The organism is Ruegeria sp. CF5 (assembly GCF_056537325.1).
In genome coordinates this window covers 287189-402531 of the sequence record NZ_JBQFRI010000003.1, presented here as the reverse complement: position 1 = coordinate 402531, position 115343 = coordinate 287189, and the positions used below count along the sequence as shown (strand labels likewise).

General features: G+C 57.2%; 98 protein-coding genes (2 of these 98 running past the window's edge). 38 read left to right on the top strand and 60 right to left on the bottom strand.

The features are described from left to right. The 4 genes in view from ACR0NW_RS11200 to uxaC are tightly spaced (at most 20 nt apart) and all read left to right on the top strand, a layout consistent with a single transcriptional unit that may run on beyond the window. Nucleotides 1-121: the 3' end of a TRAP transporter large permease gene (locus tag ACR0NW_RS11200; RefSeq protein WP_480791829.1), read on the top strand. The gene continues 1181 nt to the left of window position 1, outside the view; only the last 121 of its 1302 coding nucleotides appear in the window; its start codon lies beyond the left edge, outside the window; it ends in the stop codon at nucleotides 119-121. Nucleotides 122-131: 10 nt separating this feature from the next. Next, nucleotides 132-2516, top strand: a complete 2385-nt coding sequence (locus ACR0NW_RS11195; protein ID WP_480791828.1) for a glycoside hydrolase family 31 protein — start codon at nucleotides 132-134, stop codon at nucleotides 2514-2516. Nucleotides 2517-2536: 20 nt separating this feature from the next. After that, the gene (locus ACR0NW_RS11190) at nucleotides 2537-4000 is read left to right on the top strand and encodes a mannitol dehydrogenase family protein (RefSeq protein ID WP_480791827.1); all 1464 of its coding nucleotides are present in this window, start codon (nucleotides 2537-2539) and stop codon (nucleotides 3998-4000) included. Then, a complete protein-coding gene (gene uxaC / locus ACR0NW_RS11185; protein WP_480791826.1) occupies nucleotides 3997-5406 on the top strand; it encodes a glucuronate isomerase in 1410 nt (469 codons plus the stop codon). Before ACR0NW_RS11190 ends, uxaC begins: the two co-directional genes overlap by 4 nt. A gap of 47 nt (nucleotides 5407-5453) precedes the next feature. Here the strand turns inward: uxaC and ACR0NW_RS11180 are convergent, their stop codons facing one another. The 6 genes from ACR0NW_RS11180 to ACR0NW_RS11155 all read right to left on the bottom strand — a co-directional run bounded on the left by ACR0NW_RS11180 (nucleotide 5454) and on the right by ACR0NW_RS11155 (nucleotide 13006). After that, a complete protein-coding gene (locus ACR0NW_RS11180; RefSeq protein WP_480791825.1) occupies nucleotides 5454-5807 on the bottom strand; it encodes a hypothetical protein in 354 nt (117 codons plus the stop codon). Nucleotides 5808-5979: 172 nt separating this feature from the next. Continuing rightward, nucleotides 5980-6594 (bottom strand): NAD(P)H-dependent oxidoreductase, encoded by a 615-nt coding sequence (locus tag ACR0NW_RS11175; protein ID WP_480791824.1) that lies wholly within the window; start codon nucleotides 6592-6594, stop codon nucleotides 5980-5982. A 167-nt stretch (nucleotides 6595-6761) separates the two neighbouring features. Further along, nucleotides 6762-7619, bottom strand: a complete 858-nt coding sequence (locus ACR0NW_RS11170; protein WP_480791823.1) for a MipA/OmpV family protein — start codon at nucleotides 7617-7619, stop codon at nucleotides 6762-6764. A 449-nt stretch (nucleotides 7620-8068) separates the two neighbouring features. Further along, a complete protein-coding gene (locus ACR0NW_RS11165; protein ID WP_480791822.1) occupies nucleotides 8069-8614 on the bottom strand; it encodes a Crp/Fnr family transcriptional regulator in 546 nt (181 codons plus the stop codon). A 216-nt stretch (nucleotides 8615-8830) separates the two neighbouring features. After that, nucleotides 8831-11881, bottom strand: a complete 3051-nt coding sequence (locus ACR0NW_RS11160) for an efflux RND transporter permease subunit (RefSeq protein WP_480791821.1) — start codon at nucleotides 11879-11881, stop codon at nucleotides 8831-8833. A gap of 3 nt (nucleotides 11882-11884) precedes the next feature. Beyond that, entirely contained in the window at nucleotides 11885-13006 is a 1122-nt protein-coding gene (locus tag ACR0NW_RS11155; protein WP_480791820.1) for an efflux RND transporter periplasmic adaptor subunit, read from the bottom strand. 249 nt (nucleotides 13007-13255) lie between these two features. Here ACR0NW_RS11155 and ACR0NW_RS11150 point away from each other — a divergent pair, with 249 nt between their 5' ends. Genes ACR0NW_RS11150 through ACR0NW_RS11140 form a run of 3 tightly spaced genes read left to right on the top strand, consistent with a single transcriptional unit; the run spans nucleotide 13256 to nucleotide 16271 of the window. After that, nucleotides 13256-14209, top strand: coding sequence for an HlyD family secretion protein (locus ACR0NW_RS11150; protein WP_480791819.1), 954 nt, complete (start codon nucleotides 13256-13258; stop codon nucleotides 14207-14209). After that, nucleotides 14206-15129: an ABC transporter ATP-binding protein gene (locus ACR0NW_RS11145; RefSeq protein WP_480791818.1), complete on the top strand. Its 924-nt coding sequence runs from the start codon at nucleotides 14206-14208 to the stop codon at nucleotides 15127-15129. Before ACR0NW_RS11150 ends, ACR0NW_RS11145 begins: the two co-directional genes overlap by 4 nt. Continuing rightward, nucleotides 15126-16271 (top strand): ABC transporter permease, encoded by a 1146-nt coding sequence (locus ACR0NW_RS11140; RefSeq protein ID WP_170656818.1) that lies wholly within the window; start codon nucleotides 15126-15128, stop codon nucleotides 16269-16271. The genes ACR0NW_RS11145 and ACR0NW_RS11140 overlap by 4 nt, the downstream gene beginning before the upstream one ends. A 46-nt stretch (nucleotides 16272-16317) precedes the next feature. On the opposite strand, the gene ACR0NW_RS11135 is transcribed toward ACR0NW_RS11140, so the two are convergent. From ACR0NW_RS11135 to ACR0NW_RS11110, 6 genes are all read right to left on the bottom strand, one after another. Next, the gene (locus ACR0NW_RS11135; protein ID WP_480791817.1) at nucleotides 16318-17301 is read right to left on the bottom strand and encodes an ABC transporter ATP-binding protein; all 984 of its coding nucleotides are present in this window, start codon (nucleotides 17299-17301) and stop codon (nucleotides 16318-16320) included. Further along, on the bottom strand, nucleotides 17298-18272 hold the full coding sequence (locus ACR0NW_RS11130; RefSeq protein WP_480791816.1) for an ABC transporter ATP-binding protein: 975 nt from the start codon (nucleotides 18270-18272) through the stop codon (nucleotides 17298-17300). Before ACR0NW_RS11130 ends, ACR0NW_RS11135 begins: the two co-directional genes overlap by 4 nt. Further along, entirely contained in the window at nucleotides 18269-19144 is an 876-nt protein-coding gene (locus ACR0NW_RS11125; RefSeq protein ID WP_480791815.1) for an ABC transporter permease, read from the bottom strand. The genes ACR0NW_RS11130 and ACR0NW_RS11125 overlap by 4 nt, the downstream gene beginning before the upstream one ends. Nucleotides 19145-19234: 90 nt before the next feature. Further along, a complete protein-coding gene (locus ACR0NW_RS11120) occupies nucleotides 19235-20209 on the bottom strand; it encodes an ABC transporter permease (RefSeq protein ID WP_480791814.1) in 975 nt (324 codons plus the stop codon). Nucleotides 20210-20268: 59 nt separating this feature from the next. Next, nucleotides 20269-21825, bottom strand: a complete 1557-nt coding sequence (locus ACR0NW_RS11115; RefSeq protein WP_170656808.1) for an ABC transporter substrate-binding protein — start codon at nucleotides 21823-21825, stop codon at nucleotides 20269-20271. A 106-nt stretch (nucleotides 21826-21931) separates the two neighbouring features. Further along, nucleotides 21932-22864, bottom strand: coding sequence for a LysR family transcriptional regulator (locus tag ACR0NW_RS11110; protein WP_170656806.1), 933 nt, complete (start codon nucleotides 22862-22864; stop codon nucleotides 21932-21934). Nucleotides 22865-22961: 97 nt separating this feature from the next. Here ACR0NW_RS11110 and ACR0NW_RS11105 point away from each other — a divergent pair, with 97 nt between their 5' ends. The 3 genes from ACR0NW_RS11105 to ACR0NW_RS11095 all read left to right on the top strand — a co-directional run bounded on the left by ACR0NW_RS11105 (nucleotide 22962) and on the right by ACR0NW_RS11095 (nucleotide 27337). Further along, complete coding sequence (locus tag ACR0NW_RS11105) at nucleotides 22962-24590, top strand: amidohydrolase (protein ID WP_480791813.1); 1629 nt, start codon at nucleotides 22962-22964, stop codon at nucleotides 24588-24590. Further along, a complete protein-coding gene (locus ACR0NW_RS11100; protein WP_480791812.1) occupies nucleotides 24587-25450 on the top strand; it encodes a CobW family GTP-binding protein in 864 nt (287 codons plus the stop codon). The genes ACR0NW_RS11105 and ACR0NW_RS11100 overlap by 4 nt, the downstream gene beginning before the upstream one ends. Nucleotides 25451-25540: 90 nt before the next feature. After that, nucleotides 25541-27337 (top strand): acyl-CoA dehydrogenase, encoded by a 1797-nt coding sequence (locus tag ACR0NW_RS11095; protein WP_480791811.1) that lies wholly within the window; start codon nucleotides 25541-25543, stop codon nucleotides 27335-27337. Nucleotides 27338-27411: 74 nt separating this feature from the next. Here ACR0NW_RS11095 and ACR0NW_RS11090 read toward each other — a convergent pair whose 3' ends face one another. The 7 genes from ACR0NW_RS11090 to ACR0NW_RS11060 all read right to left on the bottom strand — a co-directional run bounded on the left by ACR0NW_RS11090 (nucleotide 27412) and on the right by ACR0NW_RS11060 (nucleotide 34851). After that, complete coding sequence (locus tag ACR0NW_RS11090) at nucleotides 27412-28116, bottom strand: ABC transporter ATP-binding protein (protein WP_480791810.1); 705 nt, start codon at nucleotides 28114-28116, stop codon at nucleotides 27412-27414. Then, nucleotides 28113-28871 (bottom strand): ABC transporter ATP-binding protein, encoded by a 759-nt coding sequence (locus ACR0NW_RS11085; RefSeq protein ID WP_480791809.1) that lies wholly within the window; start codon nucleotides 28869-28871, stop codon nucleotides 28113-28115. The genes ACR0NW_RS11090 and ACR0NW_RS11085 overlap by 4 nt, the downstream gene beginning before the upstream one ends. Further along, nucleotides 28868-30151, bottom strand: a complete 1284-nt coding sequence (locus tag ACR0NW_RS11080; RefSeq protein WP_480791808.1) for a branched-chain amino acid ABC transporter permease — start codon at nucleotides 30149-30151, stop codon at nucleotides 28868-28870. The genes ACR0NW_RS11085 and ACR0NW_RS11080 overlap by 4 nt, the downstream gene beginning before the upstream one ends. Then, a complete protein-coding gene (locus ACR0NW_RS11075; RefSeq protein WP_480791807.1) occupies nucleotides 30148-31104 on the bottom strand; it encodes a branched-chain amino acid ABC transporter permease in 957 nt (318 codons plus the stop codon). The genes ACR0NW_RS11080 and ACR0NW_RS11075 overlap by 4 nt, the downstream gene beginning before the upstream one ends. Nucleotides 31105-31172: 68 nt before the next feature. Beyond that, on the bottom strand, nucleotides 31173-32414 hold the full coding sequence (locus ACR0NW_RS11070) for a branched-chain amino acid ABC transporter substrate-binding protein (protein ID WP_480791806.1): 1242 nt from the start codon (nucleotides 32412-32414) through the stop codon (nucleotides 31173-31175). Between the two features lie 107 nt (nucleotides 32415-32521). Continuing rightward, entirely contained in the window at nucleotides 32522-34039 is a 1518-nt protein-coding gene (locus ACR0NW_RS11065; protein WP_480791805.1) for an AMP-binding protein, read from the bottom strand. 23 nt (nucleotides 34040-34062) lie between these two features. Next, nucleotides 34063-34851, bottom strand: coding sequence for a crotonase/enoyl-CoA hydratase family protein (locus tag ACR0NW_RS11060; RefSeq protein ID WP_480791804.1), 789 nt, complete (start codon nucleotides 34849-34851; stop codon nucleotides 34063-34065). An 81-nt stretch (nucleotides 34852-34932) separates the two neighbouring features. Between ACR0NW_RS11060 and ACR0NW_RS11055 the strand changes: the two genes are divergently transcribed. Further along, on the top strand, nucleotides 34933-35769 hold the full coding sequence (locus ACR0NW_RS11055; RefSeq protein WP_480791803.1) for a PaaX family transcriptional regulator C-terminal domain-containing protein: 837 nt from the start codon (nucleotides 34933-34935) through the stop codon (nucleotides 35767-35769). On the opposite strand, the gene ACR0NW_RS11050 is transcribed toward ACR0NW_RS11055, so the two are convergent. The 4 genes from ACR0NW_RS11050 to ACR0NW_RS11035 form a co-directional block, all read right to left on the bottom strand. Continuing rightward, the gene (locus ACR0NW_RS11050; protein WP_480791802.1) at nucleotides 35755-37395 is read right to left on the bottom strand and encodes an AMP-binding protein; all 1641 of its coding nucleotides are present in this window, start codon (nucleotides 37393-37395) and stop codon (nucleotides 35755-35757) included. The genes ACR0NW_RS11055 and ACR0NW_RS11050 overlap by 15 nt on opposite strands. Nucleotides 37396-37439: 44 nt before the next feature. Next, on the bottom strand, nucleotides 37440-38612 hold the full coding sequence (locus ACR0NW_RS11045) for an acetyl-CoA C-acyltransferase (protein WP_480791801.1): 1173 nt from the start codon (nucleotides 38610-38612) through the stop codon (nucleotides 37440-37442). Nucleotides 38613-38615: 3 nt separating this feature from the next. Continuing rightward, a complete protein-coding gene (locus tag ACR0NW_RS11040) occupies nucleotides 38616-39500 on the bottom strand; it encodes an SDR family NAD(P)-dependent oxidoreductase (protein ID WP_480791800.1) in 885 nt (294 codons plus the stop codon). 165 nt (nucleotides 39501-39665) lie between these two features. Continuing rightward, nucleotides 39666-40832: a TetR/AcrR family transcriptional regulator gene (locus ACR0NW_RS11035; RefSeq protein ID WP_480791799.1), complete on the bottom strand. Its 1167-nt coding sequence runs from the start codon at nucleotides 40830-40832 to the stop codon at nucleotides 39666-39668. Nucleotides 40833-41327: 495 nt separating this feature from the next. On the opposite strand from ACR0NW_RS11035, the gene ACR0NW_RS11030 reads away from it, so the two are divergent. Both ACR0NW_RS11030 and ACR0NW_RS11025 read left to right on the top strand, forming a co-directional pair. Next, complete coding sequence (locus ACR0NW_RS11030; RefSeq protein ID WP_480791798.1) at nucleotides 41328-43415, top strand: 3-hydroxyacyl-CoA dehydrogenase NAD-binding domain-containing protein; 2088 nt, start codon at nucleotides 41328-41330, stop codon at nucleotides 43413-43415. 38 nt (nucleotides 43416-43453) lie between these two features. After that, on the top strand, nucleotides 43454-43930 hold the full coding sequence (locus ACR0NW_RS11025; RefSeq protein ID WP_480791797.1) for a MaoC family dehydratase: 477 nt from the start codon (nucleotides 43454-43456) through the stop codon (nucleotides 43928-43930). A gap of 64 nt (nucleotides 43931-43994) precedes the next feature. Here ACR0NW_RS11025 and ACR0NW_RS11020 read toward each other — a convergent pair whose 3' ends face one another. The 5 genes from ACR0NW_RS11020 to ACR0NW_RS11000 form a co-directional block, all read right to left on the bottom strand. Next, nucleotides 43995-45944: an acetyl/propionyl/methylcrotonyl-CoA carboxylase subunit alpha gene (locus ACR0NW_RS11020; RefSeq protein WP_480791796.1), complete on the bottom strand. Its 1950-nt coding sequence runs from the start codon at nucleotides 45942-45944 to the stop codon at nucleotides 43995-43997. 18 nt (nucleotides 45945-45962) lie between these two features. Then, entirely contained in the window at nucleotides 45963-47579 is a 1617-nt protein-coding gene (locus tag ACR0NW_RS11015; protein ID WP_480791795.1) for an acyl-CoA carboxylase subunit beta, read from the bottom strand. Then, entirely contained in the window at nucleotides 47576-48376 is an 801-nt protein-coding gene (locus ACR0NW_RS11010) for a helix-turn-helix transcriptional regulator (RefSeq protein WP_480791794.1), read from the bottom strand. Before ACR0NW_RS11010 ends, ACR0NW_RS11015 begins: the two co-directional genes overlap by 4 nt. 109 nt (nucleotides 48377-48485) lie before the next feature. Beyond that, entirely contained in the window at nucleotides 48486-49343 is an 858-nt protein-coding gene (locus ACR0NW_RS11005; protein ID WP_480791793.1) for a beta-keto acid cleavage family enzyme, read from the bottom strand. Nucleotides 49344-49383: 40 nt separating this feature from the next. Further along, nucleotides 49384-50190 (bottom strand): enoyl-CoA hydratase/isomerase family protein, encoded by an 807-nt coding sequence (locus ACR0NW_RS11000; protein ID WP_480791792.1) that lies wholly within the window; start codon nucleotides 50188-50190, stop codon nucleotides 49384-49386. 165 nt (nucleotides 50191-50355) lie between these two features. Here ACR0NW_RS11000 and ACR0NW_RS10995 point away from each other — a divergent pair, with 165 nt between their 5' ends. Then, nucleotides 50356-50994 (top strand): TetR/AcrR family transcriptional regulator, encoded by a 639-nt coding sequence (locus ACR0NW_RS10995; protein WP_480791791.1) that lies wholly within the window; start codon nucleotides 50356-50358, stop codon nucleotides 50992-50994. A 58-nt stretch (nucleotides 50995-51052) separates the two neighbouring features. On the opposite strand, the gene ACR0NW_RS10990 is transcribed toward ACR0NW_RS10995, so the two are convergent. From ACR0NW_RS10990 to ACR0NW_RS10960, 7 genes are all read right to left on the bottom strand, one after another. Beyond that, a complete protein-coding gene (locus ACR0NW_RS10990) occupies nucleotides 51053-51769 on the bottom strand; it encodes an ABC transporter ATP-binding protein (protein WP_480791790.1) in 717 nt (238 codons plus the stop codon). Next, on the bottom strand, nucleotides 51766-53526 hold the full coding sequence (locus tag ACR0NW_RS10985) for a branched-chain amino acid ABC transporter ATP-binding protein/permease (RefSeq protein WP_480791789.1): 1761 nt from the start codon (nucleotides 53524-53526) through the stop codon (nucleotides 51766-51768). Before ACR0NW_RS10985 ends, ACR0NW_RS10990 begins: the two co-directional genes overlap by 4 nt. Nucleotides 53527-53529: 3 nt before the next feature. Further along, nucleotides 53530-54564 (bottom strand): branched-chain amino acid ABC transporter permease, encoded by a 1035-nt coding sequence (locus tag ACR0NW_RS10980; RefSeq protein WP_480791788.1) that lies wholly within the window; start codon nucleotides 54562-54564, stop codon nucleotides 53530-53532. Between the two features lie 63 nt (nucleotides 54565-54627). Further along, complete coding sequence (locus tag ACR0NW_RS10975; RefSeq protein WP_480791787.1) at nucleotides 54628-55767, bottom strand: ABC transporter substrate-binding protein; 1140 nt, start codon at nucleotides 55765-55767, stop codon at nucleotides 54628-54630. A 90-nt stretch (nucleotides 55768-55857) separates the two neighbouring features. Next, the gene (locus ACR0NW_RS10970) at nucleotides 55858-58203 is read right to left on the bottom strand and encodes a 3-hydroxyacyl-CoA dehydrogenase/enoyl-CoA hydratase family protein (protein WP_480791786.1); all 2346 of its coding nucleotides are present in this window, start codon (nucleotides 58201-58203) and stop codon (nucleotides 55858-55860) included. A 4-nt stretch (nucleotides 58204-58207) separates the two neighbouring features. After that, the gene (locus ACR0NW_RS10965; protein ID WP_480791785.1) at nucleotides 58208-59401 is read right to left on the bottom strand and encodes an acetyl-CoA C-acyltransferase; all 1194 of its coding nucleotides are present in this window, start codon (nucleotides 59399-59401) and stop codon (nucleotides 58208-58210) included. A gap of 31 nt (nucleotides 59402-59432) precedes the next feature. Continuing rightward, a complete protein-coding gene (locus tag ACR0NW_RS10960; RefSeq protein WP_480791784.1) occupies nucleotides 59433-61187 on the bottom strand; it encodes an AMP-binding protein in 1755 nt (584 codons plus the stop codon). Nucleotides 61188-61352: 165 nt separating this feature from the next. Here ACR0NW_RS10960 and ACR0NW_RS10955 point away from each other — a divergent pair, with 165 nt between their 5' ends. After that, entirely contained in the window at nucleotides 61353-61841 is a 489-nt protein-coding gene (locus ACR0NW_RS10955) for a MarR family winged helix-turn-helix transcriptional regulator (RefSeq protein WP_480791783.1), read from the top strand. Between the two features lie 36 nt (nucleotides 61842-61877). Continuing rightward, nucleotides 61878-62849, top strand: a complete 972-nt coding sequence (locus ACR0NW_RS10950) for a winged helix-turn-helix transcriptional regulator (protein WP_480791782.1) — start codon at nucleotides 61878-61880, stop codon at nucleotides 62847-62849. A 41-nt stretch (nucleotides 62850-62890) separates the two neighbouring features. On the opposite strand, the gene ACR0NW_RS10945 is transcribed toward ACR0NW_RS10950, so the two are convergent. From ACR0NW_RS10945 to ACR0NW_RS10930, 4 genes are read right to left on the bottom strand one after another with little or no spacing between them, the layout of a single operon-like run. Further along, nucleotides 62891-63844 (bottom strand): branched-chain amino acid ABC transporter permease, encoded by a 954-nt coding sequence (locus tag ACR0NW_RS10945; protein WP_480791781.1) that lies wholly within the window; start codon nucleotides 63842-63844, stop codon nucleotides 62891-62893. 3 nt (nucleotides 63845-63847) lie between these two features. Continuing rightward, nucleotides 63848-64735, bottom strand: coding sequence for a branched-chain amino acid ABC transporter permease (locus tag ACR0NW_RS10940; protein WP_480791780.1), 888 nt, complete (start codon nucleotides 64733-64735; stop codon nucleotides 63848-63850). A gap of 13 nt (nucleotides 64736-64748) precedes the next feature. Further along, nucleotides 64749-65462, bottom strand: a complete 714-nt coding sequence (locus tag ACR0NW_RS10935) for an ABC transporter ATP-binding protein (RefSeq protein ID WP_480791779.1) — start codon at nucleotides 65460-65462, stop codon at nucleotides 64749-64751. Then, entirely contained in the window at nucleotides 65455-66210 is a 756-nt protein-coding gene (locus ACR0NW_RS10930; protein WP_480791778.1) for an ABC transporter ATP-binding protein, read from the bottom strand. Before ACR0NW_RS10930 ends, ACR0NW_RS10935 begins: the two co-directional genes overlap by 8 nt. 227 nt (nucleotides 66211-66437) lie before the next feature. Here ACR0NW_RS10930 and ACR0NW_RS10925 point away from each other — a divergent pair, with 227 nt between their 5' ends. The 13 genes from ACR0NW_RS10925 to ACR0NW_RS10865 all read left to right on the top strand — a co-directional run bounded on the left by ACR0NW_RS10925 (nucleotide 66438) and on the right by ACR0NW_RS10865 (nucleotide 79986). Further along, nucleotides 66438-67655 carry an ABC transporter substrate-binding protein gene (locus tag ACR0NW_RS10925; protein WP_480791777.1) on the top strand — a complete coding sequence of 406 codons (1218 nt, stop codon included), beginning with the start codon at nucleotides 66438-66440 and terminating at the stop codon, nucleotides 67653-67655. Nucleotides 67656-67721: 66 nt separating this feature from the next. Then, nucleotides 67722-68165, top strand: a complete 444-nt coding sequence (locus ACR0NW_RS10920; RefSeq protein WP_480791776.1) for an SRPBCC family protein — start codon at nucleotides 67722-67724, stop codon at nucleotides 68163-68165. Nucleotides 68166-68197: 32 nt separating this feature from the next. Next, nucleotides 68198-68965 (top strand): enoyl-CoA hydratase-related protein, encoded by a 768-nt coding sequence (locus ACR0NW_RS10915; protein WP_480791775.1) that lies wholly within the window; start codon nucleotides 68198-68200, stop codon nucleotides 68963-68965. Beyond that, nucleotides 68965-69825, top strand: a complete 861-nt coding sequence (locus ACR0NW_RS10910; RefSeq protein ID WP_480791774.1) for an FAD binding domain-containing protein — start codon at nucleotides 68965-68967, stop codon at nucleotides 69823-69825. Before ACR0NW_RS10915 ends, ACR0NW_RS10910 begins: the two co-directional genes overlap by 1 nt. Further along, nucleotides 69822-70310 carry a (2Fe-2S)-binding protein gene (locus tag ACR0NW_RS10905; protein WP_480791773.1) on the top strand — a complete coding sequence of 163 codons (489 nt, stop codon included), beginning with the start codon at nucleotides 69822-69824 and terminating at the stop codon, nucleotides 70308-70310. The genes ACR0NW_RS10910 and ACR0NW_RS10905 overlap by 4 nt, the downstream gene beginning before the upstream one ends. After that, complete coding sequence (locus tag ACR0NW_RS10900) at nucleotides 70307-71071, top strand: N-acyl homoserine lactonase family protein (RefSeq protein ID WP_480791772.1); 765 nt, start codon at nucleotides 70307-70309, stop codon at nucleotides 71069-71071. The genes ACR0NW_RS10905 and ACR0NW_RS10900 overlap by 4 nt, the downstream gene beginning before the upstream one ends. Next, the gene (locus ACR0NW_RS10895) at nucleotides 71064-73433 is read left to right on the top strand and encodes a xanthine dehydrogenase family protein molybdopterin-binding subunit (protein WP_480791771.1); all 2370 of its coding nucleotides are present in this window, start codon (nucleotides 71064-71066) and stop codon (nucleotides 73431-73433) included. Before ACR0NW_RS10900 ends, ACR0NW_RS10895 begins: the two co-directional genes overlap by 8 nt. Nucleotides 73434-73436: 3 nt before the next feature. Continuing rightward, nucleotides 73437-74192, top strand: a complete 756-nt coding sequence (locus tag ACR0NW_RS10890) for an SDR family NAD(P)-dependent oxidoreductase (protein WP_480791770.1) — start codon at nucleotides 73437-73439, stop codon at nucleotides 74190-74192. A 51-nt stretch (nucleotides 74193-74243) separates the two neighbouring features. Next, nucleotides 74244-75788, top strand: coding sequence for a class I adenylate-forming enzyme family protein (locus tag ACR0NW_RS10885; protein ID WP_480791769.1), 1545 nt, complete (start codon nucleotides 74244-74246; stop codon nucleotides 75786-75788). A 26-nt stretch (nucleotides 75789-75814) separates the two neighbouring features. Then, nucleotides 75815-76975: an iron-containing alcohol dehydrogenase gene (locus ACR0NW_RS10880; RefSeq protein ID WP_480791768.1), complete on the top strand. Its 1161-nt coding sequence runs from the start codon at nucleotides 75815-75817 to the stop codon at nucleotides 76973-76975. After that, nucleotides 76975-77418 carry an acyl-CoA thioesterase gene (locus ACR0NW_RS10875; protein ID WP_480791767.1) on the top strand — a complete coding sequence of 148 codons (444 nt, stop codon included), beginning with the start codon at nucleotides 76975-76977 and terminating at the stop codon, nucleotides 77416-77418. The genes ACR0NW_RS10880 and ACR0NW_RS10875 overlap by 1 nt, the downstream gene beginning before the upstream one ends. Before the next feature lie 355 nt (nucleotides 77419-77773). Next, the gene (locus tag ACR0NW_RS10870; protein WP_480791766.1) at nucleotides 77774-78865 is read left to right on the top strand and encodes an alcohol dehydrogenase family protein; all 1092 of its coding nucleotides are present in this window, start codon (nucleotides 77774-77776) and stop codon (nucleotides 78863-78865) included. Beyond that, nucleotides 78862-79986 (top strand): mandelate racemase/muconate lactonizing enzyme family protein, encoded by a 1125-nt coding sequence (locus tag ACR0NW_RS10865; RefSeq protein ID WP_480791765.1) that lies wholly within the window; start codon nucleotides 78862-78864, stop codon nucleotides 79984-79986. Before ACR0NW_RS10870 ends, ACR0NW_RS10865 begins: the two co-directional genes overlap by 4 nt. Before the next feature lie 225 nt (nucleotides 79987-80211). Here ACR0NW_RS10865 and ACR0NW_RS10860 read toward each other — a convergent pair whose 3' ends face one another. From ACR0NW_RS10860 to ACR0NW_RS10845, 4 genes are read right to left on the bottom strand one after another with little or no spacing between them, the layout of a single operon-like run. Next, entirely contained in the window at nucleotides 80212-81456 is a 1245-nt protein-coding gene (locus ACR0NW_RS10860; RefSeq protein ID WP_480791764.1) for an NAD(P)/FAD-dependent oxidoreductase, read from the bottom strand. Nucleotides 81457-81471: 15 nt separating this feature from the next. After that, a complete protein-coding gene (locus tag ACR0NW_RS10855) occupies nucleotides 81472-82482 on the bottom strand; it encodes an Ldh family oxidoreductase (protein ID WP_480791763.1) in 1011 nt (336 codons plus the stop codon). Nucleotides 82483-82538: 56 nt separating this feature from the next. Continuing rightward, on the bottom strand, nucleotides 82539-84059 hold the full coding sequence (locus ACR0NW_RS10850; RefSeq protein ID WP_480791762.1) for a trimethylamine methyltransferase family protein: 1521 nt from the start codon (nucleotides 84057-84059) through the stop codon (nucleotides 82539-82541). 15 nt (nucleotides 84060-84074) lie between these two features. Next, the gene (locus tag ACR0NW_RS10845; protein ID WP_480791761.1) at nucleotides 84075-86528 is read right to left on the bottom strand and encodes a GcvT family protein; all 2454 of its coding nucleotides are present in this window, start codon (nucleotides 86526-86528) and stop codon (nucleotides 84075-84077) included. Nucleotides 86529-86805: 277 nt separating this feature from the next. Between ACR0NW_RS10845 and ACR0NW_RS10840 the strand changes: the two genes are divergently transcribed. Then, a complete protein-coding gene (locus tag ACR0NW_RS10840) occupies nucleotides 86806-87687 on the top strand; it encodes a LysR substrate-binding domain-containing protein (RefSeq protein WP_480791760.1) in 882 nt (293 codons plus the stop codon). Nucleotides 87688-88003: 316 nt separating this feature from the next. Here ACR0NW_RS10840 and ACR0NW_RS10835 read toward each other — a convergent pair whose 3' ends face one another. The 4 genes from ACR0NW_RS10835 to ACR0NW_RS10820 all read right to left on the bottom strand — a co-directional run bounded on the left by ACR0NW_RS10835 (nucleotide 88004) and on the right by ACR0NW_RS10820 (nucleotide 92105). Further along, on the bottom strand, nucleotides 88004-88954 hold the full coding sequence (locus ACR0NW_RS10835) for a GlxA family transcriptional regulator (RefSeq protein ID WP_480791759.1): 951 nt from the start codon (nucleotides 88952-88954) through the stop codon (nucleotides 88004-88006). A gap of 75 nt (nucleotides 88955-89029) precedes the next feature. Further along, nucleotides 89030-90022, bottom strand: coding sequence for a glycine betaine/L-proline ABC transporter substrate-binding protein ProX (proX, locus tag ACR0NW_RS10830; RefSeq protein ID WP_480791758.1), 993 nt, complete (start codon nucleotides 90020-90022; stop codon nucleotides 89030-89032). A 19-nt stretch (nucleotides 90023-90041) separates the two neighbouring features. Then, on the bottom strand, nucleotides 90042-91013 hold the full coding sequence (locus tag ACR0NW_RS10825; RefSeq protein ID WP_480791757.1) for an ABC transporter permease: 972 nt from the start codon (nucleotides 91011-91013) through the stop codon (nucleotides 90042-90044). Nucleotides 91014-91022: 9 nt separating this feature from the next. Further along, the gene (locus ACR0NW_RS10820) at nucleotides 91023-92105 is read right to left on the bottom strand and encodes a quaternary amine ABC transporter ATP-binding protein (protein ID WP_480791756.1); all 1083 of its coding nucleotides are present in this window, start codon (nucleotides 92103-92105) and stop codon (nucleotides 91023-91025) included. 158 nt (nucleotides 92106-92263) lie between these two features. Between ACR0NW_RS10820 and ACR0NW_RS10815 the strand changes: the two genes are divergently transcribed. From ACR0NW_RS10815 to ACR0NW_RS10800, 4 genes are read left to right on the top strand one after another with little or no spacing between them, the layout of a single operon-like run. Next, nucleotides 92264-92974, top strand: a complete 711-nt coding sequence (locus ACR0NW_RS10815; RefSeq protein ID WP_480791755.1) for a GntR family transcriptional regulator — start codon at nucleotides 92264-92266, stop codon at nucleotides 92972-92974. Nucleotides 92975-92982: 8 nt separating this feature from the next. Continuing rightward, entirely contained in the window at nucleotides 92983-93900 is a 918-nt protein-coding gene (locus tag ACR0NW_RS10810; RefSeq protein ID WP_480791754.1) for a dihydrodipicolinate synthase family protein, read from the top strand. 3 nt (nucleotides 93901-93903) lie between these two features. Beyond that, nucleotides 93904-95400 carry an aldehyde dehydrogenase gene (locus ACR0NW_RS10805; protein WP_480791753.1) on the top strand — a complete coding sequence of 499 codons (1497 nt, stop codon included), beginning with the start codon at nucleotides 93904-93906 and terminating at the stop codon, nucleotides 95398-95400. Continuing rightward, on the top strand, nucleotides 95397-96737 hold the full coding sequence (locus ACR0NW_RS10800) for an NAD(P)/FAD-dependent oxidoreductase (RefSeq protein WP_480791752.1): 1341 nt from the start codon (nucleotides 95397-95399) through the stop codon (nucleotides 96735-96737). Before ACR0NW_RS10805 ends, ACR0NW_RS10800 begins: the two co-directional genes overlap by 4 nt. Before the next feature lie 69 nt (nucleotides 96738-96806). Here ACR0NW_RS10800 and ACR0NW_RS10795 read toward each other — a convergent pair whose 3' ends face one another. The 5 genes from ACR0NW_RS10795 to ACR0NW_RS10775 all read right to left on the bottom strand — a co-directional run bounded on the left by ACR0NW_RS10795 (nucleotide 96807) and on the right by ACR0NW_RS10775 (nucleotide 101650). After that, entirely contained in the window at nucleotides 96807-97541 is a 735-nt protein-coding gene (locus ACR0NW_RS10795; RefSeq protein WP_480791751.1) for an SDR family NAD(P)-dependent oxidoreductase, read from the bottom strand. Next, nucleotides 97538-98269, bottom strand: coding sequence for an SDR family NAD(P)-dependent oxidoreductase (locus ACR0NW_RS10790; RefSeq protein ID WP_480791750.1), 732 nt, complete (start codon nucleotides 98267-98269; stop codon nucleotides 97538-97540). Before ACR0NW_RS10790 ends, ACR0NW_RS10795 begins: the two co-directional genes overlap by 4 nt. Before the next feature lie 16 nt (nucleotides 98270-98285). Continuing rightward, nucleotides 98286-99389 (bottom strand): mandelate racemase/muconate lactonizing enzyme family protein, encoded by a 1104-nt coding sequence (locus tag ACR0NW_RS10785; RefSeq protein WP_480791749.1) that lies wholly within the window; start codon nucleotides 99387-99389, stop codon nucleotides 98286-98288. Nucleotides 99390-99431: 42 nt separating this feature from the next. Further along, nucleotides 99432-99983 carry a TetR/AcrR family transcriptional regulator gene (locus tag ACR0NW_RS10780; RefSeq protein ID WP_480791748.1) on the bottom strand — a complete coding sequence of 184 codons (552 nt, stop codon included), beginning with the start codon at nucleotides 99981-99983 and terminating at the stop codon, nucleotides 99432-99434. Between the two features lie 119 nt (nucleotides 99984-100102). After that, nucleotides 100103-101650: a trimethylamine methyltransferase family protein gene (locus ACR0NW_RS10775; RefSeq protein WP_480791747.1), complete on the bottom strand. Its 1548-nt coding sequence runs from the start codon at nucleotides 101648-101650 to the stop codon at nucleotides 100103-100105. A gap of 405 nt (nucleotides 101651-102055) precedes the next feature. Between ACR0NW_RS10775 and ACR0NW_RS10770 the strand changes: the two genes are divergently transcribed. Further along, nucleotides 102056-103090 carry an Ldh family oxidoreductase gene (locus ACR0NW_RS10770; protein ID WP_480791746.1) on the top strand — a complete coding sequence of 345 codons (1035 nt, stop codon included), beginning with the start codon at nucleotides 102056-102058 and terminating at the stop codon, nucleotides 103088-103090. Nucleotides 103091-103264: 174 nt separating this feature from the next. Here ACR0NW_RS10770 and ACR0NW_RS10765 read toward each other — a convergent pair whose 3' ends face one another. The 3 genes from ACR0NW_RS10765 to ACR0NW_RS10755 form a co-directional block, all read right to left on the bottom strand. After that, complete coding sequence (locus tag ACR0NW_RS10765; protein ID WP_480791745.1) at nucleotides 103265-104281, bottom strand: GlxA family transcriptional regulator; 1017 nt, start codon at nucleotides 104279-104281, stop codon at nucleotides 103265-103267. A gap of 70 nt (nucleotides 104282-104351) precedes the next feature. Then, nucleotides 104352-105824: a Na+/H+ antiporter NhaC gene (gene nhaC / locus ACR0NW_RS10760; protein ID WP_480791744.1), complete on the bottom strand. Its 1473-nt coding sequence runs from the start codon at nucleotides 105822-105824 to the stop codon at nucleotides 104352-104354. A 521-nt stretch (nucleotides 105825-106345) separates the two neighbouring features. Then, nucleotides 106346-108112 (bottom strand): tetratricopeptide repeat protein, encoded by a 1767-nt coding sequence (locus tag ACR0NW_RS10755; protein WP_480791743.1) that lies wholly within the window; start codon nucleotides 108110-108112, stop codon nucleotides 106346-106348. Nucleotides 108113-108361: 249 nt separating this feature from the next. On the opposite strand from ACR0NW_RS10755, the gene ACR0NW_RS10750 reads away from it, so the two are divergent. Together ACR0NW_RS10750 and ACR0NW_RS10745 are read left to right on the top strand one after the other, a co-directional pair. Continuing rightward, nucleotides 108362-108640: a hypothetical protein gene (locus ACR0NW_RS10750; protein WP_480791742.1), complete on the top strand. Its 279-nt coding sequence runs from the start codon at nucleotides 108362-108364 to the stop codon at nucleotides 108638-108640. A 77-nt stretch (nucleotides 108641-108717) separates the two neighbouring features. Then, nucleotides 108718-109878, top strand: coding sequence for an MBL fold metallo-hydrolase (locus ACR0NW_RS10745; protein WP_480791741.1), 1161 nt, complete (start codon nucleotides 108718-108720; stop codon nucleotides 109876-109878). A 111-nt stretch (nucleotides 109879-109989) separates the two neighbouring features. Here ACR0NW_RS10745 and ACR0NW_RS10740 read toward each other — a convergent pair whose 3' ends face one another. Further along, the gene (locus tag ACR0NW_RS10740; protein WP_480791740.1) at nucleotides 109990-110880 is read right to left on the bottom strand and encodes a LysR family transcriptional regulator; all 891 of its coding nucleotides are present in this window, start codon (nucleotides 110878-110880) and stop codon (nucleotides 109990-109992) included. A gap of 234 nt (nucleotides 110881-111114) precedes the next feature. Between ACR0NW_RS10740 and ACR0NW_RS10735 the strand changes: the two genes are divergently transcribed. Continuing rightward, nucleotides 111115-111627: a YybH family protein gene (locus tag ACR0NW_RS10735; RefSeq protein ID WP_480791739.1), complete on the top strand. Its 513-nt coding sequence runs from the start codon at nucleotides 111115-111117 to the stop codon at nucleotides 111625-111627. 126 nt (nucleotides 111628-111753) lie between these two features. Here the strand turns inward: ACR0NW_RS10735 and ACR0NW_RS10730 are convergent, their stop codons facing one another. The 4 genes from ACR0NW_RS10730 to ACR0NW_RS10715 form a co-directional block, all read right to left on the bottom strand. Continuing rightward, a complete protein-coding gene (locus tag ACR0NW_RS10730; protein WP_480791738.1) occupies nucleotides 111754-113154 on the bottom strand; it encodes a TRAP transporter large permease in 1401 nt (466 codons plus the stop codon). 11 nt (nucleotides 113155-113165) lie between these two features. Next, nucleotides 113166-113798 carry a TRAP transporter small permease subunit gene (locus ACR0NW_RS10725; protein ID WP_480791737.1) on the bottom strand — a complete coding sequence of 211 codons (633 nt, stop codon included), beginning with the start codon at nucleotides 113796-113798 and terminating at the stop codon, nucleotides 113166-113168. Between the two features lie 67 nt (nucleotides 113799-113865). Further along, complete coding sequence (gene dctP, locus ACR0NW_RS10720; RefSeq protein WP_480791736.1) at nucleotides 113866-114876, bottom strand: TRAP transporter substrate-binding protein DctP; 1011 nt, start codon at nucleotides 114874-114876, stop codon at nucleotides 113866-113868. A gap of 125 nt (nucleotides 114877-115001) precedes the next feature. Next, nucleotides 115002-115343 carry the 3' portion of a sigma-54-dependent transcriptional regulator gene (locus ACR0NW_RS10715; RefSeq protein ID WP_480791735.1) on the bottom strand. It continues 999 nt past the right edge of the window, so the window shows 342 of its 1341 coding nt (coding positions 1000-1341); its start codon lies beyond the right edge, outside the window; the stop codon is at nucleotides 115002-115004.

Sequence of the window (115343 nt, the reverse complement as noted above, 5' to 3'; positions counted from 1 at the left end):
AATCGGTCAGGTGATCAGGCCCATGCTGCCATTCTATGCCGTTCTGGTCGGTCTTCTTCTGGTGGTCACCTACTTCCCGCAAATCAGCCTGTTCCTGCCGCAGTTGTTGCTGGGTTACTGAGAAATCGCTCATGAAAACCCTGCGCAACTGGAGACTGAAGAACCACGACAGAAACGGCTTTGTCCTGAAGGTCGAAGATCGACATTTGTTACGCGTAACGGTTCTGGAACAAACGCTTATTCGCGTACAGCTTCTGAAAGAAGGTCAATGGCGACTGAACCGGAGCTGGTCCGTTGCGCCTGACGGAGATACCGCTTGGGAAGGGCGAGACCGCGAAGACACCAGTGGCTTTTCCTTGCCGGGGTGCCGGGTTGATACCGGCGGTCAACTCACACTTGAAACCGGGCATCTGCGGTTGACGGTGCTGCATCCTCTGGCGTTGCGTTGGGAAAGCCGCGCCACCCCGGACGCACCATGGGTTCCTTTGGCCGAGGACCGGACAACCGGGGCATATATGCTGGGTCGCCGCGACACCCGCGTCGCGCATTACATGCACCGACACCCGGGTGAACGCTATTTTGGGCTGGGTGAAAAATCCGGGCCACTTGAACGTAGCGGTCGCCGCTTTGAAATGCGCAACCTTGATGCGCTTGGGTATGACGCGCAAACCACAGATCCGTTGTACAAACACATCCCCTTTACCATCACCGAACGTCCCGGCGCCGGTGCCATGGGGTTGTTTTATGACAATCTGTCGACCAGTTGGTGCGATCTGGGCAACGAGCTGGATAACTATCACGCGCCTTACCGGCTCTGGCGGGCCGAGGACGGCGATCTGGACCTGTATGTCAGCTGGTCGCCGGATATTCGGGGCGTGGTCAAACAGCAGGTGGCCCTGACCGGTGGAACCGCTTTCATGCCGCGATGGAGCCTTGGCTATTCCGCCTCATCAATGGCCTACACCGACGCCGAGGATGCGCAGGCACAACTGTTGGGTTTTCTGGACAAGCTGCACATAGAGGACATTCCCTGTGACAGCTTTCAGATGTCTTCGGGGTATACATCGATTGGAAAGCAACGCTATGTCTTTAACTGGAACCGGGACAAGTTTCCGGATTTCCCCGCCCTCGCCCGTCGTTTTGCGGATAGCGATGTGCACCTGATCGCCAATATCAAACCTGTCCTGCTGGATGACCACCCCAAATATTCCGAAGCCGTCCGGCAGGACCTGTTTATCCGGGACAGCGAAACAGATGGGCCTGAACAGTCCTCGTTCTGGGACGGTTGCGGCAGCCATCTGGATTTCACCAATTCGTCGACCATCTCATGGTGGCAGGACAATGTGACCAACGCGTTGTTGAAACAGGGCGTGTCGTCAACCTGGAATGACAATAATGAATTTGAGGTCTGGGATGACTCTGCGCCTTGCGACGGTTTTGGGCGCGAGGTTGCAACAGGTCAAATCCGACCACTGATGGGGATGCTGATGTCCCGCGCCTCATGTGAGGTGCAGCGAGCCTTTGCACCGGGAAAGCGCCCGTACCTGATTTCCCGCAGTGCTGCACCGGGCACCCAGCGGTACGCACAGACCTGGACCGGGGACAACCGGACCAGTTGGGATACGCTCAGATGGAACATTCCCATGGGGCTGGGGCTCAGCATATCCGGGTTCTACAACATCGGCCACGATGTCGGAGGGTTTGCCGGTGCCAAACCCGATCCCGAATTGTTCCTGCGTTGGGTGCAGAACGGGATTTTCCATCCGCGTTTCACAATCCACTCGTGGAATGACGATGGCACGGTGAACGAGCCATGGATGCACCCCGAGGTCACGCCCCTTGTTCGGGATGCCATACGCTTGCGCTATCGCCTGCTGCCTTACCTTTACACCCAGCTTTACCGCGCAGCGACTGAGCATGAGCCGATTTTGCGCCCGTTGTTTCTGGACTTCCCCGAAGACCCGGCCTGTCGCGATGCGCAGTTCGAGTTCATGTTGGGCCCCGATCTTTTGGTGGCCTCGGTTCTGAAATCCGGCGCAAGTCATCGGTTGATACAACTCCCAGAGTGGCCCGGCGGCTGGTGGCATTATGAAACCGCAACCTGGTACCCGGGCGGAAACAGGGTCGAATTGCCGGTAACGCTTGGCAGCATTCCCCTGTTTGTGCGCGGAGGAGCGGTTTTGCCCCTTTCCGAAGGCGCAATCCGTGCAACACCAGAGCAGGAAGCGCGCCGGGTTTTGATGGTTTGTCCTGCACCCGATCAAAGCGAGCCATACATTTCGTGGATGTATGACGACGACGGTGAAAGTGAGGCTGCATTGGTCGACCAATTCTGCATGACCCGTTTCAACGTCCGTTTCGGCAAGGAGCTACCGGAGATCACCTGGACCGTTCGGGGCAATCGCCCGCCTTGTTTCGAAGATATGGAAATCCGCCACATCTCGGGCCAATCCCTGATCGCTCAGGGGCAACTCTGTACGTCAGGCGCACATCTGAAACTGAAATCCCCGACCTGACACCAACCGGAGATCCGGCCATGTCCGTATCGAACATAACGCTTGTACACCCCGAATACGACCGAAGCGCCCTGCGCCCGCGTATCCTGCACCTTGGATTTGGTGCGTTCGCCCGCGCCCATCCACTGTTCTACACCGATCTGGCGCTGGAGGGCGGCGACGGAGACTGGGGCGTCGCTGTTGCCAGACTGAATTCAGGGGTCGAGCAACTGTCCGAACTTGACCGGGCCGGGGGGGTCTACACGGTCGCCGCCATAGACGATCACGGGGTATCGGCCCGGCGTATGGGCTGCGTCATCCAAAGCCTGCATCCGGCACGGGACGGCGCAGATGCAATTCCGGACCTCATAGCCAGCCACGCGCTGGCGATTATCACGCTAAGTATCACGGAAAAGGGCTATTGTCTGGCAGGGAACCAATTGGATATGGATCTACCCGAAATCCGACAGGATCTGGCCAACCCGAACAAACCACGCACTGCCATCGGCGCGATAGTCGAAGGACTACAGCGCCGTCGCGCGACGGGATTGGGCGGCGTTACCGTTCTGTCCTGTGACAATCTTCCTTCTAACGGGGATTTGTGCCGTCAGGCAGTTCTGTCCATGGCCACGGCCCGCGGTGCCTCCTTGGCGCAATGGATCGGCGAAAACTGCACCTTCCCCTGCTCGATGGTTGACCGCATCGTCCCGGCACTGAATGAAGACGGGCAGCGGATATTGACCGACCTGCTGGGCCATGTGGACCCAAACGGCATTGTGTGTGAGCCGTTTCGCCAATGGGTAGTCGAAGATGAATTCGCGGCGGGTCGCCCAGATTGGCTACACGCAGGTGCCGAATTTGTGCAGGACGTCGCGCCATATGAAGAGATGAAGTTGCGGATGCTGAATGGCGCGCATTCCTTTCTTGCCTATCTGGGGGCCTTGGCTGGTCATGAAACGGTGGCGGACTGTATGCAGGACGAGCTTTTTCGCAACGGCGCCCACCGGCTGATGTTGCTTGAACAAGCTCCGACATTGCGCGTTCCCGAAGATGTTGACCTGCGCAGCTATGCCGACCGCCTGATCGACAGGTTCGGCAACTCGCGCCTGCATCACCGCACAATTCAGATTGCCATGGATGGCAGTCAAAAACTGCCGCAACGCTTGCTGGCTCCGGTCAAATACCACCTTCAGACTGGCAGAGCATGGCCCCTGTCCGCCATGGCCATTGCCGGTTGGATGCGGTTTGTCCGGGGGCAGGCCGAAGATGGCACCCCACTGTCGGTGCAGGACCCGCTGGCAGAGACACTGGCGCAATGTTCAGTCGGGAAGGACGGCGATGCCTATGTGGATGCCCTGCTTGAAATCGACCGGATTTTTGATCCCGAACTGGCCGGACATCCCGCGTTCGGAACCTGCATCCGCGACGCTTACAGACAGATTTCGCAAAAAGGTACCCGGCTGGCCCTTGCAGAGGCTGCAAAACAGAATGAGGCACAGTCATGAGCGGTTTTCTGTCCGACACGTTCCTGCTTGATACGTCACAGGCAGAGCAGCTTTATCATGAAGTCGCTGCGCCACTGCCAATCGTCGATTTTCACAATCATCTGGATCCCAACGCCATTTTGCAAAACCGTTCATGGTCTGATCTTGGTGAGATCTGGCTGGAAGGGGATCACTATAAGTGGCGCGCCATGCGGTGGAACGGAATTGACGAACGCCGGATAACCGGCACCGCGAGCTACTTTGAAAAGTACATGGCCTTTGCCGAGACCATGCCGCACTGTCTGGGCAATCCACTCTATCATTGGAGCCATCTGGAATTGTCCCGCTATTTCGGATGGCATGGCGTACTGAACCCAGAAACCGCTGCTGATGCATGGAACACTGCAAACGCATGTCTGGCGAAACCCGAGTTCAGGGCGCGTGGGCTTTTACGGCAGATGAATGTCTCCTTTGTCGGAACCACGGATGACCCCTGCGACGATCTTGCAGCACATCGCGCGTTTGCGGCGGAGTCCGACGCGGGTTTTACCGTTGCTCCCAGCTTCAGACCCGATGCCGCGTTCAAGATTACAAAACCGGGATACGGTGCCTATCTGGAACGGCTATCCGAGATGTCCGACATCCCCATCCGCAGCTTTGACGATCTGATATCGGCCCTGATCAATCGTCTAGACTTTTTCGTTCAGGCTGGATGCAAAGCCAGCGACCATGGCCTAGACTTCCTGCCCATTTTCGGGCCGCTGAGCGATGCCGAACGAAATCGCATTCTGGACAAGGCGCGTTCCGGTCAGGATGTCTCCCGGCAGGAACAGGCTGATTTTCAGGCCGCTGTCCTCATCGAATTGGGGCGTGCCTATGCTGCGCGTGATCTGGTCATGCAGTACCATATCGGCGCACTCCGCAATACGAATACGCGCCTTTTCGACCAGCTTGGGCCGGACATCGGCTGTGATTCCATTGACGACACCCCGATTGCCGCGCCGTTGAACGCCCTGCTGGATGCAATCGACAAAACGGGCGGCCTACCGCGCACTATTCTCTATTGTCTTGATCCAACCCGAAACGAGGTCATCGTAACCACGGCGGGCAACTTTCAGCTGGGCGGCTACTCGGGGAAAATTCAGGCGGGAACCGCCTGGTGGTTCAACGATCAACTGGATGGAATGGAACGCCAGATGACCCAGTTGTCTCAGATGGGTCTGTTGTCACGGTTTGTCGGTATGCTGACGGACTCCCGTTCCTTCCTGTCCTTTCCAAGGCACGAGTATTTTCGCCGCCTGTTGTGCCGGATGATCGGCGGGTGGATGGTAAGCGGTCACATCCCCAATGACCCGGAGCTGGCCGGATCGCTTGTCCGTCGCGTATGCCATGACAATGCTGCGGAATGGTTTATATCGCCGCCCTGAATACTGACTACAAAGCAATGGCTTACAAGGAAAATGGCCTGCCACCGTCAATGTGGCAGGCCCTCAAATTTACTGGCACCCAGATTTACTGACCGTAGGTTTCCACATCCACCTTGGAGTAGATTTTTCCAGAACAGATCTTCCACCTCTTCAACGGAAGAAACATTGGCAGTAAGTTCAAACCACTTGCCGACCACCGGGCGAAACTGCTCGATCAATTCAGCCGAGTTCTCGATTCCGTATTTGCCGTTGTAGCACTGGATGATGCCGTTCGTATCCTTTGCAACAAACTCATGCGTGGCTTTGACCAGCGCGGCGTCAGCATCCGTCGTGAAAATACCTTTTGTCCGCGACGGTCTGCAGACCGCCGAGCCATGGGGTTTCCAATCTTTTGACAGCATATGTCAGTGTTTTGGACGGACCGGGCTGGGTATGACGCGTTGATCGCATCTTTTCGTGAGTGGTGGCCAGCCCGGCCCGTTTGCCTGCGTCCAGCGCATCACCTTACGAGGGAAGTTCAGATACGTGGGAGGGGGTCAGCAGGCGAGTTTTATCCGTGAGCGACATGAAAATTCAGGTCAGAAACAGCATTCTGGCCTCGATTTGCTCAAGCCATTTCTCGCGCTTTCTAGGCTTGCAGAATTTCACATAGGTCAGGTTGATCCATTTGCGGTTGCGGACGCCCATTTTCCAGAAGGTCCCTGTAAACAGGGCCTTCTTGATCGCGTTTCCGAACAAAAGCCGGTAGATGATCGACGGAGTATTCATCGTGGTGATCATCGTGATCCCCCGAAGCCGGTCCAGCCTGCACAGCATCCGGGTTTCGGATTCATTGTAATCATAGGCAATCCCGGGAAAGATCACCTTGTCAACGAACCCTTTCATGAGGGCGGGCATAAGTTCCCACCAGATCGGGAAGATAAAGATGATGTGCTCTGCCTCCTGAACCCGCGCTTTATAGTTCAGAACACGGGCGTCCAGCAGTTCATCAGACACGTCGGGTTGAGTGCGTGCCATCACAAACGCCCTCAGGTCTTTGGCGCGCATCACGGGATCGAACTCATCTTTGTCAAGGTGGATCAGATCGCACTCATGGCCAGCCGCTTCCAGTCCATTTTGCACGGATCGCAAAATGGCACTGCAAAAGCTGCCCTCAGAGGGGTGATTGAAAACGACGAGAATACGCATGATCGACTCGGGGATTATCTTTCTGGTGGAACCTAACCGGCAGGGAAGCAATCTGGCGTTAACGTTTGTTAAGAAACTGTACTTTTTTCTAAAACCGGCAGGCAATATCCCCTTCGTGAATAGCCAGAGGGCGCGCAGTGCCATCTTGGCGGCACTGCGCAAGCTGTTCAGAACTTGTAGCCGATAGCGAGGGTTGCGGACAGGCTGTCGGTATCCTGCACAATCGGGCTGTCTGCGGCATCACCCAGCAGTTTGGAGTAGGCGGCGATGCCGGTCAGGCCCCAGTTCTTGCCCAATGGCTGAGTGAAACCAACTTCGACCTTGACGGACTTCAACCCACCTTCGGCGTCGTATTGCTGGTACCCCGATGCAGCGGACTGCATCGCGTCAACACCAAAGTAGCTCTGGTTGTAATTGTCGTCGGCCCAATCCAGCGAAATACCCCCAATGAATGCCAGACCCTGACGGTCGGCAACCTCGTCATAGGGTGCGCCGGTTGGTAACAGCGCGCCACGAACCACACCGAATGGAACCTGGGTTTGCAGACCAACGCTGATCACGGTGCCCTTTGATCCATCCAGAAAGGTCCGTACGTCCGCAGTTGCGGTCAGGCGGCGGCCAAGATCATACTGGGCGCCCAACGACAATACGGCGCCTTCCTCGATATCTCCTAATCCGCGCAGATAAACGCTGTCGTCTTCCTTGCGGCCACCACCATATCCAATGGCCGCCGAAACCCTTAAGGAGTCTTGCCGGATTACGAACGCACCAAGGCCTTCGGGGGTAATCAATACGCGGTCACGCCACACCGCCTGGAAACCGGGAACAAATGTGGTCTCGTACTCGTCCGATCCCTCGAATTCGGGTGCAATACTGACACCGGCGCCGACGAATACGTCCCAGTTTCCGGTTTTGTCCTGCTCACCGAAACCTCCGAAATCCTGTGCCTGAACGTCACTGGCGAAACTTGATAACGCCACGCAAATACAGGCGGCGGTGCGGTAGTAGATGGGGGTGGAAGTCATGTTCGTCTCTCTTCTTTTCTTTTGTTTGGTGGCCCGGGCCGCCATGGCCTCGGGCGCATTGCTGTTCCAACCAACACCCACGACGAACGCGTCTTGATCCCCTCCGGGCGCATGGAGACAATCGACAGACATCGATGCCTGACCGCTGTGACCCGGAAAGGTTCAGACATGAGAAAAGCGTACGTCAGCGGGGCAAACGCCGCCGACGCGCCGGAACAGGTCCGCGCCACCTCAATTGTTTCGTTTTGTTGGTTGCTCGCCGTCGGTTGTCAGCAGGAACAATTCCGACGGTGGCTAAGGGCCGTACACCACAATCGGCCCAAACGGACAGGTTGTGGCGACTGCCGATGAAGTCATTGGAAAGGTGCCTGCAGGGTCATCGCCGCCTCTTGGGATTGTCATTGACTAAGTGCTTAGCCAATCCGGAAGATCATTCGCGATATCATATGTTAAGAAGAAAGAACTTTTTTGCGAATTCTGCTCAACGAAACGGGTGTAATGCCCAGGTAGGACGCAATGTAGTGTTGTGGAACGGTTTCCCAAAGCTCGGGATCGGATGAGATAAGTTCCAGAAAGCGTTCCTGCGGATTGTTCTTGATCGTACGCAGGAACATCTGCTGATACGATGCCAATCGCTTAAGCAAGGAATCGATAACAAGCTGGTTCAGCCTGGGTGAGGTTTGCAGCGCCGGAAGGATAATTTCCTTTTTGGCCTTCCAGACGGTTGATGCCACCACAGCTTCAAGATTGAATTCGCTTGGCTTGTTCCAAAACAGGCATTCGAGCGGCCCCACGGCCGCACCCTTCTGAAAGAACTGAAGAGTCACGTCCCTGCCGTCATCATTGTACCAAAACCGCAAGCATCCGCTTTCGACCAGGTGAACGTATTTGCTGACTTCACCCTCATCGACCAGCGCGGCCTTTCGTTTTAGCTCGACCCGCGTGCTGTTGGACTTGATCCAGTGCAGGATATCTTGGGGAATTTCCACGGTCATTTCAAAATGGCTCCAGCATGACACATCAACCCCTGAACCCGAGTGCACAGAACCAGCACACGTCGCGAGATCAATTCGATATCACGGGATAAGGCGCATCGCCATGATATTCGTTAAGTCTTCCGGCGAACCCACGGCTTCAAAGCCCATATTTGTCGCCAAAGACATTAACCATGGACAGGCTGATGCCCGCTTTGGATAAGGTCTGCGCCGATTTCAGGCAGAGGCCAAGGTTTCGGCTTGTTTGCCTAGCCTGAACATGGACCGATAAAGCGCAGGTACGAAAATCAATGTGATCGGAGAGGCCAGCAATAGCCCGCCAATCATCAATGTCGCCATCGGTTCGAACAATACTCCACCGATAACGGCCATCGGCACAAGTCCCAGAACAGTTGTCAGTGAGGTTAGCAAAACGGGCGTGACACGTTTCTTTGCAGCAACGACAATCGCGTCGTCCAGTGGTTTGTCTTTCCGCTCGATGTCAATCTGGTCGATCAGAACGATGGCATTGTTGATAATGATACCGGCCAGCGAGATCATCCCCAGAACTGCGAAGAACGACAAAGGACGACCAGCGATAATAAGGGCAAGGGGTGCCCCGATGATGACCAAAGGAATGGTCATGAAGGTCAGACCCACACGGAGGACCGAGTTGAACTGGAACATCAGGGCGACCATCATCAGCATCAGCGCGGGTGGCATTCCGTTCAGCAACAGCTCGTTCACTTCGTCACTGGTCTCGGATTCACCACCAACCGACAGTTCGTACCCTGCGGGAAGGTCCAGTTCCGCCAGATACAGGGCCATATGTGCCTGCACCTCGGTCGCGGTCATGGTCAGGCTTTTGCCGGAAACCGTCACTTGCCGCACCTGATTTTCCCGACGGATCTGGGCATAGTCGAAATGCGGTTCAATCCAGGCGATCTGATCCAACGGGATGGCGCCATTGTCGGTCATGATCGTGAGGTTCCGCAGATCGTCCAGCAAATCGCCAAAATTGTCCGCCGCCCGTAAAACAATCGGGAAGGGGTCCGTTGCCTCGCGGAATGTCGATTGCACAGCGCCCGAGAAATAGGTGTTCATGGTTTGCGCGATGTCCTCGGATGAGACCCCGTGAATACGAGCCTTATCCTGCGAGACGTTCATTCTCAGACGGACAACCTTGTTTCCCCAATCATTCTCGTTGGTCGAAATTCCGGGTACCGTGGCAAAGGCTGCTTCGATCTCTTCAGCCTTTGCCAGTAGGATCTCGGCGTCAGGACCGCGCAGTTTGTATTCGACAATGCCCGGCTCACCCTCACCCATGGACAGTCGTGTGACGCGATAGCGGGCTGCCGGGCGGTTTTTCGTCAGATAGTTTCGCGCCCGTTCGGTCGCAGCGGCAACCACGTCCGGTCCGGCCGTGTTGACAACGATGAAGGCGTTCGATGGATCAGCCTCGGCCGGATCCAGACCGATATAGAACCGCGGCCCGCCGCTGCCAGCATAGACGGTTGTGTTGGAAACTTCGGGGTTGATATCACTTTGGTTAAGCCAGGCTTCGACCGAGCGGGCCTCTTCGATTGTGGCCTCGATGGAACTGCCGCGCGGCATTTCGAGATAGATGAGGTATTCCGACCGCTCCGACAGCGGGAACAGTTCGACCCGAACCAGACCGAACACGGTCACGGACAAAGCGACCAGACCATAGGCTACAAACATCACCAGAATGCCAAACCGCAGGGTACGACGGCATAGCCAGCCGTAGAAGCGGACAAGCCAGCCTTCATGCTCGGCCTTTTTGGTTGGCCGCAGCACAAGCGAGGCCAGGAAGGGCAGGATGTAATGCGCGGTCAGCCACGAGCCCGCCAGCATGAAGCCGACAACCGCACCAAGGGAAAAGGCGAACTCGCCTTCGGTTCCCTCAAGGATCAGCATCGGAATAAAGGCCGAGACCGTGGTGATCGACGCGACCGCAAGCGGCACAAAAAACTGACCGCCGGCGTGTTGGGCGGCCTCTTTCGGCGATTTGCCGAGGTTGAGCTGTTTCTGAATCTCTTCGACCACAACAAGGCCGTTATCGACAAGTAGACCCAGCGAAATAATGACTGCGGCGATTGAGATCTGTTCAAGATCGACTCCCCAGCGCACCATAATAGTCAGCGAGAACATGACAGCGAAGGGCACGATACTGGCGATGACAACTGCTGGTCTGAAGCCCAGAAACAGGAAGATGACAAGGAATACCACCGCAAATGTCTGACCGACATTCGCCAACGCCCCGTTGATCGCCTGCGTGACGACATCTTCCTGAAAGGTCGAGAATTCGAAACTGATGCCGACGGGGTGTTTCTGCTCGAACTTGGGCACGGCCTCTTTCAGCATCGCACCGATTTTCTGAACGTCGCGATCATCGGCCATTTCGACAGCCACGATCAGTGCTGGTTTGCCGTTGTAGAAAATGGGCGCTTCCGGAGGGTCCGCATACCCGCGCTTGACGGTCAAAAGATCCTGCAATCGGACAAAATTGTCCTGCCCGGGTATCTGGGTCAAAAGCTGGGCAACTTCGTCGACCGACTTGAGGTCGCCATTTACTTCAAGCGCGATATCGACGCCACCAACGGCGAATGTCCCGGCCGAGGTGATGATGTTCTGGGCTTTCAGATCTTCAAGTGCCTGAGTAACCGTCAAGCCGACCGACGCCAGCTTGCCCGTATCCAACTCCAGCCAGATACGTTCTTCCTGACGTCCCATGATCGTGACTTTGGTGATCCCGTTCAGCGAATAAAGATCGTCGCGCAGCACATCGGCGGCGTCCCACAATTCGGCATAGTCAAAGCCCTCACCAGTGACCGCGATTGTTGCGATGGCGACGTCACCGAAATCGGTATTGATGAACGGCCCCAGAGTGCCGTCAGGCAGCTGATCCGTTGCTTCGATCATCTTGTTGCGGATGTCCTGAAACACCGCGTTCAGATCGCTGCCAGGAACCGAGGCATACAACGTGACCGAAAGCTCGGCCCTGCCGTTGGTGATCCAGGTTTCAATATCTTCAATCTCACCAATCTCGCGCGCGACACGCTCCAGTGGTTTGGCAATCAGGTCCTCGACCCGTTCGGGTGACATACCCGGAAAGCTGGCTTCGACGATGGCCGTTCGGATCGTGACGGCCGGGTCTTCGCGCTTGGGCATCTGCACATAGCTGATCATGCCCAACAGCAGCAGGCCAACGGCAACAAGAACGGTGAGCCTTGATTTTTCAAGGCCAAAGCGGGTCAGGAAATCCATGGCCTAGCTCTCATCCTCAATGGTCAGAAGACGAACCCGCTGACCGTCTTTCAGAAAGGACACACCGGCCGAGGCAATCTGGTCACCCGGTTCCAGCCCTTCGGTGACGACGACCAGATCGCCCTTGGAGGTTACGGTGGAAACCCGCCTCTGTTGGACCGTCTCAGACTCGGGGTCATAGACAAACACGAACAGCTCTTCCGAGAACCCGGTGTCGTCAATTTCGAACCCGCCCTGATTGGTCGCGATGGACGACAGCGGAACAAGAAACCCTTCGGGCTGCGTCAACGGAATCTCCAGCACGACCTCAGCCGCCATGCCCGCGCGAATTTCGTTCTGCTCATCGTCTACGGAAAGATAGACGGGAAACGAGGATACCAGATCAGCGCGCTGGCCCAGTTCCTTGACGGTTGCATCCAGAACAAGGTCAGGACGGTCCGCAAGGCGTATCTTTGCCGGATAGCCAACATCCAGCTTTGCGGCGACAGCATATCCGGCGGAGATGCTTACTTCGAATTTTCCATCTTCGTAGATGGACGCGATGGGTGTGCCCGCCGAGACCGTTACAAAGGACGTCGCATCGACGGAATTCACAACCCCATCGTAAGGAGCGATGATACTTGCCTTTACTAGGTTGTCCTTGGCGGACGCAACGGCCTGACGGGCCTGATCCAATTGCGCCATGGTGGCCAGTTCTTGCGTTTCCGCCTCGTCCACGGCGACCTGTGTAATTGCACCGCGTGACAGCAGAGTGCGGTTGCGTTTCAAAGTCCGGACAGCGTTGTTGTGTTCGGCTTCGGCCTGCCGCACCCCGGCCTGTGCATCCTGCAACTGGATCTCCAGCGACGCAGGGTTGAGGCTGGAAATAAGCTCGCCCTTTTTCACTTGCTGCCCGACGGCAAGGTCAAGCTCGTCCAATGTGCCACCGATTTCGAACGACAGATTGGTCAGCTCAGAAGGTTCCAGAACACTTGGAAAGGTGCGGATTTCCGAGATCGGGCTTAGCTCTACCAGATGCGTTTTGATCGGGCGGATGGGTTGGTTTGTGGACGATTGTTCGTCCTCTCGGCATCCCGCAAGCGCCGCAACGGCAAGAGTGGAAATGATAAAAAGGGATCGCTTCATTGCCGGACTCCGGATACTCGCGTCGATGGCCAAGTGGCCAGATTGCGGGTAAATACGGGGCTCGCTGAACTGTTTCATTAACATATGTTTAGAGTTTGCGGATCTTCTGCAATTCAACAAAAAATGTCACTTCTTTGGGATTTAGAACCGGGTGACGTGAAAATAGAATCCTGAACTGCGCGACTATTTCAACTGGACAAAATTTCAGTCAGCGCATTAAATATCCATAGAAACTAGGGATTTAGGTGAATGAGCTTTTCCGTTCTTCCATTCCTCCTTTTGGTTCCGATGGCCCTGTTTGACTCTTGCTCAGATCGTAACAGGGGCGTCGCCCTTGGCGTCACCAGCCGGGAAAGAGTTGCCCTTACAGCGACCGCTTCGGAAATCATCACGGAATTGCCCGTGGAAGAAGGTTCTGCCGTAAAAGTCGGAACCGTGCTGGCACGGCTTGACGACCGGGTGCAGGCCGCCGATGTGGCGCTGGCCAAAGCAGAATTGGCCAAGGCGCAGGCGAACCTGTCGAAACTTGAGGCTGGCGCACGCGACGAAGAGATCGCAGTCGCCCGCGCGGATGTCGAAGGCGCTCGTGCCAATCTGACGAACGCGGAAAGCATTTACAAAAGAAACCTGACCCTGTTGCAGAGCGGAACGGTCACCGAAGCCCGCCTTGAACGAGATTTGGCCCAGCGGGACAGCGCGCAGGCGACCTTGTCCCGAGCGCGCGAAATTCTGCTGGAACTTGAAAACGGCACCCGGCCCGAAGATATCCAGATCGCTCAGGCCGAGGTTGAGGCGGCACAGGCCAAGCTAGAGGCGGAACAGCGCCTGCTGGACAATCTTGTCATCACCGCCTCGCGCGATGGGTGGCTGGACAGTCTTCCATGGAATCTGGGTGAACGCGTGGCGCAGGGCAGCCCTGTCGCGGTGTTGTTGGCATCAGATGTTATGCTTGCACGGGTCTATGTTCCTGAACCCTATCGCGTTCACCTGAAAGAGGGTGACAGCTTGACCGTGCATGTCGATGGCCTCGACGACCCCTTTGACGGGGTGGTTCGCTGGATCAGCTCGGACCCGGCCTTTACGCCCTATTACGCCTTGAATCAGGACGAACGCTCGCGGTTGATGTATATGGCTGAAATCGCCCTGCCCGAGTCCGCGAGAACCCTGCCGGTCGGCATCCCGGTGCAGGCCGATCTGCCATGACCGATGCGGTCGTCACGGCGCGCGGCCTGACCCGGCGGTTCGGCGACAAGATTGCCGTGAACGGGCTTGACCTGACGATCCCGTCCGGCACGATTTACGGCTTTCTGGGGCCGAACGGATCGGGCAAGACAACCGCGATGCGTATGCTGACCGGTCTGCTGACCCCCAGCCAAGGTGAGGTCGAGGTTCTGGGAACGCGTCTGCCGGGAAAGTCCGAGCCTCTGAAACGCAAAATCGGGTACATGACCCAGATTTTTTCGCATTACCGTGACATGACGGTGAAGGAAAACCTGCAGTTCACGGCGCAGATCTATGGCCTGTCGCGCGCCGACGCCCGGAACCGGGTGGATGAGTTGCTGACCGAGTATGATCTGACCGCGCAATCAAAGCAGTTCGCGGGCTCGATGAGTGGTGGGCAGAAACAGCGTCTGGCGCTGGCCGCTGCGGTGCTGCACAAACCCAAACTGCTGTTTCTGGACGAACCGACCTCGGCCGTTGATCCGGAATCCCGGCGCGCGTTCTGGGAAAAGCTGTTTGATCTGGTTGATGCGGGGGCAAGCATCGTGGTGACGACGCATTTCATGGACGAGGCCGAGCGGTGCCACCGCATAGCGATCATCGACACGGGCGTGAAATGCGCCGATGGGTCACCTTTTGAGTTGATGGAAACACTGGGCGTCAACGTCGTTCAGATTTCCGGTGACGGGCTGCGCGAGGCAAAACGCCAGCTCGAAGCCATACCCGATATCCTGTCTGCAGCGCAGATCGGAACGCGGCTGAGGGTGCTTGTGGACAAAAGCGTCGCCAATCCGGTCGATTACATTCAACAGTCCGGCGCACTTGCCGAAGGAGCGCAGGCCGAACGCGCCGGACCCAACCTTGAGGACGTCTTTGTCTTTGCCACGCGGGGTCGCCCATGATTTCGCCCGGACGCATTCGCGCCATCCTGTGGAAGGAAATCCTGCAGCTCAGACGTGACCGCATTACTTTTGCCATGATCGTCATGATCCCGCTGGTTCAGCTTTTATTGTTCGGCTATGCAATCGAAACCAACCTGCGCCATATACCGGCGGCTGTCGTCGATCAGAGCCAGACCGGGCTCAGCCGGACCCTGATCCAGATGGTCGAGGCAACGCAGATCGTCGATTTCAAGGAATCCCATACCAACTTCGAAGACGCGGAAAGCGCCATGGTGGCCTCGCGCGTTCGGGCGGTTTTCTTCATTCCCAAGGACCTTCCGAAACGCCTGTCCCGAAGCGCTGCAGTTGGCATGGCCCCACCCAGATCGACGGATGAACAAACCTCGCGCCCAATTGCGCAATGGGTTGTTGACGGATCGGACACGGCCATTGGAAGCGCGCTGAAATCATTGCGGAACATGCCGCTGGCCGAACTGTTCCGGCAACCCGCAAATACAGGCGTGCCCACGTTCGAGGTTGCGCTGTATTACAATCCGGAACAGCGCAGTGAGGTTAATATCGTACCGGGCCTTGTCGGCATCATCCTGACGATGACGATGATCCTGTTCACCTCGCTCGCCATCGTGCGCGAGACCGAACGCGGCAATATGGAGATGCTCATCAACACGCCCGTCCGCCCGTTTGAGCTGATGCTGGGCAAGATTATTCCCTATATGGCCATCGGCCTGATTCAGGTCGGCCTGATCCTCGGTCTGGGTCGCCTGATCTTCAACATACCGATCAACGGCTCGCTTGGACTTTTGATGATGGGCGCGCTGTTGTTCATCGTGGCAAGCCTCAGCCTGGGGCTGGTGATATCAACGATTGCGTCCAATCAACTGCAGGCCATGCAGATGACATTCTTTGTCCTTTTGCCCTCAATCCTTTTGTCCGGATTCATGTTCCCCTACGAAGGAATGCCACGCCCGGCGCAATGGCTGTCCGACCTTTTGCCGGTCACCCATTTCAACCGGGTGATCCGGGGTATTGTTCTGCGCGATGCGAATTTTTCCGAGATTGGCACAGAAATCTTCTGGCTCAGTTGTTTCACTGTCGCCGGGCTGATCCTGGCGACGCTGCGATTCAACAAGCGGCTCGACTGAACTGTTTTCGATCAGCGGCTCGGCCTCAGGGCCAACGCCCGGAAGGTCAGTTTTCAACAGGCCCCGGGAAATGGCAGGCAGCCAAAGTGTGCCCTGTTGCCTCCAGCACCGGAGCAACTTCTCGGCACATCTGCTGAGCACGGGGACAGCGATCAGCAAAGGCGCAGCCCGCTGGAGGATTGATCGGGCTTGGCGGGTCACCGGACACTTTCAACGGTCGCACATAGCCACGCGACTTGCGTCGTGCTAGCGAAGGTGCCGCCGACAACAGGGCCTGCGTATAGGGGTGTTGCGGTGCTTCGAACAAGGTTTGCGTCGGGCCGCTTTCAACGATTTTGCCCAGATACATCACGGCAACGTCGTCGCACACATGACGCACCACACCTAGATCGTGCGAGATAAACAGGTAAGACAGGCCGAATTTCTCTTTCAGATCAGCCAACAGGTTCAAAATCTGCGCCTGAATGGCCACATCCAACGCCGATACGGGTTCGTCACAAACCAACAGTTTCGGATTGGTCGTCAACGCCCGTGCTATTGAAATACGCTGCCGCTGACCACCCGAAAACTGATGCGGAAACAGGTTCAGCTGATCAGGGCGCAGACCCACCAGAGTAAACAGCTCCCGTACCCGATTCAGCCGTTCCTCCGGAGTTCCGATCTCCATCAGATCCATCGGTTCACGGACGATATCCACCACCCGGGCACGCGGATTGAGCGACGAATATGGGTCCTGAAAAATCAACTGCACATCGCGCCGGCGCTGACGCATTTGCTCGTCATCCAGCTCCAGCAGGTCCTCACCTTCAAAAAGAACCTGCCCGCCCGCAGCCCGGGTCAGTCGGATCGCCGCCATGGCAGTTGTTGTCTTGCCCGAACCGCTTTCGCCGACAATCCCCAACGCCTTACCGGCCTCAAGCTGAAATGATACCTTGCGCACCGCTTCCAGATGCGGACGCTCGGCAAAAAATGATGGTTTGGGCAGCGCAAATCGGACCGTCAGGTCGCGCACGTCCATCAGGACACTCATATCCGCGCCTCCTCGATTCCATGGCAGGCAACAGGATGATGCCCGTAATCCCCCAAGGCCGGCTTTTCCCGATCACAGCGATCCTGCCGATACGCGCATCGGTCGGCAAAGGCACAGCCCTGCCCCAGCATGTGCAGAGGTGGCACAACGCCCGGAATTTCGGCCAGTCTGTGATCGTCGCGGCCAAGGGCCGGAATGCACTCGATCAGCCCGCGTGCATAAGGGTGCTGAGGGAAATCCAGCACATCGTCGGCGCTGGCTTCCTCGATCACGCGCCCGGCATACATGACTGCCACGCGGTCTGCCATTTCACTAATCGCACCCATGTCATGCGTGATCAGAATGATTGCCGCGCCGAAATCGCGCTGAATCTCATTCAGAAGGTCGAATATCTGTGCCTGTACGGTAACGTCCAGTGCCGTTGTCGGCTCATCCGCGATCAGAACCTTGGGGCGGCAACTGACTGCCATGGCGATCATCACGCGCTGACGCATACCTCCTGACAACTGATGGGGATAGTCCTTTGCCCGCGCATCTGGGCTTGGGATACCGACACGATCCAGCAACCCGATTGCATCTTTCATGGCCTGATCGGCACTAACGTTCTGATGCAGCATGATGGCTTCGGCAATTTGGTTGCCGACGGTAAAGACTGGGTTCAGCGATGTCATCGGCTCCTGAAAAATCATTGCCGTATCGCCCCCCCGCAATGCACGCAGACGCGCAGGGTTTGCCCCGACCAGTTCCTCACCGGCCAACCGGATCGAGCCCCCGGCAATCTTTCCCGGCGGTGAGGGGATCAGTCCCATGACCGACAGGGCCGTTATGGATTTCCCACAGCCGGATTCACCCACAACCCCCAGCGTCTCGCCCTCATTCACATGCATCGACACGGAGTCCAGTGCGGTCACTTCTCCGTAGCGCGTGTTGAACGTCACACGCAGGTCTTCGATCTCCAGCAGCGCGGTCATCTTTCCCTCAGCTTCGGATTGAAAGCATCATTCAGGCCATCGCCGATCAACGAGACAGCAAATACAGTGAAAAAGATGGCGAGCCCCGGAAATGTCACCGGCCACCAGGCATCCAGAATGTATTCCCGGTTTGCGCCGATCATCAGGCCCCAGCTCATCACGTTGGGGTCGCCGAGCCCAAGAAAGGACAGACCCGCCTCGAACAGGATCGCAACCCCGATCGTCAGCGTTGCCGAAACGATCAACGGGGGCATGGCGTTTGGCAGGATCACTTTCCAGATGATCCGCTTGTTGCGCGCCCCGATGGCACGCGCCGCCGTCACGTATTCCAGTTCCTTGATCTTGAGGAACTCAGCTCGCGTCAGGCGCGCCGTCTGCGGCCAGCTGACAACGCCAATTGCCATGGCAATCGTGAACAGGGACGGTGAAAAAAGCGTCACCAGCACCATCGCAAAAAGTAGTGCAGGCAAAACCTGAAAAAACTCGGTCACTCGCATCAACAGGTTGTCGACCCATCCGCCATAGTAACCGGCTAGCGCACCAAGCGAAATTCCGATGAACATCGTAATTGCTGCCGCCGCTAACCCGACCGACAAGGTCGGGCCGCCACCGGTCAGCATGCCAGCGACGATGTTACGCCCAAGATAATCCGTACCCAGCGGGAATTCCGGCGTGGCGCCAGGTGGTTCATGCGGTGCCCACACGATTTCGAACGGATCACCGGTATAGAACAGCGTGCCATAGAGCGTCGCCAGAACGATCGCTGATAGCATCGCGACACCGACTAAGGCGGGAACATTGCGCCGGAACATGCGCCAGGCTTCACGCGCAGGGCTTTCGGCCTTGTAATCTGTGATCTGAACCTCAGACAAAAGGGTTCTCCTTCATCTGGCCGAAAATACTTCGGGGGTGAATTGGCCGTTGGCCAAGAGGGGACAGAGCCCCCTGCCCTTGCTGACCCATCACCTTCCCCTCAATCTCGGATCCGCCAGCCTATAGCTCAGATCCGTCAGGATGTTGGCGATCACCACCATGAAGGATGCAAAGAACAGAACCCCCATGATCGTCGGATAGTCGCGGCGCAGAATGCTGTCGAACGCCAGCCGGCCCATACCCGGCCAGTTGAACACCGTCTCGACCAGCAGCGCGCCGGAGATCAGGTTGCCAAACTGCAAACCCGCCACCGTCAGGATCGGCAGCGCCGCATTCCTGAGCGCATGCTTGAACAGAACCGTGCGTTCTGAGGCCCCTTTGGCCCGCGCCGTCCGGATATAATCCGACCCCAGAACCTCAAGCATCGATGCGCGCGACAGCCGCGCGTATTGTGCCAGATAGATAATGGCCAGCGTAAAGGCGGGCAGCACCAGATGATGCAACAAGTCCAGCGTTTTCACGAAAATCGAGGCATCACGCACACGGACCGACAGCATCCCCTCGACCGGAAAGATCGGCAGAACGCTTGCGAAAAGGATGATCAGCATGATCCCGGTCCAGAACACCGGCACCGCATAGCCGATCGTGGCAAAGACTGAGACAAACGCGCTCATGACACCGTTCGGTTTACGCGCCGCAATCACACCAAAAAACACGCCAATGATGATCGACATGATCTGTGCAGTAATCACCAGCAGGATCGTCGGTCCGATCCGCTGCCCGATCAGAGTCGTTACCGGCTGATTGAAAAAGAAACTTTCGCCCAGATCGAACCGGGCAACGTTAGCTATGTAGATACCCAACTGGGCCAGCACGGGTTTGTTCAGCCCATACTCCTCACGGATGCTTTCAAGCATCTCTTCCGTTGCTCCGCCCATCTCGCCCGCGATAACGACCGCCGGATCACCCGGTGCCAGACGGATCAACAGGAAGTTCAGGACAACGACCCCCAGCATCAGCAGGAGGCCATAGAACAAGCGTCTTATCAGGTAGGTTCCGTCCATGGTGCCTCGGGGTTAGGGGCAAAGCGCAGCCGCTTCGCCCCTGTTGTCAGATTGACAGGTTATTCAGACCACTCGACCGTATCCAGCGGGTGCGCGGCACCCCAGATGCCAACGGGCGCGTTCTGAATCTTCTTGTCATAGGCTGTGTGATACGGCAGCGCGTTGATCCAGTAGATTGGCAAATCGGCTGCAACCATCTGCTGGAATTCGCCATACAGTTCCTTGCGCTTGTCCGGGTCGGCCTCGACCGCCGCAGCATTCAGAACCTCGTCCACCTTCTCGTTGCAATACTGCTGCGTGTTCGACCAGATCACACCGGGTTTGATGTTCGAGCACAGGTATGTCCGGTGTACACCGATGACCGGATCGCCCCAGTTGAACACAATATCCATGGTCAGATCAAAGTCGTGCCCGCCTACTCGTCCCGCCCAGGTCGGGAAATCCGGCGCCGCACGTACTTCAAGTTCGATGCCGATCTTTTTGAGCTGGGACTTCATGTACTCAGCCATCGACTGCTGCTGTTCTTTCGGTCCCGGAATATAGTCGATGGTCAGTGACATGCCATCGGCATAGCCCGCTTCGGCCATCAGTGCCTTGGCCTTGTCCAGATCGACATCATAGGTTGGAATCGTATCATCAAAGAACGGCGATCCTTCGATGATCGGCCCCCGCTGCGGGGTGGATACACCACGATGAAGGGCTTTGGTGATGAAATCGCGATCGACGGCATAGGCAATTGCCTGACGTACCCGCACATCCTTGAGTTTTTCAGATCCGGTGTTGAAGGCCAGCCAGTTGATCGGGCCAATGGCCGCATACCCGTCAGTCGTCAACTCAAGATGCTCGGCATCGCCAAGACGTTTGATCTCGGTGCTCGTTCCCATGAACGGATAGATATCCGCTTCGCCGTTTTCCATGGCGATCAGCAGGGCCGAAGGGTCCTTGATGATGCGGACGATAATCTCATCCAGCTTGGGGCGACCGTCCATGAAGAAGTTCGGGTTTTTCTTCAGCACAACCGTTTCACCCGCGACGAATTCGTCCAGCATGAAGGGTCCTGACCCGACGGGCGCCGAGTTTGCCGGGTGCGATTTCACATCCTGCCCGTCACCGTAGACATGCTTGGGAATAACCGGTGCAAGTGCCGGGGACAGCGCCAGAAGAAGCGCGGGATGAGGTTGGCTCAGCTTGATGACAGCTGTGTGCTCGTCCGGGGTTTCGACAGATTCGACGGGGGCGAACATGGATTTGAATGGATGATTTTCCTTAATCGTCATGATCGAGAACGCCACGTCCTCGGACGTTACCGGCTCACCATCATGGAAGGTTGCGTTCTGTACCAGATTCAGCGTGACGCTCAGCCCATCCTCGCTGACATCCCAGCTTTCAGCCAGATAGGGCTGCGGCTCCCAGTTTTCGTCATAGCGCAGCGGAGACGCAAAAATCTGGGTAGATGGCAAAGCCGTAGCAATTCCAGACTGCACCGCACCGTTCAAGTGGCGCGGCACCTGTGACGAGGCAATCACCAGCGATCCCCCTTCGGCAAAGGCCGGGGCCGCCGGCAGTGTTAATGCAGCTACGCTCACCGCGCCCATCAGGCGTGTCATCCAGTTCATATATTTACCTCCCATACGGCTCTTTGACCTAATTAAAATGAGGTTAGCGAGGAACAATGTTCTAGAAAACAGTGTTTTGTGTTTTGAAAAACCTTATTTTATGCACTTATCGTGCTTCAGGTTTTAACAACAAATGATCAAACGCCCCTTCTTTTGTCAGCTCCTGAGCTATCTTTTTGACCGCATTCACGATCGCCGATCCTTCCAGCGCCGCGACATAAGCTACGCCAAATTCCGGCGCGGATGCCGCGTCTTCGATCGGCACGGCATAATAACCGTTGCGCCCGTCACGGTCATTCGGACCACATATATTGAGGATCGAATACCCAAAGTTACTGGCAACCAGCCCACGCAGAACCGAGCTGGACTTGGTCGAGTGCACAACGTTTGGCTCCAGCCCCAAAGCCTCGAAAAGGGACCGGAAATAGGTCTTTGTCGCGGACAGGTCCAAAAGGACCATGGGCAACGGCGCCAGCTCTCGCAAACTGACAGATGATTTGTGCGCAAGCGGGAAGTTTTCAGGAAGCAGCGCCCACGGGTGCGCATCGAACAGGTGATCAAAGGGTAAATTGCGCACAGGGTCGCGAGCATAGGTCAGCGCCAGATCCACCGACCCATCCAACAAAAGATCGGTCATCTTGTCGATATCACCTTCGGCCAGATCAATTCGAATCCCCGGATATTCCTGAGCGATGCGAGACAGGATAGGTGGCAACACATATGGCGCAGACGGAGCGTAACAGCCCAGCCTCAGCATCCCGGTCGGGTTGCCCGTAATGGACATCAGGTCCGCTTCAAAGATACGCGCCTGCTCCAGAAACGTCGCGACCCGCTCACCCACCTGCTTTCCGGTCTGGGTTGGTACAATACCCTTGGCGGGCACACGCCGAAACAGGTCGGTATCAATGCTGCTTTCGATCACGTCTATTGCCGCGGTAATCGACGATTGGGAAATATTCATCTCCTGCGCGGCCTTTGCGATCGATCCGCATCGCAGCGCAGCATCGAAGTAGCGCAGCTGCTTGAGGGTAAAGTTCATTCCATTCCCCTAATTTTGCAGGCAATGAGTGTCACTAATTACATTTTACAGATTATTTGATCCGAGTTAACTCCTTTCTTCGAACAAGGAGGCCAGGATGTCAGAGATAACTGTTTTCGCCGCAAAAAAGATTCTCACTATGGACCCGAACCGGTCAGTCGCGACGCATGTCGCTGTGCAGGACGGGAAAATTCTTGCGGTGGGCGGGGCTGACTGCGCCGATGCCTGGGGATCTGTAACGCACGACGATCAGTTCTCTGACGCGATTTTGATGCCCGGATTTGTCGAAGGTCATGCCCACATGATGGCGGGGGCCATGTGGCGGTTTGCTTATGCCGGATACCACGACCGGATCGATCCGCAGGGCAAGTTGCACAAGGGTATGACGGATATTGAAACGGTCATTTCCCATCTTCGTGAGCAGGTTGCATCCCTTGATGAAGGCCAGCCTCTGGTCGCGTGGGGCTTTGATCCAATTTTCCTGCCGACAGAACGTTTGAACCGGTATCATCTGGACCAGATTGCCGATGACAGACCGGTTCTGGTGTTGTTTTCCAACCTGCATCTGATGTGTGCAAACTCTTGCGCGCTGGAAATGGTTGAATACTCCCGTGAAACAAATGTCGAAGGCGTAGTCAAAGGCCCGGATGGCGAGCCCACGGGCGAGCTGCAGGAAGCGGCTGCGATGTTCCCGCTGATGTGGCGCACGGGTGTGGACTTCCGGTCGCTGGTCCAGAACGAAGCGGCGGTTCGCACCTATGCGGATGTCTGTCGCCATGCCGGCGTGACGACCGTGACGGATTTGTATTCGCAGATGGAAGACGAGGACGTTGCCGAGTTCGCACGTATCGTAGCAGACCCGTCCTTTGGCGTCCGCATTGTCCCGACACTTGCCGCGGTCGGCGCCCCACCAGAAGATCTGGTTGCCCGCGCTTCGGAACTGGGCAAGAAATCCACCGATAAACTAAGGCTTGGGGCCGTCAAACTGATGACGGACGGCTCGATTCAGGGCTGGACCGCGCGAGTAAAATGGCCCGGTTATGTGGGCGGACAGCCGAACGGCATCTGGAATACGCCGCCTGAGGGCATCTTTGCCCTGTGCGAAGCGTTTCAGAAGGGTGGGGTTCAGATGCACATCCATACCAACGGAGACGAAGCTTCCGCCGTGGCGCTGGACGCTTTGGAAGCCGCTGCGCAGAAACATCCCTGGGCCGGGGCCAGACATGTCCTTCAGCATTGCCAGATGATGGGCGCGGATCAGTTCCGGCGCAGCGCCGAATTGGGTGTGTGTACCAATCTGTTCTCCAATCACATCTGGTATTTCGGAGACCAGCACGCTGCCCACACGATTGGCGAAGACCGCGCCTGCCGCATGAACGGTGCCCGGGCTGCATTGGATGCTGGTGTCAACATTGCCTTGCACTCGGACGCGCCCATTACGCCAATGGCACCCTTGTTTACCGCATGGTGCGCGGTGAACCGCCAGACCATGACGGGCCGCACGCTGGGCGCTGAACAGTGTATCACGGTGGATGAGGCCCTGTACGCCATCACATTGGGCGCGGCCTATACTCTGAAACTGGACGGTGAGGTCGGTTCGATCGAAACCGGAAAGGTGGCGGACTTTGCCGTTCTGGGCGATGACCCAACCGCGGTTGATCCGATGGCGTTGAAAGACGTGCCGGTTCTGGGGACCGTCTCGGGCGGGCGTGTGAACCTGATATGAGCCGCCTGCCTTTAACGGTGATCAGTGGCTATCTGGGCGCTGGCAAGACAACGCTGATCAACCGTGTGCTGGCCGAAGATCACGGCCTAAGGCTGCTGGTCATGGTCAATGACTTTGGCGCAATCAACATCGACGAAGCACTGATTGCCTCTGCCGGTGACGACACGATCTCGCTGACCAATGGCTGCGTCTGCTGCACGATGGGAGCGGACTTGTATCTTGCTCTGGGTGATGTTCTGAAACTGGAACAGCGCCCGGACCACCTGTTGATCGAGGCCAGTGGCGTTGCTGATCCGGCCGCCATTGCCAATGCCGCCAAGGCCGAACCGCAGCTTAGCTATGGCGGGATCGTCACGCTTGTAGACGGTCTGAATGCCGCTGAACTTCTGCGGGATCCGATGATTGCCCCACAAGTACAGCAACAGATGCGGGTGGCTGATTTGCTGGTTCTTACCAAAACGCCCGAACCGTCGGCGGATTTGATGTCAGCCCTGAACAAAAACGACCTGAAACGCCCCATCTCGCTTGAACAGGAAGCCCCCGCTTCGCCAATTTTGTTCGGCGTCACGCCAAAACCCGGGCTTCAACCCTCTGTGCCGCACCCTGCATATGTCAGATGGCATCACTCCGATCCGGCGCCACTGAGCTATGCGGAACTGAAAGAAAAGCTCTCTGACCGACCCGCTGGCCTTTATCGTCTCAAAGGCTTTGTGTCGGGCCCGGACGGTCTGTTCGAGGTCCACGTGGTCGGGCGGCACACTGATATCCGTAAGGCTTCGAAACAGAGCGCAGGACTTGTTGGTCTGGGGCTGGCGGGCCGCATCACTTCTGATGAGCTTGGCAATTGGTGGGAGAGTTGACTCTCTTATTCGGTACATTCGTACAATTTTTTGTTTGAATTCTCACCGTCACGTAGTAGCACTGGCGAAGTCAACATCAGGAGACTCGCCTTGTCCTTCATCACAGACCGTCGGCAACTCGATTTCTTGCTCTATGAAATGCCGGGTTTTGAACAGCTACTGGAACACCCAAGGTTCAGAGCGTTCGACCGTTCCGCCGCAGATCAGATATTGGACACTGCCCAGGCCATCGCAGAGGAGAAGTTTCTGCCCTTCGCCGCCGAGGCCGACAGCAACGAGCCCTATTTTGAGGACGGCAAGGCGATCGTACCGGCATCTACCGCCAGCGCCCTGTCCGCCTATGCCGAAGCCGGATTTTTCGCGCTGCCCTTTGCCGAAGAAATTGGCGGCCTGCAGGCGCCGTGGGTGTTGCATATGGCCGTCAGCGGCATGTTCAACGCCGCCAACCTGCCGGTCACCAATTACGCGACATTGACGATTGCAGCGGCAAACCTATTGAACACACACGGGTCCGAGGCACTGAAAGAGCAGTACCTGCCGCAAATGCTGGCCGGGCAGTGGTACGGTACGATGTGCCTGTCCGAGCCGCAGGCCGGTTCATCGCTGGCCGATATCCGCACGACGGCAACCCCTGATGATCAGGGCGGTTATAAAATCCGTGGAACCAAGATGTGGATTTCGGGCGGCGAACAGGAAATCTCGGGCAACATCGTTCACATGGTGTTGGCCAAAATACCGGGCGGCCCGAAGGGGACAAAGGGAATCTCGTTGTTTCTCGTGCCCAAATACCGGCTGGATGAGGCGGGTAATCCGGGCGCTCGCAATGACATCACTCTGGCTGGTCTCAATCACAAGCTGGGGCAAAGGGGCACAACGAATTGCCTGCTGAATTTCGGCGACGGTGACGACTGCCACGGGTATCTGATCGGCGAACCCCATCGCGGGCTGGAATACATGTTCCACATGATGAACGAGGCCCGCATCGGGGTCGGCACATCCGCCATCATGTCAGCCTTGGGCGGCTATCTTTATTCAGCGGGCTATGCCCGGACGCGGCCGCAGGGTCGCGGGCTCAGCGATCGTAATCCTGAACAGCCGCAGGTGCCGATCATCGAACACACCGATATCCGGCGTATGCTGATGGCGCAGAAGGTCGCTGTCGAAGGGGCGATGGCCCTTAGCTTGTATTGCGCGACGATTGTGGACCGTCTGAACCTGTCCGAAGACAGCACCGAGCAAAAGGATCTGTCGGATCTGCTTGGCCTGCTGACCCCGATCGTAAAGTCTTGGCCGTCAGAGCATTGCCTAGAAGCGAACAAATGGGCGATCCAGATTCTGGGTGGCTATGGCTACACCCGCGACTATCCGGTTGAGCGTCTGTATCGCGACAACCGCCTGAACCACATCCACGAAGGGACCTTCGGCATTCAGGGCCTTGATCTGGTGCGCCGCAAGATCGGAGGAGATCGGGGCCGTTCACTGTCGCTTTTGCTGCAAAACGTGAACGAAACCATCGCGCAGGCCAAGGAAACGCAGGAACTAAAAAGCGCGGCAGACACCCTGTCGGGCGCGGTTGAGACGTTGCAGGCAACCGTTAAGGCGCTTCATGAATGCCCGGATGTGGAAACGCAGCTGGCAAACGCCACGCTGTTTCTGGACGGAATGGGGACCGTCGTTATCGGCTGGATGTGGCTGCGGCAGGCGCAAGTCGCCAGCGACAAGCTGAAAGACACAGGCTGCAGCGATACGGACCGGATTTTCTATCAGGGTAAACTGAGCGCCTGCCAGTACTTCATGCGCTACAACCTGCCGATTGCACTGTGCCACCTGAAGCTATGCGCAGAGCTGGACACCACATGTTTGGACGCCGCCGGGGACATCTTCTGACAACTGTAATAACCGAGGGCCGAGGCACAGGGATTGGACATCTCATTGCCTCGGTCTCTGATACCGTGTGCCCGTCAGACCTCCATCCATTCTCGCCGGATGTCCGCACGTTCCCGCAACTCTTGCGGCGTGCCTTCGTAAACCACCCTTCCATGTCCCATGACATAGACGCGATCCGCGATATCCAGCGCGATCGACAGTTTCTGCTCGACCAGCAAAATCGAGATGCCGCGCTTTGCAATCTCCTGCAAAAGATCACCCACGCGCCGCACCATCTGCGGCGACAAGCCTTCGGTCGGCTCATCGATCATGATCAGGTCCGGATCACCCATCAATGTCCGGCACATGGTCAGCATCTGTTGCTCGCCACCTGACAGCACCGATGCCTCGACATCCGCCCGTCTTTCCAGATTGTCGAACATGTCGAACATGTCCTGTATCGACCAGCGGCCCTGCCCATCCTTCTGACCGGGCTTGAGACCCAGCATCAGGTTCTGCCTAGTCGTGAGGCCCGGAAATATGTCCCGATTTTCAGGGACATAACCAATGCCCATTTTGGCTATCTCATATGGTTTACGACCGGCAATCTCCTGCCCCTTGAACCGAACAGAGCCCTGAGGCGACGCTTCGCCCATGACCGCTTTGCATGTGGTCGAACGCCCCACGCCATTGCGCCCCAAAAGCGCAACGATCTGACCCTCGTCAACTGAAAGATTGACGCCTTGCAGGATATGCGACTTGCCATAATAAGCGTGCAGATCGGTGACGTTCAGCATCAATGCTCTACCTCCAGCGCCTCGCCCAGATAGGCCTCTTGCACCAGCGGGTCTGCGCGCACCTCTTCGGGTTTGCCGGTGGCAATGATTTCGCCATAGACCAGCACGGAAATCCGGTCGGCAAGATCGAATACAACCCCCATGTCGTGTTCCACCATTATCAGGGTTTTGTCCTTGGTCACCTTGCGGATCAAATCGACAATATAGTCCGTCTCGGAATGGCTCATGCCTGCTGTCGGCTCATCAAGCATGATCACATCTGCGCCTCCGGCAATCGTGATCCCGATTTCCAGTGCGCGTTGTTCGGCATATGACAGAACGCCAGCCGCCAGATCCCGGCGCGTCGTCAGGTTGATGCTGTCCAGAATTTCATCGGCTGCTTCGGTAAGATATCGCGACCGGCCTAACATGTGCCAGAAGGAATATCTGTATCCGCTGGACCAAAGAAGCGAACAGCGCACGTTTTCAAAAACGCTCATGTTCGGGAAGATATTGGTGATCTGAAAAGAGCGGCTAAGTCCCATGCGATTGATCTGAAATGGGGCCAGTCCCTGCAGGTCCTTGCCATGCAGGCAGATGGTGCCACTGGTTTTCGGAAACCGGCCCGTGATCAGATTGAACAGCGTCGATTTCCCGGCACCATTTGGTCCGATAATTGCGTGACGCTCTCCTTTTTCAATACTCAGGTTCGCGCCCCTGATGATCTCACTTTTGCCAAAGCTCTTGCGCAGATCGACGATGTCCAGTGCGGCGGTCACGATGCACCTCCGATATCCGGCGTATTGGCGGTGTGCCAGCTTTCCATCAAAGCCGGGGTACTGCGACGGGCCAGCCAAAGTCCTATAGTTGCGACACTGGCGGCGATGATCCACGGCAACACGGAATGTGCATCCACGCTCAGCCAATACAAGCGGAACACGGATTCACCAATGGCAGCGTGACGCAGGTGAAAAGTCAGCTCGACCAGAGCGATAAGCCCGAAAATGCCAAGTACCGCTGGCAGCAAGGTACGGATATAGGGCTTTAACAGAAGTCCGGCTTTGCCCAACCGGATCGGTGTGGCGTGCATCATCAAAACCCCTGCCAGCCCGCCGGGGAAATACATTACTGTCAGAACAAAAAGCACCCCAAGGTAAAGTTGCCAGAGCTCAGTCTGAAGGCTCAGCACCGTCTGCAGAAGCGTAAAGATGACCGCGCCGATGATCGGCCCGAAAAAGAAACTGGTACCACCTAGGAATGTAACCAATAGGATTGTTCCGGATTGCGCCAGATTCAGGTTTTCCTCGGTCACGATCTCATAGTTGATTGCGAACAGCGCACCTGCGACGCCGCAGAAAAAACCCGACGCCACGAAGGAATAGAACCTGACCCAGCGCGCTGAATATCCCACGAACTCGGCTCGTTCCGGGTTGTCGCGAACCGCATTGGCCATCCGTCCGACCGGCGTGTGCGAAAACAGGTACATCAGCAACGCCGACAGCAGCAGCCAGAACACCGTCAGATAATAGACGTTGATCTGATACAGGAACTCGATGCCAAAGACCGGCAGTCCATAGGTTCGATCGCCGCTGATACCTTCCTCGCCGCCAAAGAACGCAACGATGATCACCGAGCAAGCCGCGATCATTTCCCCGACACCAAGGGAAATCATCGCAAAAACCGTTCCGGCCTTGCGGGTCGAGAATGACCCGACGATCAGGGCCAGCCCCATGCCGAACAATCCGCCGAAAACCGGCAAGAGCGGCAGTGGCAGCGGAAGTGCGGTTTCCTCGACATAGTTCATGAGGTGAACGCATAAAAACCCGCCAACGCCCATATAGACCGCATGGCCAAAAGACAGCATTCCCCCCTGACCCAGCAACATGTTGTAGGCCAGCGCAAAGATAATGGTGATGGCCATCTGATTCATGATGGTGATGGCGCTGTTTGATGCCACAAGATAAGGCAGCAGCAGCAGGAAAACCGCTGAAACCACCCAAGGCACAACCGACCTTGATGACGCGCTGATGCGCCGGGGCGATACTGTGCTTTGGGTCATGATTCTCTCTTTCCAAGCAGACCCTGCGGGCGGAAGACAAGTATCAGCACCATCAGGATGTATGGCAGGATCGGCCCGATCTGAGGCAGCGTCAGCGACCACAGGTCACGCAGTGCGCTGGTTCTCATGTCCTCGGGTTGTTCCAACCCTACAAAGGTCAGCAGGTCGGCCATGGCCAGATCGTATGAAGTTGCAAAGGTCGTGAGCCACCCGATCAGCAGCGACGCGACCAACGCCCCCGCCAGCGAACCCAGACCGCCAATCACAATCGTGACGAAAACGATCGACCCCAACACCACGGCCATACCCGGAAAGGTCCCCAGAACCGGCCCTGCGATCACTCCGGCCACACCAGCCAGTGCCGTCCCGACACCGAAAACTCCCATAAAGACCAATGGAACGTTGTGCCCCAACGACTCGACCGTTTTGGGGTGGCTGAGCGCTGCCTGGATAATCAACCCGATGCGGGTGCGCGTCAGTACGTAGAGAAGCGCCAGGAAAATCGCCATCGAGACGAAGATCATGAAAACCTTGTAGGCGGGGATCGAATTCCCGGCGATGGAAAACAGGGTGAATTGCAGCGCCTCTGGCGTGGTATAGGGCATTTGCGATTTGCCCCAGACAAACTGCACCGCCTCTTCGATCAGCAGGGCCAGACCAAAGGTAAAAATCAACTCCGGCACGTGGCCGTACTGATGAACACGGCGCAACCCATATCTTTCGACCAGAGCGCCCAGAATACCGACCAGTGGCGGCGCAATCAAAAGCCCCATCCAGAAACCGACATATGTGCTGATCTGATAAGCAAAGTATGCGCCCAACATATAGAAACTGGCATGGGCAAAGTTCAGCACACCCATCATCGAAAAGATGAGTGTCAGCCCGGCAGACAACATGAACAGCAGCAAGCCTGTTACCAGCCCGTCAATCAGATTGACGACGATCAACTCCATATCCGCCTCGTTTTGATGATGTGCAGGCTACCGCCCCACCGGAAAGGCGGGACGGCGTGACCAGAGTATCAGGGGCGTTTCATCTCGCAGGTCGTCGGGCTGTCCAGACCGGCCATTTCAACCTTGTCTTCCGAAACAAGACCATAACCTGAACCGTCATAGTCATTTGTTATGCCATCGTTGGTGTGGGCGAAAATGTGAACGTCCTGAATGGCCTGATGATCCTGCTCGCGGATCTTGATCTTGCCGCCCCAGATCGAGTCGTGCTCCATCCCTTCAAGGGCGGTGGCAATGGCCGCAACATCCGTGTCGCTGCCTGCGTCGTTTATCGCGCGGGCCAGCATCTCGACCACGCTGGTGATCCGGGGGTGAAGCAGATCGGAGTCCGGATACTTGGCCTTGAATGCGTCGACATAGGCACCTGCCCGATCGGACACCGCCGGATTAAGCTGTCCCTCTCCGACGATTTTCAATGATCCTTCGCCGGCTTCACCAAATGCGGCTGTGATGCCATCACCAAAGGCATAGTATGTATAGATCGGGCCATCATAGCCGTTTTCCAGCACGGACTTGCCCAGGTTGAGCATATCGGTTCCCCAATTGCCCGTGATGATGACATCGGCATCCGAGGCAACGATCTTGCGGGCATAAGGGGTGAAATCCTTTACCTTGCCAATGGGGTGCAACTCGTTGCCAACGATTTCGATATCGGGGCGCTTCTGTTCCAGATAGCTGACCGCGCCATCGGCGACTGCCTTACCGAAACTATAATCCTGCCCGATGATGTAGACCTTTTTGATGTCCTGATTGTCTGCGATCACGTCGGTCAGACTGTCCATCTTCAGATCGGCATGAGCATCGAAACGGAAGTGCCAGAAGCTGCATTTGTCATTGGTCAGAACCGGATCGACAGCGGCATAGTTGAGGTAGATGACGCGATCATCCGGATTGCGCCGGTTGTGCTTGTCGATGGCCTCAATCAGAGCGTTCGCAACGCCCGAGGACGTGCCCTGAATGATGATCCGGATACCTTGGTCAATGGCGACCTGAAGCTGTATCAGGGACTCTTTCGGGCTGATCTTGTTGTCAAAAGGAACGATCTCGATCTCTTTGCCCAAAACGCCGCCTTGTTTGTTCACCAGTTCATCAACGGCAAACTTGTACTGCGACAGCGCCTGCTGGCCCGATCCGGCAAAGGGTCCCGAAAGCGGGTCGATGAAAGCGACCTTTACGGACTCGCTCAGCGCTGCGCCAGCGCTGAGCGCCAACGCCAGCAAAGTTCCCGTACCGAGCTTTGAAAATTTCTTCATCTAATCCTCCCACAAGGCAAATAGTCGATCTCGTCAGCTCAAGCCTCACACAGGAAAATTGCGATTACTTGTATTTAGATGCTGAATGTTTGCCTTGGGGGTCTGCCTTATTGCAGAGTTTCGCGCAATACCTTGCGATTCAGCTTTCCGACCGCCGTTTTGGGGATTTCGTCAAGGAAGATGATCCGTTGGGGTTTCTTGTATGATGCAACCTTTTCAGCCACATGCCCAATCAGCTCTGCCGGATCAGGGTCGTGCCCATCCCGGCGCACGACCGCCGCGGTCACGGCCTCGACCCATTTATCATCCTTCAATCCGACAACCGCGCATTCCAGAACGGCCGGGTGTGAGATCAGGATATCCTCGATTTCGCGCGGATAGACATTGTAGCCCCCGGTGATGATCATGTCCGAGGTCCGGTCCTTTAGGTGCAGAAAGCCCCTGTCATCAAATACACCGACATCCCGTGTGCGCAGCCAACCGCCATCCATGAACGTTTCAGCGTTTAGGTCAGGCGCGTTGAAGTAGCCCTTCATCATCATGGGCCCCCTCACCGCGATCTCCCCCGGTTCACCTTTGGGCGTATCGTTTCCGTCTTCGTCCACAAGCCGGATTTCCACATCCGGCGAAGGCCTGCCACATGCGCCAAGCAAATCGTCATCGAGGTGATGGTGTGGTTGCAGATTGGCGAGCCACATCGGGCATTCCGTCTGCCCGTAATACTGCTGGAATTTATCTGCCCCCCACAAGCCCATCGCCTTCTTGATAACGGGTCGGGGCATCGGTGACGCGCCGTAGATCACGCGGCGCAATCGACTGACATCGATCTGTGCGAATTTGGGGTTCTCCAACAGCATCTGCATCATCGTGGGAACCATGTTGATCGAAGTGACTTCTTCGCGTTCGATCAGGTCCAGATACTCATCCGGCTCAAAGGCTGACATGATGACCGCTTTGCCGCCCCGCAACCAGAACGGAAGAACAAACACTCCGCTCGCATGGATCAGCGAAGCCGCGTGCAGCATGACATCGTCCTGTCGGATATTTAAGTTCAACAGCATGTTGAGGCAAATACCGGCATAGGACCCCTGTGTATGCTGGGCAGCCTTCAAGGTACCGGTAGTACCTGACGTGAATGTGGTAAGTACGACATCTTCCGGCGATACATTGATGCCCGGAGCATCCGGGCTGAAGTTCGGGGCCTCGGCCAGCAGATCTTTCCCACCGCCTGCATTGCTGCCGATCCCGTGGCAGACCAGTCCAGGGATCAAATCCTGCAATTCCGCCGCGCGCTCTGCCAGATCGGGGCCATAGAGTAGCGTCGTCGCGCCGGTTTCCCGCAGCATTTTCTGGTGTTCCACAGCGGACAGGCGCGAGTTGAGCGGCACGCGGTTCACGCCGCTTTTGACGCAGGCGAAATCAACCGGAACGCTGTTGAGCCCGTTGTTGATTAGCAGCGCGACCATGTCACCCTTCTTTACGCCCTCGGCGATCAGGCCATGGGCCAGTTGATTGGCAAGTGTGTCTACCTCATAAAAAGTGCGGCTCTCTCCTCCAAATACCAGCGCCGTGCGGTCTCCGTGAAACGTCGCACCTTCTGCTATCAGATCGCGATAGGTCTTCATGTCGAATCCTCCCTGTGTCCGCCTCAGCTGAGATCTTTGAAGCTGCCGTGACGACCAGCCCCGTCGGAAAAGCGTTTTGCCCCGGGTATCGCCTCGTCAAAAACGATCTGGTAGCCCCCGGCGCCCTCCTGCGCCAAGGCATCGGCCAGATCGCAGTCCCACTGCTGATAAGCCGACATCCGATCCGCCCTCATGCATGCTTGTGGAAATTCGGCGATCTGGTGTGCAATTTCATGTGCAGCCGCCAGCGCCTGACCTTTGGGTACGACGCGGTTCGCCAAGCCGATCTGCCTGGCCTCTGCCGCATCTACCGGGCGGCCGGTCAGGATCATGTCCATGGCGACCCCCTGACCGACAATACGCGGCAGACGTACAGTGCCGCCGTCGATCAGCGGTACCCCCCAACGACGGCAGAACACGCCAAAGACTGCGTCCTCTTCGGCAACGCGCATGTCGCACAGCAACGCCATCTCCAGCCCGCCGGCGACTGCATATCCCTGAACCGCGCCGATCATCGGCTTGCTCAGCAGCATCCGGGTTGGTCCCATAGGACCGTGATCCCTGCCTGTTGGCTCAATATGGCAGCGTAGTTCCGGATCACCGATCGCCTTGAGATCCCCTCCTGCGCAGAAGGTATCGCCCGCACCTGCCAGAACGGCCACACGCATGGTGTCGTCGTTCTCGAACCGCTCGAACGCAGCTTTCAGCGCAGCCGCAGTGGGCCGGTCAACTGCGTTGCGCCGTTCCGGTCGGTTGATCGTGATTGTGCAGACAGGACCATCGGTTTCGAAAAGGACCAGATTTTCCGCCATGGGTTCCTCTTTCAACTTATTATATATTTCATGCTGCATCTATTTCGGCTACAATGTGTAATATCACATCGTGAGTCAACAATGGTTTCTTTTGGTAATATCTTGCGCTCTGAATTGGCCGCGCCCGAGGCAGTTTTGGACATGCTGTCGAGTTGGGAGGGCAAGTGTCTTTCGGTTGGCGCGCTGTGTAAGGGTGGAACGCTTCTTGGCATCAGCGAACAGAGTATACGCGTGGCCCTGACCCGCCTTACACGGCAGGGAAAAGTAGAAAAGCTGGAACGTGGCCAGTACCGGCTCATCCCAGAAGGCAACAAGCTGTTGTCGGATGTTCACGGATGGTACGAAAACAGTCAGCGCGTTCTGCCATGGAACAAAGGCTGGATCGGCGTCTGTGACACAGCTGTGGCTCGCAGCCAGCGCACGATATGGCGACAGCATCAAAAGGCGATGAAACTTCGTGGGTTTCGCGCTTTGGACAGCGGGCTGTATCTGCGCCCGGACAATTTGCGGGGCGGACTCAGCCACTTGCGCACTGAGTTGTATCGGCTGGGTCTGGCCAGACAAGCAACCGTGTTTGGAATTGACGACCTTTCACCGGAAGATGAGGACGAGGCGCTTGCACTATGGGACGTCGATGTGCTGGAACGCCGGTATCGGGAGTTGATGAAAACTCTGACCGATAGTGAAGCTTCGCTGCCAGCAATGCGCAATGAGGACGCAGCCGCTGAAACATTGCTGGTCGGTCGCAACATCATCCGCACAGTAATCGAGGATCCGCTATTGCCGCGTGAGATGCTGCAAACGGATCAAAGGGATATTCTGGTGGAACGGACCAAAGCCTATCAGGCGAGGGCGCGCAAATTCTGGCACAAAATTCCGGAATTTGCGGCACTGGATCGCAATTCAGGCGACGTGTGAATCCCGCAAGGCCCGGCGCAAAATCTTGCCGACCGTGGATTTCGGCAACTCGTCCAGAACCCTGACTTCCTTGGGGATTTTATAGGCCGTCAAACCGGATTTGCAGTATTCCCGCACATCGTCCGGCGTCAGCGATACCCCCGGTTTCAGGGACACGTACAGCACAACTGCCTCGCCGGACCGTTCGTCAGGAACGCCAATTGCGGCGCATTCTGAGATGCCCTCGAGCTTGGCGGCATAAGCCTCGATCTCGGCCGGATAGACGTTGAAGCCCGAGACGATGACCATGTCCTTTTTCCGGTCCACGATGGACAGAAAGCCCCGCTGGTCAAACTCTCCGATATCGCCCGTGCGAAAGAATCCGTCCTTGGTAAAGACTTCGGCGGTTGCGTCGGGGCGGTTCCAGTAGCCTTTCATGACTTGCGGGCCGCGAATGCAAACCTCGCCACGGCCACCGATGGGAACGATGTTATCGTCATCGTCCAGCAGGATCATTTCAGTCGACGGTAACGGAACGCCGGAACTGGTCTTATAAACCTCATCCCGGAAGGGATTTGTCGATGCACAGGGCGAGGTTTCGGATAATCCGTAACCGTGATTGATGATGTTGCCGGTGACCGCATACCAATGCTCGGCCGTCGGTTTGTGCAGTGGCGCGCCACCGCTGAACGCCGAGTGCAATGCCGAAAAATCGCATTTCGCAAACTCAGGGTGCGCGGCAAGGCTGGCCCAAAGGGTGTTGACCCCGGTCGTCGCGGTGACGCGGCACGTGCGGTACACATCTACGATTTGGTCCAGATTGCGCGGGTCGGCGACCAGATGGTTTTCCGCACCAACGGATGCGAAAGTGATCAGGTTCAGCATCAAGGCAAAGACGTGGTACATCGGCAATGCCGTCACCACGACCTCCTGTCCCGGATTCAGGCAGTCCGGGAGCATCGCCTTGACCTGTTCGATATTGGCGACAAGGTTTCTGTTGGTCAGGATGGCGCCCTTGGATGGGCCGGTCGTACCGCCGGTGTATTGCAAAAAGATCGCATCATCACCGGTCAGCGTGGGTGGGTCGAACGGCAACCCACGCCCGATCTCCAGTGCTTGGGGCAGAGTGACAGCGTCGGACAATCCGGGATCAACGGGGGTCGCGTCATCGGGGTTCGAGCACGCGTCGCCCAGATCGGCCAGCACCACATGACGCACTGGCGTCTTGTCCATCACCTCGGCCAACGTGGCAGAGGACCCTGCGAAGGCCACGATGATCTCCACCCCGGCATCGTTCAGCTGATGCCGAAGCTCTTCCGGGGTGTAGAACGGGTTGACATTCACCTGAATTCCGCCAGCCCGAAGGATACCCAGCATGGCGATAGGAAAAGCCATGATATTGGGCGCCATCACCGCAACGCGGTCCCCTTTTTTGATCCCGAAACGGTCCTGCAGAAAAGCCGCAAAATCACGGGATAAGGCACCCCATTCCCGAAAACTCAGGGTTGATCCGGCGCTGATCAGTGCGGTTTTGTCACCATAGGTTTCAATGGCGTTGTCCAACACGTCTACTACGGACGCGTGAATATCCGGATCAATCTCGGCGGGAATTGAATCGCCGTACATTGTGAGCCAGGGCTTTTGCATATTCTCCTCCGAAACAGTGCGCTTGCTGGCGGCGACGCTGGAAATTACAGGACCTCGAACAGTCCTGCAGCCCCCATGCCGCCCCCGACACACATGGTGATGACGACATATTTCGCACCGCGACGTTTGCCTTCGATCAACGCGTGACCGATCATGCGCGCGCCGGACATGCCATAGGGGTGACCGATTGAGATCGCACCGCCATTCACGTTCAGCAACTCATCGGGAATTCCCAGCTGATCCTGGCAATAGAGGACCTGAACGGCAAAGGCCTCGTTCAACTCCCACAGACCGATGTCATCGACACTCAGCCCGAAGCGTTCCAGCAGTTTCGGCACGGCAAAAACAGGACCAATCCCCATTTCGTCAGGCTTGGTCCCGGCAACGGCCATACCGACGTAGCGGCCCAGAGGTTGCAGGCCACGCTTTTCCGCCAGGCTTTCCTCCATCACGACGCAGGCAGATGCGCCATCGGACAGCTGGCTTGCGTTACCGGCGGAGATCGTCCCACCTTCGCGCACGGTTCGCAGGCCTGAGAGACCTTCGATTGTTGTTCCCGGTCGGTTGCCCTCGTCCCGTTCAAGGGTCACGGTTTCGTTCGACGCTTCACCGGTTTCCTTGTCCCAGACGGTTTTCGTTGCCGTCACCGGAATAATCTCATCATCGAAACGGCCCCCTGCCTGTGCAGCAGCCGTGCGCTGTTGCGATTGCAGCCCATAAGCATCCTGGCGCTCTCGCCCGATCCCATAGCGCGTTGCGACAGTTTCTGCCGTGTCGATCATCGGCATGTAGGTGTCGTTGTGCATGGCCAGCAATTCGGGGTCGGAATTCACACGCAAGTCTTTGGTCTGCACCAGTGAGATTGACTCGACACCTCCGGCGACGATGGTGTCCATACGGTCAACGATGATCTGCTTGGCGGCCGTTGCGACGGTCATCAGGCCGGACGAGCACTGACGATCAATGGTCATGCCGGATACAGATGTCGGGAACCCTGCCCGCAGCGCTGCGGTGCGCCCGATTGTGGCCTGATGCCCTTGCGGCAGAGAACAGCCAAGGATCACATCATCAATCGTAGCCGGATCCAGATTGGCCCGTTCCGCAGCAGCACGAAGAGCATGCGCTGCCAGCGTCGGTGCGGGCGTTGCATTGAACGCCCCCTTGTATGCGCGGCCAATCGGGGTCCGGGCGGTCGAAACGATAACGGCATTGCGCATGGGTTACACTCCTTCGCGGGTCAGGCCCGCATGTTTCAGTTCGATGTCACCCTGTTGCCGCCCGGACTGAGGCACAACCTCGCTAGAACGGTCAGTGATTTCATCCCAGCGGTCGACGATCTGCTCAGGAACATCCGCGCCTGCGCCAAGATAGATCCCCGATGTCAGCGTGACATTGGCGCTTTCAAAGGCACCCGCGCCTGCGCACAGAACCGTACGTGTCGGAGCATCCTCGCGAACCAGCGTCAGAACGCCCGTGCTGACCAGTTCTGGGCGCAGTAGATTAAGCTCTGCCTCTGGCAGAAGCCCATCTGTCATCTGGGTCGCGGCCGTTGGTGCAATGCAGTTGACGCGGATATCGTTGCGCGCACCTTCGATCGACAAGGTCTGCATCAGGCCAACCAGCGCCATCTTGGCCGCGCCGTAATTCGACTGACCGAAATTGCCATACAAGCCCGACGACGAGGTCGTCATGACGATGCGGCCATAGTTCTGTTCACGCATGTGGTTCCAGACCGCTTTGGTGCAGTGAACGGCGCCCATCAGATGAACATCCATCACCAGACGGAAATCCGCGACGTCCATCTTGGCAAAGCTCTTGTCGCGCAGAATGCCAGCGTTGTTGATCAGAATATCGACCCTGCCCCAGCGGTCGATGATATCCGCGACAATACCCTGAACCGCGTCGAAGTCAGAAACGGATGCAGCAACCGCCATTGCCTCGCCACCGGCCTTTTCGATGTCTTCCACAACCGCTTGCGCAGCATCGTGCTGCAGGTCGTTGACGGCGATTTTGGCCCCGCGGGAGGCGAGCAAAAGCGCATGCTCACGTCCAAGCCCTGCCCCTGCCCCGGTGATCAGCGCCACGCGCCCGGAAAGATCGATCATGCTGTCAGCTCCTCACCCATTGCGGCAAGCATCGCCGCAACCCTCTGTAAAAAAGGGAAGTTTCCTACGAATCTGAATACACGCGCCCAGTCAGCGCCTGTCAGTCAGGTTCGGGATAGTCACCTGAGCCGGCTCATGCAAGAATTATTTGTACAATGGTACCGATTAATTTTCGTCTATCGCCGCCCGGAAGTCCTCTTCGACATCAGACAGATCATCGGCATTGCTTCCTGTCGCCAGTGCGCGGGCCAGCTTGCCCGAAAAAATCGCGTGATTGGCCAGCGCCAGAGTGACGGGCGCCTTAGGTCCGCGTACCTCGCGCATGCGTCGCAGCCATGCATTGGACTGGTCCGCCAGAATATGGCGTACAAATCCGCGCAGGTTCGGATTCCGGCCTGCTGCGATCCAGACCGTGAAATAGGCAAGATTTTCGTCCCGGTAATCCACAGCTTCGCGCAGAAAGATCGAGGTACTCAGCCCGGTCAGTTGTTCGACACTATCGCAAGTTGTCGAAAAGCTCTGCACGCCTTCCCGGTAACGCTGCTTTGCGCGCTCGAACAACGCAATCTGTGCTGCCTCCAGCAGGGTGTCGATAGAGGGGAAGTAATAACTGGGACCACTGCGAACCATTCCCGTTCGCTGACCGATTGCACGATGTGAGACCGCGCCGGGTCCGTCTTCGATCAGAACCTCGATGCCCGCATCTACCAAGGCAGCCTTTGTGCGCCCCTTCTTAGTATCGATGTCATCAGCGACAGGCGGGTCTTCTCTATGCCAGTCGAAAACCGGTGAGACATCCGATCCCGACAAAAGCCGCGAGATCGCCCTCCGGTCCAGATGCAAAGGATGCAGCAGAAAAATCAAACCGATTGCGCGATCCGTGGCCAGCCGGATCTTTTGCGGGTTCGGGCGGTCCGCCAGATGGTCGGCGAGCCTAAGCCAGATTTCATCCAGCTCCCGAAACCAGCTTCGCGACAGGTGTTGACCGTCTGGTGTTCTGCCGCCGAACAGAATGATCTCCCACCAAGCGATCGACCGCGCGCGGTCGCGGGTCAATGCATTCAGAGTGACCTGAAAAACAAGGTCATCAAGGCTTGTTGGTACGGTAGAAGAATTGCTGGTCAGGCGATCCTCCAGCGCGGAAAACGCTTGAAGATATTCGGTTAGCAACAGACGGGACGCTTCGTTCAGGATGTCGATTTTGCCAGAATAATGCCGCGTCGTCGCAGCAAGACTGACACCTGCCTCTTTTGCCACGGCGCGATGCGTCACACCGGCGACGCCGGTTTTGGACAGGACGTTGATTGCACCTTCGGCAATTTGCCGCTGCATTCTAAGCGTTCTGTCCTGAACAGCGCGCTGCCGGGGTTTTGTGGTATCCGCCATAAGGCAGAATAAAATGCATATCGCGCCTCGGGCGGCAAGGCGCGGCGCTCAGGTTTCTCGCAGAGGTTAACCGGAAACCCAATCGGCATTTTCCTGTCACAACCCGGTGTTTTCCCGTTTCATCGGTTGTGAGACCTGCATCGAAAACCACAGGCAAAGCCCGGATTTCCGATTGCTTCTCAGATTACAGTCCAGGACACCACCCCATGCCCCAGCATCTTCTTGCCGCAATTGCTGTACTAATTATCCTCTCAACCTCTGCGCCCCTGTTTGCCGATGCAGGTTCTGTTTTCGACCTTGTGCAGAAGGGCGACACCGGTCTTGTCGAATTGCGGTGCCAACAAGCGCGTCAAAAAACCGGAACACGACTTTAGCGACTCGACACAAGTTTCGCCCAGCCCTTTGCTCTAAACCCGTTTGAAAGCAAAGGGGAAGAATTACATGTCGCTGGCTGAACTTATCAGGCTTGACCAACTTGCGGTGCTTAAAATCAACAACCCGCCGGTCAACGCCATTTCCGAGGCCCTGCATCACGCGATGGAGGCCGCCTTTGACGAATTCGAGGCGGACAATTCATTGCGGGCGCTGGTCGTCGAGTGTGAAGGACGCACGTTTCTGGCGGGCGGCGACATCGCTGGTTTCGAGAAACCCGATTTTGCGACGGCTCCGTTCAACGCGTTCCTCGCCCGGATCGAAGCCTGCGACCGTCCGGTAGTGGCTGCTCTGTTTGGTACCGTTCTGGGCGGTGGGCTGGAATTCGCAATGTCCTGCCACGCCCGGATCGCCCATCCCGCAACCAAGGTCGGACTGCCCGAAGTCGCCCTTGGCCTGATCCCCGGTTCGCTTGGCACGCAAAGGCTGCCGCGTCTGGCAGGGCTTGAGAAAGGGCTTGAGATGATTTCGACAGGTAATCCTGTCGGTGCACCTGAGGCGTTGAAATTCGGGATCGTTGACCGGGTTGAAGAAGAATTCGTGACCGTCGCGCGGGCCGAAGCCCTGCGGATGGCGCAATATGCGTCGCCTCTGCGGCGAACCAGCGACCTGACGCCGCCCGATCTGGACATAGCGCAGGACGTTATTGCAAGGGCCCGGAAAGCGGCACAGGCGGAACCTTGGCTTCCCGCGATGTCGGCAATCGCAGCCTGCATCGAAGCAGCCGCCAACCTGCCTTTTGTCGAAGGCGAACAGGTTGAAGCGGATGAGTTCTGCAAGATCGTCCATGGCCCGGCATCGCGCGCCCTGCGGCATATGTTCTTTGCCCAGCGGACCTGTCGCAAAGTACCTGATTTGCCACGCGATCTTACGGAACGCCCGATCCAGAGCGTCGGTATCGTCGGGGCCGGAACGATGGGCACCGGCATCGCCATGAGCTTTGCCAATGCCGGTTTCAATGTTCGGCTGATCGAAAAATCCTCTGAGGTGCTTGACCGCAGCCTCTCGACCATTTCCGCGTCCAACGCGGCGCGGATCGCAAAGGGAAGACTGACAGCAGAGGCCGCGCAGGCCCGACAGGACCGCATTTCCACCTCAACCAATATGTCGGATCTGGCCGAGGTCGATCTGGTGATCGAGGCCGTGTTCGAAGATATGGACTTGAAATGCGCGGTGATGCGCGAGTTGGATCAGATCTGTAAAACCGGCGCCATTCTGGCCACCAACACTTCGACCCTTGATGTGGACCGCATCGCGGCGGTCACGTCCCGGCCCGGTGACGTCATCGGCACGCATTTCTTCAGCCCGGCCCACGTGATGCGTCTGCTTGAAATCGTTCGGGGTGCCGAGATCGCGCCGGACGTATTGCACACTATCCTGAAACTGGCGGGTCGGATCGGAAAGGTACCTGTCGTCAGCGGCGTCTGCTTCGGTTTCATCGGCAACCGCATGCTGGATGTCTATCTGCGCGAGGTTGAGATGCTGTTGTTGGAGGGCGCAACCCCCGAACAGATCGACCGCGTTGCACAATCGCCGGAACACATTGGCCTTGCCATGGGGCCATGCCGGATGATGGACATGGCAGGCGTGGACGTGGGCGCCCGCGCGGCACTGGCGCGACTTGCCGATCCGGACGGGCCAGACGAGCCGAACTATCGCGCGCTCAGTATCGCTTTGTACGAAAAGGGCGACTTCGGGCAGAAGACCGGTCAAGGGTTCTATCGCCATGAGGCGCGCGCGGCACATCCGTCAGATGATCTGAACCGGTTGTGCGGGGAACTTGCGAAAAAACTGGGCGTTCAGCGGCGCGAAACTCACGATGATGCTGAAGTCTGCGAACGTCTGCTTTTACCGCTGATCAACGAGGGATTTGCCATATTGGAAGAAGGCATCGCCTTGCGCGAAAGCGACATCGACGTAGTTTACACCACTGGCTACGGCTTTCCGTCCTGGCGGGGCGGTCCGATGTTCATGGCGCGCGAGAACGGTCTGGATAAGATCGTTTCGCGGATGCAGGCGTATTCGGCGCAGGAAAACGCAGCGGACTACTGGCAGGTGACGCCGCGTTTGCAGCGCGAGGCCGAGTTGTTTCGGTAAAACCAGACATCAAAGCTTTTGGATAGAGGGTTTCCAACGTGACGATCGACAAGAACATTGAGCTTCTGAACGAGCAGATTGGCAGCGAAATCGGCGTTTCTGACTGGGTTACAATTGACCAGACCATGATCGACACTTTTGCCGACTGCACCTTCGATCATCAGTGGATTCACACCGATCCCGCCCGTGCGGCGACTGAAAGCCCGTTTGGTGGGGCTATTTCACATGGATTTCTGACGCTCTCGCTGGGATCAAAGTTTGCATTTGATTGCATTGCCGAACTGCCGGGACAGGTGATGGGCATCAACTACGGGTTTGACAAACTACGCTTTCTGGTCCCCGTCCCTGCCGGAGCATGCGTCAGGGGGCGTTTCACGATGCTTGGCGTGAAGAAACGGTCTGAAACCGAACTTCTGCGCACCGTTCGGATGACTGTCGAAATCGAAGGTCAGGACACACCAGCGCTGGTTGCCGAATGGCTGGCGCTGATCGTTTTTGCACCCGATGCGGGTTAGTTTCATAAGCACCGTTTGAATGGCCCTGCAGGCGGGCCATCAGGCCCGCCTTTGTGTTTCTGGCTTATTCTGCCGCCATCGGCTCGACCTCGACCACGATGGCATGGGCCGCAACTTGACCGCCTTCGGCGACATGCACGGCGGCCACGGTTCCGTCGACCGGAGTGGTATGGGAATGCTCCATCTTCATCGCTTCAAGCACCAGCAGAGTTTGCCCCGCACTGACCTTGTCGCCCACAGTCACAACAACGGCGGCAACCGTCCCGTTCATCGATGCCCGCACCTTGCCATCCGAGGTCACATCGGCGGACACTTCGGGTTCGAATGTCAAATCACGGAAATCCCACGGGCGCCCGTCCAGATGTAACCAGACCTGACCTGCGCCGCTCAGCAGATGTGCTGCCCTGGCCTGACCGCCCGCTTCGAACTGCACCCGGGTTCCCTGTTGCGCGCGCACGGTCAGATCGAAACTCTGATCCCCAACCGTAACTTCACATTCACCGCCACCGCTGGCGCGGACACGGGGAGCGTGATCCCGATCATTCCGAGAAAGACGGAGCGGCGTGGCGAAGCCATGCGTCAGCCCGGTTCCTTCGCAGGACCGCAGGAACGCTCCGGCATAAGCAGCGGCGCGTTCTTCACTGTCCGAGGTTTCTGGCATCAGGTCGTCGCGGTTTTCTTCGATGAAGGCGGTTGTCGCGTCCCCTGCGGCAAAGACCGGATGATCAAGACAATCCGCAAGAAAGCCCTGATTGGTGCGGACGCCAAAGGCCAGACTGTCCTGCAACCCGGCCAGCAACCGCCGCCGCGCCGCGTTCCGGTCGGGGCCGTGGGCAATCAGCTTGGCCACCATCGAGTCGTAGTAGGGCGGTACCTCGGCCCCGTCCCGTAGTGCGTGATCGACGCGGATCGCGTCTGAGGGCTGCCAGACGGACATGGTGCCACTTTGCGGAATAAAGCCCGCTTCGGGGTCTTCGGCGCACAGGCGCACCTCCATTGCGTGACCCGAGAATGTCACATCCTCCTGCGTCAGTGGCAGGGGGTGGCCGGCGGCGACGCCCAGTTGCAGTTCGACAAGATCCAACCCGGTGATCGCCTCGGTCACGGGGTGTTCGACCTGCAGCCGGGTGTTCATTTCCATGAAATAGAAGTTGCCCTCGCGATCCAGCAGGTATTCGAACGTGCCTGCACCCTCATACCCGATGGCCAGCGCCGCCTTGACCGAGATTTCTCCCATCCGCGCGCGCAAATCGGCGTCGACCGCAGGCGAGGGAGCTTCTTCGATCACCTTCTGGTGGCGGCGCTGGACAGAGCAGTCACGTTCGCCACAGTGAATCGCATTGCCATGGCGGTCGGCCATGACCTGAATTTCCACGTGGCGCGGATCAATGATGGCGCGTTCCAGCAGAACGGTGCCGTCGCCGAATGCCGTCTGCGCCTCGGACACGGCCGAGGCGAGATGTTCGGCAAAGGTGTCCTCCTGCTCGACCAGACGCATACCGCGCCCGCCCCCGCCAGCAGTGGCCTTGATCATCAGGGGAAATCCGATCTGACGCGCCTGCGTCAGCAGCGTTTCAGCCGATTGATCCTCGCCGGAATAGCCGGGAACGCACGGGACACCTGCGGCCTCCATCAACCCTTTGGCTGCCGCCTTGTCCCCCATCTTTTCGATTGCCTCGCCCGAAGGTCCGACAAATACGATCCCGGCCTCGGCACAGGCGCGTGGCAGTGCCGGGTTCTCTGCCAGAAACCCGTAACCGGGGTGAATCGCATCAGCGCCGGTAGCTTTCGCCGCTTCAATGATCCGGTCGATCCGCAAATAGCTATCTGCCGGGGCAGGACCGCCGATGCATACGGCCTCATCCGCTGCGCGCACATGCCCGGCATTCGCATCAGCCTCGGAATGAACCGCGACCGTGCCATAGCCTAGGGCCTTGGCCGAGCGCATGACGCGCACGGCAATCTCTCCCCTGTTGGCCACGAGGAGTTTGGTGAACGGTGTTTTTTTGTCCATCTTCGTAATCCTCGTTTATCAGGGGCGTGCAACGCCGAACTGTATCGAATTGGGCTCGCGCCGCTCGGCCTCGCGGCTGATGCGCATCAGCTCGGCCAGCAGTTCGCGGGTATTTCGCGGGTCGATGATCCCGTCATCCAACAGCCGCGCGCTGGTATAAAGCGCGCTCATCTGCCCGTCGAAAGTTTCGATGATGCGGGCCTTGGTTGCTTCCATCTTGGCCTGATCCAGTTCGATCCCCTTGCGGGCGGCGCGTGCCTCTTGCACCACGGCCATGGTCCCTGCAGCCTGCTCGCCGCCCATCACTGCGGTTTTGGCGTTGGGCCATGAGAAGCAGAAGCGCGGATCGAACCCACGGCCGCACATGCCATAGTTCCCAGCCCCGAACGATGCGCCGCAATAGACGGTAAACTGGGGCACAGTAGCGTTGGTAACCGCCTGCACCATTTTCGAACCGTGCTTGATGCTGCCGCCTTCCTCGTAAATACGGCCAACCATGAAGCCGGTCGTGTTGTTCAGATAAAGGATCGGCGTACCCGCCTGACAGCAGGCCTGAATGAAATGCGTGGCCTTGGATGCGCCGGCAGGGTCGATGGGGCCATTATTGGTGATGATCCCCAAAGGCCAGCCATGAATCTTGCCGGTGCCACAGACCGTGGCGTTGCCGTATCTTTCACCGAATTCGTTGAAATCCGACCCATCGACGATCCGCGCAATCACTTCGCGCATGTCCACAGGCTGCCGATAGTCCATCGGCATGACGCCCAGCAGTTCCTCGCGATCAAATAGCGGTTCATCGAACAGGCGCAGGTCTTCCTCCTGCCCCTTCCATTCGATGTTGGACAGAACCTCTCGCGCGATGGCGATGGCATGGCGGTCATCTTCAGCCAGATAGTCGCCCAGCCCCGAAATACCGGTATGCATCTCGGCGCCGCCCAGCTCTTCCTCGCTGGCGATTTCACCCGTTGCGGCTTTCAGCAGCGGTGGCCCTGCCAGAAACGCCCGCGTCCGTCCGCGCACCATGATGATATAATCCGACAGGCCGGTCTGATAGGCGCCGCCTGCGGTCGAACTGCCGTTGGTTACAGTGACGACAGGCAGACCAGCCGCCGACATGCGCGCCAGGTTGCGGAAGGTGGAGCCGCCATAGATAAAATCCTCGACCCGGTAATCCATCAGGTTGGCGCCTGCACTTTCCACAAGCTGGACGTAAGGCAGCTTGTTTTCCAGAGCGATCTCCTGAATGCGCAGGATCTTGTTCAGACCGCCGGGCTGCAGGGCACCGGCGGCAATCCCCGAATCCGAGGCCAGGATCATGCAGCGGACACCCGAGACATAACCAATCCCGGCAATAATTCCCGAACCGGCGATGGACTTTTCCGGATCTTTGCTATCCATGCCATAACCGGCCATCTTGCACAGCTCGATGAAGGGTTTGCCCGGGTCCAGCAACAGCGCGACCCGCTCACGCGGCAGCAGCTGATTACGCTTGGCAAACCGTTCAGCCGATGCAGCTGATGCGGCGCGCGTTCTGGCTTCGATCTCTTTCACTTCGTCGAGAAGGGAAAGCATGCCCGCCTTGTTATCCTCAAAAACCTGAGAACCTGCAGTCAGTGAAGATTCAAACGTTGTCATGACAAATCCATCAATTCTGGTGTGTCCGATCCCTGCCAGGCACCGGTTGTTCTATGGCTGCGCCAGTGCAAATCCGGCGCATCCTTGGACTGTTTTGTGATACGTATGACGTTCAGATTTCGTGCCCCGTCTCGGATATGGCTGGGAAGCAGACCATAGATACTGCGGATTGAATGGCAGAAATGACTGGAGTCGTTATAGCCAAGATCCAAGGCCAAGCCGGTCAGGTTCCCGTCATGAGCGACGTATTCAACGAACCTCCGCGCGCGTTTCCAGACCCTGAGATTGCGGAAAGTGATGCCGGTTTCATCCTTGAACAGGTGCAGAAACCGCGATCTGGACAGCGATACGCAGCTTGCGAAATTCTCGGCTCGCATGGACGCTTCGCCCGGGTGATTGTCCATGATGTCAAGAACATAGTCGATCCGGGCGTCCAGCTGCCTCTGGCCGATAGGGCTGCCCAGAAACATTTCGTCAAAATCATCTGAGGTCAGAACAGGACGGCCGGACCACGACTTCAGACGCTGGGCTGCGTAGTGCATTCGGGCGGGCAAATCATGATCACATGAGCCACTGTTGATCTGTTGGCACAGACGAGACAGATTTCGTGTATCGGCACGCTCGGTTTCGATCCAGACGCTTGAAACCATGGGTGAATCCGAGCGTAACTCGTGAATCTGACCGGTCGGAATGGCCACAATTTTGCGACGCTCCCAAGCGCCGTGATCGCGCCGCAGGTGGATATCACCCTGCAACGCCGAGACAATCAAGGTTGCCCCCTGACGGCGAGGTTTCATGTTAAGCCCCAGGTAACCCTGATAAAAGACACGGTCCCGTGTAACCAACATGAGCTTTGGTACAGAAGCTGAATGTGCCATGTTGTGCTTTTCCGCTGTTATTTCAGCCTCAGATACCGAGCATTTGCCGTGCTTCCGCCGGGGATGCGACTTCGCGCCCAACCTCACGGGCGGTTCGGGCCAGCTCTTCTATCAGTGCGCCATTGGACGTCACTTTGGTACCGTCGGAAAGATAGAATGTATCTTCAAGCCCCGTCCGCAACTGCCCGCCAAGTTCCGCCGCCTTGCGATGCACATCCCAGATTTCCGCTCGACCGATTGCCGTAACCTGCCAGCGCGAGTCCTCTGGTGCCAGGTCCTTGAGGATCGGTAACAGATCTGCCCGGCAGGGCATGCCCGAGGCAACGCCCATGACAAAGTTCACCTGCGCGGTTCCCTGGAACATGCCTGCTTTCTGGAACATGCCGACACTTCGCACGATGCCGGTGTCAAAGCACTCGAACTCGGGGATGCCTCCTGCTTCGGTGATCACATCGATGTATTCCTGAACTTTGTGCACCTCATTGTCGAACAGTGCGGGCGGCCATGCCCAGTTCCCGTCGCGGCGTATCTTGAGGTAGTTCAGCGAACCCGCATTACATGCGGCCATTTCGGGTCGGGTGGCAGCAACAACATCCAAAGCAGGCTGATAGTTGGGGCCGGCTATTCCAGTCGTGTGGTTAATAATCACGTCCGGACACGCATCCCGGATTGCGGCCTGAATCTCACGCGACAGGTCGATATCCCAGCTTGGCAAATGTCCCTTGCCTTCGCCCTGCTGACGCAAATGGATATGCATGACCGTCGCCCCGGCATCATAGGCCCGGCGCGCCTCGTCAGCCATTTCCTCTGGCGTGACGGGAACGTTGTGCTGTTTGGGGTCGGTCAATGCGCCGGTCACAGCGCAGCAGATGATGGCTTTGTTCATAATTCGGTTTCCTCGCTCAGTCACGGGTCAGGTTGCGGGGTCAGCCCTCGGCCCAAATCGGTTTACGTTTCTCAAAAAATGCGCTGATGCCTTCACGCGCCTCATCAGACATCATCCGGTCAGCAAAACTGTCAGCGGCAGTCTGCGCCTGCTCCTGTCTTGTCTGGCCCGGCATCATCACCAGTTGCTGCTTGATCGCGGCAAGCGCGCCGGGTGCCGCAGCGGTTACTGCAACGGCGTAACGGGCAATGGCCGCGTCCATTTCTCCGGGGCCGGTTGTCAGCTCATCCACCAGCCCCAGCGCCAATGCCTTGTCGCCGTTGAACCGCCCGCCGGTCAGCATCAGCCGCCGCCCCTCGCGCATGCCGATGCGCTGGACCACATAAGGCGCGATCTGCGCCGGGGTCAGACCGATGCGGGTCTCGGACATAGAAAACAGCGTTTCAGCATCGGCCAGAACACAATCACCCAGACAGGCCAGACCAAATCCACCCGCAACGGCGGCGCCTTCGATGGCCATGACAGTGAATTGCGGCAGCGCATAGATGTCCTGCAGGAACTCTGCCGTTTCCAGGCTGAGTGCATGGACTTCATCCCGGCTGCCAGCGCCGCCATGATACAGTTGCTTGAACGACTTCAGATCCCCGCCCGCACAAAACACACCGCCCCTGCCGCGGAACACGACACAGCGGATATCCGGCGATGCCCTGAGTATCTCGCATAGCGCACGCAGGTCGCTCACACGGCCCGACGTCAGCGCGTTTCGGTTTTCGGGCGTATTGAACCAGACATTCAGGACAAATCCATCCTGTTCAAGTTCCAGGTTTTCAAATTCAGGCAGCGCCACGGTTTCCTCCACGCCAGAAAAGGCACATTCCCAAGCATGCAGCAAACCTGTCAGACTACAAGGGACCGTTATGACCTTAACAGACCATTTGGTCTCTATTAATAATTTGATTCTGCGTTAGTCAAGTATTATCGAAGAGGAAGGAAGTTGGCGGTTGTATGCAAAATGACTGAAATGAAGAAAAAGCTGACGCTTACCGAACGACGCTCACAGGAAACGCGCGAGCATATCTTTGCTGCCACGATCCAGAGCCTCGATACGTTCGGATATGCGGAAACGACCTATGCAAAGGTTCAGGACATTTCCGAGCTGTCGCGCGGGGCGATCACCCACCATTTCCCCAGCAAACAGGCACTTGTTGCGGCAACGGCCATGAGCCTTCTGGGCAAGGTTCTGAAACCGCTTAAAAGGCGGCAAGGTTCGACAGAAGGTGCGAGACCGGTTTACGAGCTCGTCCTATCAGGTTGGCAAAACATGGCCGGCAGCCGTGAAGGCCGCGCCTTTGTCGAAATTCTGGTGTCCTGCCGCACCGACAACGCACTAAGAGAGTTGCTGTCCGACCAGCTTTACGACTGGGACCGGCAGGTCAGCGACTCGATCAGCAAAAGCTATGTTGGCAGCCGTCCAAATGAAGACGACGCAGAGATCCTTTGGGCGATCAATCGCAGCTTTCTGCGCGGGCTCATCATACATCAGCAGTTTGTACGGTCTGATGAGTACCTCAAAACCATGATCGAACGCTTCGCCTCTATGCTGGAGAAGGAACTGCTGCCACGGACAGTCAGTGAAGACGAAACGGACTAGAGGCGCCCTGCCTCACCACTTTCCGATCCAAGGCCCGTCATCCGCCAGATGGCGACACTCAGTGGACGTGGCCACCAAGATAAATCGCCGCCAGATCCCTGTTATCCGCAAGTTCCGCAGCTGGACCATCCATGGCGATGCTGCCTGTCTCCATGACATAAGCCCAATGGGCCACGTCCAGCGCGGCCCGCGCATTCTGTTCGACCAGCAAGATAGTCAATCCGTCCTGCTGCAGCTCGCGAATGATGGAGAACACATCCTGCACAATCATGGGTGCCAGCCCAAGGCTGGGCTCGTCGAGCAACAGCACTTCCGGGCACGCCATCAAGGCCCGACCCATGGCCAGCATTTGCCGCTCACCCCCGGACAAAGTCGAGGCCTGCTGAGTGCGCCGGTCCTGCAATTTGGGGAATCTGCCGAACACATCCCTCAGTGCAGTGTCCGCCCCCGAACGATTGGTCATGAACGCACCAAGCCTCAGATTGTCTTCAACAGACATCGAACCAAACAGGTCCCGCTGCTCGGACACCAATGACATTCCCTGCGCCACACGGCGCTCCACCGGCAAACTGGATATATCCTGCCCCCGCATCAGCACGGTACCACTGTGCGGCAACACACCCATCAGCGCAGACAACAGGGATGTTTTTCCGGCACCGTTTGCCCCGATCAGAGTGGTGACCTGACCTTTGGCTATACTCATATCCACGTTACAGACCGCTTCGACATGGCCATAGGTAACAGAGTAGTTTTCAAGTTGCAGAATCCCGGTCATACCGCCCCCCCAAGATAAGCTTCCTGCACCTTGGGATCGTTGCGAATGTCCGTAGGTGTCCCGCTTGCGATCAATGTTCCGAAATCCAGAACGACGATCCGGTCGGCGATACTCATCACAAATTCCATGTCGTGCTCGACCAGAAGAATGCCGATCCCATCCTGCCGAAGTCTCAGCAACAGTTTAGCAAGGTCATCTTTTTCATGTTTGCGCAGCCCGGCGGCAGGTTCGTCCAGCAACAGGTACCTTGGGGACAGACACAGTGCCCGCGCGATCTCGACCACTCGCGAAGATCCAAGTGACAGGTTCTCGGCCAGTTGGTTTCGTTCCTGCGCTATTCCCACCTGCGACAGCGCCCGATCGGCCTCGGCAAAAATCCGGGTCTCCTCATCACGATCCAGTGCCAGAATTCCTGGCGTGACGCCTGCCTGAGCGCGCAGATGTGCCCCGATGGCGACATTTTCCAATACGCTCATGTCCGGGATCAGCTTCACATGCTGAAAAGTTCGCGCAACACCAAGGGCGGCAATCTCACCCGGGGGCAGCCCGGATATGTCCCGCCCATCCAGCATCACCTCGCCCTCGGTGCGGCTCAGAACACCCGTCAGCAGGTTGAATGTCGTGCTTTTACCCGCACCGTTCGGCCCCAGCAGAACCACGATTTCACCTGTCTGAACAGAAAGATCGACATTATTGACCGCCACAAGGCCGCCGAACCTTTTGATCAACCCCCGGGCCTCAAGCCGCTCTTGGCCTTCTTTCAGCATCAGCTTTGGCAGTTTTGGCCCGTCGGGTTGAGGTTCCGCAGAGGTCACTTGCGAACGTCGTCGGATCAGAGACCATAATCCGCCAGAGGCGTATTGCAGGACAAGAACCAGAATGGCGCCAAAAACGATGGTTTCATAGTTTCCCCCCTGCCCGAACAACACAGGCAGAACATCCTGCAACTGATCTTTCAGGATGACGACCACCGCTGCGCCCAATACCGCGCCGTAGATCTGACCGGCACCACCGATCACGACCATCAGCAAGTATTCGATTCCGGCATTTAATCCGAATGCCGATGGGGTCACCCCGCGCTGAATGTGAGCAAACAACCACCCGGACAACCCGGCAAGAACGGCGGCGTACACAAAAATGATCAGCTTCATGCGGGAGACGCGGATGCCAAAAGCCTCTGCCGCTACTGTTCCGCTGCGCAAGGCACGCATGGCGCGACCTACGCGGGAATTCAACAGGTTGTGCGTTGCCACGATGGCCAGAACAACACTGATCCAGACCAGCGGCCAAACCTGCTTGGGCCCCAACAGCTCAGTCCCGGCAACGGTAATCGGGGGTATGCCCGAGATTCCATTGAACCCGCCCAGAGACTGAAGGTTCCCGAACAGCGACACCAGCGCCACCGCCCAGGCGATGGTGCCCAGCGGCAGGTAATGGCCTGACAAACGCACGGTGATCAGCCCGATCAGCAGCGCGGCAACTCCGGTCACGGCCAGCGCAATGGGCAGGGTCATCCAAGGGGAAAGGCCATAACCGGTAGTCAGCACCGCACTCGTATAGGCCGAAAACCCCACGAAGGCGGCCTGGCCGAATGACGTCATACCGCCGACACCGGTCAGCACTACCAACCCGATGGCCACCAATGACGACAGGCCAATGAAATTCAGCAATGTCACCCAAAAGACGGGCACCCCGGGCAGGTACGCCACGCCCAGTATTGCAATAGCGACGATTGCAGGAAGTTTATATTGCGCCATTACTCAATGCTCCTCGTGGTCGCCCGCCAGGATCGAGCGCCACAACAGAACCGGAATGATCAGACCAAATACGATCACCTCTTTGTAGGCGCTGGCCCAGAACGCTGAAAACGCCTCGGAAAGGCCGATGAACAGAGCACCCAAAAGAGCAAGCGGGTAGCTGGTGAAGCCACCGATGATCGACGCGATGAACCCTTTGAGGCCGATCATGAATCCGCTGTCGTAATAGACCGTGCTGACCGATGACATCAGCACTCCGGCCAGCGCTCCGATAAATGCCGCCATCAGAAACGCCTTTACTCCTGCATCGGTCGTCGAAATCCCGACCAACCCGGCGCCGCGCGGACTGACCGCTGCTGCAATCAGGGATTTGCCCTGCATGGTGCGGCTGAAGAACACATAAAGAGCGATCAACAGAACAACCGCCGCGCCGATCACGAGTAACGTCTGGCCGCTGACGAACAGGGGGCCAAACGTAAAATCGGCATCCCAGAGAGGCGCATTGCGCTGACCTTCTGCGGTAAAGAACACCAGCCCCAACCCGATCATCAACCAATGAACACCCACCGATGCGATCAGAAGAACCAAAACCGAAGACTGAGCAATCGGTCTGAAGCATAGCTGATAGATATAAGGACCCATCGGCACGACCAGAAACATCGTTAATATTAAGGCCGCAGCGCCGCTCAGGTCCGGACCGGCTAAACTCCAGGTGATCAGCGCGATCATTGACGGGACGACCCAATACCAAAAGATGGTTTTTATCCGCTCAGCCGTGTTTTGCGTCTTTCGCTCATGGAGCAACACTGAAATCCCGGCAAGAACTCCCAAACCCACCAACAGCCAGATCGTGCCGGGCACCTGTCCCTTTTGCAGAAAAGCCAGGGTCAGACCGGAATAGGCAAGGAAATCACCCTGAGGGATGAAGATGATGCGCGTAACGGCAAAGAGCAGCACAAAGGCAACGGCCATCAGCGAATACACGGCTCCGTTGAGTACCCCATCCTGAGTCAGGAAGAGCAATATTGTCGAGTCCATATCAGGTTCTCGCTTTCAGTGATTGGAAACGGGTCGGGAATTACTCCCGACCCTGCCGACCCGTCAGTTCACGGGCAGATACCGGAATTGTCCATCCGTGACCTGAACTAGAACCCGGCTGTTGGTGTCATGGCCGTAGTGATCATCCGGAGCCATCGAATAGACCCCATTGGGACCGACCACGCCCGACGATCCTTCGATCGCGTCGCGCAGAGCAGAGCGGAAATCCGGGCTGCCCGGTTCTGCCGTCTCCAATGCCACAGGAACGGCAGCGGCGATAATCGCGCCCGCATCAGCTACCGATGCACCAAAGGCCGAAATCGGACCTTCGGGGTGGTTGGCCAGATATGCCTTGCCATAGGTGATGCCCAGTTCCTTGGTCGGGTGGCTTTCCGGGAGCTCGTTTGCGACGATCACCGGGCCCACCGGCATGATCGTGCCTTCTGCTGCGGACCCACCAATGCGCATGTAATCCGGGCTCGCCGCCCCATGGGTCTGATAGATCTGACCCTGATACCCGCGTTCGCGCAGAGTCGTTGGCGGCAGTGCAGCCGGTGAGCCCGAGGCAACCACCATCACCGCATCCGGATTCGCCGCAGCCAGTTTCAGCGCCTGGCCCGCCACAGAATTATCGGTCCGGGCGAAACGCTCAACCGGGCCAAACTCAATCCCCGCTTTGGGCAATTCTTCACTCAGAATGCGGACCCAATCGTCCCCGAAGGCGTCAGAGTATCCGACAAAGCCCAGTTGTTTGACGCCCGACGCCTTCATGTGATCCAGCAAGGCGTGTGCCATCAGCGTGTTGTTCTGCATGGCCCTGAAGGTCCACTTTTCAACTTCAGGCGTGACCGTCGCCGGTGCAAAGGCAATCAGAGGCGTTCCGGTTTCCGCCGCAACGGCGGCAGCGGCAGCCGATGTGGGTGAGGTTGAGGACCCGATGATTACATCGGCCTGCTCATCTTCAACACATTTGCGCGCGTTCCGGGTAGCCGCAGTCGGGTCTGTCGCGTCATCCAGAATGACGTAATTGACGGTATGCCCGGCCATTTCCGTGGGCAACAACGCAACCGAATTCCGCTCGGGTATTCCCAATGCGGCGGCAGGCCCGGTGGCCGAGACGGTGACACATACGCTGATGTCAGCCGCCGCTGACAGGGCCGTGGTCATCCACAGGGCTGCAGCGGTCAAGGCAAATCGTTTCATCTTGTTTCCTCCCTAAGTTGAAACGGTTCCTTCAAGAGTTATTGGTCGAATATTCGACGTCGTCCGTTGGCCTGATGCGGCCTTGTCCCCCTAATTTCTCAAGGGCTTATTCCTGTTCAGCATGTGCAACAGGCGGTCCTGCGACGATTTTCTGGATGCCAGCGCGACCGTGGCTTCGCGCTCCAACGCCATAAAAGCCAACTCGTCACAGGGTGCTTTTGGCAGGTCCACTCCAGCCATGACGCGCGCGATTTCGGTCGAGATGCCAACATCAGTTTCGGTAAAATTGCCCTTGGCCTTTTCATCTTGGGCTATCGCCACCAGACGATCGAACAACGGCAATCCACCGGCTTCGATCCGGGCCTTATTCGGCGTTGCATAGCCGTCAGCCAATTCTAGTGCTTTGGCTTTTGCCGCTGAAAGTAAGCGATCCCGGTTCATCAGGATGTCGTCGCCCGGACGCAAAAGCCCTACGTCACGGGCCAGAAATGCCGAACCGGACGTGGTGCACCCAATTACGGTCCGGAACCCTGCTTCTGTCCCGGCCAATTTGCCCGTGTTTAGATCCTGATGCCGAAGGGTCAGTTGGGTAGCCCCACCCCAAGCCGGCAGGATACCTACGTTGCGTTCCGGCAGGCCGGCGTACAGTTCGCAGTGGGCGACAACATGGTCAGCGTGCATCATGAGCTCTGCACCGCCCCCCAGCGCCAGACCGCCAGCAGCCGCCACAACCGGAAAATCCGCGTATTTCAGATTGTGCCAGGCCATCTGGCCGCCCTGCACGAACGCACGCAGACCATCCCAGTCCTGACGGTTCACAAAGTCGACGAACACATCCAGACGCGCACCCGCCGAAAACGCGCGCGGGTTGTCATTTCCGATAACGAGTGCCCGAAATCCACCTTGAACAATCCCGATGGCGTCCGCAGCCATGGCCGTAACGTCAGGGTCAATGGCGTTCATCTTGGTGTGGACTTCAAAACAGGCGACGCCGTCACCCACATCCCGGATTGAGGCGGAACCATTCCCCGAAATCTTGCCCGCGCTTTTTTTGATCGCGGCCAGCGAAAGAATGCCCTCAACGGGTTTGACCACTTGCAGACCGCCACCGGCTTTCTGCATCTGACCTTCGACCGGATAGAAACCGCCATTCTCGGCCGCCTGACGCAGAAGGGCAGGAACCGAGCGGCCCTCAGCATCCATTCTTTTGACAATCCAACCGGCACCGACCTGATCGGCCAGTTCGAACGGGCCACTTTTCCAGTTGTAGCCAAGGCGCATGGCCAGATCGATGTCGCTGATTTTTGAGGCTATATCGCCTGCAATAGCGGCCGAATACGCCACTACATTCGACAGGACGGACCATGCGTATTGGGCACCCTTGTCATCATGTTGGCAGAGTTTGCGCAAATCGGACCAGTCGTCCAGACAAGGCAGACTGGCGATGTCCGCGATGCGGTATTCAAGGGTTTCGAGATCCAGAACTTCATTCACCCGCTCCCCGGCACTGTTCTTGCGACGATAGAACCCGCCGGGGCCAAAGCGCCCGGTCCGACCCTTTTCCAGCATTTCGGAGAAAACTTTGTCCCGGGTGATGTCGTAGTTCAGGTGGTCATCGTCTTTCGGCAGCGATTTCATAAAACTGCCCCAGACCAGAGGCACCAGCTGAATGCCGACAAAGTCAAACAGGCCGAAAATGCCGGTTCGCGGGATGCCAAAAGGCCGGCTCATGACCGCGTCAGCCTCCTCGACCGTCAGACCAAGGCGAAACGCGTCTGTCGACGCAACCGACATCCAGTAGTTGCCCACCCGGTTTGCAATAAAGCCGGGGGTATCGAAGCACATCACATTCGACTTGCCCAACAGGTGGTCGGTGATCGCACCAATTCGGGCAATAACCGCCGGATTGGTCTGATCGTTCGACACAATCTCCAACAGTTTCATGAGACGCGGTGGGTTGAAAAAATGCGTGACCACAAAATCGCGCGCAAACCGCGTACCCTGCCCGGCTGTCAGATCGGCCAGTGGTATGGTCGAAGTGTTCGAAGACACGATGGAGCCGTCCTTGCGGATCGCCTCGATGCGGCCGTAAAGGTCACGCTTGATTTGCAGATCTTCAAAGACGGCTTCGACAATCCAGTCCGCATCGGACAAACGGTCGAAATGATCTTCGACATTGCCTGTACGGATGCGAAGGGCGAAATCGGGATGCATAAGACCGCCCGACTGCAACTGCCGTTGCACCCCGGTTTTTGCAAGTTGGTCGCGGTCTTTGGCCCCTTCAGGCACGATATCCAGCAGATCGACTTGAATTCCGGCATTGGCCATATGCGCAGCAATGCCCGACCCCATGGATCCTGCGCCTATCACTGCGACGCGCTTCAGGTGCAAATCGAGAGCAGTTGTTGCAGCGGCGGGTTGGTCCTGTGCGGTCACGTCCTCAGCCTTTCACGTTTTCAAGGTTCTCAAGGACAAGCGCGATGCCCTGACCGCCACCGATGCACATCGTGACAAGGCCATAGCGTCCACCTGTGCGTTTCAGCTCATAAAGCGCCTTGGTTGTAAGGATTGCGCCGGTTGCACCCAGCGGATGACCCAGAGCTACCGCGCCGCCATTCGGGTTCACCTTGTCTTCAGGAAAACCCAGTCCGTCAGCGACTGAGATTGACTGGGCCGCAAATGCTTCGTTGGATTCGATGACGTCCATGTCATCCAGTGTCAGGCCGGCCCGCTCCAAAGCAACGGGGACTGCCTTGACCGGGCCAATGCCCATAATCTCGGCCGGAACGCCGGCAACGCCCCAACTCAGCAGCCTGCCAATGGGGTGCAGGCCCCGTTCTGCCACGACCTCATCCGAGGCCAGAACAACACAAGCGCCACCGTCGTTGATGCCTGACGCATTGCCTGCCGTAACCGTGCCGCCCTGACGAAAGGCAGGTTTCAGATTGGACAGCCCGTCCAGAGTAGTGTCTGCCCGTGGATACTCGTCCCTGTCGAAAATCACCGTGCCTTTGCGGGTTTTCCGTTCGACCGGAACGATCTGCGCGTCGAAACGGCCTGCTTCAATTGCAGCACAGGCCTTGCGTTGCGAGTTCAGCGCGTACTGATCCTGACGCTCGCGGCTGATCTGGTACTTTTCGGCAACGTTCTCTGCCGTGTCCCCCATCGCGCCGTGACCAAAGGGATCAGCAAGCGTGTTGGTCAGCCAGTCATACACGTACCCATTGCCCATCTTCCTGCCAAAACGCATACCTTCGACAGCCATTGGGGCGCGGCTCATCGCTTCGGCGCCACCGGCAATGGAAATCCTGCTTTCACCGTCGAGGATCATGCTTCCGGCCGTGGCAATCGCCTGCGCGCCTGACCCGCACAAACGGTTGAGTGTCAGGCCCAAGGCCTCATCCGGGCAACCTGCTTCCTTTACAACGGTCCGTCCCAGAAACAGATCAGGTGCTTCGGTTGGGATCACTGTGCCGAATACCGAGTTATCAACGTCTTTCGGCTCCAGCCCCGCGCGTTCAATGGCGGCTGTGGCCGCGATTGTTCCGAGTTGGGTGGGTGTGAACTCTGAAAGGCTGCCCCCGAATGAGCCGATGGGTGTGCGCGCTGCACTGAGGATGTAAATCTCGGTCATTTTCTTTGCTTTTCCTGAAGGTTTTGATGGGTTAGCGCGCTGCACAAACCACGGAGATGTCGCTGTGATTTTCGAACAGCCGGGTCACGTCGTCCGCCCGTTTGCGCAGGGCGGCGCGCTGGTTGAGGTAGCCTTTGTCGGTCATCTCACCGTCTTCTTGAGACGGTAGGTCAGTCAGAATAAGTGCGCGATTAACTCTCCCCGAGGATCCTCCGCCCTGCCCTATCCGGGCCAATCCAAGGGCCAGGTGATCGCGGAGCTTGCGGTTCGACATGAGGTTGGCCAGATCGGCCTCGGGATCACCTGCGATATCTCGGCACCCCTGCAGGTTCATGAACATCAGCACGCCAACACAATCGCGATCGTGACCCGTAACCACGACATCCATGACCGCAGGCCGCAGCGCATCGATCGTTGCCAGACGCAGGGCGTTCACCTGAACCCAGGTGCCAGTGACCAGCTTGAAGTTTTCGGAAATCCGGCCGTCAAACAGGATACCCTTTGCAGGGTCGTCATCCAGCAGGCGGCCTGCATCCCCGATCCGATAAAACCCTTCGGAATCGAACGCCTCGGCGGTGGCCTTGGCATTTCGCCAATATCCGGGCGTGACCATCGGACCGCGCAAGCGCAGTTCCAGTTTGTCATCATCCGGCACCAGCTTGACTTCGCAGTCCTGCACTGGAACGCCCAGATTGTCCGCACGTGTATTGCCGGGGGGTGACATGGTGACCACCGGTGCCGTCTCGGTTGCGCCCCAGGCTACGTGTGCAACAAAATCCGGGTTCGCATGGCGTTCCGCCAGCCTTTGATAGCGATCCCAGGTTTCAGATGACAAAGCGGCACCTGCCGTGAACATTCGGCGCAGGCGGCTGAAATAGGCGCGGGCGAAGTCCGGGTCGGCTTCAAGAGCAGGAACCAGCAGGTCGAACCCGCGCGGAACGCCAAAGTGGATCGTGGGACGGTATTGGGTAAGGTTAGCAAGCGTTTTGTCGAACAGGTCCGGTGCTGGTCGTCCGTCGTCAATCACCAGTGTTCCGCCATTGCGCAAGGCGCACATAGCTACAAGATTACCACCGTAGACGTGGTTCCACGGCAACCAGTCCACGATCACTGGCGGCTCATCTTTCAGGAAGGTCCATTCGGCTGCGATCGCATCCTGGTTCGAACAGATCATGCGTTGGGTTACGATCACCCCTTTGGGTGCACCTGTCGAACCCGACGTGAAAAGCACTTTGGCAACCGTGTCGCCGTTGATGTCAGACAAGACACGAACGCCCCGCCCCAAACGCTCTGCATCTGCGATCACATGATCTGCACCCCGCCCGCTTGAAGCCATCGTTGCGCAGCCCATCTCTCTGGCAATCTTCAACCCGTTTGCAAACGCACCTGCGTCTTGGGCGTAGACCAGTCCGGGTGTGAGCTGTTGCAGAAGTTCCCGAATGCGGCTGGTGTCAGAGAACTGGGAATAGGCGACCGAGATTGGCGAAACCGGCACACCCAAGACCTGAGCGGCAAAGCTTAGAACCGCATGATCGATGCTGTTGCCCGACAAGATTGCGACTGGGCGTTCCGGGCCAAGATGCTGATCGGAAAGCCATCCGGCCAAATTGCAGACCCGACCCCAAAGCTTGGCATATGTGATGCGTGAAGCGTCATTCAGGTCTATTATTGCAATGCTTTCAGGTGAGTTTTCTGCATGTTCCTTCAAAAAGTCCGCAACTGTCTCGTAGGTCGAGTGCTCAGGTGATGCGTCGCCAGAAATCACTCCATTCGGAACTTTGTCCATTATTTTGTGAATATCCAACTGAGGGCTCCCTGATTCGTAGTCTAGTTATGCAACTTACATATTAGATAATAGTGTTATCTTTTTTTCGCAACACACTTGTTTACAACACCACCGAAGCGCTAACATTCTTGGCAATGCACACGGATCGCAAACCCAGGGAATGCAATGGAAAGCATTGAGGCCAAATGGAAATCCCAGTCCGAAAATGGGGTCCGCCAAAAACCGGATCTGAGCTATCTCGAGTCCACGCTTGGCTATGTCATGAAACGGTCGCTGGTCGAGTTGTATCGGTCCATCTACGAATCACTCGAGAATTCAGACCTGACACTGGTCCAGTTCTCGGTACTTTCCATCGCTCAGGACAATCCCGGCATCTCGCAATCCGAAATGTCCCTGGCGCTTGGGTTCGAACGCCCGCGACTGGTTCCAATCATCAATACGCTGGAGGATATGGGGCTTGCAGAACGCCGCCAGAACCCGAATGACCGCAGGGGGCGCATGATCTACCTGACACCGGCAGGCCAAACCTGTATCAAGACACTCAAACGCAAATTCGACACCCATCAGGCCCTATTGAAATCCGAAATGGGTGAACCGAGGTTTGAGGCATTGATGGAGTCGCTTGCCTGGATTACGCAAAACCGTTCCCGGTAACGCAATCACAGGGGAGCACATGAAAGGATCACCTCCGTGAAGGATGAGACACCGAACAGCGATGCGCAGGACACGCCAACCGTCCTCGAACGACACTGCTCGGTGCGAAGAACAGTCGAGATCGTACTCGACAGCTGGAGTTTTTTGATCCTGCGCGAGTCCTTCTTTGGTGTGAAGCGGTTCGACAAATTTCAGACAAGACTCGGCATACCGAGGCAAACCCTGTCAAACCGGTTGAGCAAGCTGGTTGAAAACGGAATCCTATCAACCGGTACTCGTCCAAACGAGCGTGGGAAACAGTATTTCTTCACCCCTCGCGGTAAGGATCTGTTCTCCACGATGCTGTCTCTGATGGAGTTCGGTGACAAGTGGCTGGCCGGTGATGAGCCGCCGCCTTTGCAACTGATCCATACGAAATGCGGTAATAAATGCCACCCGGTAACCGTGTGCTCGGAGTGTAAAGAACCTGTAAACGCTCGTGAGGTTGCCCACCGCGACGGGCCGGGCGCCGGATACTCACCACCTGAATTGCGCCGGTCAACACGGCGCAGCTCGGACGCCAATGTTCTGCAACGTGTCCGACCCTGCTCAGTGGCGCGCAGTCTTGCCATAATCGGTGACCGGTGGAGCTTTTTGATTCTGCGCGAAGGGTGGTTCGGTGTACGCCGATTCGATGAAATGCGTGAAAAGCTTGGAATAGCGACCAACATTCTCACGGATCGGCTGAACAGGTTGGTCGAGGCAGGTGTGTTTCGAAAAGTGCCCTATAACGCTGCCGGGGACAGATACGAATACCGGTTCACCGAGATGGGGCTGGACCTCTACAAACCGATGCTGGTGATGATGCAGTGGGGAGATACCTGGCTAAGCGATGGCCGCCCACCCCTGCGCCTCAGGCATCGCAATTGTGGACGGGACTTTCACGCTCAGGTCGTATGCAGCGCTTGCCTTGCACCGATCGCCGCAAACGAAACCGACTATACCCTGACCTACGAGTTACCGGATTGATTGGCGGGGGCGTCCAAACCAACGCCCCTGCCATTTCGAATTCACTTTGTGTCCTTGCTGTCCGCTGCGTGCGATTTATCGCGTCGGAAAAGGATTTCTCCGACAATGCCGCGGCGAAAAACCATCACGCAGGCCATGAAAATGACCCCGATTATCGCTGAAATCGGCAAGCCGCTGGTTGCAAGGAAGTGTTCAAGGCTCACCAGAAACGCGGCACCGAAAATTGGTCCGAAAAATGTGCCGACACCACCAATGAGGGTCATCAGCACCACTTCACCCGACAGGTGCCACGAAACATTATTGAGAGAGGCAAGCTGAAACGCGATCACTTTCAGAGATCCGGCCAGTCCGGACAAGGCCGCTGAAATCACGAATGCGATCAACTTGTATCGCTCAACATCCATACCCAGCGACAGCGCGCGGGCTTCGTTTTCGCGAATGGCCGCCAGCACGTGCCCGAATGGAGAATGCACAACCCGCCAAAGCAGAAGCAGGGCAGCAGCGACCAAAGCCAGGACCACATAGTACATCGACGTCGTATCCGACAGGTCGATCATACCAAGCAAGTAACCACGAGGCACGGCCTGAATACCATCCTCTCCGCCGGTGAACGGCATCTGAACGGCCAGAAAATAGATCATTTGCGCCAGCGCCAGCGTAACCATTGCGAAATAGATGCCATAACGCCTGATCCCAAGTGCCCCGAATACGGCACCCAGCAGTGTGGCGAACACAACACCCAAAAGTACTGCAAATTCGAACGGGAACCCCCACGTTTTGGCGGCATGCGCGGTGACATAAGCCGATCCACCAAAAAACGCGGCGTGCCCCAGAGACAGCAATCCAGCGTATCCCAGCACAAGATTGAGTGCTGACGCAAACAGCGCAAAACACAACAACTGAATCAGGAACAAAGGATAGACCATTGCGGGCGCGATCAACGCCCCCGCTGCGGCAATGATTAGGGCTGCGTATATCGTCATACGGTTTGTCATCGCTCAGCCCTCCCGTCCGAACAGCCCCGAGGGGCGCACCATAAGGACTATGACCATCACGATGAAAATCACGATGGATGATGCTGCCGGATAAAAGGTCTTGGTCAGCCCTTCGATCACACCCAGCGACAATCCCGTAAGGATCGCACCCCCGATCGATCCCATGCCGCCGATAACCACGACAGCAAAGACGATGATGATCAGGTTGGATCCCATTCCCGGGCTGACCTGATAGATTGGCGCAGCCAGCACACCGGCAAATCCGGCCAGCCCCACGCAGAACCCATATGTGAGGGTCAGCATTAGCGGCACGTTGATGCCAAATGCCTGCACCAGAGAGGGATTTTCCGTCGCGGCCCGCAGATATGCGCCCAGCCGGGTTTTTTCGATCACCATCCAGGTCGCCACACAAACAACAAGCGCCGCGATAATGACCCAGCCCCGATAAATCGGCAGGAACATGAAGCCCAGCTTGACCACACCCGTCAGCTCATCAGGCACCGGATAGGGTTTGCCTGCCGAACCGAAGATGTGGCGGAACATGCCCTCCATCACCAGCGCCAGTCCAAACGTGAACAACAGGCTATAAAGATGATCCACCTGATAAAGGCGCTTCAGAAACAGGCGTTCGACAATCGCGCCAACTGCGCCGACGACCAGTGGCACAACTATCAAAGCCGGCCAATATCCGATGCCCGCCCAGGATAACACCATCCATGTGACAAACGCGCCGAACATATAGAATGCGCCATGCGCGAAGTTGATGATGTTGAGCATTCCGAAAATGATCGCCAACCCCAGGCTGAGCAGCGCATAGAACGATCCGTTGATCAGACCCAGCAGTACCTGCCCCAGCAGGACCGCAAAGGGTACTCCGAAAATTTCTGGCATTAGGCTTCCTCCCTCAAACGCCGAGGTAGGCGTTGATCCGCCCCATGTCGGACGTCAGTTCAGCGTTGGTGAATTCATCCACGATCCGGCCCTGCTCCATGACGTAGTGACGGTCCGAACTGGCGGTAGCGAATTTCAGATTCTGTTCGACCAGTATGATGGTCAAACCCATTTTCTTGAGCTCTGTCAGGGCCTTGGATATCTCGTCCACGATGACCGGAGCGAGCCCTTCGGTCGGTTCGTCAAGCAGAATAAAGTCGGCTCCGGTCCGCAGGATGCGTGCGATTGCAAGCATCTGCTGTTCGCCCCCCGACAGCCGGGTTCCGATCGTTTTGTCCCGCCCCTGAAGGTTTGGAAACAAACGATAGATATCCTGAATGCTCATACCGTTAGGCTTGACCACCGGGGGAAGATTCAGGTTTTCGACCACACTGAGCGAAGAGAAAATCCCCCGCTCCTCGGGAACAAAGCCCAGTCCAAGTCGCGCGACCTTGTGTGGCGGCGTCGCCAGCAAATCCGTCCCATCGAACTTTGCCAGCCCTTTGCGCTTGCGGACAACACCCATGATCGTGCGCATCGTGGTAGTTTTGCCGGCCCCGTTTCGGCCAAGAATGGTCACGACCTCTCCGCGGTTCACGTGCATCGTCGCGCCGTGCAGGATGTGGCTTTCGCCGTACCACGAATGGAGATCCTTCAGATCCAGCCGCCGGTCGTTCACCTCAGTCATGGCTGCCCCCTATATATGCTTTCTGAACTTCGGGGTCGGCCGAAACTGTGTCATAGCTTCCTTCCGCAATGATCTGCCCCCGCCGCAGCACGGTGATGCAATCCGAGATGTCGGCCACGACGTTCAGATTGTGCTCGACCATGACGATGGTGCGGCTGCGCCCCACCTCTCTGATCAACCGGGCTGTGCGCTCGATATCCTCTTGCCCCATCCCTGCCATCGGCTCGTCCAGCAGGATCAGTTCGGGGTCCATTGCCAGAGTCGTTGCCAGCTCCAGTGCGCGTTTGCGCCCATAGGGCAATTCAACCGCCAGAACGTTGGCGTATTCTTCCAGACCCACATCCGCCAACAGCTCTTCGACGCGGTCGTCATAGGCGCTCAACACCCGATCCGACCGCCAGAAATCAAATGTTTCGCGAAACCGCGACTGAAGCGCGATGCGAACATTCTCATGCGTGGTGAGATGCGGAAAAACCGACGAAATCTGGAAAGACCGCACCATGCCGCGCCGGGCAAGGGTTGCCGACTTTTCTCTGGAAATATCGACGCCCTTATAGTGTATCGTACCTGCGCTCTGCGGCAGGAACCGGGTCAGTAGGTTGAACATGGTGCTTTTGCCAGCCCCGTTCGGACCGATCAGCGCATGTAGCGCCCCTTCTTTGACAGAGAAATCGACGTCGTCAACAGCGACGAAGCCCCCAAAATCCCGTTTCAGGCCGCGTGTCTCGAGAATGATATCCGAGATCATGGCTACCTCCCTTTTCCATTGAGTCTTCCGATCCTCATCACCGCTGCGCGACGTCACGAAAAACTTGTCTCCTCTTGACGGTGATAACTTTTTAAGTCTAGTTATGCAAGTGAGCAATGTGAGGAATGCACCTTAACAACGCTCTTAGTGGCCTTAATAAGTGCACTTCCGCACATTGATAGTCTGCTAATACAAGCTTTTATAAAGCTCAATTGGGAGGAGGAAATATGAAGTACACAAAGGAAATAGCAGCCAAAATTGCTGGCGCTGCGGCGTTTGCGACTGCCATTACCGGCACGCAGTTGCTAGCAGACGATGCGGTGAAAATCGGCGTGCTGACGGATATCAGCGGTCAGTTCAGCCACGAATCAGGCAAAGGCGCGGTGACGGCTGTTGAGATGGCCGTCGAGGATTTTGGCGGCACCGTTCTTGGCAAGCCAATCGAAGTTTTGTCCGCCGATCACCAGAACAAACCAGAGATCGCCGCAGCTACCGCACAGGAGTGGTACGAGTCCGAAGGCGTTTCCATGATTGGCAATCTGATCAACTCGGGCATCGCCCTTTCGGTTGCACAGATCGCGGCGGAAAAGGACGGTATCGCAATCGTCACTGGCTCGGGGTCTTCTCGCCTGACAAACGCGGGATGTACGCCAAACTCAATCCACTATGCCTATGACACCTATGCGCTGGCCAACGGCACCGCCAAGCGGCTGGTCGAAGAGGGCCTGACCGACTGGTATTTCCTGACCGCAGATTATGCATTCGGTCACGCGCTTGAAGGCGATGCGTCCGCCATCGTCGATGCAGCCGGCGGTAACGTTCTGGGCGCTGCGCGATACCCTATCGAAACGGCTGACCATTCAGCCTTTATCCTGCAGGCGCAGGCATCGGGCGCCAAGGTGATTGCCGTTGCCGGATCCGGCACGACCTTTATCAACGCCGTCAAATCTGCAAATGAATTCGGCGTCTCCCAAGCGGGTCAATCGGTTGCAGGGCTGTTGGTCTGGCTGACGGATGTCAAGGCGCTCGGGCTCGACTCGGCCAAGGGCATGTTGCTGACCAACGGCTTTTACTGGGATCGGGATGAGGAAACACGCGCCTTTGCCGAGCGGTTCAAGGAGCGCATGGGTGTGATGCCTCACATGGGCGACGCAGGAGATTACTCCTCCACGTTGCACTACCTCAAGGCGGTTGAGGCAGCAGGCACAACCGACGCTCAGGCCGTTATGGCCAAAATGCGGGAACTGCCAGTGGACGATTTCTTTGGTCAGGGCGGTCACATCCGCAAGGACGGTCGCATGGTGCATGACATGTATGTCTACCGGGTGAAATCGCCTGAAGAATCCCAGCATGAATGGGATGTCTACGAACAGGTCGCCGTCATTCCGGGCGAAGAGGCATTCCGCCCCCTGTCGGAAAGCCAGTGTCCGCTGATCACCAACTGATCCATCCACTCACGGACCCACTGTCCTGACCGGATTTCCGGTCAGGACAACGACAAAGGAGCTGACATGGAACTCAAAGATGCAGTCACCATTCTCGCCGGGCGCGAAACGGTCTGGAAGGCCCTGAATGACCCCGAGATTCTGCGCCAGTGTATCCCGGGCTGTGAGGAACTGACCCAGGACAGTGCCACCGAAATGGCCGCCAAGGTCACACTCAAAGTCGGCCCAATCAAAGCCCGGTTCGCTGGCGAAGTCACTCTAAGCGAAATTTCGGCACCGGAAAGCTATGTCCTTTCTGGTGAGGGCAAAGGTGGCGTCGCCGGATTTGCAAAAGGATCGGCCACCGTTCGATTGGAACAGATAACCGAGGCGGAAACCGTCCTTCACTATGACGCCCGCGCCGATGTTGGCGGCAAGATTGCCCAGTTGGGTGCGCGCCTACTGGATAGGACGGCGCAGAAACTTGCTCGCAAGTTCTTCGATGATTTTGCGGCTCAGGTAACCGCCTGACCACAATTATTAACAAACTCAGCAGGTTTTAGATGAGCGATCTCCACATACAGCAGAAAGACGGAATTTCCACCGTCACGATAAACCGGCCAGCACAACGCAACTCTGTCACTTACGATATGTGGAACGAATTTGCAGACGTGTTCAACGCGCTCTCAAAAGACACTTCCGTCCGGTCGATCATCCTGACAGGGGCGGGTTCGGATTTTTCGGCTGGGGCCGATATCAGCGAGTTTGGCAGAATCCGTGAGGATCTTGAAAAGGCCAAGGCCTACGAAGTTGCCGTAGACAAAGGGTGTGCTGCGATCATGCATTGTGCAAAACCGGTGATCGCGGTCAATCTGGGCTACACGCTGGGTGGTGGTGCGCATCTGGCGATGTCCGCCGACTTTCGCTACGCCCATACAGACGCAGTATTTGGTATTCCTGCGGCCAACCTGTCCATCGTCTACGGCGTGCAGGCCACCCGCAAGCTGCTGGCGCTGGTCGGGCTGACCGAAGCCAAGCGCATTCTCTATTCCGCACAGCGCTTTAACGCAGAGCACGCCGAGAGGATTGGCTTTGTCGATCACGTCTCGCAAGCGCCTATGGCAGCGGCGATCGAGTTCGCCAATTCCCTGGCCGCGAAGGCCCCACTGACGCAGGGGGGTGCGAAATATATCCTCAACAGTGTGGCGTTGCAGGAATTCGATGCAGATACAGCGGATGCCCTGATCGACGGCGCGGCAGCCAGTTTCGACTATGCCGAAGGCCGCAATGCTTTCGCAGAAAAACGCCCTCCGGCGTTTCAGGGGGTGTGATGAAACCCGCCGCTTTTGAATATATCCGCCCTGAAACACTTGCCGAAGCCATCGCCGCGCTGGATCATGATGACGCCAAAATCATAGCGGGCGGGCAAAGTCTGCTGCCGATGATGAATTTCCGCCTGGTCCAGCCCGAGCGTCTGGTTGACATCAACCGGATCACCGAACTGGCCCGGATCGAGCAGACGGATCAGGGTGCGCATATCGGCGCTCTGGTCCGGCACTCTCAGGCGGCCCAGGACAAGGGGCTGGCCCGGCATTTCCCGATTGTCGCCGAGGCGATGGCGCATGTGGCCCATGTTGCGATCCGCAATCGCGGAACCATCGCGGGCAGCCTGTGCCATGCCGACCCATCTGCAGAATGGCCGTTGCTGGTGACATTGCTGAACGGCGCCATCGAGATTTTGGGCAGCGAAGGTCAGCGCACAGCAGAGCCATTCGAGTTCTTCCTTGCGCCGCTTGTGACCGAAATCGAAGAGACCGAACTGGTGACCGGCATCACCCTGCCATTGCCTGCCGGTCCCGCCGGGATGGCCTTTGATGAGGTTGCACAACGCGCGGGCGATTTTGCCGTGGTAGCCGCCGGGGCACTTGTACGGATCGAAAATGGCACATTCACCGAAGTTCGTCTGTGCCTTGGCGGCGTTTTTGACACCCCGGTTCGTGGCACCGCTCTGGAAGAGGCCCTGACCGGCCTGCCGGCAACAGCTGATGCCATTGAGACTGTGTTGCCGCTGGCCGGCGAGAATCTTGAACCCAACGACGACCTTCATGCTTCGGCCGAATACCGGTTGTCGCTGGTACCGGTTCTTACGCGCCGGGTTCTGACCCGCGCCTTGGAAAGGGCAATACCATGAGCGCCAAAAGCCACATTACCCTGACCGTGAACGGAGAACCGTTCGAAGCCTATGTCGAACCCCGTATGATGGCCGCGGACTTTCTGCGTGACGAACTGGGCCTAACCGGCACCCACATCGGGTGCGAGCACGGAGTTTGCGGCGCCTGTACTATCACGCTGAACGGCGTCAGTGCGCGGTCCTGCCTGATGCTGGCCGTCCAATTGGACGGAATGGACATCCAGACCGTCGAAGGTCTGGGCACAACACGCAACATGCACCGCATTCAGGAAGCGTTCCGCAAGCATCACGCCTTACAATGTGGCTTTTGCACACCCGGATTTCTGATGACCGTGCAGGAAATTCTGCAAACCCTGCCCCTGCGCACTGACGAAGAGATCCGCGACGCGCTCAGCGGCAATATCTGCCGCTGCACCGGCTACGATCACATCGTCAAAGCCGTACGCGCGTTGGTCAACGAACGAGACGGAGTACCCTGCTTATGAAAATGCACGTTCTTGATGGCGGCCGTCTGGCGATGAAAAAGCGCATCTATGTGCCGGATTGTGCCGATAAAGCCGAAATGATCGAATTGCCGGTCATCGCAATCCTATTCCGGCACGCGCAAGGCAACATCCTGTTCGATACAGGTTGCCATCCATCTGTCTCCTCTGATGCCGAGGCACGGTGGGGCAAACTGACCGGTGTGATGCAACCAATTGGTGCGCATTCCAATAACGTGGTCCACAGCCTCAAATCGCTCGGCCTGACACCCGATGACATCAACGTCGTGGTGAACTCGCATTTCCACCCCGACCATTGCGGCTGCAACGAGTTCTTCACAAATGCGCGCTTTGTCGTGCACGAAAAGGAACTGGAAGCCGCCCGTGCCGAAGGCGCTGCCATGCAAGGTTACCTGCCGCAGGAATGGGACCACCCCATGCCAATGCAGGGCGTAACCGATGGTCATGACGTGATGGGCGACGGCCTACTGATCACTGTCGACCTGCCCGGACATACTCCCGGCATGATGGGGTTGAAGGCATTTTTGGAAAACACCGGCCCCGTTCTGCTGGTTTCTGACGCCGTCAGCCTGCGGCGCAATCTTGATAATGACGAAGTGCCCAAAAACGCATGGGATGCCGAGGCGCTGCTGACCTCATACGAGGTAATCCGCCGGATCGAAGCTCAGGGCGCAATGGTCATATGCGGCCATGATGACGAGGAATATCAAAAGCTTAAAAAAGGGGCGGAGGCATATGACTGACGCCACATCATACACCAGACCGAAATTTGTGGGCAGGCCGGTTCAACGCCTGGAAGACCCCCGCCTGCTGACCGGAAAGGGCCGCTTTACTGCCGACATTCAGTTGCCGCGCATGGTGCATCTTGCCTTTTTACGCTCGGATCAGGCGCATGCGCGTATCAATGGTATCGATGCGAGCGACGCACGCGCCTTGCCCGGCGTGATCGGAATATTCACCGCCACTGATTTTGCGCATATCCCCGACATCTCCGCACCGTCTAAGATGAAAAACTATCGGGCCACCGCGTGCCCGGTTCTTGCCCGCGACGTCGTGCGCTACGTCGGAGAGCCGGTGGTCGCCATCGTCGCTACCAGCAGATATGTCGCTGAAGATGCTGCTGCACTGATCGACATCGACTACGACCCGCTGGACGTTGCCGTAACCGCACGAGATGCGGAACTTGAGGATGCGCCAAAACTGCATGCTGCGCTGGCCTCGAACGTCGTTCTCGAGCGCACGTTTGCCACCGGTGATGCCGAGGCTGGAATTGCTGCAGCAGCTCATAAAGTTTCAGGCCGGTTCAACCTGACTCGCAAGACATCCATGTCCACCGAACCACGCGCCTATCTGGCAGATTACGACGCGGGCCGAGACGAGCTGACACTTCATGGCGCGACCAATATTCCCGGCATTGTGCGTGACGAATTGAGCCGCCTTCTGAATCTGGATGGCAACAGGTTGCGCGTCATCGCCCCGGACGTAGGCGGCAGTTTCGGAGGCAAAGGATCGCTTTACCCCGAAGAGGTGATCGTGGCTGATCTGGCCCGTCGGCTGGAACGACCGGTGAAATATGTGGCGGATCGGCTGGAAGAACTTACAGCATCCAGTCAGGCCTTCGGAGAAGAGGTCGAGGCAACACTCGCCTTTGACGACGATGGCAGGTTCCTGGCCCTTGACGCGAAAATTCTCGGCGACATCGGCGCCTACTCGATTTACCCTTGGACCGCTGCGCTGGAACCTGTTCAGGTCGCCAGTTTTTTGCCCGGCCCTTACCAGATCCCGGCCTATCGTGGCCAGGTCCGTGGCGTTTGTACGCCCAAACCCCCTACCGGCCCATATCGTGGTGTTGGTCGCCCAATGGCGGTCTTTGCCATGGAACGTCTGGTAGACTTGGCGGCGGCGGAATTGCGCATCTCCCCGCTCGAAATCCGCCGCCGCAATCTTGTCCAGCCGCAGGACTTCCCGCACCGCATCGGTTCGGGCATCATCTGGGATCATTCTGGATTTCAGGAATGTCTGGCGGCAGCGGAACAGGCGATTGATCTGCCTGCGCTGGAGGCCGAGAAACGGCAGAGCAAAAAATGGCTTGGTGTAGGATTTGCATCTTACGCCGAACTGACCGGGATCGGATCGCGCATTGCCGTTGCGCCGGGGATGCCGATGAATACCGGGGCAGAAACCGCCAGTGTTCGCATTGATGCCACCGGCGCGATCACAGCAAGTTTCGGGATTTCGTCGCACGGTCAAAGCCTTGAAACCACGCTGGCCCAAATCGTTGCCGAAGAACTGGGCGTTCATCCGCAGGATGTGCGCGTTCTGCACGGCGACACGGGGGTCAGCCCGCACGGTACGGGAACCTATGCCAGCCGGTCTGCGGTACTTGGCGGTGGTGCTGCAATCAAGACCACGCGCACTCTTCTGACCAAGGTCAAACGGGTGGCGGCCACTCTGTTCGATGTGGACCCCGAGCAGGTGGAAACCGGCAACGGGCGCATTTTTGTGCGCGACACCAACCACTCGGTCGATTTCCGGGAACTGGCCCGCATCGTCTATGCGGACATGAGCACCCTGCCAATGGACAAACGCGAAACGCTGGAAGCGCAGGAAACATACGATCCCTATCTGGGCACAACCACATCTTCGACACATGTGGCGGTGGTCGAAATCGACCCCGAAACCCTGTCCATCAGACTACGCCAGTTCATCGTGGCCGAGGATTGCGGCAAGCTGATCAATCCGCTGGTTGTCGATGGTCAGGTGCATGGCGGCGTGGCGCAGGGGATCGGCGTAGCCCTGCTTGAGGAACTGAAATTCGACAGCACGGGCCAGCCGATCACCGCCACCCTTGCCGACTATCTTGTGCCGACCTCGGCCGAAGTCCCGGACATTGACGTTGTGCATCTGGAAACCGGACGACCGGACAATCCCGGCGGTTTTCGGGGAATGGGCGAAGGCGGCACGATCGGCGCGCCTGCCGCCATCGCCAACGCTGTGGCGGACGCGGTCTCGCACCTTAGATTGCGCATCGATGCGCTTCCGATCACCCCCAACAAATTGCACGCGCTGATTGCGGCTGCATCTCAACACAAAGATACGGAGTAAGTCATGGATTTGAACCTGAAGGGTAAAGTTGCGCTGGTCACTGGCGGCGGGCGTGACACTGGCGGACAGATTGCCGAAGCACTGGCCGCCGAGGGCGCAACCATCGCCGTGAATTATCGCAAATCCAAGGACGAAGCCGATGCAGTTGTCAAAGCCATTGAGGCAGCAGGTGGCCAGGCCAAAGCCTATCAGGCCGATATCGGCCACTACGATCAGGTCACTGCCATGGTCGATCAGATCGTTTCCGATTTCGGCAGCGTCGACATATTGGTGAACAACGCCGGTTACGTGGTCTACAAGAAGTTCGTCGAAACCACTCCCGAGGAATGGCAGGCTCAGATCGACACGTGCCTGTATGGCGCGATCCACTGCTGCCATGCAGTTGCCCCGCATTTGATCAGACAGAACGGAGGCCGGATCATATCTCTGGTCGGCGACAGCTCGCGCATTGGCGAGGCCAATCTGGCTTTGGCTGCGGCGGCGCGCGGCGGCACCATCGCTTTGGGAAAATCACTGGCGCGCGAGTTGGGCCGTGCGGGTGTCTGCGTCAACACCGTCTCGCTGGGGCTGGTTCAGACGGCACATTCCGATGCCGAATTTCTCGAAAAAAACATGGAAAAGATCGTCAAGGCATACCCGTTACGTCGCATCGGCACTCCCAACGATATCGCCCCAATGGTGGCTTTCCTGTCTTCGGATGAGGCGTCCTGGATCACCGGTCAGGTGATTAGCGTCAACGGTGGTTTCTCGATGGTTTGACAGGCCCCGACGTTCCTGTCGCCACCTGAACGATTTACGGAGGAAGAGATCATGATACGCACTGATCTGATCGCACCCATTTCAGAACTGCTGGCGCGGCAAGTCAAAGACGCCCCGGACAAGTTGGCGTTCGAGGATGCCAAACGCTCAATCACGTATCGGCAACTCGATAACGAAACCCGCAACCTTGCCGGGCAGTTGCTTGCCAACGGGCTGACGTGCGGACAAAGCGTTGGCGTCTGGCTGGCCAATTCGGTCGATTGGGTCGTCGCAACATTTGCTGCGATCCGTGCAGGTGGCGTTGCCGTCCCGATATCGGCCGACAGCAAACCCGGTGAGGTCGCCTATCGTCTGGATGATGCAGGTATCCGCATACTTGTGACGTGGCCGCAGGCCCTGCCAACACTGGAGAAGATCAAACAGGGTGAAGGTCCGTTCGCCGAAACCGTCATTGTCACCGGCAAGGCTCCGGCCCATACGTTGGGATTTGACAAACTTGTGGCAATACCCGCCAAAGACCTGCCGCCCGAGAATATCGATGCAGTTTCGATGATGGTCTACACTTCCGGGACTACCGGTCAGCCCAAAGGTGTGCAGTTGACCACCCGATCCATGCTGTGGGTCAATGCCGCTTGCTGGAATCCGGTTTTTGGAATGGGGCCAAAGGACGTGGTGTTGTCGCCCCTGCCGCTTTTTCATTCCTATGCTTTGAACTTCTGTGTGCTCAGCATCATTGCCAATGGCGCCACTGAATACATCATGGAAAGGTTTTCAACCGACCACGCGCTGGAGTTGCTGGAACAGGATCGATTCACGCTGATGCCGGGCGTTCCGACCATGTTTCACTACCTCATGCTCAAGGCCAGGGAAACAGGGCAGAACCCGTTTCGAACAGTCAGGCGTTGCGTTTCAGCCGGCGCGATCATGCCGGCCGCCCTGAATCAAGACTTTGAGAACCTGTTCGGAATCGAATTGCTGGACGGTTACGGCATCACCGAAACCTCGACCATGGTCACGATGAACTGGCCCGGCTCTCATCGGGAAGCGGGGTCGTGTGGTTTACCCCTGCCTGGCCTGTCCGTGCGCCTGATCGACCCGATAACCGGAAAGGACGTGGAACTGGGCGGCGAAGGCGAACTGGTCTGCCGCGGACCAAACGTAATGCAGGGTTATCTGAACAAGCCCGAGGCCACCGCCAGCGCGCTGCGGGATGGTTGGTACCACACCGGCGATCTGGCACGCATGGACGCCAGTGGGTTTCTGACTATCACGGGGCGTCTAAAGGAACTGATCATTCGCGGCGGCCAGAACATCGCGCCAGCCGAGGTCGAAGAAACCATCGTACAAATGGACGGCATTCTCGACTGTGCCGTAGTGGGCGTCGATCATGAAACTTTGGGTGAAGTCCCGGTTGCCTTTGTTGTGCTCGAAAACGGAGCCGCGCCGGATCTGGAAACTATGAAGGCTTTTTGCGTAGAAAGGTTATCATCTTACAAGACGCCCAGCGATTTAGTTGCCATATCTGAAATTCCACGCACCGGATCGGGCAAGATCATGCGCTTTAAGCTGCGCAAATATTACGAAACAGATGCCTGAGCTCAAGAAATTTACAGGACAACGACATGACTCCATTTAGCTTCAACACAACTAAATCCCTGATTTTCGAAACAGGCGTCACAACCCGTCTGGCCGATGTCGCAGGTAAAACACTGGGCAAAGTGGTTCTTTTGGTAACCGATCCCGGCCTGCGGCAACTGGGGTTGGCGGATCCGGCCATCGCCTCGCTTGAAGCCGGCGGTCACACGGTCGCAATCTTTGACTCGGTCGAGGCCGACCCTTCGCGCGAGACGCTGATGCAGGCGGTCGAATTCGGGCGTGAGGCAGGGGCGACCGGGGTCTTGGGCTTTGGCGGCGGATCATCCCTGGATATTGCAAAGCTTGCAGCGCTTTTGCTGGGATCGGATGAAGATCTGGACGAGGCCTGGGGCGTCGGGTTGGCAAAGGGCCCGCGATTGCCGCTTGTGCTGGTGCCCACAACTGCTGGCACCGGGTCAGAAGTTACGCCGGTGTCGATCATCACGGTCGGAGCCGAGGAGAAACGCGGCGTTTCCTCGCCCGTGATCCTGCCGGACATCGCCATTCTTGACGCTGATCTTACCGTTGGTCTGCCTGCCCATATTACCGCCGCTACCGGTGTCGACGCGATGGTCCACGCGATCGAGGCCTATGCCTCGAAATCGGCCAACAATAATCCGCTGTCCAAAATGCTCGCGCGAGAGGCATTGAGGCTGCTGGGCGCAAACATCGAAACAGCCGTCTTCAACGGTCAGGACAAAAGCGCGCGCGGCGCGATGCTTCTTGGGTCAATGCTTGCAGGACAAGCTTTCGCCAACTCTCCGGTCGCCGCCGTGCACGCGCTGGCCTATCCAATCGGTGGCACGTTTCACATACCGCATGGTCTGTCGAACGCGCTGGTGCTTCCACATGTCTTGCGATTCAACGCACTGAATGCTCATGATCTTTACGCGGAAATCGCCGCCGACGCATTTCCTCATCTGGCCGAAATCGAAGGCGCGCAAGCGCGATGTGCGGCCTTCATCGACGCACTGGCAGAGTTGTCAGGCCAACTTGGCATGGAAACCCGCCTGCGGCAGGTGAACATCCCCGAGGATGCGTTGGGAAAACTGGCCGCGGACGCGATGGTTCAGCAGCGTCTTCTGGTGAACAATCCCCGTGAAGTCAGCGAACAGGATGCCTTCAACATCTACAAGGCGGCTTGGTAATGGCCGACAGAAAAGTAGGAAGCCGAGCGGATTACGCTGATTTTTATCCGTTGCAAACCCGATGGATGGACAATGATGTCTATGGCCACATGAACAACGTCGTGCACTACTCACTATTCGACACAGCAGTCAACGGGTGGCTTATCAAGCGCGGCCTTCTGGATCCGGTCCGGGCAGAAACCTACGGTCTGGTTGTTGAAACCGGATGCAAATACCACGCAGAGATGGGATTCCCGGACGAGGTAACCGCCGGGCTGAGGGTTGGAAAACTCGGAACTAGCTCAATCCGATACGAGGTTGGCCTGTTTCGAAACAACGACGAAACAGCATCCGCCGAAGGGTTTTTCGTCCACGTCTACGTAAATCGCAAAACCCACCGCCCATCTCCTATCGAAGAATACCGGCGCGCTGAATTTCTGCGCCTGATGAAGGACGTCGCCTGACATGACCTTTGGACAGCGCGCGGATCACAACCTTTAGATTTTGCGCGCCTTTGAATGGGATAATGAACTGGCTTTCGACTTGATAATACAGAAAGTCGTTCACCCGCTGGCGGCGCGGGCAACTATAGTCAAAAGTTTGCAACAGGACCCATGCACCGCGTCGTCAACATGTCGGGTCGTGGGCGCTACTCGTTTCCGTTTTTCATTGATGCCGTTTTTTAACCAGTTGCGTCGTGCATCTCTGAGGACAACCCGCGCCCCTATGATAGTGCTATATGCGGCGCTCATAGTTTGGTCGCTTCGCGGCCAGCCACGCCAATTTGAAAGAAGCAGTGTACGGGAAAGGTTGCGCATAATGCCGATCGAACACATGGCCGGAGTCCAACTAACGGGCCACGGCGGGATTGAGAAACTGGAATACCGCACCAACATTCCCGTACCGACCCCCAACGAGGGCGAGGTTCTCATCCGCGTGACCGCCGCCGGGATCAACAACACCGATATCAACACCCGGATCGGTTGGTACTCCAAAGCGGTCACTGCCGATACTGAAGCCGGCGGGGCCGATGGGTTCGACACCGTTGACGATGACGATGCCAGCTGGTCGGGTATCCCGCTGACCTTCCCGCGCATTCAGGGGGCCGACGCCTGTGGCTATATCGAGGCCGTTGGTAAAGGCGTCGATCCCGCTCGCATCGGTGAGCGGGTGCTGGTCCAGACCATCCAGCCCAACCGCGAGGCCGAGCCGTTCTCGTGCATCACCTTCGGGTCGGAATGCGATGGCGGTTTTGCGCAATACACGGTGGCCAAATCCGAGTTTACCCACGCGATCAACTGCGACTGGACGGATGCCGAACTGGCCTCGGTTCCTTGTGCCTATTCGACAGCGGAAAACATGCTGCATCGTGCCTCGGTCGGTGCCGAGCGTGTATTGGTTACCGGCGCCTCGGGCGGCGTTGGTTCAGCTGCAGTTCAACTTTGCAAGCGGCGCGGGGCCTATGTGATCGCTATATCGTCAGCCTCAAAGGCCGATGAAGTGCGTGCCCTTGGCGCAGACGAGGTGATCGACCGCGATGTCGATCTGGTAACAACGCTGGGGAAAATGTCCATTGATGTCGTGATCGATCTGGTGGCAGGCCCTCAGTGGCCCAGCATGCTGGAGGTGCTGCGCCGGGGTGGGCGGTATGCCACGGCAGGAGCTATTGCCGGCCCGATCACGGAACTGGACGTGCGCACGCTGTATCTGAAGGACCTGTCGCTGTTCGGGTCAACCTATCAGGCCGACGAGGTCTTTCCGAACCTTGTGTCCTATATCGAGAAAGGCGAAATTCGCCCGGTTTTATCGGCCACCTATCCACTTGCGGATATCGGTCGAGCGCAAGAGGATTTCCTTGCCAAGAAACACACTGGCAAACTGGTCTTGCTGCCGCCCGAGGTCAAAGAATGAAAATAGCCAAAATTGAATTGTACCAGGTTGCACTGCCCTATTCTGGCGGTGTTTATCTTCTGTCCGGTGGGCGTGAATACCGCAGCTTTGATGCTGGCATCGTGCGCATTGAAACCGATACGGGCATCGAGGGCTGGGGGGAAAGCACGCCATTCGGCTCGACTTACATCGCGTCGCACGCCCGTGGTGTTCGCGCGGGGATTGAAGAGATTGCGCCTTATCTGATCGGTCGCGACCCGCGTCAGGTCGACCGGATCAACGACGCGATGGATGAAGCACTGGTTGGGCACAATCACGCCAAAACCGCGCTGGATATCGCCTGTTGGGATGTGTTCGGCAAATCGGTGAACATGCCGGTTTGCGAATTGCTTGGTGGTGCAACCGGCAATCGCCTTCCAACCATCTCGTCAATCTATGCCGGAGACCCCGACGACATGCGCCGCCGCGTAGCGGAGCACCGTGCGATGGGTTACCTTGGGCACTCAGTCAAGATCGGTGCGCTGGATTCCGAGGGCGGGCCCGCGCTGGACGCAGAACGGATCGCGGCCTCGTTGGCAGACCGCCGGCCGGGTGAGTATTTCATTGTCGACGCCAATGGTGGATTGATCCCAGAAACAGCCCTGCGCATGTTGCGCATGTTGCCAGACGGTCTGGACTTTGTGCTGGAGGCCCCCTGCTCTTCCTGGCGCGAAACACTGTCATTGCGTCAGCGCTGTGATGTGCCGATCATTATCGACGAACTTGCCCAGCAGGATCAGGATATCACGCAGATTGTATCTCAGGATATCGCGGATGGGATCGGCCTGAAAATCTCGAAGGCAGGCGGCCTGACCCGTGGGCGGCGTCACCGGGATGTCTGCCGTTCGGCAGGTTTGACGATCAGTGTGCAGGATACGGTCGGCTCGGCCATCGCTTTTGCCGGGATAGTCCATTTGGGTGCGACGGTGCCCGAACGGTATCTTCGTTGCATTCTGGATTGCCGGGATATGGTAACGCTGAAAACAGCGGAGTTTGACGCACCAGTAGAACACGGTGGTGTCCTGCCGCCAAAAGCTCCGGGGCTAGGTATTACCGTCGACTGCTCGGTTCTAGGAGAGCCAACCGTATCGTGGCAAAGTTGAACACCACTCCAAAGAGACTGTGCTATTCGGGTTGCTGGGTAGCACACAAGGTTGCAACGACAATTGCTACACCATGTTATTAGTACGCGTGCCTTGTCCAGATTTGGGCCGCTGCCTTAACACGGACGTCTAGTTCAGGTAGCTTATTCGCCAATCAGCCATCTGCGAATTTAGGCCTTACAGCTAAATTCTAAGATACGCACTTGGGGCGACTGAACGTCATCCTTAACCCGAAAAGCGGTCGGGACTAAAAGCCTGAGTGTCGGTCTGGAGCGGTCGACCCATAATTTCATCCGCCACCAGCCGCGCGGTCGTTGCACACAACGTCAGGCCCAATTGCCCATGGCCTGTTGCAAAAGTGACATTCGCCAACCTGCCGCTTCTGCCGATGATCGGACGAGTGTCGGGCGTCAGCGGCCGCCGTCCGAACCTGCGTTTAGCGCTACCTGGCTGCAACCCCGGCAGAACACGCCGTGCTTTTTTCACCAATATATCGGCGCGGTTCCAGTTTGGGCTCGCGTTTATTCCGGCAAATTCAATTGTCCCGGCAACGGCAAGCGCACCATCGTAAGGCGTGATGCCGAACCCGCCTTTTGCGTAGAACACAGTGTGGGACAGGTCGACTCCGCTGTTTTTTAGGGCTGTGGAATAGCCGATAACGCCTTCGATCTGCAGCGGAACATCCAAATCTGCTGCCAGATCACGGGAGTGCGTGCCCGCGGCCAGAACAAACTCGTCAGCGGCAAAGGTCCGGCCATCGCGCAGCTTCACGGCCTTCACCTGACGACCATCCCGGTCAAAGCCGACTGCACTGCCAGAGGTGACCGAACCCCCACGACTTAGGAAGGCTTCATGAAGCGCCTCGACCAGTCGCTTGGGTTCGGTCACAAAGCTCCAATCCCGCAGAAGAGCGGCATACTTAAAATCAGGTGCAATGGCCGGATCGATGTCATGTGCATCCCCGCCGCTGACCTCTTCGATCGAGCACCCCAGTTCACGGGCCAGATCAAAGGCTGCGATCATGCTGGCGCGATCGTCATCTCCGTCAAACAGCTTTATGACAGGACGTTCCACCAACAGCTCCGGGTGCCCGATATCAGCCAGCTGCGCTTTAAAATCCGCAGTTGCAAAAAAGTTCAGTCGCGCCAAGTCCGCCGCAATGGCACGCATTTTCGATGGGCGCGCATTGGCGACAAAGCGGCTGAACCAAGGCGTCAACCGCAGGGCTGAGCTTGGGCGCAATGTCAAAGGTGCGCTAGGATCCATCAAAAACCCGGGAACTTTCAACAACATCCCGGGTTGAGACAGCGGCACGACCTCGCCCACGGCGATGCAGCCGCACGAGGCCCAACTGGCCCCCTCACCTACCGGACCCGGCTCGATGACGGTGACATGAAATCCTTCAGCCTGCAAAGCCAGCGCGCAGGAGATACCCACGATGCCGCCGCCGATCACCACCAAATCAGGCATGTCTTGCGACCTTTCCTACAACGCCTGCAACTGTGCCATCAGGTCGGACGCGACGGAAACTCCGTCCGCTTCGGCCGCCGCGCGGTTTTTTAGGCGCCCATCTCCGGGCACACGTGCGGTTCCGTTGCCTTCGATCTCGGCGCAGATACGGGTGACGTAATCGTTGAACGCAGGGTTTCCGAACCGGCTCGGGTCAATCGCGATCAGAGTTGCACCACCTTTGATGTTTAGGGCGCCAAAGGTTTCACGTTCCTGATTGTCGACCGACAAGGTACCGCCGGCCAGCGCCGCACCCAGCACCTCGATCAGAAAGGCAATGGCCGCACCTTTGTGTTCGCCAAAGGGCAACAGGCTGCGGGTTTCCAGAATGGCGTTCGGATCGGTGCTGGGCTGGCCATCGGTATCCAGCCCTCCGGCGTGCGGCAGATCATGGCCCTCGGCCGCGGCCATTTTGATATCCATCAGCGCCACCATCGAGGATGCCTGATCCCAGACTATCGGCTCGCCCCCCGGGCGCGGGCACGCAAAAGACATCGGGTTGGTGCCAAAAACCGGGCGCACCCCACCTTGCGGCACTACCATGGACAATGAGTTCACGACCCCCAACGCCACAAGCCCCGCCTCGGCCAGTGGCCCGGTGTCAAAGCGCAGCGCGCCCAGATGGTGACAATTGGCACAGGTAAAGGCCGCAATCCCGTTCTCGCGCGCCATCTCAATCAGCTCTGCCCGTGCTGCCAATGCGGCTACCTGATAGAACCCGTTGTCGCCATCGCCACGTAACACACCGGGCGCTATTCGCTGGATTGACGGCGCCGCCTTCGGGTTGGCGTAACCCGATGAAAGATATTGCGCGTAAATCGGCAGTAAGCGTAGCCCATGACTGCGGGGGCCATCGCGTTCGGACATCCGCACAAGATCTGCTATGACTTCACTGCTATGTGCATCAAGGCCCGCGGATACAAGGACGGATTTGGCCAATGCCTTCACCTCTTCGAGTGACAGCGTTTTCGTCGGAGCGTCAGTCATAAGCCTCATCCTGTCCTTTTGTCTGGTTGGCGGGCGCTTGCGCGCCCGAATTTCAGTTATGCGTTCTGATAATCCAACTTCTTTTTGGCAACAAATTCATCTAGTGCCCCGCGCTGATCATCCGGCATAGGCGGCTTGACATAGTTGTCCAAAATACGCTGCGCCTCTTCGTTGCCGACGGTTTCAGCGGTTTTCGACCCTTCCGCTTCCCACTGCTCGAAACTGTCATTGTTTTGCAGCGGGTTCATGTGCAGCGGATTTTCCCGGGTGTGGTCGGTCCCGAGGAAATGACCACCAGGGCCGATCTCTGCAATGTCATCCAGAAGCGCATCGAGGTTTTCATCCACAATACCGCTGAAGAACCGGTGGAAGTTCTCAAGCTGCCGGGTGTCCTGCACCCATTTCGAGTAGCTGACCCCAAGCGCACCTTCTAGGAAACCCGCCGAGTGCACGATATAGTTGGCACCGCCCAGCAGCACTGGCCACATGGTGTTGGCCGTATCGAACGCCGCCTGCATGTCCGGAGTTTTTGATCCGGTCCACATCGTGCAGGTTCGCCACGGGACACCGTAGAAGCGGGCCATCTGACCCACGAGCAAGTTCATTAGCCCCGGTTCGGGGGAGCCCATCATCGGCGCGCCGGTCTTCATCGATACACCCATGATTGCCACGCCCAGAACCATCGGCGCTCCGCGCCGGATGATCTGGCTATAGGCCATGCCTGCCAGCGACTCGGCGATCAGCAGCGCCACGCCACCTTGCGGGCTGGCCGGGGTCGAGGCCCCTGCCAGAACGAATGGCGACAGAAGGCAGGGCTGGTTGGCGCTCGCATATACCCGCAAGCTTTCCAGCATGGTTTCGTCCCAGACCAGCGGCGTGTTGCAGTTTAGAAGCGCGGCCATCACCACGTTGTTGTCTACGAACTCTTCGCCGAACACGATACGCGTCATCTCGACCGAGTCGCGCGCGGCCTGTTCCGACAGCACCGACCCCTTGATCGGCTTGTCTGTCAGCGTCAGCGCCGCATGAACAAGCTCAAGGTGGCGGTGTGGTACGGGCACGTCCTGCGGTTCGACCGGCAGGATACCCGGAACCATCATCGACTGGCTCATCTGGCTCATCTTGAAGAAGTTATGGGCATCTTCCAGCATCGAAGGGCGACGCACGCCATCCAGACCATAGACAAAAGGGGCACCGTAAGCGTTCGCAAACACCGAGTTCCGGTTTCCGACCCGCAATGAACGGTCCGGGTTGCGTGCCGCATAACCCCATTCAGACGGAACAGCCGAGATCAGGTCCATTAACATGTCGCGGCCGATACGGACACGCTCTCCCTGAACATCTGCGCCGTGTTTTTTCCAATCGGCCAAGGCCACCGGGTCACGGAATTCGATACCGGTAGTCTCGAGGATCGTCATGGCCGCGTTATGAATCTTCTCGACTCCTTCGGGGCCAAGCAGATCAATCGGTCCGATCTTGCGGTTCAGTGTAGGCAGGTAAACCGGTGGCGGGTTGGTGCGGGCTTGCACCCGCGCTGCGCGGCCACCCCGGCCCGAACGTGCTTTTACTTGTGTCATAGCAACCCCTCCGGATCAGGCGCGCGCGCGAGCGCTGGTTGGATCAACGGCGCAGACATCAATTACCTCGGCGTCGCGCATTTCGTTGTGCACCAGCACCTGCATTTTCGTGCCCGGTGCCGTCATGTCCTGCGGTACCAACGCCATCGCGATGTCGTGGTTGCAGTAATAAGAGAAGCCGCCCGAAGTGACGCGACCGATCAGTTTGCCATCGGCATAAACGCCCTCATCAAACATCACCGAGGTATCGCAAAACGGCAGTTTAAGCGTCACCAGAACATTATACCCGCCTGCTTCTTTCTGCGTCACAAGCGCCTGCTTTCCGATGAAGTCACGTTCGCAAACCTGACCGCCGACTTTTTCGGTCATGGCCACGAAGCGGCCCAGATCGGCCTCATACGGGGTCATGTCTTTGCAAATTTCGCGGTTGATGGCGCGATAGGATTTTTCCAGCCGCATGGATTCAAGCGCCTCAAGACCGAATGGTTTGACGCCCGCCTTCAGCAGCTGATCCGCGATGTGACGGTTATAGCCAACCGGGTGATGCAGCTCCCATCCCAGTTCACCGGTATAGGATACGCGCAGCAGGTGCACACCTTTGGCATATCCCACCTCACCCATCTGGGCCGAAAGCCACGGGAAGGCTTTGTTCGACAAATCGTTATCTGTCAACTTCGACAGGATCTCACGCGAGTTTGGACCGGCCAGAGCGATTACGCCCAGCTGTTCCGAGATATCCTCAATGATGACCGAGCCGTCCTTGGGTAGCAGACGTTGCAATTGGTCCCAGTTGTAGGCCCGCCAGTTTGGGGTGGAGATCAGATAAAAGTCATCCTCGGCATACCGAACAATGGTGTATTCCGCATCCATACCACCCTGATCATTCAACATCAGCGACAGGGACATACGGCCGATTTTGGGCAGTTTGTTTGCCATCAGGCCATCCAGCCATTTGGCAGCCCCCGACCCGCGCACTGTGAACTTAGTCATCGGCGACATTTCGATGAAGCCCGCCTCTTGCCGGGTGCGGCGCACCTCTTCCTGCACCAGCTCCATGTGGTTGGTGCGGCGAAAGCTGTGTTCCGGGATGGCCTCTTCCGGCGATTTGGCGAACCAGCGGGGGAATTCGTAACCGTTGAAGCTGGTCCAAACCGCACCTTGCGCCGTCAGCAGGTCGTAAGAACCCATGGTTTTCATCGGGCGCGCCTCGGGGAAGTCTTCACCCGGAACATGCGCGTTCATGTGGGTGCCCCAGGTTTCGCGGACCTTGTCCATGGTCCAGCGCTTGGACGCGTAGTCCGAGAAGCGGCGCGGGTCGAGCTCGGACATATCCATGCCCGGATCGCCGTTGACGATCCACTTGGCCAGACGATGGCCAACGGTGCCGCCCCACAGGATGCCCCCCGGCATACCTTCGGCCAGCCATAGGTTCTCATGCCCCGGTGCGGGACCAGCCAGAGGCAGCTCGTCCGGAGTCATCTGGAAAGGACCGCGGGTGTTGGCCTTGATGCCAACCTCGCCCAGCGTAGGGACGCGTTCGATGGCGCGCTCCCACTGGGTTTCCACGGCATCGAAATCTTCGGGTAGCAGGTCCGCGCCAAATTCTGGTGGCACGCGGTCTTCGGCAAACAGTTTGAGGTCTTTGGTGAATTCATAGGGGCCGAACTGGATGCCGCCCACATCTTCGCGCAGATAGGCGCCGTAATCCTCGTCGCGCAGGATCGGGAATTCTCTCAAGCCCTGTGCGCGGCGCTCTTTTAGTAGCGGCACTGTATCCGTGGTCCAGTACTGGTGAATGATCGGAATACAGGGCAGATCCAGTCCTACGCGGCGCGCGTTCTCGCGGGCATAGTTGCCAGTGGCGAAAATCAGATGCTCGCAGGTGATCTCGCCCTGGTTGGTGCTCACCTTCCAGTGACCATTGTCCAGCTTTTCGTAAGACTGCGCCTCGGTATTCTGATAAACCTTCGCACCCGCATCCCGCGCCAGCTTGGCCAGTGCCATGGTGATATCGGCCGGGTTCACATAGCCGTCTTCGGTGTGCAGGATACCGCCACGAATATCGGGGCTTTGGTTCAACAGGGGGTGTATCTCTGCGATCTCTTCTGGCGTCACCAATTTGCAAGGCACGCCTGCGGCTTCGGCAATCGAAATATAGGATTGAAATTCGTCCCAGCGTTTCTCGGTATTGGCAACGCGTAGCTGACCAACTTTGCGCAGACCCACCGAGGCGCCCATCTTTTCCTCGACCTCAGAGTAAATGCGAATGGTTTCCATCGTCATTTTCGACACGTTGTGCGATCGCACAAAAGTCACCAACAAACCTGCCGCGTGCCAGGTGGACCCCGAGGTCAGCGTCGTGCGTTCCAGCATTACGACGTCCGAACACCCATGTTCAGTCAAACCGTAAAGGATCGATGCCCCTACGCATCCGCCACCGACGACCACAACTTTTGCATGCGACATCATTCTATCGACTCCCTAACTTGCGCCGAAAATCGGCCAAAAACCCAGGCATTCTGGCAAATCGCTGATGCCGGGAATTTTCGGGAATGCAGGCAAGTACGTCACCATGATCACTGCCATGCCGTCCAAGACGGGCACCCCCGAATGCTAGTGGCCAACATTGCGGGCTGCGGCCCTTCGGGCAATTGCAAAAAAATTCACTTTGCGATAGTTGAAGTAACTCAAATTTCGATTTTTTTACTTAAAAATCGAAAACTCAAGGATCAAAGGTCAAACCACCTTGCCCAAAGGCCCCTATGAACTTCCCCCCGTAAGCTCGTTAATCAGCTTCGAAGCCGCCGCGCGCCATGTCAGTTTTAAAAACGCCGCGACAGAGCTAAACGTTACCCCGGCGGCTATCAGCCATCAGGTCAAGTCCCTGGAAAACGAACTCAATTGCGCACTGTTTCGCCGACACCATCGCGGGGTCGAGTTGACAGAAAGCGGGGCTTACTTGCTGGTCGCTTTGCAACGTGGGCTCGAAGGTATCAGCGAGGCATTGCAACAGTTGCGTCTGCAATATAACCGATCCGGTGTGACCATCCGATCCAGCACGGCCGTAAGTTCGCTGTGGCTAACGCCCCGCCTTGCGCAATTTTGGAAAAGCTACGGGCATATCTCAGTGACACAGGTGGTCACGGATCTGGGGTTCGATTCATCGAAATGCGATATCAGCATTCACTACGGTGACGCCTCCGAGGAGAAGGCCCGCTGCCATGTCCTGTTTCGAGATCGGATCATGGCCCTCGGCAGCCCACGCTTTTTGGAGCAGAATAAAATTACAAGCATCCGAGACTTCACGCGCATCCCTTTGATCCACCTTGATGCGCCGGGAACGGGGTGGACGGATTGGCACGAATGGACCAAACAACTGGGTTACCACGGACCCTTGAACTCAGCGCATCGCGTCAACAATTATACCATTGCGCTTCAGGCCGCACAGGACGACATGGGGGCCGTGTTGGGATGGGAGGGGCTGACCTCGGAACTCATCGCGTCCGGAAAACTGGTCAGCTTGCTGCCGCAGGCACTTTCCTCGCCGCTGGATTTTTATGTGGCTCTGCACAACAACGCATCCGCCCGGGCCGAGCTAGTATTTAATTGGTTGGCAGAGAACTTTTGAACTTACAAAGTTATTCCGCTATCCCCGCTCCCGGGACTGTTGAATAGTTTTGTCCGACTCTCGATCTCCAAGCCAATCTGCGCCATCGCCGACCATACGCGCGATTGGATACAGCACCGCCTGTGCGCAAAGATTTACGGCCATTTCTAAAACGTCCCACACAGAAAAGATGCTGTTACGGTCACCGGTTCTGCGACCGTGCCGAGTTCGGTGTCCCATACATCATGATCGGCGTTCCGCACTGCGCAATTCCGGGAAATCAGGATTTCCCGGCTTCTCTACTTATCCGACCTTCCATTTACGCAGAAACAACAGGTCAGCCGATCTTGTTTTTTTGCATTTGAGGCGTAACCCCGAAATATGCGCGGTACACCCGCGCGAAATGGCCAGGGTTTTCGAAACCGCAGGCTAACGCTACTTCGGTGACCGAGGATTCTGTCTGCAACAGCAGCTTGCGCGCTCGGTCCAGGCGCATATCCATAAAGTACTTCTTAGGAGACGCATTCAGATACTTGCCAAACAAGCGTTCCAGTTGTCGCGTTGATATCCCAACATCCAGTGCGATTGTTGACGGCGAAATCGGTGTTTCAATGGATTTTTCCATGATCTGGATTGCCTTGGCCAAATGAGCGTTGCGCATTCCGTTTCGTGACTGGATCGAGACGCGCTGTTCCGCGGTGGCATTGCGAACCGCGTTATAGACCATCTGGTCGGACACCGCGACGGCAAGATCATGGCCGTGGTGCTGTTCAATGAGATGAAGCATCAGGTCCGCCGTGGCCGTACCGCCGGATGCAGTTATGAATTTGCCTTCAACGGTAAAAACGCTGCGCACCAGATTGACCTCGGGAAAGGCCTCCATGAAGCTGTCGTGATACTCCCAATGAATTGCCGCGTCAGAGCCGTCCAGAAACCCCGCTTCCGCCAGCAGCCAGGCCCCAGAACACAGCGCCCCGATCTGAGTTCCCGCAGCACGTTCACGCCGGAGCGCGGCGAGCAGTGACCGGGAGGCGTAGGCTTGCATGTTAATGCCTGACAGAACGAACAGACGGTCACATTTGGGGATGCTTGATGTGCCGCCGTCCACCATTGTCTTGATACCATTTGAACAGGTGACGGTTACCCCATCTTCCGACAGAATTGTCCATTTATACAGCTCGTCACCCTGCACGAGGTTTGCAATACGAAGCGGTTCAATCGCGCAGGAAAACGCCAGGTGTGAGAACTCTTCGACAAGCAGAAAGACAAAGTGCTGTGGGTTGGACATGGTGGCCTTCGATTCAAATGCAAAACTGCGCGGGACGAACCGCGCAGTCTCAGTAGCAGGGATATGCCCTAGAGGTTATTGCGCAGCGGTGCGAGCAGCCTCCAGCCAGCTGTCATAGGCTGTCTGATTTGCCGCGATCCACTCGTCGACGTGGCGGTCGATGTCATCCGAGCTGTCTTCGCCGTCCGCGATCTTCTTGTTCTGCGCCGAAATATCATTGATGTCAATTTTGGCTACTTCGAACAGCTTTGCAGCAGCAGGATTCGCTGAGAGAAAGTCATCGGTCGCAACAATGCGAATGCTGTCGACGGCAAAGCCCAGGTCCTTGCCATCGAAAGTCGTCTCGGCGGTCGCTCCGTCCGGCAAGGACGAGTACGGAACAGCAAGAAACTCGACGTTTTCACCCGGGATCAGGACACCCGAAACCCAATACGGAGTCCATGTGTAATACAGCACGTTTTCACCGCCTTCATTGCGTGCAATCGTGTCGGCAATAATCGCATTATACTCACCCTGGTTGTGGTTCACCGTGTCGCGCAAACCAAACTCGTCGAGTTGATGCTCGATCACACGTTCGCAGCCCCAACCGGGAACGCAGCCTGCCAGGTCGGCCTTGCCGTCACCGTCGGCATCAAACAGCGCAGCCTTTTCGGGATCGGCCAGATCACCCAGATTTTGCACACCGGCATCATAGGCGGCTTTGTTAACCAAATAGCCCTGCAACGCACCATCGATCAGGGTGCCCACTTTTTCCAGAACCTCATCGCCGCCGGATTCCTGAAAGAACGTGTCATGCAGGCCGTTCCAGTGAACAGCTGTGAAATCCGCGTCGCCAGTTCCCAACGCCAAGTGCAGCGTCTGCGCCTGAACCTCTTCGGGTTCGGCCACTTCGTATCCAAGATCTGTTAGCGCCTTGAACAGGATACGATGCTGGAACAGTTCTTCGGTGATCGGCTGGATGATCGGGCGGACGGTTATACCTTCGCCCGGCAGATGTCCGTCCGCAATGGCGGCAGTGCTAAGGATGGTCGTGGCAGCAAATGCGGCCATAGTGGATTTGACGAACATTTAGGTTCCTCCCAATTGATCAGTTCGTTTTCTGTGGTTCAGGGATTTCTTCGGATTGAGGTTTTTTGATCAGGCGCAACACCACTCCGACAGGGCCGCCCTCATACCAGTGGCGATGGCCGCGCTCGCGGCCCGACTGGCCCATACCTTGCGTGATCCTGTCCAATACGATTGCCAGAATTACGATACCCAGGCCGCCGACCAGAGCCTTACCGGCATCCAGCCTGCCCATGGCGCGCAGCACTTCGTTGCCCAGCCCTTTGACCGAAATCATCGAAGCAATCACAACCATCGAAAGTGACAACATGATGGTTTGATTGACACCTGCCAAAATCGTCGGTGTGGCCAAGGGCAATTCAACCTTGAACAAAACCTGCCGTGGGTTGGCGCCAAAAGCCCGAGCGGCTTCGACCACGGAAGGGTTCACACCACGAATACCCAGCGAGGTCAGGCGGATCAGGGGCGGCAGCGCAAAGATGATTGTCACCACCACACCTGAAACGTTGCCAATGCCAATCAGCATGACCACCGGCACCAGATACACAAAGGCCGGGATTGTCTGCATCGTATCCAGAATGGGGCGAATGGCCGCTTCGAAGCGATCGTTCTTGCCTGCCAGAATGCCTAAGGGCAGGCCTATGAAGAAACACAGGATCACAGCCGATACGACGATTGCCAGCGTGGTCATAGCCAGGCTCCACGCATTGGGCGATAGAAAGCCCAGCACGGTCATCGAAATGGCAACGAGAATGGCCGTGCGGCGCCCGGCTGCCTGCCACGCAATCAGCGTGATAATGATCAGCATGATCAGCGGCGGGACCGCGTTCAAAGCGGTGTCGATGCTGACGATCATCTCGTTGAAGACGTTCTTGATCGGTTGAATGATACCCCTGTTGGCGATGGCCCAACCTTTGACGCCATCCGCGCTTTCGGCGATGCCAAGATCCACCGAAGAGAAGGGATCAAGGATATTGAATTCTGTCTCTGCCATGGCGCCCTCTCAGTGTTTCATTGCCGCGGGATCATCGACTTCGCCCTGAATGCCGCGCAGCAGGGCATTCTTGGTGACGATCCCAACCGGTTTGCCATCGGCCTTGACCACAACCGGGTGCTGGGTCGAGATGGACAGGTTTACAAGATCATCGAGTGAGTGGTCCGGATGGGCTTCGGGCCAGGCTTCGGGATCTACCGGACCCCGGCGCTGCTCGAACGCTTCCACAGGCTCCATGATCTTGCCGGCCGAAATCAGTTCCAGTTTGGAAATACCGGCCACAAAGTCGGCCACATAGTCGTCGACAGGATTGGTGACGATATCCTCGGGCGTTCCAACTTGTACCAGCGCACCGTCTTTCATGATGGCGATGCGATCCCCGATACGAATCGCTTCGTCCAGATCGTGTGTGATGAACAGGGTGGTTTTCTTCATTTCCGCCGACAGGGACATGAACTTGTCCTGCAACTGACGACGGATCAGCGGGTCGAGGGCCGAGAAGGGTTCGTCCATCAACAGGATCGAGGGATCGGCCGCAATTGCCCTTGCGAGACCCACGCGCTGCTGCATCCCGCCAGAGAGTTCATCGGGGTACTTCTGGTCCCAGCCGTTCAGGTCCACGGCGTCGATCGCGCGCATCGCGTTGTCGCGCCGTTCTTTCGGATCGTGACCCCGCACTTCCTGACTGAAAGATACATTGTCCAGCACGGTGCGATGCGGCATCAACGCCATGTTCTGGAACACCATGCCAATTTTCTCGGCCCGCACCTCGCGCAGATCCCGCGCGGACAGCTTATTGACGTCCTGCCCTTCAATGAACAATTGGCCGAACGTAGGTTCGATCAGCCGGTTCACGTGACGAATCAGGGTCGATTTTCCTGATCCCGACAGCCCCATGATGCAAAAGATCTCGCCGCGCCCAACCGTAAAGGTCGCGTCCTGCACGCCAACGACACAGTCGAAGCGGTCACGAACTTCCAGCTTTCCAAGCCCTTGTTCCTGAACGGCTTTCATCGCCTCGTCTGCGCGGCGACCAAAGATCTTCCACAAGTTGCGGCAATCGATCACGGCCTCTTCTGATTGCGTCGTCACCAGAGTCTCCCCTCCAAAACATTTCTTGCATACTGCATATTTTTTCTATGTACACAAATTGTATTTTGATCTAACACAATTTGCGCAATGTGGTTGCCCCGCACGAGCAACAGCGCCATCTTGACCTGGCCAGTTCAGAAACAACGATGGAGATCGGAATGAAGGACGCGTCCAAGAACAAAAAGGCAGAGCTTTTTGGCTACTTGAAAACAGCCATCATGACGCTTGCACTGCGTCCTGGTGCCGATCTGGATGAGGCATATCTGTCGGATGCGTTTGGGCTGTCGCGTACGCCGTTGCGCGAGGTTTTGCGTCAACTGGCGGGTCAGGGCTATGTAGACCTGCGGGAAAATCGCGGCGCTCGGGTCAGTGAAATGTCCCACGTAACACTGCGCGATTTCTTTCTGGCGGCGCCCATGATGTACGGGGCCGTTCTGAAGTTGGCAGCCAAGAACGCCACGCGCGCGCAAGTTGATGCGCTGAAAGACGCACAAGAGGCATTCAAGGCAGCGCTGCGCAGTGGTTCGAGCGCCGACCGGGCCATGGCCAACAACCGCTTTCACGAGATTACGGGTGAAATGGCGGACAACATTTATCTGCTGCCCTCGTTCAACCGGTTGCTGATCGATCATGCCCGGATCGGGATGACCTTCTACCGCCCTCAGGATCACCAGATGGCGGAAAACCTCTCGGAGGCCAGCGCACAACATGACGCCATCATCGCCGCAATCGAGGCCGGCGACGAGGCGGCTGCAGCCCAGCTGGCCATTGATCACTGGAACCTATCGCGCGATCAGATCGAGTTGTTTGTTATGCCCGCCGGGCTTGACTTGCCACTGGGGACGATGGCGCGCAAAACCCCTGCATGAGGACCTGAATGACTCCCCTGTTCAAATTTGAAGGGATCTACACCCCGGTGGTGACCCCATATAGCGACGATGGCAGCGTCAATTGGGACGCCCTGTCGGATGTGATCGAATACCTGATCGAGAATGGCGTGCATGGCCTGATCTCGGGGGGGTCGACGGGCGAGAACTATGCCCAGACCGTAGAGGAACGACTGGAGTTGGCACGGTTCACGCATGCGCAACTGAAGGGGCGTTTGCCGCTGGTTGTGGGAACCGGGGCAATGCTGACGCCGGACTCAATCGCGCTGGCCTCCGGCGCGCGCGAGATCGGAGCGGAGGCGATCCTGCTGGCCAGCCCGCCCTATTCGGTGCCAACCGACCGGGAAAACGCGTTGAATGCGCTGGCCATCGACAAGGCCGCTGACCTGCCGGTGATGCTGTATAACTATCCCCACCGCACCGGCACGATGATGGGAGAGGAGTTCCTCGACCGTGTGGGCCGCAGCCGGAATTTCTGTGGCATCAAGGAAAGCTCGGGCGATATCAACCGGGTGCATTTGCTGGCACGTGACTATCCGCATATCCAGCTGGGTTGCGGCATGGACGATCAGGCGCTGGAGTTCTTCGCCTGGGGCGCGCCGTTCTGGGTCTGCGGCGGGTCGAACTTCCTGCCCGCCGAGCATGTGGCGCTATACAACGCCTGCGTCATTGAGGGCGATTTCGCCAAAGGTCGTCGGATCATGAGCGCGATGTTGCCCCTAATGCGGGTGCTCGAGCAGGGCGGCAAGTTTATCCAGACCATCAAGCATGGCGTGACCATGAACGGGATTGATGCGGGCGTGATGCGGCCTCCGCTGAAGGGTCTCAACAAGGACGACAAACGCGCGCTGGAACAGGTGACGCGCGTGTTGAAGAAAACAATCGCTGACATCGTGGCGGAGGGCTAAGGCATGGAACTGCTGACACAGGAAGAATACAAATCCATCGCCGCGGGCCTGACCCTGCCGACCGGAGCCTTCATTGACGGCGCTTTCCGCCCAGCGATCTCGGGCGAGACGTTTGAGACGGTGAACCCCGCCACAGGCGACAAGCTGGCAGATATTGCCGCTTGCGGCGCGGCGGATGTGGATTTTGCTGTCGAAAAGGCGCGTGAGGCGTTTGACGATGGCCGCTGGTCGAAACTGCACCCGTCCGAGCGCAAGGATGTGCTGATCCGGCTGTGCAAACTGATGACCCGCAACGCGCGCGAACTGGCGGTGATGGAAAGCATCGACAGTGGCAAAACCATATATGACTGCGAAACCGTGGATGTACCCGAGACCATCCACTGCCTGAAATGGCACGCCGAGGCGATCGACAAGATTTATGATCAGGTCGCGCCCGCCAGCGACGATCACATTGCAATGGTGGTGCGTGAACCGATTGGCGTAGTGGGTCTGGTGCTGCCGTGGAACTTCCCGCTGCTGATGCTGGCCTGGAAGATAGGTCCGGCTCTAGCGGCAGGCTGTTCGGTTGTGGTGAAACCAGCGGCTGAAACTACGCTGACCACGCTGCGCCTGGCCGAACTGGCGATGGAGGCCGGTCTGCCGCGTGGTGTGCTGAACATCGTCCCGGGCGGCGGCGCAAATGTGGGCGAACCCATCGGGCGGCACATGGATATCGACATGGTCTCCTTCACCGGCTCGACTGTCACCGGCAAGCGGTTCCTGACCTATTCCGCCGAAAGCAACGCCAAGGAAGTGGTGCTTGAGATGGGCGGCAAGAACCCGGCCGTCGTGATGGAAGATGCCGAGAACCTCGACCGCGTCGCCGCACATGTGGTGAATGGCGCGTTCTGGAACATGGGCGAAAACTGCTCAGCCTCATCCCGCCTGATCGTACACAAGGATGTAAAGGCGGAACTGCTGGAGCGCATCGCGCATCACGCCAAACAATGGAACATCGGCAATCCGCTGGACCCGGAAACCCGCATGGGCGCATTGGTGAGCGAAGGGCACTATAACAAGGTTTGTGGCTATCTGGATCAGGCCGAGAATGTGGTGATCGGCGGCAAAGCGGATAAGGGTTTTGTTGAGGCCACCGTGGTCGAGGTGCCCGGAAACGATGCCACGCTGGCGCGCGAGGAGATCTTTGGCCCGGTTCTATCGGTGATCGAAGTGTCGGGCTTTGACGAGGCCATCAAAATCGCCAATGACACCGATTATGGCCTCTGCGCTTCGATCTTCACCGCAAACGCCAAACGCGCCATTCGCGGCGCGCGGGCGATCCGGGCTGGCACCGTGACAGTCAACAGCTTTGGCGAGGGCGACATCTCCACACCCTTTGGCGGCTATAAACAGTCGGGCTTTGGTGGGCGTGACAACTCGGTCCACGCCCACGATCAGTACACCCAGTTGAAAACCATCTGGATCGATCTCGCCGATGACGCAGACGAGGCCGTCGATTGACACGGTATGACGCCAAAACCCTGCCGGTCCATCGTGGACCGGCCGCCTGGAGCGCCATTCTTGGCGCCCAGTCCCCAGCGGTTGCGTTAGAGAATGACACTACAGCCGACTTTGTCATCGTCGGCGCGGGCTTTGCCGGCCTGTCGGCAGCGCGGCGGCTTAACCAGTTGCAGCCCGATGCAAAAATTGTGGTGCTCGAGGCCGGACGCGTGGCCGAGGGTGCCGCGGGCCGCAACTCTGGCTTCATGATCGACTTACCCCATGATCTGGCTTCGGATGACTATGCGGGATCCGGCGATGACCGAGTGATGATCGCTCTGAACCGCAAGGCGATCGATTTTGCGCGCTCGGCTGTCGAAGACTATGACATAGACCGCAACTTCTTTGACCCGGCTGGAAAGGTCAACGGTGCCGCCAGCCCTACGGCTGAGACCCATAACCAAAGCTATGCGAAACATCTTGCGTCTCTGGGTGAAGACAGCCAAGCGCTCGATCCACAACAGATGTATGAGCTGACAGGATCGCGCCACTATATCTCGGGTCTTTATACGCCCGGCACTGTCATGTTGCAGCCTGCCGGATACATCCAAGGGCTAACCGCAGGACTGCGGGCGCAAGGCGTTCCGGTTTACGAAAACAGTCCTGTGACCAGTTTTGAACGGGATGCCTCGGGCTGGACAGTACGTACCCAGAGAGCTTCGATCAGCACCGGCGCGGTGATCCTAACGGTCAACGGCCATCTCGAAAGCTTCGGAATCGAACGCAACCGCCTTATGCAGCTGTTTCTGTTCGCTGCAATGACGCCGGACCTGGACGCTGACGCGCTGGCCAAACTGGGTGGGCAGTCGCGATGGGGTGTGACCCCTTCCGATCCGATGGGCACAACGATGCGGCGCATTGATACTGGGCAAGGCGGTAATCGCATCATTACCCGCGCCTGTGCGGCACTACGGCCCGGCATGGCGGCGTCGGCGCACGATCTGACGCGGGCATCACGGGTGATGCAACGCAAGTTTGAGCAACGTTTCCCGCAATTAGCCGGGATGGAAATGGAATATCATTGGGCCGGCCACCTGTGCCTGAGCCTCAACAACGTCTCCGTTGCGCGCGAGATTGAACCAGGCGTCTATTCCGGCTGCGTGCAAAACGGGCTTGGCACTGCGCGCGGCACCCTTACCGGTATTGCGGCAGCGGAACGTGCCTGTGGTCACAGTTCGGACATCACCCGCCATTTTGAGGCCGAGGACCACCCCAAACGCCTGCCACCCCAGCCCTTCCGTGAGATTGGCGCAAACGCTGTACTGCGATGGAAGGAATGGAAAGCAAGGGACGAGTAAGCAAAGCTTGCAACATAAAAAACAAACGCCGCCCAAAATGGACGGCGTTTTCACTTTGATAAGATGGGGTCAGGGCAAGCTCAGCTTGGCCATCCGCCCCCCATCGACTGTGTAGACCTGACCAGTGATAAACCCGGCATCATCCGAGGCCAGAAAGGCAACCAATGCAGCCACTTCCTCGGGTCGGCCGGTTCTTGCGACCGGATGAATCTTAGCGATATCCCGACGGAACGCATTAGGATCGTTCATGCTTTCGATGAAGTCGAGGTTCAGATCCGTATCGATCCAGCCGGGCGCAACCGCATTGCAGCGTACCCCTTCATGGCCGTGATCCACGGCCACCGCGCGTGTCAGACCGTGCAAGCCCGCTTTGGAAGCACAATAGGCCGCATGACCCGGATTGCTGCCCAGCCCCTCGATCGAGCCGGTGTTGACGATGCAGCCACCAGTCTGCCGCAAATATGGAAGAGCGGCCTGAATCGACAGGAACGGTGCGGTCAGGTTAACCGCCAAATTGCGCTGCCAATCTTCAAGGCTCATATCCTCGACGCTGGCTTCCTGCATCATCCCCGCGTTATTGACCAACACATCCAACTGGCCAGACTTTTCGACGACCGATGCAACCACCTGCGCAGGGCTGGTCGGATCGGTGAAATCTGCCGCAATCCCCTGAAACTCGGGGTCTTCCCCGCGTTGGGCGGTAAAGACCTGTGCGCCCTCGTCCCGCAACCGGCGGGCAATGGCCTGCCCGATGCCGCTGCGCCCACCCGTGACCAGCGCGACCTTGCCGTCGAAACGCTTCATGACACGGGCTTCCCGCCGTTGACCTCGATCAGTGTTCCGCAGACATAGCGCGACGCGTCCGAGACCAAAAACATGATCACATCGACAATATCTTCAGGCTCGGCAATGCGGCCGAGCGGAACGGTCTGACCCAACTCTTTGACAGCGGTGTCCGGATCGAACCCACGTTTGGCAAAGCCCGAACGCAGCATCGGCGTGTTCACTTCATTCGGGCAAACAGCGTTGATGCGAATGCCCTGATGGGCGTGGTCCATTCCCATGCACTGCGTCAAAGACGCAATCGCCGCCTTGGTCATGCAATAAACCGCATGGTCGGGGCCGGGACGCAAACCCCAGCACGAGGCTGTGTTGACGATGGCCCCACCGCCATTGTCGGCCATGAGAGGGATCGCGGAACGGCAGATGCGGAACGGCGCATCGACATTCACACCCAGCGATAGGGACCAGTCGTCATCAGATGTCTCGGTCACTGGGCCACGGGTGATAACACCGGCATTGTTGATGACGATATCCAATCCGCCCAGCTGATCCGCCGCTGCTGTAGGTAATGCATCAGCATAGCTGCCGTCGAGCAGATCGCCCGGCAGATGCGCCTCTGCCTCGATACCGCTGACATTGCGGTCAGCAACCGCAACGCGAACGCCCGCTTCGCGCAGACGTGCCACAAGGGTTGCACCGATACCGCCCGCTGCGCCGGTGACCAGCGCTGTTTTTCCATTCAGGTCCATGGTTTCTCTTTCCGCTTCAGAATGATGCGACCGGAGCGCCAAAACGGCTTTCGTCCGGAATGATGCCCAGCCCGGGGCCAGTGGGCAGGTCGATATGGCCGCCCTTGATCTGAATGCCGTTCTCGGGGTCGTAGTTCCCCTCGATATATGGCGCCGCCAACCAGACGCCTTCCAGCAGATCGGGCCGGACGGTTGCGCCGATATGGGTGCAGGCGGCGGCTATAATGTCGCCACCCCAGCTGTCATCGCAGGTATGCGGCAGGTTACGGGCCTCGCAAATATCGCGGAAGGCGCGCATCGGATGCAAACCTCCGATCCGGGTGATCTTCATGCCAAAGCCGTCCACCAGCCCGGTGCCCGCCGCCGAGATTACGGTGTTCAGGCTGGTGCTGTTCTCATCCATGTAGATGCCATGGCTGACCTGTGGCCGGATCTTCTGCAAATCCTCGATGGTGTTACAAGGCTGTTCCATGATGAAAGGAATGTTAGGGCACTCGCGGCTGACACGCAGGGCGTCACGAGTGGTCCACCCCCGGTTGCCATCCACGGCCAGATGCATGCCCGAGCCTTTGACGACTTCCCAGACTTTGCGAATGGTTTCGATGTCAATCTCAACCGGACGGCCACCAACCTTGATTTGCAAACGGGGATAACCCTCGGCCAGCTTCTCGCGGGCCAGACGGGCGATATCGTCGGGTGCGCCGACGCCGGTCGCATAATAGGAGGGCACCTTGTTTGTGGCGGCCCCACCCAGCAGATCACAAACCGATACGCCCAGATGTTTACCCAACAGGTCATGTACTGCGATATCGATGGCCGCCTTGGCATAGGTGTGACCGTTTAGCAGCCCGTCCATCTGGCGGTGCAGGGTTAGCGGCAACACTTCGGCCCCGATCAGGCCTGGAGCCATCTGAGCCAGCGCTGCTCGGGCACCGGCAGCATGCGCCTCGGCATAAGTAGGACCAACCGGACAGGTTTCTCCCCATCCCACCAAACCGTTATCTGCAACCAGCTTGACCAGCGTGCTATCCAGCGCCCAGACCTGCGCTTTGGCCATGGTATAGGGCCCGTTTTTGACAGGCAGGTCATGCTGATAGAAATGAATTTCAGTTATTTTCATCGGTAGTCCCATCAAGTTTTCGAGGGTGAACGCTGAGCAAGGTCATTCGATCCCCGCCGTCAAAAGAATGCTGCGACCGCTGCGCAGGGCAGATCGAGTCGCTTTTTTCTGACCGAACAAGCGCGCTGCTTCAGTCAGGCCTTCGTGCAACAGCATCATCGCATCTGCCAATGCGGCTGCTTCGCAATCGGGGGCTACATGACGTAAACGCGCGATGAAGTGATTTCTCAGATTCAGTTTGTGTTGTAGAACGGCTTCCCGGATTGCGGTGCTTTCGGGATAGGCCGACAGTGCATTCATGAAGAGACACCCTGAGTTTGCCACTCGATCCAACCAGTCCCCAAGGCGGAGCAACGGGTAAAGCACATGGTCTGCGCCCTGTTCCGGACCTCCTTCAATCCACTCGGAATAGGTTCGATCACGATATTCGAGGGCGCCGACCACCATCGCTTCGCGGCTTGGGAAATACTTGTACAGAGTGCGCAATGAAACGTCGGCCCCTGCCCGCAAGGCTTCAACTCCCTGCGTAGCAAACCCCATCTCGGCAAACTGTCTGTCCAGGCTTGCGGCTATGCGCTTTTGAATCGGTATCATGGCGACAAAGTAGAGCGATCACTCTACCACTTTCATACACGAGTCCGACCTCCGACTTGTCAATTGGCGACAAAAAAGGCCCGCCTGAACGGCGGGCCAGTCGGGGAGGGAAAAAGTGATCAGTAGGATTGGTTCAGTTCGTCCGCGGCCGGGATCTCACGCTCACGTCGGGCAATGTAATCCAGCAGCGCTTCGTTCTTGGCTTCATCCATTTTGGGCTCTTGATATTCGGCCAGCAGTTTGCGCGCGTGCTTCAGGGCACGCTCGGTGATTTCGACTTCACCTTCCGCCGTCCATTGTTCGATCGAGTTATTGTCGAACAGTTCAGGCATGAAGAATGCGGTCTGGAAATTGTCCTGTGTGTGCGGATGGCCCAGATAGTGGCCGCCGGGGCCCACATCGGGAACCGCTGCCAGAGCCTGATCAAAATCGTGCCATTTCGGACCTTCTGCCATCCGATAGGCCATCGCGCATTGTTCCGCATCTACCATAAACTTGGCGACCGAGCAGTGCATTCCAGCCTCATTCCAGCCTGCCGAATGCCAGATATAGTTGGCGCCAGCGTGAATCACGGCGCTGAGCGTCGTGGCGGATTCATATCCCGCTTGCGCGTCAAAGGTTTTGGCCCCGCCCAGCGTGTTCGACGTGCGCCATGGCACATCGTAAAATCGCGCCATCTGACCAATCATGAAGTTCATCAGGCTGATCTCAGGTGTGCCCGCCATGGGTGCGCCGGATTTCATCGACACGGTCGACAGGTAATGCCCCCAGATTGCAGGGCACCCCTTGCGGATCACCTGCGTATAGGCCAGCGCCGACAACGCCTCGGCAGTCAGCTGCGCAACGGTGGCGGGCACCGATGCCGGTGTATTCGCACCACCCAGAACGAAGGGCGAGCACAGAACCGGCTGATTGCGTCGGCAGAACGCGCGCATTGCCCCAAGCATGGTTTCGTCCCAGACCAGCGGGCTGTTGCCATTGCAGTTGCCGGTGGTAACTGGATGGTCGTCGATGAAACCTTCGCCGAACAGGATATCGCACATATCCATCACGTCCTCGGCGTTCTTGGGCGAAGTGGTCATACCCATGAAGGTCTTGTCCGAGAATTTCATCGACGAATAGGTGATGCGCAGATGCCGCTGGCTGATCGCGTGATCATAGGGCTCGACGATATGGTGGGCCGAACTGTGCAGCGCAGGCATCATGTGCGACAGCTTGTGGAACATCGCCAGATCATCCAGCGTCGGGTTCCGGCGCACGTCATCCAGATCGCGCAGGAAGGGGGCCCCAGTCATCGGCACGAAAATCGAATGCTTGCCACCCAGTGCAAGATTCTTTTGCGGATCGCGCGCATGGTATGTGAACTGCGCCGGAATGGTCGAGATCAGCTCGCGCACCATGTTGCGATCCAGATAAACCAGTTCGCCATCAACCCTGGCACCAGCTTTTTTCCAGTCTTCCAATGCGATGGGGTCGCGGAACTGGACACCGACATTTTCCAGAATATCCATCGCCGCGTTGTCGATACGCTCGACCTGGCTTCCGTCCATGACTTCACAGACGGGAATACCGCGGGTCAGACCCGGCAGCATGGCAAAGTTCGGGGCGGTACGTTTGGCGCGGCGGGCGGAGCGTCCACCGGACCGCGCGGCAGTGCGAGTAGTCAAAGGGCAATCCTCCAGTTTTTTAACAAACTGAGGGATTCGCAGTGCAAGCACCTCTCTGATTGCGATATGTGCTTGCAAGAAGCGACACTGTCCATTGGGGTTCTGTGGTCCTGTTGCAAACTTTTGACCATAGATGCCCGCGTCGCCAACACCGCGGGCCTTAGGGCCATCAGAAAACGCGGAAGAGCTTTGTGTGTCCAATACCAATAGCGACGGTGAGACGGAAGTAGTGGATTTCCGCACTGTGCATTGGGTATTCGCCCGCCAGCCTCGGAAACCATCATCACGATGGAACAAAAGCCAATCGTGCACTAACAATCAATTTGGATCAGTCAGATCGGGCTACTCAAAATTGCGCACCGGCACTTTGTGTTGGTTGCACGCTAACGACAGGTAGGAGAAACTGTGAGTAAGCTACACGTTGAGGATACGATCGATGTCACATCTGATCTGGCAACCGAGACTGCGCGGAACTTGTTTATCTCGGCCGGCGCACCATCTGATGTTGCCGACGAAGTCGCGGACCATCTCGTCGAAGCGGATCAATGTGGGGTAGCGTCCCACGGCATCGTTCGCGTCCTGCAATATACCCAAGAGATGCTGAACGGCACTGTTAAGGCTGCGATAAGGCCCGAAATCCAACAAAAGGGTAATCGCCTGACGGTACAGGCGCATGGTGGCATCGGCATTCCGGCCATGCGTATGGCCCACGAACTCGCGACAGAAAACGCAGTCGAAAATGGCCTTGCTGCGGTTGCGGTTTTGGGAGCAGGCCATACTGGACGGCTTGGCGCATTCGGCGAAATCTCTGCAAAACGGGGTTGCCTCTCGATCGCATTGGGCGGTGGCAACCGCAAACGCTGGCGTATGGTTGCTCCGTTCGGTGGCCGCGATGCGCTCTTGCCAACTAATCCCTATTGCATCGCAATTCCTGGCGGCGACCGTGGGCCGGTTGTGATCGACATCGCGACCTCTCAGGCTGCAGGCGGCTGGATCTACGCTGCCCGCGCGGCTGGTGTCAAATTGCCCGAAAATCTGATTATCGACCGCAACGGCAATCCATCCTGCGATCCGGAGGACTACTTCGATGGGGGCGCGATCCTGCCGAAGGGTGGTCCACTAGGGTATGGGCTGGCTTTGGTCGCGGAACTTGTGGGTGAAGCGATGCTCGGGCCCGTGTTCGAGGGCGAGATTAACTGGTTTGTACTTGCCGTCGATTGCCGCCGATATAACGAGCCAAATGCGATGCAAGCTGCGGCCGAGGATATCCTCTCCGAAATTCGGGTTTCTAAGCCTTCATCAGGCTTCAATGCAGTGCAAATCCCAGGTGAACGCGAACGGGATGCGTTTTCGAAGTCTCAGGATCGACCTCTCAAAGTGCCACGACGGGTATGGGATGCAATCCTAGATTTGAAGCGGGACATTACTGGCTCGTGTTGATTTCTGAACTCACAACCCTTAGCCCCGGTTGTTCACGATTGCCCGAATGATACGGCCCGTTGCGGCCATTTGGCCATGCTGAAAGTGCCGCATCGCAGTAATCTCATAACGGACATTGGTTGGCTGCAAAGAAAGTACTGGGTCACGTTCGGGTGTCTCAATTTCCGACGCAAATTACTCGCGTCTTTCAGACCAGCCCCTTCTGAATGACGTCGGCGCCTCGCCGTAGCGTTTCTTAAATCGCACCGTAAGTTGCGTGGCGCTGCTAAAGCCCGTGGCTGCAGCGATCTCCGCAACCGCCATCTCGGTTTCGCTAAGCAATGCGTAGGCCCTTGAAACGCGCAGTTCGATATAAAACTGTACTGGCGAAGTCTCGACATACTTTTGAAAGAGACGCTCCAGCTGGCGACGAGATATCTGTACGGCTTCCGCAATTTCAGAGATATCCAACGGCTCTTCCAGATTTTCTTGCATGATCTGCATGGCGTTGATCAGGTATTGGTTGCGACTGCCCAAGGCCACCGAAAAGGCCGACTTCTGAAGTGTTTTACTATTGTTGGACCGAAAGTGGATGCACATGTCCGAAACGATGACCGCCAGATCATTTCCGAAATCGGATTCGATCATGTCCAACATCATGTCAGTGGCAGCATGTCCGCCGCCACATGTCATAAGTTCATTGTCGATCTCATACAGGTTTGCCGATGGCTCCAAGTCATCAAAATGTTCGACAAAAGCAGGGTGGTTTTCCCAGTGCAATGTGAACCTTTTTCCTGATAGAACCCCAGCCTTGGCAAGGGCAAAGGCTCCCGTGCAAATACCACCCAGGTTACAACCAAATGTTCTTTGACGGCTGATCCACGACAAGATTTTGAGGTTTGTACTTTCCGCCGGTTCAATACCCGAGCAAACAAACAGCCGCGACGATCGGGGAAGGTTGTGCAACGCAAAATCCGGCGTAATTTCAATCCCGTTCGAACAAGAGACCGGATTTCCGTCTTCGGTGATCAGAAACCACTTATACAGTTCTTTGTTTGTGACCTGATTAGCGATCCTCAGAGGCTCCACTGCAGCACTGAAGGCCAGCATGGTCAGCTTTGGAAGCAGCAGGAAATAGATATCCTTGGCCGACCCTTCATAGTCTATGCGATAGCTGGCCGCGCCCTTCGGGACAAAGTTTCTCGGGTTCATTTTCGCTCCTCCCAGCATAACCAAGACGGATGAAGGGCACCAACACCCATTGAGTGTTGGTGCAGAACGGTCAGGCGTTCATCTGCGCAACAGACTCACCACTTTCCTCCCACGAGCGGACCTCTTCTTCGCTCGCTTTAGGTGAAAAGAGCCCGGTCATGGCATAGAAGATACCGATCACCGGTGACAGCCAGCAAGCAAATGCAAGCGGAATATACAGCAGGTTTTCGAAATTCCCGTCCGCAATCCCCAAGCCGAGTGCAGTGATCACAAATGCACCGCCCGCATTCCATGGGATTAGGGGAGAAACCAGTGTTCCACCCTCTTCGACTGCACGGGATAGGTTCAGCGGAGAATAGCCCATCGCACGATAGACCGGCGCATACATTCGACCCGGCAGTGCAATCGACAGGTATGGATCACCTGCAACGGTGTTGGTCGCGACAGACGTCAGGATGGCTGACGTTTGTATACCGGCAAATGTCTTCACCTTCGAGATGACAACCTTGATGATTGCCTGAAGGCAGCCTACGCGTTCAAGCGCCCCGCCGAACCCCAAGGCCAACAGCACCAGTGAGATTGTCCACATCATCGACTGTATGCCTCCGCGGTTCAGCAGGGGGTCAATTTCCGGAACACCGGTATCGATCGAGTAGCCGCTGTTGGCGAAAGTGAACGTCTCGTGCAGCCCAGCCCCCTGACAGAAGATAGCCATGATGCCACCCGCAACAGCCCCCGCAAAAAGTGACGGGATCGGGGGTTGTTTCATGACTGCCAGCACGATGACCAAAACGGCCGGAAACAGCATGATTGGAGAAATCCAGAACGCGTCGTCCAGCGCGGCCGTGATTGCGTGAATGCGTTCAAACGAAACCTGAGACGTGTCGATCAGAGTGAAGCCAACGACAAAGTAAATCGCCAGGGCAATCAGCATCGAAGGAACTGTTGTCGGAAGCATATTCCGAATGTGATCGAAAAGGTTGGTCCCTGTCACAGCGGGGGCCAGATTAGTCGTGTCCGACAAAGGCGAGATCTTGTCTCCAAAGAACGCACCAGAGACCACCGCCCCAGCCGTCCAATACATTGGGATCCCGAACCCGGCACCGATCCCCATCAACGCCAGGCCGACAGTGCCCGTTGTCCCCCACGAGGTGCCCAATGAAACGGAAACAATGGAGCAAAGAAGCATGCCTGCGGCAAGGAATAGCTCGGGCGACAAAATCTTGAGGCCATAATAGATCAGCGTCGGTACAGTTCCGCTGGCGATCCACACGCCGATGATCATTCCCACTGTGATCAGAATCGAAACTGAAGGCAGGGAGATATTGATAACGTGGAACACGCCTTCTTCGATGCTGGGCCATTTGTGACCCAACATGAGGCCGACGATGCCAGTGATCGCGATCCCGAATGCCAGCGGGATGTGTGGGGTAAAGTCACCGAAATAGAATAATTGCAGCCCAAGCACACACAGGGTTAGCACTATTGGCACGAGGGCCAGCACCAAGCCGGGCTGTCGTATATTGTCTTCATTCGCAGACATATGGGTCTCCTCCTTTTGATTGATCCAGAACCCTGATGATCCGCGGAACAAACCAAGTTTGGCGGCGTGAGACTGTCGGTCAGAGCGCACATCTCGTTAGAATTTGCGACATTGACTCGTCGGGTTTAAACGTTCGGGATTGAGTTGAAGGCCGGCCATTGCAATCACGCCAAACAATTTACCCGCGTTTGATTTATCTCACCGCCTTTATCGGAGCGCCTTACAATTGTGATCGAATTCAGTAAGCGCCGACCACACCCCCGCTGATGAAGGCGCCCGGTCAGCCATATGGCCGACATCAATACCGCACAAATGTGAAAAACGGTGGCTAGGGACCAAATCTATGGCTCCATGGCAGGGGCTCGGGATTTTGCGCCGGATTCACCAACTCGACAAGAAGCCAAAAAAACGCCGCGGGCCGGTCGTTGCGCAATCGCCTCAATCCAGAGGCTCATGTCGTGATTTGTAAACAGGTGGTGCCGATGAGTTCCTTGCCGATCACCGTCGGCTATCGCAAATGGCTATTGCGCATCGGCCAGCGATTTGGCTTTTTCGTACTCATCCAGCAACGGCTGCATCATTTCCGGATCGTGTATAACTTTTTCCAGCCAACGTCTGAGTGGGAACGTCTCACCTTCGGCGATCATGGCGGCGAGGCGTTCGAGGATTTCCGTCTCCCGCTCGAATTCCTCGATCGCGGCGTTTCCAGCGGCCTGATAAACCATCATATGAGGACCGAACGGCCCACCGAGATCCAAATTCTCTTGCAGCGTGCCCAAGCTCTCTCGATATTTCCCGGCGTGGTATTGAGAGACACCCAGAATATTTCTGTAGGGCCTTCTAATACTTAGGGGGTCAAGGCTTAGTGCCCGCTTCAGCGGCGTGATTGCCTGTTCCGGCCGACCGGCGTACAGCAGAAACATTCCAAGATACGCCTGAGCCAGACTGGAACTCGGCTCTTGTTCGATTGCGCGTTCGCCGAATTCAACCGCTGGCTTTGGATTGCCCATCAGGATTTCAAGAATGCCCAACGTCAACAGGGCGCGAACATTGGCCGGGTCCTTTTCCAGCGCGATATTCGCGTGTTGCCGGATCAGCCCACGGGTCTCCTCCGTGTTCGGAGCCAGTCCAAACCAGGTTCGATGAGATTCCGCGAACGCCAGACCTGCATGGCCGTGCGGTGCGTCCGGTTCCAGCCGCACCACGCGCTGCAACAAAGCGTTTGCAGCATCGAACCTCGACGGGTCACTGGGTGGGTGAATGATGTCCAACGCTTGCTGATACAGAATTCTGGCATCTCGGCGCGTCCAGCGCGCATCTTCTATCCGCGAGGTCAGTTCTGGAAACAATTCGATTGAAAAGGTCGAACTGATCTCGCGCGATATCTCGGTTTGCGTATCGAATCGATCCGATGTCTTGTAGTCGAACCTCTTGGCCCAGATTTCGTTCCGACTATCCACGTCGACAAGACCAATGTTGAGCCGATAGCCATCGGTCATCGTCTGCAGGCTGCCCCGCAAAACATGCGTCGCACCCATCTTTCGACCTTCGTCGATCAGATTGACCGCCCCATCGGACAGACCGGCAGTCGACGCGTACGAGATCACGCGCAGCCCTTGGACCCGTGCCAGATCGGTTGTGATATCCTCGGCAATACCTCGGGCCGCTACTGAGGTAACCGCGCTGTTTCCCAGTGGATTGAATGGCATCACGGCGACAACCGGCAAATCTCCCCATAGATCAATATCCGTTGTCGCCTGATCCGTGGGCGGGTTTTCGGTTCCGATACTTTGGAACCACATAGACCCCACCGCGGCCATCAACAGCGCCAACAAAATCAGCAAGAGCCAGTTCGGTGCCCGCCAGCGGGGTCTGCCTGAATATCCTTTCCTGCTCTCGGCATTGGGTGGCGGCGAAGGCAAGTCACGGAATTCGAAAGAGGGCACGTATGACCCTTTGGGAATGGTAATCACCAAAGGATCGTTGCTTCCATCCGTCAGGTAATAGTGCTCCAGTTCACGCCGCAACCGGCGCGCTTCCAACCGGACAACGGGATCGGATGCGGCATCGAAATCCTCGGATCGGCCCAGAACGGAAACACCAATCGAATACCCTTTCAGCCGGTCGGCGCGTCCGGCCAGTGTTTCGTCGACAATGTATTTGAGAAATGCACGTCGGCGATCATTAGCACCAAACTGAGAACTCTCAAACATACGGTCGAGCTGTTCGTCTATGGCCGCCTGCTCCGGAGGCGGCACTGGCTTCCGCTCGGATAACTGACTTTCCATCAAAATTTCTGTCGGCTGTTCCGGTTCCATCCAATCTGTTCAAACAGTACCCGGCTGATCCGGGTTGCGTCCAGCATTACATTCAAACCAAAGCATTTTTTAATGTATGTTACACGTTCAGAACATGTTCGGTACCCCGATCCGCTGTTCCCAGATGTTAGTCTGAAACCTCCGGAGGATGTCCGAGCGGACGAACCACCGGAGACAGAGCCCACTAACGGCCAATGGCCTTTGCCGGGAGGGGAGCGGGTGGAAAACTTTCTTGCTGCCGGATGTTCCGAATTGGTGAGACAATCGCCCAGCGATGAATTCACAATCGTATCTTTGTCGCGGAGCGATCCAAAGTTTCAGACCATTTGCCGTGACTTCGGCGAGGCCATAACCGCGTATCACAATTTCCGGGCCGAGGGAGAGCGCGGGCAAGCCCGAGCCGCAGAATATGAGCAGATCTGCGAGGATCTGAGGCTCGAACTGATGGAATTCGTCAATCAGGTCACAGTCAGCTCCAAGGCTCAAGGCCACCAATGATGCGAGACGGTCGCCGCCCGAACCGGCAGCCTGCCGGGCATTCAACAGGAAGAACAACGGAAGGTATGGAGGAAGCCATGATATCAATTGTTGGAAACTACCAGCGAAAACTGATCACAGGTACCGCTTTGGTATTTGCAGCCAGCGCCGCGTTGTGTACCGCCGCATCGTCTCAATCCTATGAGGATAATCTTGCTGCCGGTGCCGCTGAAACTGAACAGAACTATTTGAATGTTCCGTTCGTAAAGCCGGAAAACTTCAAGACACCCTATACCAGCCCGGCCTACTGGCCGACCAACTACCCTCGCGGTCCAATTGACCGGTCGCCAGCGGATGCCTCAACCAAGGTGATCACTCTTGGAACCGGCGACCCGCCGCCCAACCCGTATCGCTTCGGCCCCGCTCACGCGGTTATCGTAAATGGTTTTCCATATTTTGTTGACGCCGGAGAAGGCTGGTTCCGATCACTTGGAAAGGCGGTCCTTTCTCAGGGATCAATGGATCTGGCGACCGTTTTCGATCTGCAGAACATAAAGTACATGTTCCTGACCCACTTGCACGAAGATCACACGGTGGGATTACCGTCATTTATTTCAGGTCCGTTCAAGTTCGGGCCCGGCCCGGACAAGAAGATTTACGGCCCCATGGGTGTTGACGAGATGATTGCCAATATCAACGCCGCCTGGCGGCTCGACAGAAACGAAATGTTTCAGGGTTCGACAATTCAGAAGGCCGATGGGGCCACTGCTATTGGCGTGCCGGTCTGGCCGACAACAGATCCGAAAGGACGAACGATTTACGAGGACGACAACGTAACGGTCGAAGCATTCCCGACAAAACACGGCTTTCTTCAACATACCTATGCCTATCGGTTTACCGCCAAATCCGATGGTCGCGTTGTCGCGTTCGGCGGTGACGGACACTATTCCGAAGGCCTCGTAAATGCGGCAAAGGACGCGGACGTTTTGGTCATTGAGAGTATTACCCGAAAGAACATCATGTTCGTGGTCTGGGGTGGCGATACGGAAGAGGAAAAAGTAAAGGTCATCGGTGCCTATCACATGTTTCCGGAGGATATGAAAAAGGTTCAGGACGAAAGTGGCGTCAAACAGATCGTCATGACGCACGTCCAGAACTACAATGACCCCGAGCATTTCGACCGTCTGAGCGTGTTGCAGGAAATGCAGGATGCTGGTGTCACCAACATTCTCATGGCCGAAGACGGCGACATCTACTGAACCGGCGGTCAGCACAAGGGAAAGCCCTGCCGGGCTTTTCCCACAATAAGTACCAAACTCAGCTAAATCCGGTTTCTGTTCTTGTTCACAACAGCCATCATTCGATCCAGACTATTGTTGGGACTGGGCACAGATTGAAGAAAGCCAATCCAGAAAGGTTCTGACCTGGTTGGAAACGCGCCCCTTTCGGTAAATGGCGTAATAGCAGGCTATCCAATCATGCTCAAAGCTCGCCGTTTTCAGATCACCACTCTTTAAGTGCCTTCTGACCGTCACTTCTGGGCTGACATGCAATCCGTACCCCTGCAGCGCAGCGTCTAGTTCGAATTTTGCGCCGCCCGGATCGACCAGTTTCAGATCTGAAAGTCGAACACCCGCATCTCGGACCATACCTTCAAAGACCGGCCCGCCAATGCTGTTGTCCTGAATCCATGGCAAGTCTGCAAGGCTGTTGGCACTCTCCAAAAGTTTAGGTGTGCCACACAGGACAAATGGTGATCTAAGTAACAATAACTGACTGGTGCCGTTCCAGATTTGATCCGGAGGGGCCCCACGCACCACGATGTCAAAGGTATCAAGATCAACTTCCGATGAGTTGCTTTCAGGGGCAAACGAAACCTGAATGTCGGGGTTTTTGGCCCAGAATTCGCTAAGTCGCGGCATAATGACTGCGTCAACAAATCGAACGGTAGTCGATACACGCACACCACGAGACGCCTCTTGCAGGGTCATTTCGTCAATACCCTTGGCAATTTGCGCGAAGGCGTCATTAAGCATGACCGCCAGCCTTTTTCCTGAATCGGTCAAGGCCAATCCACGTCCTTCGCGACGCACCAGAGCAATTCCAAGATCCGCTTCCAGTTTGCGCACTTGCTGGGCAATCGCGGCGGTTGTCACGTTCAGCGACCGCGCCGCCGCCGAATAGCCACCCAAACGCCCGGTTGCTTCAAACGCACGCAAGGTTGTCAGTGAAGGCAAGGTATGCCAATCGATCATCATCATTATATAGCTCACCTTAACATTATGAAATAATCCCTGACTCGCAATACCCGTATTTTAGGGGCATAATCAGAATACACACCCGGTTTAGAACAGTAAATCAGTGGTGTGACTATCTGAAAAAATGGCTGCACTGCCTTTGGCAGCACGCTCCGGCCAAGCATCATTTTGCAGAGCTTTCAGCTTTGCAAAAGGAGCACGGGCGGCTCCCAACTGCAGTTCATCACGGAGGGAAAGATGACCAAAAGAACCACCCGCATTGCCGCACTTATCGGATTGGCCCTGGCCTCCCCCGCAATTTCAGAAGCAGGACCAGACACCGCACAAGCTGCGCACACCGCATACCTCGCGGCGATCAATTCAAACAGTCTGGAGAGGTTTCTTGAAACCGTCACCGACGATGTCGTGTTCATAGCCCCCGGAACGCCGATAATGGAGGGTAAGGCCGAGGTTGCCCCTTGGGTCAACGGCTACTTCGATGCCGTTCAAACGTCCTGGAATAAGCAATCGCTGGAGTTCGTGGAATCCGCGGATTGGGCGTTCGAGCGTTATGCGTTTACGGCGACGGATATTCCGCATGGCCCCGGCCCGACTACTGTTTCTACCGGCTACGGGATCAATATCTATCACCGCCAGGAAGATGGCATCTGGCGGGTCGCTCGGGATATCTGGTCGAATTCAAGCACTGAGGTCCAACAGGTCAGCCCGTCGCTCGTTCCAGTCTGTTCTGGACCTGCCGGACCGTGCTGATACAGCCGAAGCGAAGGACCTGACGCCTGCGCGCGATTAATTGCGAAAGCAAAAGGAACCAAACCACACGCTTTCGCAAACCCAAGTTCAAAACCCACGGCACAACCATAAACATCGCCATAACGTTCAAACCTGCCCGGGAAGCCACAATACGATCGCTGGAAAGGCAACGAGCAATGCGATTGTCGCGGCATCCGCCAGAAAGAACGGTGTTACGCCCTTGAAGACATCCTGAACACTCAGGTCATCGCGCACGCCTGCGACAACAAAGCAATTCAGACCGATGGGTGGCGTGATCAGGCAGAACTCGGCCATTTTGACGACCAGAATACCGAACCAGATGGCACACATCGGGCCGGACATTCCGAAGGTGCTGTCAGCGGCACTAACAGCCTCACCGCCGTTCAGAGCCATTACAGCGGGGTAAACAACGGGAAGTGTCAGCAACAGCATCCCAATCGCATCCATGAACATGCCCAAAACAGCATAAGCCAGAAGAATGCAGATCAGGATCAGCATGGGCGACATTTCGAGTGACGTGATCCAGTCGGAAAAGGCGTTCGGCAGCTCGGCAAATCCCAGAAAGCGAACATAGACCAGCACGCCCCAGATGATGGTGAAGATCATGACGCTCAGTTTGGCGGTTTCCAAAAGCGCGTCTTTAAGCTCGGACCAGCGCATGCCTTGGTACAGCGCCATCAGGAACACCACGAAGGCTCCGATGGCACCGCCTTCGGTTGGCGTGCCCCACGCGTCGCCTCCAAACGGGTTGTAGACAAAGAAGATGATGGTCACGACGACGATCAGGATAGGCAATGCAGGCGGCAGAGACAGAAAACGTTCTTTCCACGTAAAACCTCTGACAGCGGGACCGAAACCTTTGATCACGACGGCCATGCCGATGATCAGCAAGCCGTAGATCACGGCTGAGAACATGCCCGGAATGAAACCGGCCAACAGCAGTTTGCCCACGTCCTGTTCCACGATGATCGCGTAGATGACCAGAATGGCAGAGGGCGGAATAAGCGAGGCCAATGTACCGCCTGCAGCAACAACACCCGCTGCAAAGCGCTTGTCATACCCGATCTTTAGCATTTCCGGGATGGCGATGCGGGCGAATACAGCAGATGTGGCAACCGAGGCGCCGGAAACCGCCGCGAAGCCGGCGGTTGCAAAGACGGTCGAAACCGCAAGGCCGCCCGGAACCCACGCGAGCCAGCGCTTTGCGGCCTCGAAAAGCGCTTTGGTCAGGCCTGCGTAATAGGCGAGGTAGCCAATCAGAATGAAGGTCGGAATAAGGCTCAGCGCCTGGCTTGAAATCTTGGAATGTGGCACCTGACCGGCGGTTTTGACGGCCACGGTCACGGCCTTACCAAACCGCGCCGGATCGTATCCGAACTTGGCCCAGAAGATCCAGATCAGACCAACCATGCCAGCGGTCGCTGCGGCAAAGGCCACCCGCATCCCCAGCACCACAAGAACAAGCATTCCACCCGAGACGATCAGACCAATTTCAATGGGTTCCATCAGAAAGTACCTCAGTTGTCGTGGCCCGAGACATGCTCGGCTTCCATTGCGGCCTGCGTTGCTGCGTCAGCGATCAGCGGCACGGCGACAGGCGGCAGATCCGGATGGCGGATCGCACGGCCATAGGCCCAAAGCTGCAGGGCGAGGCGCAGACAAAGCACGCTGAAGGCAACAGGTGCCAACAGTTTGGCTGGCCACAGTGGGATACCGATGTCGATGGAACTGTCGCGGCTCCAAAGCGGGGCACCAAAGTCGAAACTGCGCGCAAAATGCGCCCAGCTGCCCCAAATCAGCAAAACGATCAGGGCCAGAATGACAACGGTCGTCAGGAATTCGACGATGTACAAGACCCGCCCTTTCAGCGCGCCCACAACCATATCCATCCGAATGTGACCGCCATCGCGCTGCGCGTAAGAGATCCCCATGAAGGCGATCAGCGGCATGGCCTGTTCGATCCAGTCCACATAGCCGGGCAGAGGGGCGTTGGCGAAGTTTCGGCCACCCACTGAGATCACGGCCATCACCATCAGTGAAAAGACCGCAAACCCGCTGATCAGGGCCAGAAAGCTTTCCAGCTTGTAAAGGCGTTGATCGAGAATGCTGAGACGGCTGTCGTCGGACAGCACCAGGGATGACCCGGCCATCTGTAAGCTCCGCTGTCAGGGAAAAGATACCCGGCACCAGTTTGGATGGCGCCGGGTGATGAGTGGATCAGCTTCCGTTTGCGATCTTGCCAGTCACAAGATCATAAAGCTCTTGTGCCGGCAGGCCGCGTTCGGTGTTTTCCGAAATCCAAGCCTCGGCCGCAGGGGCGGCGGCGGCGTCTTTGAACGCTGCGATTTCTTCATCACTGAAGGTCACGCGTTCGATGCCGCGTTGATCGAGTTCGGGCCCCCATGCTTCCATCGTTTTGGTCTGGTAGTGGGACACGTAGTGATCCAGCGCTTCTTCGACCGAACCCAGCAGAGCTTCACGGTGCTCGTCAGACAGGTCTTCCAAAGCCAGAGTGTTCACTACAACCGGGCAGTTGACAGTGCCGGGGTTCAGGTTCGTCGTCCACCATGTGCCGTTTTCAATGGTGCCAAAGGACATATGGGCGTGGGGTGCAAAGCTGACGGCTTTGACGATGCCGCTATCCATTGCCTGACGTACTTCGGACGCGGACATGGACGTTGGAACGGCGCCCACTGTCTCCATCGCCTTGCCGATGCCGCCGGTGGCACGCACGCTCAGACCTTCAAAATCGGACAAGGATTTCGGTGCTTCTCCAACGCCAACAAGATTGTACTGCGGCAGCGGCGACGGCATCAGCAGGGTCGCATCCCAGCGGGCCAGGTCTTCGACAACTGCCGGATGTTGGTAGACGGCCATCGACAGATCAACTTCCTGTTCCAGAGATGTCACGCCCAGAAACGGCAGTTCCAGAACGGTGATCGAGGGGTTCTTGTCGCGATGGTAGCCCGCGCAGAACTGGGCCATTTCGAATGCCCCGATCGAGATACCGTCGAGGTTTTCCTTGTTCTTCGACAGGCCGCCATAGCTGATGTTCAAGGTAAACTCGCCGTTGGTCTTTTCGCTCACCAGTTCGGCAAGTTTTTCGACGTGCTCGGTAAAGGCGCGACGCTTGCCCCACAGGGAAACGTTCCACTCAACGGCCAGTGCTTCGGATGCAACGGTCAGCGACAGGGCGGCAATGGCCGCCCGGTTCAGGTGTTTGCGCATAGTGGCTCCTCCCAGTTCACGCAATGTGTTTGGGCAGAGTATTCAGGATGCGTCGAAGGCTGACTATGAAGGAAAACGCGGGCGATCCTTTGGCTGCCCTGCGGATTTCCGCAGGGTAGTTTCGCCTACAACAAAGCCTCTTTATCAAGACCGAGTTTGACGATCTTTTCATTAAGCGTTCTGCGTCCAATTCCCAGCGCCTCGGCGGCGGCATCCATCCGGCCCTTGTGCGCCTTTATGGCTTTGCCAATAAGCTCGCGTTCAAAAGCAGCAACTGCTTCGCGTAGCGTATCCGGCACATCGTCGATGTGTTGATCACTTTGGATCGCCTTTGTAAGCGAACCGCCCCCGCGTCGGGCAGCCAAAATGCGTCGCTCGCAGACATGGCGTAGCTCACGCACATTGCCGGGCCAGTCATGGGCAAGCAGGGCAGCCAGATCGTCCTGACTGAGCTCTGGCGCATCAAT

Coding starts and splice junctions, on each gene's coding strand:
- ACR0NW_RS11195 (WP_480791828.1), top strand. CDS start 132: ATGAAAACCCTGCGCAACTGGAGACTGAAGAACCACGACAGAAACGGC.
- ACR0NW_RS11190 (WP_480791827.1), top strand. CDS start 2,537: ATGTCCGTATCGAACATAACGCTTGTACACCCCGAATACGACCGAAGC.
- uxaC (WP_480791826.1), top strand. CDS start 3,997: ATGAGCGGTTTTCTGTCCGACACGTTCCTGCTTGATACGTCACAGGCA.
- ACR0NW_RS11180 (WP_480791825.1), bottom strand. CDS start 5,807: ATGCTGTCAAAAGATTGGAAACCCCATGGCTCGGCGGTCTGCAGACCG.
- ACR0NW_RS11175 (WP_480791824.1), bottom strand. CDS start 6,594: ATGCGTATTCTCGTCGTTTTCAATCACCCCTCTGAGGGCAGCTTTTGC.
- ACR0NW_RS11170 (WP_480791823.1), bottom strand. CDS start 7,619: ATGACTTCCACCCCCATCTACTACCGCACCGCCGCCTGTATTTGCGTG.
- ACR0NW_RS11165 (WP_480791822.1), bottom strand. CDS start 8,614: ATGACCGTGGAAATTCCCCAAGATATCCTGCACTGGATCAAGTCCAAC.
- ACR0NW_RS11160 (WP_480791821.1), bottom strand. CDS start 11,881: ATGGATTTCCTGACCCGCTTTGGCCTTGAAAAATCAAGGCTCACCGTT.
- ACR0NW_RS11155 (WP_480791820.1), bottom strand. CDS start 13,006: ATGAAGCGATCCCTTTTTATCATTTCCACTCTTGCCGTTGCGGCGCTT.
- ACR0NW_RS11150 (WP_480791819.1), top strand. CDS start 13,256: ATGAGCTTTTCCGTTCTTCCATTCCTCCTTTTGGTTCCGATGGCCCTG.
- ACR0NW_RS11145 (WP_480791818.1), top strand. CDS start 14,206: ATGACCGATGCGGTCGTCACGGCGCGCGGCCTGACCCGGCGGTTCGGC.
- ACR0NW_RS11140 (WP_170656818.1), top strand. CDS start 15,126: ATGATTTCGCCCGGACGCATTCGCGCCATCCTGTGGAAGGAAATCCTG.
- ACR0NW_RS11135 (WP_480791817.1), bottom strand. CDS start 17,301: ATGAGTGTCCTGATGGACGTGCGCGACCTGACGGTCCGATTTGCGCTG.
- ACR0NW_RS11130 (WP_480791816.1), bottom strand. CDS start 18,272: ATGACCGCGCTGCTGGAGATCGAAGACCTGCGTGTGACGTTCAACACG.
- ACR0NW_RS11120 (WP_480791814.1), bottom strand. CDS start 20,209: ATGGACGGAACCTACCTGATAAGACGCTTGTTCTATGGCCTCCTGCTG.
- ACR0NW_RS11115 (WP_170656808.1), bottom strand. CDS start 21,825: ATGAACTGGATGACACGCCTGATGGGCGCGGTGAGCGTAGCTGCATTA.
- ACR0NW_RS11110 (WP_170656806.1), bottom strand. CDS start 22,864: ATGAACTTTACCCTCAAGCAGCTGCGCTACTTCGATGCTGCGCTGCGA.
- ACR0NW_RS11105 (WP_480791813.1), top strand. CDS start 22,962: ATGTCAGAGATAACTGTTTTCGCCGCAAAAAAGATTCTCACTATGGAC.
- ACR0NW_RS11100 (WP_480791812.1), top strand. CDS start 24,587: ATGAGCCGCCTGCCTTTAACGGTGATCAGTGGCTATCTGGGCGCTGGC.
- ACR0NW_RS11080 (WP_480791808.1), bottom strand. CDS start 30,151: ATGACCCAAAGCACAGTATCGCCCCGGCGCATCAGCGCGTCATCAAGG.
- ACR0NW_RS11075 (WP_480791807.1), bottom strand. CDS start 31,104: ATGGAGTTGATCGTCGTCAATCTGATTGACGGGCTGGTAACAGGCTTG.
- ACR0NW_RS11070 (WP_480791806.1), bottom strand. CDS start 32,414: ATGAAGAAATTTTCAAAGCTCGGTACGGGAACTTTGCTGGCGTTGGCG.
- ACR0NW_RS11065 (WP_480791805.1), bottom strand. CDS start 34,039: ATGAAGACCTATCGCGATCTGATAGCAGAAGGTGCGACGTTTCACGGA.
- ACR0NW_RS11060 (WP_480791804.1), bottom strand. CDS start 34,851: ATGGCGGAAAATCTGGTCCTTTTCGAAACCGATGGTCCTGTCTGCACA.
- ACR0NW_RS11055 (WP_480791803.1), top strand. CDS start 34,933: ATGGTTTCTTTTGGTAATATCTTGCGCTCTGAATTGGCCGCGCCCGAG.
- ACR0NW_RS11050 (WP_480791802.1), bottom strand. CDS start 37,395: ATGCAAAAGCCCTGGCTCACAATGTACGGCGATTCAATTCCCGCCGAG.
- ACR0NW_RS11045 (WP_480791801.1), bottom strand. CDS start 38,612: ATGCGCAATGCCGTTATCGTTTCGACCGCCCGGACCCCGATTGGCCGC.
- ACR0NW_RS11040 (WP_480791800.1), bottom strand. CDS start 39,500: ATGATCGATCTTTCCGGGCGCGTGGCGCTGATCACCGGGGCAGGGGCA.
- ACR0NW_RS11035 (WP_480791799.1), bottom strand. CDS start 40,832: ATGCAGCGGCAAATTGCCGAAGGTGCAATCAACGTCCTGTCCAAAACC.
- ACR0NW_RS11030 (WP_480791798.1), top strand. CDS start 41,328: ATGTCGCTGGCTGAACTTATCAGGCTTGACCAACTTGCGGTGCTTAAA.
- ACR0NW_RS11020 (WP_480791796.1), bottom strand. CDS start 45,944: ATGGACAAAAAAACACCGTTCACCAAACTCCTCGTGGCCAACAGGGGA.
- ACR0NW_RS11015 (WP_480791795.1), bottom strand. CDS start 47,579: ATGACAACGTTTGAATCTTCACTGACTGCAGGTTCTCAGGTTTTTGAG.
- ACR0NW_RS11010 (WP_480791794.1), bottom strand. CDS start 48,376: ATGAAACCTCGCCGTCAGGGGGCAACCTTGATTGTCTCGGCGTTGCAG.
- ACR0NW_RS11005 (WP_480791793.1), bottom strand. CDS start 49,343: ATGAACAAAGCCATCATCTGCTGCGCTGTGACCGGCGCATTGACCGAC.
- ACR0NW_RS10995 (WP_480791791.1), top strand. CDS start 50,356: ATGACTGAAATGAAGAAAAAGCTGACGCTTACCGAACGACGCTCACAG.
- ACR0NW_RS10990 (WP_480791790.1), bottom strand. CDS start 51,769: ATGACCGGGATTCTGCAACTTGAAAACTACTCTGTTACCTATGGCCAT.
- ACR0NW_RS10985 (WP_480791789.1), bottom strand. CDS start 53,526: ATGGCGCAATATAAACTTCCTGCAATCGTCGCTATTGCAATACTGGGC.
- ACR0NW_RS10980 (WP_480791788.1), bottom strand. CDS start 54,564: ATGGACTCGACAATATTGCTCTTCCTGACTCAGGATGGGGTACTCAAC.
- ACR0NW_RS10975 (WP_480791787.1), bottom strand. CDS start 55,767: ATGAAACGATTTGCCTTGACCGCTGCAGCCCTGTGGATGACCACGGCC.
- ACR0NW_RS10965 (WP_480791785.1), bottom strand. CDS start 59,401: ATGACCGAGATTTACATCCTCAGTGCAGCGCGCACACCCATCGGCTCA.
- ACR0NW_RS10960 (WP_480791784.1), bottom strand. CDS start 61,187: ATGGACAAAGTTCCGAATGGAGTGATTTCTGGCGACGCATCACCTGAG.
- ACR0NW_RS10955 (WP_480791783.1), top strand. CDS start 61,353: ATGGAAAGCATTGAGGCCAAATGGAAATCCCAGTCCGAAAATGGGGTC.
- ACR0NW_RS10945 (WP_480791781.1), bottom strand. CDS start 63,844: ATGACAAACCGTATGACGATATACGCAGCCCTAATCATTGCCGCAGCG.
- ACR0NW_RS10940 (WP_480791780.1), bottom strand. CDS start 64,735: ATGCCAGAAATTTTCGGAGTACCCTTTGCGGTCCTGCTGGGGCAGGTA.
- ACR0NW_RS10935 (WP_480791779.1), bottom strand. CDS start 65,462: ATGACTGAGGTGAACGACCGGCGGCTGGATCTGAAGGATCTCCATTCG.
- ACR0NW_RS10930 (WP_480791778.1), bottom strand. CDS start 66,210: ATGATCTCGGATATCATTCTCGAGACACGCGGCCTGAAACGGGATTTT.
- ACR0NW_RS10925 (WP_480791777.1), top strand. CDS start 66,438: ATGAAGTACACAAAGGAAATAGCAGCCAAAATTGCTGGCGCTGCGGCG.
- ACR0NW_RS10920 (WP_480791776.1), top strand. CDS start 67,722: ATGGAACTCAAAGATGCAGTCACCATTCTCGCCGGGCGCGAAACGGTC.
- ACR0NW_RS10915 (WP_480791775.1), top strand. CDS start 68,198: ATGAGCGATCTCCACATACAGCAGAAAGACGGAATTTCCACCGTCACG.
- ACR0NW_RS10910 (WP_480791774.1), top strand. CDS start 68,965: ATGAAACCCGCCGCTTTTGAATATATCCGCCCTGAAACACTTGCCGAA.
- ACR0NW_RS10905 (WP_480791773.1), top strand. CDS start 69,822: ATGAGCGCCAAAAGCCACATTACCCTGACCGTGAACGGAGAACCGTTC.
- ACR0NW_RS10900 (WP_480791772.1), top strand. CDS start 70,307: ATGAAAATGCACGTTCTTGATGGCGGCCGTCTGGCGATGAAAAAGCGC.
- ACR0NW_RS10895 (WP_480791771.1), top strand. CDS start 71,064: ATGACTGACGCCACATCATACACCAGACCGAAATTTGTGGGCAGGCCG.
- ACR0NW_RS10890 (WP_480791770.1), top strand. CDS start 73,437: ATGGATTTGAACCTGAAGGGTAAAGTTGCGCTGGTCACTGGCGGCGGG.
- ACR0NW_RS10885 (WP_480791769.1), top strand. CDS start 74,244: ATGATACGCACTGATCTGATCGCACCCATTTCAGAACTGCTGGCGCGG.
- ACR0NW_RS10880 (WP_480791768.1), top strand. CDS start 75,815: ATGACTCCATTTAGCTTCAACACAACTAAATCCCTGATTTTCGAAACA.
- ACR0NW_RS10875 (WP_480791767.1), top strand. CDS start 76,975: ATGGCCGACAGAAAAGTAGGAAGCCGAGCGGATTACGCTGATTTTTAT.
- ACR0NW_RS10870 (WP_480791766.1), top strand. CDS start 77,774: ATGCCGATCGAACACATGGCCGGAGTCCAACTAACGGGCCACGGCGGG.
- ACR0NW_RS10865 (WP_480791765.1), top strand. CDS start 78,862: ATGAAAATAGCCAAAATTGAATTGTACCAGGTTGCACTGCCCTATTCT.
- ACR0NW_RS10860 (WP_480791764.1), bottom strand. CDS start 81,456: ATGCCTGATTTGGTGGTGATCGGCGGCGGCATCGTGGGTATCTCCTGC.
- ACR0NW_RS10855 (WP_480791763.1), bottom strand. CDS start 82,482: ATGACTGACGCTCCGACGAAAACGCTGTCACTCGAAGAGGTGAAGGCA.
- ACR0NW_RS10850 (WP_480791762.1), bottom strand. CDS start 84,059: ATGACACAAGTAAAAGCACGTTCGGGCCGGGGTGGCCGCGCAGCGCGG.
- ACR0NW_RS10845 (WP_480791761.1), bottom strand. CDS start 86,528: ATGATGTCGCATGCAAAAGTTGTGGTCGTCGGTGGCGGATGCGTAGGG.
- ACR0NW_RS10835 (WP_480791759.1), bottom strand. CDS start 88,954: ATGTCCAACCCACAGCACTTTGTCTTTCTGCTTGTCGAAGAGTTCTCA.
- proX (WP_480791758.1), bottom strand. CDS start 90,022: ATGTTCGTCAAATCCACTATGGCCGCATTTGCTGCCACGACCATCCTT.
- ACR0NW_RS10825 (WP_480791757.1), bottom strand. CDS start 91,013: ATGGCAGAGACAGAATTCAATATCCTTGATCCCTTCTCTTCGGTGGAT.
- ACR0NW_RS10815 (WP_480791755.1), top strand. CDS start 92,264: ATGAAGGACGCGTCCAAGAACAAAAAGGCAGAGCTTTTTGGCTACTTG.
- ACR0NW_RS10810 (WP_480791754.1), top strand. CDS start 92,983: ATGACTCCCCTGTTCAAATTTGAAGGGATCTACACCCCGGTGGTGACC.
- ACR0NW_RS10805 (WP_480791753.1), top strand. CDS start 93,904: ATGGAACTGCTGACACAGGAAGAATACAAATCCATCGCCGCGGGCCTG.
- ACR0NW_RS10795 (WP_480791751.1), bottom strand. CDS start 97,541: ATGAAGCGTTTCGACGGCAAGGTCGCGCTGGTCACGGGTGGGCGCAGC.
- ACR0NW_RS10790 (WP_480791750.1), bottom strand. CDS start 98,269: ATGGACCTGAATGGAAAAACAGCGCTGGTCACCGGCGCAGCGGGCGGT.
- ACR0NW_RS10785 (WP_480791749.1), bottom strand. CDS start 99,389: ATGAAAATAACTGAAATTCATTTCTATCAGCATGACCTGCCTGTCAAA.
- ACR0NW_RS10780 (WP_480791748.1), bottom strand. CDS start 99,983: ATGATACCGATTCAAAAGCGCATAGCCGCAAGCCTGGACAGACAGTTT.
- ACR0NW_RS10765 (WP_480791745.1), bottom strand. CDS start 104,281: ATGAACCCGAGAAACTTTGTCCCGAAGGGCGCGGCCAGCTATCGCATA.
- nhaC (WP_480791744.1), bottom strand. CDS start 105,824: ATGTCTGCGAATGAAGACAATATACGACAGCCCGGCTTGGTGCTGGCC.
- ACR0NW_RS10755 (WP_480791743.1), bottom strand. CDS start 108,112: ATGGAAAGTCAGTTATCCGAGCGGAAGCCAGTGCCGCCTCCGGAGCAG.
- ACR0NW_RS10745 (WP_480791741.1), top strand. CDS start 108,718: ATGATATCAATTGTTGGAAACTACCAGCGAAAACTGATCACAGGTACC.
- ACR0NW_RS10740 (WP_480791740.1), bottom strand. CDS start 110,880: ATGATGATGATCGATTGGCATACCTTGCCTTCACTGACAACCTTGCGT.
- ACR0NW_RS10735 (WP_480791739.1), top strand. CDS start 111,115: ATGACCAAAAGAACCACCCGCATTGCCGCACTTATCGGATTGGCCCTG.
- ACR0NW_RS10730 (WP_480791738.1), bottom strand. CDS start 113,154: ATGGAACCCATTGAAATTGGTCTGATCGTCTCGGGTGGAATGCTTGTT.
- ACR0NW_RS10725 (WP_480791737.1), bottom strand. CDS start 113,798: ATGGCCGGGTCATCCCTGGTGCTGTCCGACGACAGCCGTCTCAGCATT.
- dctP (WP_480791736.1), bottom strand. CDS start 114,876: ATGCGCAAACACCTGAACCGGGCGGCCATTGCCGCCCTGTCGCTGACC.